Annotated in this window: 117 protein-coding genes, 9 tRNA genes and 1 other RNA gene (1 of these 127 running past the window's edge); 84 read left to right on the top strand and 43 right to left on the bottom strand. The window is 42.1% G+C overall.

Annotated elements, in window-relative coordinates:
• Positions 1–483, bottom strand: the 5' portion of a protein-coding gene (locus LRM45_RS01795) for an ABC transporter permease (RefSeq protein ID WP_243826496.1). Its footprint begins 312 nt before the window's first position; 483 of the gene's 795 nt are visible here — the first part of the coding sequence; the start codon lies at positions 481–483; the stop codon falls past the left edge of the window.
• Between the two features lie 61 nt (positions 484–544).
• Here LRM45_RS01795 and LRM45_RS01790 point away from each other — a divergent pair, with 61 nt between their 5' ends.
• Genes LRM45_RS01790 through LRM45_RS04255 form a run of 4 tightly spaced genes read left to right on the top strand, consistent with a single transcriptional unit; the run spans position 545 to position 4,186 of the window.
• Positions 545–1,693: a glycosyltransferase family 4 protein gene (locus LRM45_RS01790; protein WP_243826495.1), complete on the top strand. Its 1,149-nt coding sequence runs from the start codon at positions 545–547 to the stop codon at positions 1,691–1,693.
• A gap of 3 nt (positions 1,694–1,696) precedes the next feature.
• Entirely contained in the window at positions 1,697–2,830 is a 1,134-nt protein-coding gene (locus LRM45_RS01785) for a glycosyltransferase family 4 protein (RefSeq protein ID WP_243826494.1), read from the top strand.
• A gap of 2 nt (positions 2,831–2,832) precedes the next feature.
• The gene (locus tag LRM45_RS01780) at positions 2,833–3,783 is read left to right on the top strand and encodes a glycosyltransferase family 2 protein (protein ID WP_243826493.1); all 951 of its coding nucleotides are present in this window, start codon (positions 2,833–2,835) and stop codon (positions 3,781–3,783) included.
• Positions 3,752–4,186: a GtrA family protein gene (locus LRM45_RS04255; RefSeq protein WP_445083019.1), complete on the top strand. Its 435-nt coding sequence runs from the start codon at positions 3,752–3,754 to the stop codon at positions 4,184–4,186. The genes LRM45_RS01780 and LRM45_RS04255 overlap by 32 nt, the downstream gene beginning before the upstream one ends.
• Here the strand turns inward: LRM45_RS04255 and LRM45_RS01775 are convergent.
• From LRM45_RS01775 to rpmH, 4 genes are read right to left on the bottom strand one after another with little or no spacing between them, the layout of a single operon-like run.
• Entirely contained in the window at positions 4,167–4,628 is a 462-nt protein-coding gene (locus LRM45_RS01775; RefSeq protein WP_129636891.1) for a Jag family protein, read from the bottom strand. The two genes, LRM45_RS04255 and LRM45_RS01775, sit on opposite strands and share 20 nt — an antisense overlap.
• Before the next feature lie 9 nt (positions 4,629–4,637).
• Positions 4,638–5,558: a YidC/Oxa1 family membrane protein insertase gene (locus tag LRM45_RS01770; protein ID WP_243826492.1), complete on the bottom strand. Its 921-nt coding sequence runs from the start codon at positions 5,556–5,558 to the stop codon at positions 4,638–4,640.
• Positions 5,559–5,582: 24 nt separating this feature from the next.
• Entirely contained in the window at positions 5,583–5,930 is a 348-nt protein-coding gene (gene rnpA / locus LRM45_RS01765) for a ribonuclease P protein component (RefSeq protein WP_129631947.1), read from the bottom strand.
• Positions 5,931–5,989: 59 nt separating this feature from the next.
• A complete protein-coding gene (gene rpmH / locus LRM45_RS01760) occupies positions 5,990–6,127 on the bottom strand; it encodes a 50S ribosomal protein L34 (RefSeq protein WP_129635430.1) in 138 nt (45 codons plus the stop codon).
• 223 nt (positions 6,128–6,350) lie between these two features.
• Between rpmH and dnaA the strand changes: the two genes are divergently transcribed.
• Together dnaA and dnaN are read left to right on the top strand one after the other, a co-directional pair.
• Entirely contained in the window at positions 6,351–7,706 is a 1,356-nt protein-coding gene (gene dnaA / locus LRM45_RS01755) for a chromosomal replication initiator protein DnaA (protein WP_243826491.1), read from the top strand.
• A gap of 245 nt (positions 7,707–7,951) precedes the next feature.
• Positions 7,952–9,049: a DNA polymerase III subunit beta gene (dnaN, locus tag LRM45_RS01750; protein WP_178143072.1), complete on the top strand. Its 1,098-nt coding sequence runs from the start codon at positions 7,952–7,954 to the stop codon at positions 9,047–9,049.
• On the opposite strand, the gene LRM45_RS01745 is transcribed toward dnaN, so the two are convergent.
• The 12 genes from LRM45_RS01745 to LRM45_RS01690 form a co-directional block, all read right to left on the bottom strand.
• Positions 9,039–9,689, bottom strand: a complete 651-nt coding sequence (locus LRM45_RS01745) for a hypothetical protein (RefSeq protein ID WP_243826490.1) — start codon at positions 9,687–9,689, stop codon at positions 9,039–9,041. The two genes, dnaN and LRM45_RS01745, sit on opposite strands and share 11 nt — an antisense overlap.
• A 2-nt stretch (positions 9,690–9,691) precedes the next feature.
• Positions 9,692–10,303, bottom strand: a complete 612-nt coding sequence (locus tag LRM45_RS01740) for a hypothetical protein (protein WP_243826489.1) — start codon at positions 10,301–10,303, stop codon at positions 9,692–9,694.
• The gene (locus LRM45_RS01735) at positions 10,300–11,466 is read right to left on the bottom strand and encodes a phage tail tip lysozyme (RefSeq protein WP_243826488.1); all 1,167 of its coding nucleotides are present in this window, start codon (positions 11,464–11,466) and stop codon (positions 10,300–10,302) included. Before LRM45_RS01735 ends, LRM45_RS01740 begins: the two co-directional genes overlap by 4 nt.
• 46 nt (positions 11,467–11,512) lie before the next feature.
• A complete protein-coding gene (locus tag LRM45_RS01730; protein WP_243826487.1) occupies positions 11,513–11,971 on the bottom strand; it encodes a hypothetical protein in 459 nt (152 codons plus the stop codon).
• The gene (locus LRM45_RS01725; protein ID WP_243826486.1) at positions 11,971–14,943 is read right to left on the bottom strand and encodes a M15 family metallopeptidase; all 2,973 of its coding nucleotides are present in this window, start codon (positions 14,941–14,943) and stop codon (positions 11,971–11,973) included. Before LRM45_RS01725 ends, LRM45_RS01730 begins: the two co-directional genes overlap by 1 nt.
• A 17-nt stretch (positions 14,944–14,960) precedes the next feature.
• Complete coding sequence (locus tag LRM45_RS01720; protein WP_129631974.1) at positions 14,961–16,820, bottom strand: VirB4-like conjugal transfer ATPase, CD1110 family; 1,860 nt, start codon at positions 16,818–16,820, stop codon at positions 14,961–14,963.
• Positions 16,820–17,695 carry a TraC-like domain-containing protein gene (locus tag LRM45_RS01715; RefSeq protein WP_243826485.1) on the bottom strand — a complete coding sequence of 292 codons (876 nt, stop codon included), beginning with the start codon at positions 17,693–17,695 and terminating at the stop codon, positions 16,820–16,822. The genes LRM45_RS01720 and LRM45_RS01715 overlap by 1 nt, the downstream gene beginning before the upstream one ends.
• Positions 17,696–17,704: 9 nt before the next feature.
• Positions 17,705–18,616 carry a PrgI family protein gene (locus tag LRM45_RS01710; RefSeq protein WP_243826484.1) on the bottom strand — a complete coding sequence of 304 codons (912 nt, stop codon included), beginning with the start codon at positions 18,614–18,616 and terminating at the stop codon, positions 17,705–17,707.
• A 30-nt stretch (positions 18,617–18,646) separates the two neighbouring features.
• Positions 18,647–21,181, bottom strand: a complete 2,535-nt coding sequence (locus LRM45_RS01705) for a type IV secretion system protein (protein WP_243826483.1) — start codon at positions 21,179–21,181, stop codon at positions 18,647–18,649.
• 73 nt (positions 21,182–21,254) lie between these two features.
• Positions 21,255–24,164, bottom strand: a complete 2,910-nt coding sequence (locus LRM45_RS01700; RefSeq protein WP_243826482.1) for a type IV secretion system protein — start codon at positions 24,162–24,164, stop codon at positions 21,255–21,257.
• A gap of 31 nt (positions 24,165–24,195) precedes the next feature.
• Entirely contained in the window at positions 24,196–25,335 is a 1,140-nt protein-coding gene (locus LRM45_RS01695) for a hypothetical protein (protein WP_243826481.1), read from the bottom strand.
• Positions 25,336–25,497: 162 nt separating this feature from the next.
• Positions 25,498–25,575, bottom strand: a tRNA-Asp gene (locus LRM45_RS01690).
• 103 nt (positions 25,576–25,678) lie between these two features.
• Here LRM45_RS01690 and LRM45_RS01685 point away from each other — a divergent pair.
• The 6 genes from LRM45_RS01685 to LRM45_RS01660 all read left to right on the top strand — a co-directional run bounded on the left by LRM45_RS01685 (position 25,679) and on the right by LRM45_RS01660 (position 27,995).
• Positions 25,679–26,053: a hypothetical protein gene (locus LRM45_RS01685; protein ID WP_178143084.1), complete on the top strand. Its 375-nt coding sequence runs from the start codon at positions 25,679–25,681 to the stop codon at positions 26,051–26,053.
• Positions 26,053–26,481 (top strand): pilin, encoded by a 429-nt coding sequence (locus LRM45_RS01680; protein WP_243826480.1) that lies wholly within the window; start codon positions 26,053–26,055, stop codon positions 26,479–26,481. Before LRM45_RS01685 ends, LRM45_RS01680 begins: the two co-directional genes overlap by 1 nt.
• A 10-nt stretch (positions 26,482–26,491) precedes the next feature.
• Positions 26,492–26,767, top strand: coding sequence for a hypothetical protein (locus LRM45_RS01675; RefSeq protein WP_178143086.1), 276 nt, complete (start codon positions 26,492–26,494; stop codon positions 26,765–26,767).
• 1 nt (position 26,768) lies between these two features.
• The gene (locus tag LRM45_RS01670; RefSeq protein WP_243826479.1) at positions 26,769–27,149 is read left to right on the top strand and encodes a hypothetical protein; all 381 of its coding nucleotides are present in this window, start codon (positions 26,769–26,771) and stop codon (positions 27,147–27,149) included.
• A gap of 8 nt (positions 27,150–27,157) precedes the next feature.
• A complete protein-coding gene (locus LRM45_RS01665) occupies positions 27,158–27,535 on the top strand; it encodes a hypothetical protein (protein ID WP_243826478.1) in 378 nt (125 codons plus the stop codon).
• Positions 27,536–27,611: 76 nt separating this feature from the next.
• The gene (locus LRM45_RS01660) at positions 27,612–27,995 is read left to right on the top strand and encodes a pilin (protein ID WP_243826477.1); all 384 of its coding nucleotides are present in this window, start codon (positions 27,612–27,614) and stop codon (positions 27,993–27,995) included.
• Positions 27,996–28,096: 101 nt separating this feature from the next.
• Here the strand turns inward: LRM45_RS01660 and LRM45_RS01655 are convergent, their stop codons facing one another.
• Positions 28,097–28,591 (bottom strand): Hsp20/alpha crystallin family protein, encoded by a 495-nt coding sequence (locus LRM45_RS01655; protein ID WP_146423247.1) that lies wholly within the window; start codon positions 28,589–28,591, stop codon positions 28,097–28,099.
• Between the two features lie 200 nt (positions 28,592–28,791).
• Here LRM45_RS01655 and LRM45_RS01650 point away from each other — a divergent pair, with 200 nt between their 5' ends.
• Positions 28,792–29,370, top strand: coding sequence for a ComF family protein (locus LRM45_RS01650; protein ID WP_243826476.1), 579 nt, complete (start codon positions 28,792–28,794; stop codon positions 29,368–29,370).
• Here the strand turns inward: LRM45_RS01650 and LRM45_RS01645 are convergent.
• The 5 genes from LRM45_RS01645 to LRM45_RS01625 all read right to left on the bottom strand — a co-directional run bounded on the left by LRM45_RS01645 (position 29,365) and on the right by LRM45_RS01625 (position 31,065).
• Positions 29,365–29,817: a 23S rRNA (pseudouridine(1915)-N(3))-methyltransferase RlmH gene (locus LRM45_RS01645; RefSeq protein WP_243826475.1), complete on the bottom strand. Its 453-nt coding sequence runs from the start codon at positions 29,815–29,817 to the stop codon at positions 29,365–29,367. The two genes, LRM45_RS01650 and LRM45_RS01645, sit on opposite strands and share 6 nt — an antisense overlap.
• An 8-nt stretch (positions 29,818–29,825) precedes the next feature.
• Positions 29,826–29,913: transfer RNA gene (locus LRM45_RS01640), tRNA-Ser, on the bottom strand.
• Positions 29,914–29,925: 12 nt separating this feature from the next.
• Positions 29,926–30,002, bottom strand: a tRNA-Arg gene (locus LRM45_RS01635).
• Positions 30,003–30,103: 101 nt separating this feature from the next.
• Entirely contained in the window at positions 30,104–30,622 is a 519-nt protein-coding gene (locus LRM45_RS01630; protein WP_243826474.1) for a hypothetical protein, read from the bottom strand.
• Positions 30,623–30,657: 35 nt separating this feature from the next.
• Positions 30,658–31,065 (bottom strand): hypothetical protein, encoded by a 408-nt coding sequence (locus LRM45_RS01625; RefSeq protein WP_243826473.1) that lies wholly within the window; start codon positions 31,063–31,065, stop codon positions 30,658–30,660.
• Positions 31,066–31,137: 72 nt separating this feature from the next.
• Between LRM45_RS01625 and LRM45_RS01620 the strand changes: the two genes are divergently transcribed.
• The 4 genes from LRM45_RS01620 to LRM45_RS01605 all read left to right on the top strand — a co-directional run bounded on the left by LRM45_RS01620 (position 31,138) and on the right by LRM45_RS01605 (position 32,271).
• Positions 31,138–31,230: transfer RNA gene (locus tag LRM45_RS01620), tRNA-Ser, on the top strand.
• Positions 31,231–31,247: 17 nt separating this feature from the next.
• Positions 31,248–31,337, top strand: a tRNA-Ser gene (locus LRM45_RS01615).
• A 28-nt stretch (positions 31,338–31,365) separates the two neighbouring features.
• The gene (locus LRM45_RS01610; RefSeq protein WP_243826472.1) at positions 31,366–31,773 is read left to right on the top strand and encodes a PH domain-containing protein; all 408 of its coding nucleotides are present in this window, start codon (positions 31,366–31,368) and stop codon (positions 31,771–31,773) included.
• Positions 31,774–31,929: 156 nt separating this feature from the next.
• Complete coding sequence (locus tag LRM45_RS01605; RefSeq protein ID WP_243826471.1) at positions 31,930–32,271, top strand: hypothetical protein; 342 nt, start codon at positions 31,930–31,932, stop codon at positions 32,269–32,271.
• 1 nt (position 32,272) lies between these two features.
• Here the strand turns inward: LRM45_RS01605 and LRM45_RS01600 are convergent, their stop codons facing one another.
• From LRM45_RS01600 to tsaD, 3 genes are all read right to left on the bottom strand, one after another.
• Entirely contained in the window at positions 32,273–34,828 is a 2,556-nt protein-coding gene (locus LRM45_RS01600) for a valine--tRNA ligase (protein ID WP_243826470.1), read from the bottom strand.
• 162 nt (positions 34,829–34,990) lie between these two features.
• Positions 34,991–35,917: a lipid II:glycine glycyltransferase FemX gene (locus LRM45_RS01595; protein WP_243826469.1), complete on the bottom strand. Its 927-nt coding sequence runs from the start codon at positions 35,915–35,917 to the stop codon at positions 34,991–34,993.
• An 18-nt stretch (positions 35,918–35,935) separates the two neighbouring features.
• Entirely contained in the window at positions 35,936–37,006 is a 1,071-nt protein-coding gene (tsaD, locus tag LRM45_RS01590) for a tRNA (adenosine(37)-N6)-threonylcarbamoyltransferase complex transferase subunit TsaD (RefSeq protein WP_243826468.1), read from the bottom strand.
• 32 nt (positions 37,007–37,038) lie between these two features.
• Between tsaD and LRM45_RS01585 the strand changes: the two genes are divergently transcribed.
• Entirely contained in the window at positions 37,039–38,364 is a 1,326-nt protein-coding gene (locus LRM45_RS01585) for a UDP-N-acetylmuramoyl-L-alanyl-D-glutamate--2,6-diaminopimelate ligase (protein WP_243826467.1), read from the top strand.
• Here the strand turns inward: LRM45_RS01585 and LRM45_RS01580 are convergent.
• The gene (locus tag LRM45_RS01580) at positions 38,321–39,610 is read right to left on the bottom strand and encodes a UDP-N-acetylmuramoyl-tripeptide--D-alanyl-D-alanine ligase (RefSeq protein ID WP_243826466.1); all 1,290 of its coding nucleotides are present in this window, start codon (positions 39,608–39,610) and stop codon (positions 38,321–38,323) included. The two genes, LRM45_RS01585 and LRM45_RS01580, sit on opposite strands and share 44 nt — an antisense overlap.
• A gap of 88 nt (positions 39,611–39,698) precedes the next feature.
• Between LRM45_RS01580 and LRM45_RS01575 the strand changes: the two genes are divergently transcribed.
• The 3 genes from LRM45_RS01575 (at position 39,699) to groL (ending at position 42,679) form a co-directional block, all read left to right on the top strand.
• Positions 39,699–40,577, top strand: a complete 879-nt coding sequence (locus tag LRM45_RS01575) for a hypothetical protein (RefSeq protein ID WP_243826465.1) — start codon at positions 39,699–39,701, stop codon at positions 40,575–40,577.
• A gap of 172 nt (positions 40,578–40,749) precedes the next feature.
• The gene (locus LRM45_RS01570) at positions 40,750–41,019 is read left to right on the top strand and encodes a co-chaperone GroES (protein WP_232272958.1); all 270 of its coding nucleotides are present in this window, start codon (positions 40,750–40,752) and stop codon (positions 41,017–41,019) included.
• A gap of 16 nt (positions 41,020–41,035) precedes the next feature.
• Positions 41,036–42,679, top strand: a complete 1,644-nt coding sequence (groL, locus tag LRM45_RS01565; RefSeq protein WP_243826464.1) for a chaperonin GroEL — start codon at positions 41,036–41,038, stop codon at positions 42,677–42,679.
• A gap of 61 nt (positions 42,680–42,740) precedes the next feature.
• Here the strand turns inward: groL and LRM45_RS01560 are convergent, their stop codons facing one another.
• Positions 42,741–43,256: a hypothetical protein gene (locus LRM45_RS01560; RefSeq protein ID WP_243826463.1), complete on the bottom strand. Its 516-nt coding sequence runs from the start codon at positions 43,254–43,256 to the stop codon at positions 42,741–42,743.
• A 77-nt stretch (positions 43,257–43,333) separates the two neighbouring features.
• Here LRM45_RS01560 and LRM45_RS01555 point away from each other — a divergent pair, with 77 nt between their 5' ends.
• Positions 43,334–44,374 (top strand): bifunctional phosphoglucose/phosphomannose isomerase, encoded by a 1,041-nt coding sequence (locus LRM45_RS01555; RefSeq protein ID WP_129634532.1) that lies wholly within the window; start codon positions 43,334–43,336, stop codon positions 44,372–44,374.
• 1 nt (position 44,375) lies between these two features.
• Here the strand turns inward: LRM45_RS01555 and LRM45_RS01550 are convergent, their stop codons facing one another.
• Together LRM45_RS01550 and LRM45_RS01545 are read right to left on the bottom strand one after the other, a co-directional pair.
• Positions 44,376–45,587, bottom strand: a complete 1,212-nt coding sequence (locus LRM45_RS01550) for an ABC transporter permease (protein ID WP_243826462.1) — start codon at positions 45,585–45,587, stop codon at positions 44,376–44,378.
• Entirely contained in the window at positions 45,584–46,378 is a 795-nt protein-coding gene (locus tag LRM45_RS01545) for an ABC transporter ATP-binding protein (RefSeq protein ID WP_243826461.1), read from the bottom strand. Before LRM45_RS01545 ends, LRM45_RS01550 begins: the two co-directional genes overlap by 4 nt.
• A 78-nt stretch (positions 46,379–46,456) precedes the next feature.
• Between LRM45_RS01545 and LRM45_RS01540 the strand changes: the two genes are divergently transcribed.
• From LRM45_RS01540 to LRM45_RS01495, 10 genes are all read left to right on the top strand, one after another.
• Positions 46,457–46,546 (top strand) — tRNA-Ser (locus LRM45_RS01540).
• A gap of 256 nt (positions 46,547–46,802) precedes the next feature.
• On the top strand, positions 46,803–49,205 hold the full coding sequence (locus tag LRM45_RS01535) for a ribonucleoside-diphosphate reductase subunit alpha (protein WP_243826460.1): 2,403 nt from the start codon (positions 46,803–46,805) through the stop codon (positions 49,203–49,205).
• A 13-nt stretch (positions 49,206–49,218) separates the two neighbouring features.
• A complete protein-coding gene (locus tag LRM45_RS01530) occupies positions 49,219–50,196 on the top strand; it encodes a ribonucleotide-diphosphate reductase subunit beta (protein WP_129634551.1) in 978 nt (325 codons plus the stop codon).
• A 14-nt stretch (positions 50,197–50,210) separates the two neighbouring features.
• Positions 50,211–50,606, top strand: coding sequence for a pyridoxamine 5'-phosphate oxidase family protein (locus LRM45_RS01525; protein ID WP_165000137.1), 396 nt, complete (start codon positions 50,211–50,213; stop codon positions 50,604–50,606).
• 51 nt (positions 50,607–50,657) lie between these two features.
• Positions 50,658–50,837 (top strand): hypothetical protein, encoded by a 180-nt coding sequence (locus tag LRM45_RS01520; protein WP_129634555.1) that lies wholly within the window; start codon positions 50,658–50,660, stop codon positions 50,835–50,837.
• 62 nt (positions 50,838–50,899) lie between these two features.
• A complete protein-coding gene (locus LRM45_RS01515) occupies positions 50,900–51,859 on the top strand; it encodes a hypothetical protein (RefSeq protein ID WP_243826459.1) in 960 nt (319 codons plus the stop codon).
• Positions 51,860–51,945: 86 nt separating this feature from the next.
• Positions 51,946–52,104 (top strand): hypothetical protein, encoded by a 159-nt coding sequence (locus LRM45_RS01510; protein WP_165000039.1) that lies wholly within the window; start codon positions 51,946–51,948, stop codon positions 52,102–52,104.
• A 45-nt stretch (positions 52,105–52,149) separates the two neighbouring features.
• Positions 52,150–53,781, top strand: a complete 1,632-nt coding sequence (gene argS, locus LRM45_RS01505) for an arginine--tRNA ligase (RefSeq protein WP_243826458.1) — start codon at positions 52,150–52,152, stop codon at positions 53,779–53,781.
• A gap of 196 nt (positions 53,782–53,977) precedes the next feature.
• Entirely contained in the window at positions 53,978–54,991 is a 1,014-nt protein-coding gene (locus LRM45_RS01500) for a hypothetical protein (protein ID WP_243826457.1), read from the top strand.
• Positions 54,992–55,018: 27 nt separating this feature from the next.
• Positions 55,019–55,468, top strand: a complete 450-nt coding sequence (locus tag LRM45_RS01495; RefSeq protein WP_243826456.1) for an MscL family protein — start codon at positions 55,019–55,021, stop codon at positions 55,466–55,468.
• Positions 55,469–55,472: 4 nt separating this feature from the next.
• On the opposite strand, the gene pyrH is transcribed toward LRM45_RS01495, so the two are convergent.
• Entirely contained in the window at positions 55,473–56,177 is a 705-nt protein-coding gene (gene pyrH / locus LRM45_RS01490) for a UMP kinase (protein ID WP_243826455.1), read from the bottom strand.
• A gap of 195 nt (positions 56,178–56,372) precedes the next feature.
• Here pyrH and LRM45_RS01485 point away from each other — a divergent pair, with 195 nt between their 5' ends.
• From LRM45_RS01485 to LRM45_RS01475, 3 genes are read left to right on the top strand one after another with little or no spacing between them, the layout of a single operon-like run.
• Positions 56,373–58,919, top strand: coding sequence for a helicase-related protein (locus LRM45_RS01485; protein ID WP_243826454.1), 2,547 nt, complete (start codon positions 56,373–56,375; stop codon positions 58,917–58,919).
• A gap of 19 nt (positions 58,920–58,938) precedes the next feature.
• The gene (gene orn, locus LRM45_RS01480; RefSeq protein WP_243826453.1) at positions 58,939–59,481 is read left to right on the top strand and encodes an oligoribonuclease; all 543 of its coding nucleotides are present in this window, start codon (positions 58,939–58,941) and stop codon (positions 59,479–59,481) included.
• Positions 59,478–59,816 carry an MmcQ/YjbR family DNA-binding protein gene (locus tag LRM45_RS01475; protein ID WP_129635327.1) on the top strand — a complete coding sequence of 113 codons (339 nt, stop codon included), beginning with the start codon at positions 59,478–59,480 and terminating at the stop codon, positions 59,814–59,816. Before orn ends, LRM45_RS01475 begins: the two co-directional genes overlap by 4 nt.
• On the opposite strand, the gene LRM45_RS01470 is transcribed toward LRM45_RS01475, so the two are convergent.
• Positions 59,813–60,424, bottom strand: coding sequence for a hypothetical protein (locus tag LRM45_RS01470; protein WP_243826452.1), 612 nt, complete (start codon positions 60,422–60,424; stop codon positions 59,813–59,815). The two genes, LRM45_RS01475 and LRM45_RS01470, sit on opposite strands and share 4 nt — an antisense overlap.
• A 53-nt stretch (positions 60,425–60,477) precedes the next feature.
• Here LRM45_RS01470 and dnaG point away from each other — a divergent pair, with 53 nt between their 5' ends.
• A complete protein-coding gene (gene dnaG, locus LRM45_RS01465; RefSeq protein WP_243826451.1) occupies positions 60,478–62,211 on the top strand; it encodes a DNA primase in 1,734 nt (577 codons plus the stop codon).
• Positions 62,208–63,170 carry an RNA polymerase sigma factor RpoD gene (rpoD, locus tag LRM45_RS01460; protein WP_129636639.1) on the top strand — a complete coding sequence of 321 codons (963 nt, stop codon included), beginning with the start codon at positions 62,208–62,210 and terminating at the stop codon, positions 63,168–63,170. Before dnaG ends, rpoD begins: the two co-directional genes overlap by 4 nt.
• Here rpoD and LRM45_RS01455 read toward each other — a convergent pair whose 3' ends face one another.
• Positions 63,171–63,758: an AAA family ATPase gene (locus LRM45_RS01455; protein WP_129632104.1), complete on the bottom strand. Its 588-nt coding sequence runs from the start codon at positions 63,756–63,758 to the stop codon at positions 63,171–63,173.
• 62 nt (positions 63,759–63,820) lie between these two features.
• Here LRM45_RS01455 and LRM45_RS01450 point away from each other — a divergent pair, with 62 nt between their 5' ends.
• Genes LRM45_RS01450 through holA form a run of 5 tightly spaced genes read left to right on the top strand, consistent with a single transcriptional unit; the run spans position 63,821 to position 69,383 of the window.
• A complete protein-coding gene (locus LRM45_RS01450) occupies positions 63,821–64,372 on the top strand; it encodes a hypothetical protein (protein ID WP_243826450.1) in 552 nt (183 codons plus the stop codon).
• 16 nt (positions 64,373–64,388) lie between these two features.
• Positions 64,389–66,926 (top strand): DNA polymerase I, encoded by a 2,538-nt coding sequence (gene polA / locus LRM45_RS01445; protein ID WP_243826449.1) that lies wholly within the window; start codon positions 64,389–64,391, stop codon positions 66,924–66,926.
• Positions 66,927–66,947: 21 nt separating this feature from the next.
• Positions 66,948–67,595, top strand: coding sequence for a hypothetical protein (locus LRM45_RS01440; RefSeq protein ID WP_243826448.1), 648 nt, complete (start codon positions 66,948–66,950; stop codon positions 67,593–67,595).
• A 10-nt stretch (positions 67,596–67,605) separates the two neighbouring features.
• Complete coding sequence (gene mutM, locus LRM45_RS01435) at positions 67,606–68,484, top strand: bifunctional DNA-formamidopyrimidine glycosylase/DNA-(apurinic or apyrimidinic site) lyase (protein ID WP_243826447.1); 879 nt, start codon at positions 67,606–67,608, stop codon at positions 68,482–68,484.
• On the top strand, positions 68,481–69,383 hold the full coding sequence (gene holA, locus LRM45_RS01430) for a DNA polymerase III subunit delta (RefSeq protein ID WP_243826446.1): 903 nt from the start codon (positions 68,481–68,483) through the stop codon (positions 69,381–69,383). The genes mutM and holA overlap by 4 nt, the downstream gene beginning before the upstream one ends.
• A gap of 49 nt (positions 69,384–69,432) precedes the next feature.
• On the opposite strand, the gene rpsT is transcribed toward holA, so the two are convergent.
• The gene (gene rpsT, locus LRM45_RS01425) at positions 69,433–69,783 is read right to left on the bottom strand and encodes a 30S ribosomal protein S20 (RefSeq protein ID WP_275973419.1); all 351 of its coding nucleotides are present in this window, start codon (positions 69,781–69,783) and stop codon (positions 69,433–69,435) included.
• A 157-nt stretch (positions 69,784–69,940) separates the two neighbouring features.
• On the opposite strand from rpsT, the gene LRM45_RS01420 reads away from it, so the two are divergent.
• From LRM45_RS01420 to rpsO, 3 genes are read left to right on the top strand one after another with little or no spacing between them, the layout of a single operon-like run.
• On the top strand, positions 69,941–71,635 hold the full coding sequence (locus LRM45_RS01420; RefSeq protein ID WP_243826445.1) for a hypothetical protein: 1,695 nt from the start codon (positions 69,941–69,943) through the stop codon (positions 71,633–71,635).
• A 3-nt stretch (positions 71,636–71,638) separates the two neighbouring features.
• Entirely contained in the window at positions 71,639–72,295 is a 657-nt protein-coding gene (gene truB / locus LRM45_RS01415) for a tRNA pseudouridine(55) synthase TruB (protein WP_243826444.1), read from the top strand.
• Between the two features lie 38 nt (positions 72,296–72,333).
• The gene (gene rpsO / locus LRM45_RS01410) at positions 72,334–72,600 is read left to right on the top strand and encodes a 30S ribosomal protein S15 (protein WP_129632131.1); all 267 of its coding nucleotides are present in this window, start codon (positions 72,334–72,336) and stop codon (positions 72,598–72,600) included.
• 58 nt (positions 72,601–72,658) lie between these two features.
• On the opposite strand, the gene LRM45_RS01405 is transcribed toward rpsO, so the two are convergent.
• On the bottom strand, positions 72,659–73,267 hold the full coding sequence (locus LRM45_RS01405; protein ID WP_243826443.1) for a sortase: 609 nt from the start codon (positions 73,265–73,267) through the stop codon (positions 72,659–72,661).
• A gap of 181 nt (positions 73,268–73,448) precedes the next feature.
• Between LRM45_RS01405 and pnp the strand changes: the two genes are divergently transcribed.
• The 12 genes from pnp (at position 73,449) to LRM45_RS01345 (ending at position 86,893) form a co-directional block, all read left to right on the top strand.
• Positions 73,449–75,566, top strand: coding sequence for a polyribonucleotide nucleotidyltransferase (pnp, locus tag LRM45_RS01400; protein WP_243826442.1), 2,118 nt, complete (start codon positions 73,449–73,451; stop codon positions 75,564–75,566).
• Positions 75,567–75,605: 39 nt separating this feature from the next.
• Positions 75,606–76,511, top strand: coding sequence for a hypothetical protein (locus LRM45_RS01395; protein ID WP_243826441.1), 906 nt, complete (start codon positions 75,606–75,608; stop codon positions 76,509–76,511).
• A gap of 60 nt (positions 76,512–76,571) precedes the next feature.
• On the top strand, positions 76,572–77,153 hold the full coding sequence (locus tag LRM45_RS01390; RefSeq protein WP_243826440.1) for a uracil-DNA glycosylase: 582 nt from the start codon (positions 76,572–76,574) through the stop codon (positions 77,151–77,153).
• An 84-nt stretch (positions 77,154–77,237) separates the two neighbouring features.
• Complete coding sequence (locus tag LRM45_RS01385) at positions 77,238–77,672, top strand: RrF2 family transcriptional regulator (protein WP_129632149.1); 435 nt, start codon at positions 77,238–77,240, stop codon at positions 77,670–77,672.
• Complete coding sequence (locus tag LRM45_RS01380) at positions 77,665–79,752, top strand: YhgE/Pip family protein (RefSeq protein WP_243826439.1); 2,088 nt, start codon at positions 77,665–77,667, stop codon at positions 79,750–79,752. Before LRM45_RS01385 ends, LRM45_RS01380 begins: the two co-directional genes overlap by 8 nt.
• A 142-nt stretch (positions 79,753–79,894) precedes the next feature.
• Positions 79,895–82,054, top strand: coding sequence for a ribonuclease J (locus tag LRM45_RS01375; RefSeq protein ID WP_243826438.1), 2,160 nt, complete (start codon positions 79,895–79,897; stop codon positions 82,052–82,054).
• A gap of 106 nt (positions 82,055–82,160) precedes the next feature.
• Positions 82,161–84,374, top strand: coding sequence for an FtsK/SpoIIIE family DNA translocase (locus LRM45_RS01370; protein ID WP_243826437.1), 2,214 nt, complete (start codon positions 82,161–82,163; stop codon positions 84,372–84,374).
• 130 nt (positions 84,375–84,504) lie between these two features.
• Positions 84,505–84,858 (top strand): 30S ribosomal protein S6, encoded by a 354-nt coding sequence (gene rpsF, locus LRM45_RS01365; protein WP_243826436.1) that lies wholly within the window; start codon positions 84,505–84,507, stop codon positions 84,856–84,858.
• Between the two features lie 35 nt (positions 84,859–84,893).
• Positions 84,894–85,316 (top strand): single-stranded DNA-binding protein, encoded by a 423-nt coding sequence (locus tag LRM45_RS01360; protein ID WP_129634765.1) that lies wholly within the window; start codon positions 84,894–84,896, stop codon positions 85,314–85,316.
• Between the two features lie 13 nt (positions 85,317–85,329).
• Entirely contained in the window at positions 85,330–85,527 is a 198-nt protein-coding gene (rpsR, locus tag LRM45_RS01355) for a 30S ribosomal protein S18 (protein ID WP_129634767.1), read from the top strand.
• A gap of 73 nt (positions 85,528–85,600) precedes the next feature.
• Positions 85,601–86,161: an elongation factor P gene (gene efp / locus LRM45_RS01350; protein ID WP_129632170.1), complete on the top strand. Its 561-nt coding sequence runs from the start codon at positions 85,601–85,603 to the stop codon at positions 86,159–86,161.
• Positions 86,162–86,170: 9 nt separating this feature from the next.
• On the top strand, positions 86,171–86,893 hold the full coding sequence (locus LRM45_RS01345) for a TlyA family RNA methyltransferase (RefSeq protein ID WP_243826435.1): 723 nt from the start codon (positions 86,171–86,173) through the stop codon (positions 86,891–86,893).
• Here the strand turns inward: LRM45_RS01345 and ychF are convergent.
• Complete coding sequence (ychF, locus tag LRM45_RS01340; protein ID WP_129637481.1) at positions 86,883–87,962, bottom strand: redox-regulated ATPase YchF; 1,080 nt, start codon at positions 87,960–87,962, stop codon at positions 86,883–86,885. The genes LRM45_RS01345 and ychF overlap by 11 nt on opposite strands.
• Positions 87,963–88,006: 44 nt before the next feature.
• Here ychF and LRM45_RS01335 point away from each other — a divergent pair, with 44 nt between their 5' ends.
• The 14 genes from LRM45_RS01335 to LRM45_RS01270 all read left to right on the top strand — a co-directional run bounded on the left by LRM45_RS01335 (position 88,007) and on the right by LRM45_RS01270 (position 102,444).
• On the top strand, positions 88,007–90,982 hold the full coding sequence (locus tag LRM45_RS01335; RefSeq protein ID WP_243826434.1) for a hypothetical protein: 2,976 nt from the start codon (positions 88,007–88,009) through the stop codon (positions 90,980–90,982).
• A gap of 44 nt (positions 90,983–91,026) precedes the next feature.
• Positions 91,027–92,073, top strand: coding sequence for a type IV pilus assembly protein PilM (gene pilM / locus LRM45_RS01330; RefSeq protein WP_243818976.1), 1,047 nt, complete (start codon positions 91,027–91,029; stop codon positions 92,071–92,073).
• Positions 92,070–92,795 carry a PilN domain-containing protein gene (locus LRM45_RS01325; protein WP_243826433.1) on the top strand — a complete coding sequence of 242 codons (726 nt, stop codon included), beginning with the start codon at positions 92,070–92,072 and terminating at the stop codon, positions 92,793–92,795. The genes pilM and LRM45_RS01325 overlap by 4 nt, the downstream gene beginning before the upstream one ends.
• Positions 92,795–93,463: a hypothetical protein gene (locus LRM45_RS01320; RefSeq protein ID WP_243826432.1), complete on the top strand. Its 669-nt coding sequence runs from the start codon at positions 92,795–92,797 to the stop codon at positions 93,461–93,463. Before LRM45_RS01325 ends, LRM45_RS01320 begins: the two co-directional genes overlap by 1 nt.
• The gene (locus tag LRM45_RS01315) at positions 93,460–93,690 is read left to right on the top strand and encodes a hypothetical protein (protein WP_129636905.1); all 231 of its coding nucleotides are present in this window, start codon (positions 93,460–93,462) and stop codon (positions 93,688–93,690) included. Before LRM45_RS01320 ends, LRM45_RS01315 begins: the two co-directional genes overlap by 4 nt.
• 13 nt (positions 93,691–93,703) lie before the next feature.
• Positions 93,704–95,464, top strand: coding sequence for a GspE/PulE family protein (locus tag LRM45_RS01310; RefSeq protein ID WP_243826431.1), 1,761 nt, complete (start codon positions 93,704–93,706; stop codon positions 95,462–95,464).
• 11 nt (positions 95,465–95,475) lie between these two features.
• On the top strand, positions 95,476–96,546 hold the full coding sequence (locus LRM45_RS01305; RefSeq protein WP_243818980.1) for a type IV pilus twitching motility protein PilT: 1,071 nt from the start codon (positions 95,476–95,478) through the stop codon (positions 96,544–96,546).
• 3 nt (positions 96,547–96,549) lie between these two features.
• Positions 96,550–97,764: a type II secretion system F family protein gene (locus tag LRM45_RS01300; protein WP_243826430.1), complete on the top strand. Its 1,215-nt coding sequence runs from the start codon at positions 96,550–96,552 to the stop codon at positions 97,762–97,764.
• 81 nt (positions 97,765–97,845) lie between these two features.
• A complete protein-coding gene (locus tag LRM45_RS01295; RefSeq protein ID WP_129632204.1) occupies positions 97,846–98,325 on the top strand; it encodes a type II secretion system protein in 480 nt (159 codons plus the stop codon).
• Between the two features lie 73 nt (positions 98,326–98,398).
• Complete coding sequence (locus LRM45_RS01290; protein ID WP_243826429.1) at positions 98,399–99,280, top strand: prepilin peptidase; 882 nt, start codon at positions 98,399–98,401, stop codon at positions 99,278–99,280.
• 32 nt (positions 99,281–99,312) lie between these two features.
• Entirely contained in the window at positions 99,313–100,053 is a 741-nt protein-coding gene (locus LRM45_RS01285; RefSeq protein WP_178143144.1) for a type II secretion system protein, read from the top strand.
• The gene (locus LRM45_RS01280) at positions 100,046–100,627 is read left to right on the top strand and encodes a type II secretion system protein (RefSeq protein ID WP_243826428.1); all 582 of its coding nucleotides are present in this window, start codon (positions 100,046–100,048) and stop codon (positions 100,625–100,627) included. Before LRM45_RS01285 ends, LRM45_RS01280 begins: the two co-directional genes overlap by 8 nt.
• Positions 100,611–101,309, top strand: coding sequence for a PilW family protein (locus LRM45_RS01275; protein ID WP_243826427.1), 699 nt, complete (start codon positions 100,611–100,613; stop codon positions 101,307–101,309). The genes LRM45_RS01280 and LRM45_RS01275 overlap by 17 nt, the downstream gene beginning before the upstream one ends.
• Entirely contained in the window at positions 101,302–102,444 is a 1,143-nt protein-coding gene (locus LRM45_RS01270; RefSeq protein WP_243826426.1) for a hypothetical protein, read from the top strand. Before LRM45_RS01275 ends, LRM45_RS01270 begins: the two co-directional genes overlap by 8 nt.
• Position 102,445: 1 nt before the next feature.
• Here LRM45_RS01270 and xerA read toward each other — a convergent pair whose 3' ends face one another.
• Entirely contained in the window at positions 102,446–103,363 is a 918-nt protein-coding gene (gene xerA / locus LRM45_RS01265) for a site-specific tyrosine recombinase/integron integrase (RefSeq protein ID WP_243826425.1), read from the bottom strand.
• A 92-nt stretch (positions 103,364–103,455) separates the two neighbouring features.
• On the opposite strand from xerA, the gene LRM45_RS01260 reads away from it, so the two are divergent.
• From LRM45_RS01260 to LRM45_RS01230, 7 genes are all read left to right on the top strand, one after another.
• Positions 103,456–103,980 (top strand): nucleoside-diphosphate kinase, encoded by a 525-nt coding sequence (locus LRM45_RS01260; protein WP_129743549.1) that lies wholly within the window; start codon positions 103,456–103,458, stop codon positions 103,978–103,980.
• A 41-nt stretch (positions 103,981–104,021) separates the two neighbouring features.
• Positions 104,022–104,098, top strand: a tRNA-Arg gene (locus tag LRM45_RS01255).
• A gap of 5 nt (positions 104,099–104,103) precedes the next feature.
• Complete coding sequence (locus LRM45_RS01250) at positions 104,104–104,634, top strand: PH domain-containing protein (protein ID WP_178143150.1); 531 nt, start codon at positions 104,104–104,106, stop codon at positions 104,632–104,634.
• Entirely contained in the window at positions 104,612–105,610 is a 999-nt protein-coding gene (locus tag LRM45_RS01245; protein WP_243826424.1) for a SurA N-terminal domain-containing protein, read from the top strand. Before LRM45_RS01250 ends, LRM45_RS01245 begins: the two co-directional genes overlap by 23 nt.
• A 52-nt stretch (positions 105,611–105,662) precedes the next feature.
• Positions 105,663–105,738 (top strand) — tRNA-Thr (locus tag LRM45_RS01240).
• Positions 105,739–105,742: 4 nt separating this feature from the next.
• Complete coding sequence (locus LRM45_RS01235) at positions 105,743–106,120, top strand: hypothetical protein (protein WP_243826423.1); 378 nt, start codon at positions 105,743–105,745, stop codon at positions 106,118–106,120.
• Between the two features lie 3 nt (positions 106,121–106,123).
• On the top strand, positions 106,124–107,812 hold the full coding sequence (locus LRM45_RS01230; RefSeq protein ID WP_243826422.1) for a glycosyltransferase family 2 protein: 1,689 nt from the start codon (positions 106,124–106,126) through the stop codon (positions 107,810–107,812).
• Here LRM45_RS01230 and LRM45_RS04250 read toward each other — a convergent pair.
• A complete protein-coding gene (locus LRM45_RS04250; RefSeq protein WP_445083023.1) occupies positions 107,730–108,215 on the bottom strand; it encodes an NrdR family transcriptional regulator in 486 nt (161 codons plus the stop codon). The two genes, LRM45_RS01230 and LRM45_RS04250, sit on opposite strands and share 83 nt — an antisense overlap.
• A gap of 327 nt (positions 108,216–108,542) precedes the next feature.
• Positions 108,543–108,619 (bottom strand) — tRNA-Val (locus tag LRM45_RS01225).
• A 60-nt stretch (positions 108,620–108,679) separates the two neighbouring features.
• On the opposite strand from LRM45_RS01225, the gene thrS reads away from it, so the two are divergent.
• Genes thrS through LRM45_RS01205 form a run of 4 tightly spaced genes read left to right on the top strand, consistent with a single transcriptional unit; the run spans position 108,680 to position 112,664 of the window.
• Entirely contained in the window at positions 108,680–110,497 is a 1,818-nt protein-coding gene (thrS, locus tag LRM45_RS01220) for a threonine--tRNA ligase (protein ID WP_243826421.1), read from the top strand.
• Positions 110,498–110,502: 5 nt separating this feature from the next.
• A complete protein-coding gene (miaA, locus tag LRM45_RS01215; RefSeq protein ID WP_243826420.1) occupies positions 110,503–111,405 on the top strand; it encodes a tRNA (adenosine(37)-N6)-dimethylallyltransferase MiaA in 903 nt (300 codons plus the stop codon).
• Positions 111,406–111,429: 24 nt separating this feature from the next.
• The gene (locus LRM45_RS01210; protein ID WP_243826419.1) at positions 111,430–112,023 is read left to right on the top strand and encodes a hypothetical protein; all 594 of its coding nucleotides are present in this window, start codon (positions 111,430–111,432) and stop codon (positions 112,021–112,023) included.
• 2 nt (positions 112,024–112,025) lie between these two features.
• On the top strand, positions 112,026–112,664 hold the full coding sequence (locus LRM45_RS01205; protein ID WP_243826418.1) for an MBL fold metallo-hydrolase: 639 nt from the start codon (positions 112,026–112,028) through the stop codon (positions 112,662–112,664).
• A gap of 72 nt (positions 112,665–112,736) precedes the next feature.
• On the opposite strand, the gene rpmB is transcribed toward LRM45_RS01205, so the two are convergent.
• Positions 112,737–112,946 (bottom strand): 50S ribosomal protein L28, encoded by a 210-nt coding sequence (gene rpmB / locus LRM45_RS01200; protein WP_243826417.1) that lies wholly within the window; start codon positions 112,944–112,946, stop codon positions 112,737–112,739.
• A 98-nt stretch (positions 112,947–113,044) separates the two neighbouring features.
• Between rpmB and LRM45_RS01195 the strand changes: the two genes are divergently transcribed.
• Positions 113,045–113,689, top strand: coding sequence for a site-2 protease family protein (locus tag LRM45_RS01195; protein WP_243826416.1), 645 nt, complete (start codon positions 113,045–113,047; stop codon positions 113,687–113,689).
• Positions 113,690–113,864: 175 nt separating this feature from the next.
• Positions 113,865–114,206, top strand: an RNA gene (gene rnpB, locus LRM45_RS01190) — RNase P RNA component class A.
• 50 nt (positions 114,207–114,256) lie between these two features.
• On the opposite strand, the gene rplT is transcribed toward rnpB, so the two are convergent.
• From rplT to infC, 3 genes are read right to left on the bottom strand one after another with little or no spacing between them, the layout of a single operon-like run.
• Positions 114,257–114,598: a 50S ribosomal protein L20 gene (rplT, locus tag LRM45_RS01185; protein WP_243826415.1), complete on the bottom strand. Its 342-nt coding sequence runs from the start codon at positions 114,596–114,598 to the stop codon at positions 114,257–114,259.
• Between the two features lie 2 nt (positions 114,599–114,600).
• Positions 114,601–114,795 (bottom strand): 50S ribosomal protein L35, encoded by a 195-nt coding sequence (gene rpmI / locus LRM45_RS01180; protein WP_129743559.1) that lies wholly within the window; start codon positions 114,793–114,795, stop codon positions 114,601–114,603.
• Positions 114,795–115,283 carry a translation initiation factor IF-3 gene (gene infC / locus LRM45_RS01175; protein ID WP_320412722.1) on the bottom strand — a complete coding sequence of 163 codons (489 nt, stop codon included), beginning with the start codon at positions 115,281–115,283 and terminating at the stop codon, positions 114,795–114,797. The genes rpmI and infC overlap by 1 nt, the downstream gene beginning before the upstream one ends.
• Positions 115,284–115,343 lie beyond the last annotated feature (60 nt).

Here is a 115,343-nt window from a genome sequence, read left to right as displayed (position 1 = left end):
ATAAAGAGCAGAAAGCAGCAAGGACAATCCAACGGACAATATAAATAGCTCAGCTATAGCTGGAATAAGTAGTAACCACGAAAAAGTAGGAAATAAACCACTAAGAAACGCAAAAAGTATCACCACTATCATCCCTAAGCCGAGGTTAATAAGTGCCGACACACTGCTTGCAATAACCAGAAGATGTCGCGGAATTGCCACTTTGCGAATCAATTGCCCATTATCAACAACGGAACGCGTACCTATCATAGTAGCCTCAGAGAAAAAGTTCCACAACACAATTCCCATTAGCAACCAAACCCCATAAGATTCAATACCTTTACTGCCCTGAGGAAATGCATACGTAAACAACACATACAAAATACCAAACATAAACATAGGTTTTAAGAGAGACCAAACATATCCTAAAACTGAACTTTGGTATCTTACTTTAAAATCTGTACTAACTATTGCGCGTAAAATCGCCTCATTTTCTTTATTCACAAGAATACGCATCTCCTTACGATTATATCAAATTGCATAAAAAAGATATATACTCTATAGTATGAGTGCTTTACGAATCGTCTTAGTACGCAACGCCGCATCTTATGATTTCGGCGGGGGTGAGCGTTTTCCTATTTTCCTAGCAAAAGAACTACAAAAATTAGGACATTTTCCAATAATTCTAAGTCACCATAAAAAGTTGCGTGATTACGCTGAGCACGAAAACATTCCACATTATCGATCTTGGTGGTGGTCTAAACAAAATTGGAGCGGAAAAAATACTCTGCTTGTGCCGTTTTATATATTGTGGCAATTATTGCTGACTATATATTACGCCATTCAGTTTAGTAGATTTAAAGCGGACGTTGTGCATCTGCAAAGTAAAGATGATTTCATAGCTGGATCTATTGCGGGAAAACTTGTTGGTGCTAAAGTGATTTGGACTGACCATGCCGATCTAAAACATATCTGGAAAAATCTCTACGTAAACCATAAGAATCCAACAGGTAAGTTGGTTGCGTGGTCAGCTCGCTTTGCCGATGCTATAACCGCAGTCAGCAAAAGTGAACAAACTCTTATTTCCAATAATCTACCCGCAAACTCGCCAATTCGCAATAAAATAATCGTTATTTATAATGGAGTTGAAGATCAAAAGCAAAAATACGAATCGCCTAAGAATACGGTATTTACTTTCTGCATATCCGGTCGCCTTGTCATAGACAAAGGTATTGGAGAAGCGATTACTGCTTTTAAAGAATTTAACGCTACGTATAAAAATTCACAATTAGTACTTATTGGTGATGGCCCTGATCGATTACAGTTTGAGCAACAAGCCAAAGGGCTACCCGTTACTTTTTATGGATATAAGACTAATCCCCTACCATACGTTGCATCCGCTGATGTATATCTACACCCAACATATCATGAGGGATTTAGCGTTTCCTTAATCGAAGCTAGTATGTTAGGGCTGCCTATCATAGCAACCAATGTCGGTGGAAATCCAGAAATTATTCACAATAATAAAACGGGGCTTCTCATTCCTTCTAAAAACGCATCAGCATTACGGGATTCTATGAAAAAATTATACGAGAACGACAAGCTCAGAACCAGCCTATCTGCGGCAGCTCGACAGCAATATTTAGACCTATTCGTATTTCACAACATAGTAAAGACGCAATTTATTCCTATATACGAAAATGGTATACTTTAATATATGAAGATTCGTATTGAAACTGCTGCATTAACTGCCCCAAATATATCTGGAGTAGGTCATTACACACGAATGCTCACTAATAGCCTGGCTACCTATTCTCCATCAAATACGGAAATATCCGCATTTTACTTTAATTTTCTTAGCAAACATAAAGACCCCGAATTAAATAAAGCCGTCAAGCACGAAAAGCATATTTTTATGCCGCAACGTTTGTTCACAAAACTTCAAAGTTACAATATTCCGCTGCCGTATGATTTATTTTCCCCTCGTGTAGACGTATCTATATTTCCAAATTTTGATCTATGGACAACAATAAAATCCTCCATCTCCGCTGTAGTTATTCACGACCTTGGATATTTATATTTTCCTGAGACCATCGAGCAACGCAACTTGGCGCATCTTAGGAGATGCGTTCCTCGCTCTGCCAAAAAAGCCGATATCATCATTACAGTTTCAGAGTCAATCAAATCAGAGATTATCGCCGAGTACAAAGTCCCCGCATCAAAAATTGTTGTAACACCTATACCGGCAGATCCAATCTATCGCCAACCTAGCACAATAGACGTCGCAACCAAATATAACTTACCAACCAAACGATATATTTTTTCAATCGGCAATTTAGAGCCGCGCAAAGACTTACCGACAATGATAGCCGCTTTTCGATCACTACCGAAGGAAATTCGCGAAAAATATTCCCTAGTCCTAGCAGGCGGAAAAGGATGGAAAACGGAATCCACTGAACGCGCCATAAAGGAAGCACAAGCTGCGGGAGAAAATGTTATACGTCCAGGATATATACCTCAAGAAGACGTTCCTGCGTTCTATCAACAAGCTGACCTTTTCTGTATGAGCTCTATCTATGAAGGTTTTGGAATGCCTATCGTCGAAGCCTTAACGAGCGGAACTCCTGTTGTCGCTTCAGATATCCCAGTATTGCGTGAAGCTGGAGGCGATGCTATTTTATATGCTCAGCCCAAAAGTCCCGAAGATTTTACTGAAAAGATTTTATCTATATTATCTAATCCGAATAGCCGTAAAGAAATGAGTGATCGTATGCAAGCACAGGTGCAAAGAATTTCATGGGAAAAGAATGTAAACACCTTAATGAAATCATTTGAAGAAGCTTTGAAATAGTTATGAGAACTATCACTCTCCTCATCCCCGTCTACAACGAAGAATCCGTTTTGACGCAATTATTTAAGCGCTTGGACGAATTTACAAAAAACACACCCAATTATCAATTCGAATTTCTCTTCATAAACGACGGCAGCACCGATAAATCTTTTTCAATCATAGCCGAGCAATCGAAAAAAGATTCTCGAATTAGCTATATAAATCTATCGCGAAACTTCGGTAAAGAAATTGCCATGATAGCTGGAATTGACCATGTAAAAAGTGACGCTCTAGTGATTATCGATGCAGATTTACAAGACCCGCCAGAGCTCATTCAGGAAATGATTTCGTATTGGGAAGATGGTTACAGTGACGTCTATGCTCGCCGCAACAATCGACAAGGCGAAACCTGGCTGAAGAAAAAAACCAGCCAATGGTATTACAGAATATTGCAAAAATCGACCAATATTCCTATTCAAGTCGATACTGGAGATTTTCGCTTACTGGATCGCCGATGCATTGAGGCTTTGCAAAAATTCCGCGAATCTCAGCGTAATACAAAAGCAATTTTTAGCTGGATTGGATATAAGAAAAAAGAGATATTTTATGATCGCGACCCCAGATTAGCTGGTCAAACCAAGTGGAATTATCGAAAACTACTTAACTTGGCAATCGACGGAATTACCAGCTTTACTACCGCACCGCTACGCATGGCAACTATTTTTGGCTTCATTATTTCGCTTATTGCTTTCATTTGGATTATTTATCTTTTAGTTCGCCCTTTGTTCGGAGTTTCCACCGGAGCTGGCTATTCTTCCTTAATGGCAGTTATCTTATTCCTCGGCGGAGTTCAGTTATTATCCCTAGGTGTAATTGGTGAATACGTGGGACGAATATTTATTGAAACAAAAAACAGGCCATTATATTTAGTAGAGGAGTATCATGCAGGAAATATTAAAAAAACACGCCGATAAATTCAGGTTTCTTATCGTTGGCAGTACTAATACAGTGCTAGATTTTGGCATACTTTTTAGCCTAACAATCTTTTTAAATATCCCAAAAGAGTTTGCTAATTTCATATCAACATTCGTTGCCTTTTTGTTCTCATTTTTTGCAAATAAAAAATATACTTTCAAGTCAACATCCCAAAACTTGAAAAAACAATTTCTTTTATTCGCGGCAGTTACATTGTTTGGTTTATGGGTAATTCAGACAATTATTATTGCTATTATTACACCGATATTTATAAACTTCGGATTAAATAAATCACTTGCTCTATTAATTAGCAAGCTAGCCGCCACAGTAGTCAGCCTCGTTTGGAATTACGTTCTATACTCCAGAATAGTCTTTAATGATACTAAGAACTCTTCTGACTAATAATCAACCGTCGTTCGCGACCTTCACCTTCAGAATGCGTATCAATATCGCTATATTCACCAGCCAAGTGATGTACTGTCCAGCGATCAGCAGCATTCAAATCCACCACCTTTGATTCGCCAGTTCGTCGAACTTCTTCAATCCAGCCGCGCGCCTTTTCGGCAATTTTTTCAGCGTGCTGCTTTTTATAGTCCGCAATGTCCAAATTCACCCGAACAGTTGACGCTTCTTTATGATGAAGAGCTGTCGACAAAAGGTTCTGAATACTACGCAATGTTTCCGCATTTCTGCCAATTAAAATACTACTTCGCTCGCTGTGTGGAATTGAAGCTACAACAATTCCATCTTCGATTTTTACTGAAACTTCCAGATTCAAGTCAAAGAACGTTAACAAATCCTCTAAATATTTTTTTACAAATTCAACCGTTTCAATTTGGTCCATAAATCCTCCTTAATCCTTAGCCTTGATTCGAGTTACCCTGGCCTCTGTAGCCTTTTTAACACGTTTATCGATTTTTGTCGATGCTTTAGATTTTTGGGGGGCTTTTTTATCTGCAATTTCTTGCATTTCTTTAGAGTCTTGCTTGAAGATGATATAGTTCTGGAGATATCCCACGGCGCTGGCTGTCATCAAATAAAGCGCCAAAGCTGCCGGCAAATACACAATCACGAAGAACATCATTACTGGCATAAATTTCATCATTTTTCGCGTCATAATAGCATTTACTTCCGCCTGATCTGCCTCTTTTCCATCGCCAGCCTCAGCTAAAATGTCGCGTAATTTACGATTGCTGTCAGATTGAGGTGACAATTGTTTTGAAGTTAAATATTGCAAATATGCAGCAACTGCCGCCAAAATAACCAAGCCAGCAACAATACCATTCTTTGATATCGCGTGTTGCGTCAAATCTATAATTCCCAGGAAATTCTGATTAAATTGATCTGGATTATTTACTAGATTATTAGCAACCGGCAGATTTTTCATAAAATCATAAACATATTTTCCTAAGTCGGCGCGGCTAGAAACGAAAATCTGCACCACTCGATACATCGCGATCAAAATTGGCAACTGAATAATCATAACGCCAATTGAGCCAAAAGCACTGACGTTGTGTTTTTTATAAAGCTCCACCATCGCTAGGTTGCGCATTTGTGGATTTTTTGCGTACTGTTTTTTGATCTTTACTAGCTCTGGCTGCATTTTACGCATGGCTTTTGCTTGATGAAGCTGCTTCTTAATTAGCGGCCAAAGTAAAAGTCTTACAATAATCGTAAAGATAATGATGCTAACACCAAAATCCGGAATCAGACTATAAATAGCCATCAGCAAATTTAAAATCGGTCGAACAATAAACTCATCAAAAAAACTCATGTCTTAATTATAGCAAAAAAGCGTCTATTTATACAGTTGAGCTTGAGAGAAAAGATTCTTTATTGTCTGTTTTAGATCTTTATGTGGCATCGATAAAACTTCCGCCGAAAATATAATAACAGCCACATCTTGGTCATTTTTCATATTAGGCAGTTCCAGGCGAATAATTTCATAAACACGTCGACGTATACGATTCCGACGCACCGCTGATTTTAGAACTTTTTTACTAACAACAACCGCAAATCTGCTGTGATTTCGATATGGGTTCTTCACGTATTTTATCGTGGCTATAGACGAACGAACCGCCTGTCCATTTTTATAGACAAACTTAAGACTGCCATGACCATGAAACCGATTACATTGTTGTAACATATTTTACAATTATATCAAAAAATCCCGCCTTCATCGACGGGATAATTTTTAGCTATCAATTAAATAGCAATTTTAGCGCGGCCCTTTAGGCGGCGGCGCTTCAAAACCATCCTACCAGCCTTGGTAGAAACTCGTGCCCTAAAACCGTGCGTCTTTGCGCGGTGTCGGGTGTGTGGTTGAAATGTTCGCTTTGGCATATCAATAAATAGTATATATTCTTTCAGTACTTTTTGCAAGTCGACAATAACTTTTCCACTATCGACGTATATTTTTCCACAGTTTTAACAGATGAGAATTTTAGTTGTGGAAAACTCTACCCCTGTTTTGAATAGTAACCTTTCTACTCCGTTTATACTTGTGGAAAACTCCCCATATTTGCTATAGTAAAGACAGTTAACAGAATTTGAGGGAGTAATTTTCGTGGATAGTCATGCGGTTTGGCAGGGTGTTTTAGGTGAGATTGAAGTAACTGTATCGTCTTCGTCGTTTACTGCATGGTTTAAAAATACCAAATTGGAAATAATCTCCGACAAAGAAGTTCTTATAATTGCGCCGAATATTTTTGCTAGAACTCAACTTGAAAAGCGATTTCACCCGCAAATATTAGAAGCCTTGGCTCACAACGGCATCAATGCTCCGTCTATTTCCTATAATGTCGAATCTAGCAATAAAAAACCGCGCGTTAATCGTGAAGTTGATAAAAGTGGACAACAAGAAACAGCTAAGCCGCTGATTTTACCATCGAGGAAATCTCATTCTAGTAATCTTAATCCTAGATATACGTTCGATAGCTTTATTGTTGGCTCAAGTAACGATTTGGCCTATGCTGCCTGCCAAGCGGTCGCCGCACATCCAGGAGAAAAATATAATCCGCTCTATCTTTACGGAGGCTCTGGACTTGGTAAAACTCACTTAATGCAAGCTGTTGGTAACGAGATAGTTAAAAAACAATCTTCGGCGCGAGTGCTTTACATTACTACAGAAACGTTTGTTAATGAGTTTCTGGATTCTATTCGTTTCAAGAAAAAAGGTTTTTCTGATAAATATCGCAATGTCGATGTATTGATTGTCGATGATATGCAATTTATCGCTGGGAAAGAAAAAACCCAGGACGAATTTTTCCATACATTTAACGATCTTCATCAGAACAATAAACAAATCATTATTAGCTCAGATAAACCGCCAAAAAGCATTCCTACTCTAACCGATCGTTTGCGTAGTCGATTTGAATGGGGTATGGCGATTGATATTCAGATGCCCGATTATGAAACTCGTTGCGCTATCGTTAAAGCAAAAGCTGAACTCAGTAACACTGAACTAGATTCCGATGTCGTAGAATATCTAGCGACCAACTTTAAGACGAACATTCGCGAGCTGGAAGGTGCTTTGAATCGACTGCTTGCTTATGCGGAAATGCAGAATTTCACTCCTGATTTAGCGGCGGCTGAGGGAATTTTGGGAGATATTAAACGTAATAGACCGCAACATATAACCGCCAAACAAATAATTGATAAGACGGCGCGCTATTATAATATTGATGTAAAAGATATGTGCTCATCCAGGCGAGATAAATTTATCGCCATGCCAAGACAAATTGCGATGTTCCTTCTGCGTAGTGAACTGAAAATGAGTTTTCCGAAAATTGCCCAAGAGCTTGGACGAAAAGACCACACGACCGCTATGCATTCAATTGAAAAAATCACCAAGGAAAGCCTTACGAATGTCAGTATTCGCGAGCAAATTAACGATATTAAGGATAAATTATATGTTCATTAATTGTGGAAAAGCTGTGCAGATGTTGTGTTTTCGCGGTGACTTACCAACACACAGATCTGTGGAAAGAAAACGACAAGTCAGCAGACAGTGGAATAATACACAAATATCCACTATAAAGTCCACAAATAGCACACAGAGTTTTCCACCTATTTTATCGCCACTCTACCCCTGTTTGAACACATTTTTACCCAGTTTCCACAGCACCTATTACTATTAAGACTAATTAAAAAATTAAGGAAAGTATAATGAAAGTATCAGTCACCCAAGAAAAACTTGCAAAAGCACTTAATCTAATCAAAGATATTGCATCAAGTCGTAATGAACTGCCGATATTGAATAATATTTTACTTCGCACTGATGGAGGAAGATTATTGATTGCTGGAACAAATTTGGAAATTGCTTCCACTCAATACATTGGCGCGAAAATTGAGGATCATGGGTCTATTACAATCCCTGCTCGATTAGTGTCAGAATTCATTACAAACTTGCCAAGCGGTCCGGTGGAACTTGAAACCAAAAATGAGCATCTTCATATAACTTCAGGAAAATTCTCATCAGTTATCAATGGCGTGGTGGCTGACGAATATCCTGAGCTGCCTACAATTGACGAAAAGACCGCTATGCAATATGAAATTGACGTTGAGGATTTAAAGAAAGCCATAGTCCAGACGAAGTTGGCTGTTAGCTCTGACGTCACGCGAGCGGTGCTCACGGGAGTTTATTGGCATAATTATGAAGGATCGCTATACTTGGCTGCTACTGATGGCTACAGGCTGGCAGAAAAGCGTCTGATAAAGTCGGATAATGAAGTGTCGGCTATTATTCCCGCTTCTACTCTGGCGGAAGTCAGTAAAAGTGTCGGCGATGAGAAGAAAATTACGGTTCTTTTTGATGATTCTCAAGTTTGTTTTAAGACGGGAGATATGGAAATTGTTAGTCGATTGATTGACGGGAAATTCCCTGATTATCGCCAATTGATTCCAGCGACTGCGGAAACTGAGATTGTTATTAAAAAGTCTGATTTTAGTCGAGTTACGAAAATTGCGGCGTTATTTGCGCGTGAATCTGGTGGCGGAATTACAATTACCGCATCAGAGGAAAATTCCCTGCTTTCTATTCATTCGATTGCGTCTGAACTTGGCGAGAATACTTCAGAGGCAACAGCCAAAATATCCGCAGATGGTCAAGTTACTCTCAATTCGCGCTACCTAACAGAGGTTTTGAATATTATTGACGCGGATGAAATCGTATTTTCGTTTAATGGTAAATTGTCGCCGTGCGTAATTCGCGAGCAAGTAAAAAATCCTGATTATACACACATTATTATGCCGCTCAAGAGTTAGCAGAAAACGGAGATAATCTGGAGGCTGTTTCTGATAAAATATCTTCTGGTATATCTTTAGTGTTGTATATAGTATTGATTATTTGTGGCTTAGTTTTAATCATCCATTTGTTATCTTCTTTCTTCAGAATAACAGTGTAGATATCACCAGAATTTCTATCTATGACACCTCTCTGATAACTAGCCGCATACCAGTCCGCGTTATTTCCTAGGATAATTTCTTTTTGAAGTATAAAAGATGATTTTAACTCTGGATATTTGGCAAATAATACCTCTGAAATATCACTTCTATATTCATTTATTTTACTAGACATGAATTTTTGGCTATATTCAGTTTTTACAGATATATTTTCATCCGATCCTTTTACGGTAAATTCCGTGGAATTCTCATTGATAGAACCAGATTTAGATGATGTTTTTATTATGTATTTGCCGTCTGATAACTGTATCTTAGAATTACCGTTTATCGACTTAATTTCGGAAGTGCTTTTGCCTGTGTTGCGATATATTTTCGCTGACAGATTTTCCTTGTCGAAAGTTATAGATATAGTGTGTGTTGGCTGGATGAATATAATCGCTAGCAATATTAACGTTAATATTGCTAATGTAATGCTGCCGATGATGATATTCCTTCGATTCATAATTACTCCGTAAATGTATTAGCGTAGTTTCTAAATGTAATATTTAGTTTTGACGGGTCAAATCCCTGCTCTTTAATCTTATTGAGAGCAGCATTTCTATATCCTTCTATGGTATCGATTTCTATGATAATTCCATTCTTATGATTAGGGTCTGCCTTATATCCAATTGAATAAATTAAGTTTTTTATTGGTAATTTTTTAATTATCGGATTGGCGTCTTCTAGCTTTTTTTGTTCATTAGCGAGTCTGTCTGTTGTAGCTCTGTCTATCTCTGACGTTTTGGACGAAGACTGTAATTCTTTAATAGCCTCCTCTGTCGTAGGTGTGAGCGCAAAAATTATCCTTAGCGGATTACCCTTCTTTACTTCGATATTAATATTCTCATCTTTAAAGCCACTTCTTGATGCTTTAAAATTGTATGTTCCTGGTTTTAAATATACGACTTGCGAGCCGATAAATTTTTGACTATCAGTAGTAATTTCAGCCTTATCGGGCGAGGTCAGTAGATAAACTGGAGTGGTGTCATGCCTATTTACGTAGGTTATGGTGCCATATACTAATGTACTGACTGATAATAATATTAATATACTGCTAATTATTTTTTTATTCATCATTTCTTCCTAAACCAAGTTACGCTTGGTGATGTTAAGCTCTCGCCGCCTGCTTTTGGGGCGTATTCGCACAATGAGGCGGACGCTATATTTGAGTCAAATCCGTCTATATTGCCAACAAAAACAAATGTATGTCCTGGACTATGGGCGACATCACCAGGTTTAAGGTCTGCTACGTTGATTGAGCTACCGTTGCCAAGAGTTTGCCAGTTGGCTTCCGCCCACGCTCTCTGCACGCCAGTCGGTCCAGCTTTGCCGCTTTCACCTCCGTAGTTGTAATTTTTATCAAACCCACTATCGTTCAAAATTGTTGTTACAAACGCGCCACAATCGACACCGCCGCCATAACACGTACCACCAGTAAATCTGTTCTCACTTTTTGCCTTTTCTATAGCTTCCTTATATTCAGGTTTTTTATCTGTACGAACCCTTTTTTCTGGCCAGGCATAACGTTTGACATAGTCAATAAAGTCGCCGCCACCGTTTGATGAAGAGCATCCTCCTCCACTTCCGCCTGTACCATTAAATCTTTCATAGATTTTTTGAGCGGCGGTACCGCGTATATTTTTAACCTGCTCTTTTGTCATGGCTGATTTTTCAAAATCGTCATGCCAAAAAACAGTGGCGTCATCAACCGTCTTCAGGGTTTTTAATAATTCCCATGAATTTGAAGCGGTGCCAAATCCACGAGCAGTAACGGGTCTTTCTGTCCCCTCTTGCACTAAATACTCTAATTCAAAGATCAATAGCTTGTCATTGTCTTCTACTGGAATAGAATCGACCATACCCTTGTCGTTAGGTGCGCCACCATACTCTTGGCTGTAATATTTTTTTAACTCAGACGGTATTTTATTAGCTATCAGTGTTCGCCTTCCGAACGTCCACTGGGCGAGTCCCCAGCCACCAGACCCCCATCCTTGACCTACTTCGTGTCTGGTAGGACTAAATCCTGACTCTGCCTGAATATTAGCCATCACGCCAGCTGTTTGTTCGGCGCTTAATCCTGCGTTGCGTAGATATCCCCAAATCTTTTCTTGGTTATCAGATCCTGATACTCCGTTAGAAGATGATCCGGAACAAGTTGTTGAATCATTTTCTTTATACCAAAGAATATCGTTTGTTACGTATGAATCGGGATATCCTGCCGCCAAAGATACTGGCTGCATAGTAATAGCAAAAGATATAGCAAAGCAAAGAGCGATAGACAACTTTTTATACATCAGATCGATTCCTCTTATATTCGTTTATAATATCTGCAGGAACACCAATATTTTTTAAGATGTCTGGGGATTTTCTATCATTAACGCCTGTTATGACCGAATTGTTTCTTAGGACTGCATACGTGTTGTAGGTAGATTTGAATTTATCGCTATAAATTTCTAGCACAACCAACTTAAATTCGCCCTGCTCTTTTACTATTGAATACTTTTTTAATTCACGGTTGCCGTAGGTGCTGGAGGTAGAATTTAGTAATTCGGTAATAACTTTCTGTTCTGATGATTGCTCGTGAGCATTATTTTGATCACTTGAGTTTTCGTTAGTGCTTTGGGATGACGACAGAATAGTCGTGTATTGATTGCTGTCAGGGTTTTTAATAATGAGGAAAGTTGCCGTAATACTTACTAAAAATAATACGGATGATATTAGGATAACTTTATTTTCTTTATTCATTAGACCTTCCTCGCATATTCCCAGTGCCATTGTTCGGGGTTACTCCCACCCGGCTCAGCCCAAGCGGGATGTACATAACCGTATTTGTGGGCGTTAGCCTTTAGCCAATTATATGTAGAAGACCCAAACGCGCCAACTTCAATATCTGCAGCAAGTCCCCAGCCGTGATTTGATGCGCACGGAGGAGCTGGAGCTGCTCTTGATCCTAGCTCTTTACTATATCTAATTTGCGTTGCACAATCTCGATACGCTTCATTAATTGTTAAGTTTGACCCGTTATCGGCTTTATACGCTTTATTCATTTCTTCCATGGCCGCTGCAGCTTTCTTATTCATTTTATTGCCTGGTGAGAAAGATAGAGTTTGCAATTCTGAATCTGGAATCCCGCCGTTGCTATGGCTTCCCCATCCGTCTTGTTGTGCTTCTTCTAATTGAGGTTCACCAACTGCCTCGCCATTGTCTGGAGCTTTAGCTGTGGTTGAAGGGGCATCTTCTTCGTCATCTTCGCCATTGATTGATTGGGCAATTTGGAAATCAATTAGCAATACTGACATTGCGGAAAGCTTTCTATCGTCGTATTGCTTAGCGGAATTTTCAGTTTCAAATGACTCATTGGTAATAGCTTTTCCTTCTCCATCTTTATATGTTTTTTCAGTAATTTTTGCGACACGTGTTGAATCTGATGGCGCTGTACACCCGCCATTACTAAACCAGTAGCTTCCGGTGCTGGCATCTCCACAGCCTTCTACAAAGTCATGAAGAGGAGTATCTTTAACTATATATCCATTATTCATGAGATCGGATATATCTGCGCCATCTGGAATGTCCATATCTTTCTGTATCCATCCTTCATTTTCGGCAATTTGAATAGCCTCTTCTACTGACATGTTTGCCTGGCTATTGGTTATGCCAGTACACGGTAATCCTGCCATGTTCACGGCTGGATCTTCGGATGATCCACTGCCCATAGAAAAGTCTTTTGCATATCCGCAATATTTATCAGAGTACATACCACTTGCTGCTTTTGCAGTGGATGAATAAGATAATGCCATAGAAGGTAGTCTGAGAATATTAGATAGCATTGCTACAGGAGTTTTACTATAAGTTCCATTAGCCATCATCATATTGCCCATATTATGGAATATACTACCTAAGAATGTATATTTACTGGATGTATCAAATGGACTTAAGGAGGCAATATCCATTTCTTTTTGGAACTCTTCATTCGCTATTTGGATTCCATTGAACTCCGCTAATTGGCTCATTTTAAGCCCTGGTAACATCTGTCCCATAGAGCCTGCTGAAAAGAATGCTGCGGCACCAACGCCGAGTGCATCTCCCAGGTCTTTATATTGAGCGTTGTTTGGTACAAGGAGGCTTTTTGCTAATTCTGTGAGGATGTTTTTTACTTTCTCGCCAACTGTATATTCGAGTACTTTTTGAATCACTTCGGATAGCGCCGCCTTACCTACCCAACTAAGTATCGCACTTATCCCACCAGTAGAAGCTGCAATTGCCGCCTCGGCTGCCATTGAGGTATACATAGCAACTGGACTTAATATATAATCACATACACCTTCAGTATCTTTTTTAGCTTCATTGAAGCCTTGAACTATAGGATTTGTAGCCACTGAATATCCTGGAATGTAGTTTTTTGCAATTCCAGGCTTGTCGTTATTTACGCCCATTGCTGCTAGTAAATACGGAGAATCTAATGCCGATCCTTCGGCGTTATCGGACCCTTTCATTTTTCCTCTTTCGGTTAGCATAGTGCCGATGGTCTCCATCGTTTCTTGAGAGAATCCGCTGCCACTAGAATCGAGTCCAGAAGCCTTAGCTTGTGATCCAGGGGATAGGATAACATCCATAACTAGACCTAATAGTGGAGCTAACTGAATTGCTGCTACACCTGCCGCAATAAGATTTGGGATTTTTACTACAGTACAAGCTCCTGCGCTAATAGCATAAGCCAGGCCACCTTTTTTTAATTTACTTCCTAAATTATCAACACCCTTTCCAACCTTTTCAAGAGCAGGCCCTTCTTTGAACTTTGGTAATTTTTCTTTAAATTTCTCTTTTTTTTCTTTTATTCCAAGTTTTTTGTCAATTTTTGAAATCGCACTATTTCTTTTAAGCTTGAATTTATCGTAAAGCTTACCTATATGTTTCCCTGTCCAGGCGTGGAAACGCATTTTAAATAAGCCAGTTCTGCCATAGACTTTACTGGCAATTTTACGATTCTCTTTCTTTAGCAATTCGTCTTTTAATTTCGACGACTCAATAGGTTTCCCATCGTTTAATCCTTCCACCTTCCAATGTGTTGGATTTTTATCTGGGTATCCTCTTCCTTTTATGTCCATTTCTTTGCCATCAGCATCAACTGGAATTAATCCGGATTTCTTGAATTTCTTAAGAGCTCTGTTGGAAAGTCGTCCTGTTTTGCAGCGTATTTTTTTACTTTTGCAAATTCCTGCGTCGTCACCAGATCCAAGCATTCTGTTTATTACTTTTTTCATTCTGGTTTCTTTAACAACTGAAGCTGAGTCGTTCTTCCAGGTAAAGTTTTCCATTATATTTTGCAACATTGTCGCTGGACTAAGAAATATTCCCATAATTCCACCACCCAGTCCCAATATTCCAACAATAGCTGCAATTGGTCCGCGTTTTTTCAGCAAAGACTTGAATGTTACTGGACTTTTCTTTTTTCCCGCAGACGGCTGATAAAAACCGTTGCCTGGAACGGAAGATTCTTGATCATTAACGGCGGTGCTGGCGGAATCGTTTTGATTAGGATTCAAATCCGAATCTTTATTATCAAACTGAGATTCAAGGTCATTTATGGCATCTTTTTCGCGATCACTTAACTCTGACCCGCTGTCAAAACCAGCCGAGATTTGATCAAACTTAGCCTGCTCAGCAGGATTTAATCTGCTGTCAGTTTCGGAATCCGTCGTGTAATCAACTCGTGCCATATTTTCTCGCTATTTTTCTACACCGCTCCGTAGCCGCCGATTGGTGAATCTGACGGTTTTATCTGTTGTGATACAGGATTTGTATTGATCAAATTATACTCGGTATCACTAGCCTGAATCTGGATGTGAACGTGATTTTGTCCAGCAAAGAATAAGCCTTGCCCAACTGGGAAATTGGCTAGTCGTTTCTGCTCTTCATCTGTCAATTTAAACACTTGCGCCAAAACGTCAACGGCGCTGGCGGACTGTTTCAAAAGTAGCTGCATTGAGGAGTTGGAAACGATTGCTCGCCCCATTTTACTTCCAACAAAGTCTTCCACGTCCTGTGTGATTGTCGTGAGTCCTAATTGATATTTGCGGGCGCGCTTGGCTAATGAGAATAAGAAGTTGGCAGAATCGTCATATTTCATCAATTGCCAAGCCTCGTCAACAATCAACATACGTTTCCTCTGGTCAGTGCGCGTAATATTCCAGATGTGGTTCAGAACGATATACATCGCCGTCGGTCGCAGTTCGTCTTCCAAGTCGCGAATGTTAAAGACAACCATATTATTATTAATATCAATATTACTCTGTTGCGAGAATATTCCCGCAAACGTTCCAGAGGTAAATTTGCGAAGTCGCTGAGCCAGACTTGGGCCAGTTCCGCCCATGTGAAGTAAGGTGTCATATAAGTCGGAAATCGTCGGTGGCGTAGAATTGTGCGTCAGTGGATCCGAAGTGATACCAACGCGCGCGTAGGTATCAATCAACGCTTGATCGATATCAGCTTCTTCCGCTGGTGATAGTCCCGCTACGACTTGCCCGCCAGCCCCTACTCCTGCGCCGCCCAGCATTTGCCTGAGTAGTCCATGTAGTGTAACTAAGTTAGCACGCAGTGCGTCATCTGCTTCATCAGTATCAATAACACGCGGCAAATCAAACGGATTGATTCTCGTGTCGCTACTTAAGCTCAATCGAATATAACTACCACCAACCGCGTCGCATAGTTTCTGGTACTCATTTTCTGGGTCAATAATCACAATATCAGCCCCGACCATCATACTTCTCAAAGCTTCCAACTTAACGGTAAATGATTTACCAGCACCAGACTTAGCGAATACGACCATATTGGCATTTTCCAGAGAGAATCTGTCAAAAATCACCAAGCCATTATTATGCATATTAATTCCGTAAAGTACACCCTTATTGTCCGTTAAATCGGCTGAAGTGAATGGAAAGCTGGTTGAAATTGCGCCAGTGTTCATGTTGCGACGAATCTGTAGTTCATCGGTCAATTGTGGAATAGAGCTATTCAATCCCTGCTCCTGCTGACTGGAAGCTACTTTTGAGAACACCAATTGCTGGCCGAAAATAGTTTCAATTTTATGCTGGATGAAGTTTAGCTCGTCCAAGCTGTCAGCGTAAAGCGTAATATATAAGCCGTAGCGGAAGAACTTTTCGGCGCCAATCTGCAATTGATCGCGCAATTCTTCGGCGTCTTGCAAAGCTGCTTCCAAGCCTGGGTCGCGCACCTTTCCCTTTTCCATGTTTATATTCATGGTTGCTTCCAGCTGAGTAACTTTTTTACGCAGGTTATTCAGGACAATTTGCGTATCGACTGGATAAATAAACATACTAATGTCCAGCACTTCATCAATGTTAATGATTGAGCTAAGCCAGCCAGTGTAGATTTGGCGAGGATAGCCATAAACATACATTGTGCGGCCATATTTTGAGCCAAGTCGAAAATGGTCAGAATGAAGCTCAATACTACTTGGCGCAATAAAATCACGCAGAGTTCGAACGCCGGTTAAGAAGGCCTGTTCGACTTCAGCTTGTTCGCGAGCTCGTTGCTGAGCAGCAATATCAACGGCATCTAATTTCTTCTTTGCCATTATGACCTTCCTCCTCTCGGTGATGGACCAGTTCCCTTAGTTACGTAAGTGGTCGTAAGCTCGCTCGGGTCAATTTCTTCTAGCGATTCACGTGACGACGTGTCGGGATTATATGAAGTGTAGAATAACTCACCCAGTTGCCTGGTATTTAATTGCCAGCTTTTTACGCCCATTTGGAATAGACCATTCATAACCGAATCAATGCGGTTTTTAATTTCATCTTTGGCTTTGGTGTAGGTAACTTGGTCAATTTTTGTTACGGTTGCCTCTTTTTTTCCACTGAAGAAGCTATTGAATAATCCCTTAGTCTGTTGTTTGAAGGCATTTTCCTCGCCAGCTGGATAATATGGAACGACGACGTAAAAGCTCTTATCCATAATGTTTGCTTCTTGTGCCAGAATATCAATAAAATCCATATAATCGTCCATTAGGACATTGAGAAGCATATTGTCTTGATTGCGGCGAATTTCAGCCAATCTGTCTAGATATGGACCAATGTCCACGCGGCGTGAACGGATAAGAACCTGAATTGGAAAATATAGAGAGTTAATGAAGTTTTGATAGCTAAACTCAATTCCCTCTCTTTCGCGTGAACTCATAAGGTCGAAGTTAATTGATTCACATTCTACTACCGCCCGAAAACTACCGTCGCTCATGATGATCATATTTTCGCGCATCTCAGAGAAAAGCAGTGTATTCTGGGTGCTAATTGGCCCTTTTTGCTTCTTGTCATCAGGGGTTTTATCTGGAGCTGGTGTAGTCGGATTTGGTCCCGAACCAATTGACCCTGATGGCTGCTGAGAGACACCAGGAAGAGCCGCATTGGTTTGCGGAACCTGCTGATAAGATTGTTGATTTTGTAACTCTGGTTGCATAAACCCCACCTAACGTAGTGAAATCACCACTTCCTCATCTGATAATTTATTTTCTTGCTGAATTCGATTTGCCTCACGCGCAATCGTTTCAATCGAGAGGTCGCGGTTATTTGCCAGTTCTATTATAGCAGGTGACACCTCGTTTACGCTAGTTTGCGGCGTAGTTGTCGGTCGAGTTTGAGCTGGAGCGCTCGCGGCAGGTCGTCCGGACACTGGACTTAATACAGATTGGCGCATCGTTGGGTACGGATTCATTTGAAGCGGTGTGGCTGGAGCAGGATTATCTGGTTGGGATGGTTGAGGTGGTTGTGCGGGAGGCGGCGTAGTAGATTGCCCTGTTTGCATCTTTTGGATAACTTCTTGTCGCCTACGAACATCTGACTGATTTATCAAGTGATTGATATTTTGCGCCGTAGTGCTATTTTCATCCAATATGTCGTTAGCCGCTTGTCCTTCGTTGAATAAGTCAGCACGCATCGAGCTATTCGGATTATTGACGCCACGAATTGACCAACCTTGACTATCTACCAGATTCGCCAAATATGACAATCTTCGCTGGACTTCGGCTTGATCGTAATTATTGCCGTAAGTCTTCTCCTCGACTTTTGGCGCGATAACTTCGACTAATCTTTCAATTCCATCAGGTTGCCATAGACGCTTTTTTGGTTTTAACATAAAAGAAATGACTGCTGCCAAATAAACTTCCATTGGCTGATCTTTTTTAAGAGGTAAAGCCAGCGCTCCAAAGAATAAAATTATCGGCACAGGAATTATTGCCAAAGGTAGTAAAATTGTACTCAAACCGTACGCAATAGCGATTCCGATAACAGCTATAATTAAGAACACAAACTGTCGGAAACTAAACGGCCCGAGCAGTTTGTCCTCCGCCTCGACATCTTGAGGAACTTTATACACCGACATACTGCTTATATTATATCAAAAATATGATGATTATAGCATGTTGCGGAAAATCTCAAATTGCTCTTTAGTTGCATCAGTTGCATTAGCTGATAACCTCTTATCGGTAAGAATTGTATTGATAACTTTCTTAAGATCTTGACGTTTCTTATCAGTAATAACAGAGGTATTCTTAACGGCTTCCATTAATAACTTAACGCCATCAGCCTCAGTGGTGGCTAAAGTTTCTGGTTTATATTTACCACCCTGTAGCCAGTCAGCACAATAATTGAGCAAATCTTGACGGTTATTAATAGCACCCTTAACCATATCGTCAATTAATTTACCGCCCATAAATGAAGCTTTGTTTTTCACGCCGGATGACGCTAATGCTGCCGACACGGAAGAATAGAATTCTGGCGGTAATTCGCTAACAAGCTGAGCCACTTCTGTAACAGTTCCGTATTTAATCTGCTCTTCAATTGCGGCTTCACGTATAAATATGTTATTACTATCCAGTACTGTTCCATCTGAAAGCGTCACGGAATTGCCTAAAGATATCTTTTGTCTTTGCCCAGCGCTCAGCTTATAATTCTTCATAATCTGATGAGCTTCATCAACAGACTTGGCGTACTCGCTACGGCTGGTTGCTATGGCTGAAGCTAAGGCCGCATTTGCACCAATCAAATTGCCATTTGCATCTTTGAATACGTTGCCACCAGCCTTCTCTTGAAGTTCCTTGCTGTTTTTCAATTGCTCTGCAAATTCACTGTGCTGTTGACGTTGAGCATTATTCTTAATCAGACCCGCTGTTGCAATTTCGGTTTCTAGGTCTTTAATGTCATTCATGAATGCAGTTTGCTGCTGATGAGCTTTCAAATCTTGTCGAGTCGCATAGGTAGCTGACACGTTTCTCAGAGCACGATCGTATAGAGATCTTTTTTCGTATATATCATCTGGTGCGTGACCCAGTGTAGATTCGAGGTAGCGATTATCATCTTGTGCAGATAAGAAATCTGAGCGCCTGGAAGCCTGTCTGGCATACAAGTCCGACTTCTTATATTTGGCTGTATTTCTAAATGAATTCTCGGCATCTTTCTGTGAAGTTTCTAGATCTTTTTTACGTAATCTACTGTTATGATCTGCCCAACGGCGTAAACGATTTGGGTTGAATCGCGCCATATTTGGGTTGGCCAACTTCTTGTTTTTAATAGTTTCGCGACGATCTTTAGACCAGTTCTTAGACCTGTCGTATAAGCCTTTATTCTTGTCATTAACAAACCCAGCGAATTTACCTAATACTCCGCCACTGAACTTCATAATTAGAGGAGTTATAGCCAAAGGTATTATTTGAACCAGCATGCCTAATATGTGCATTATTGCGCCATTTGAGCCAGAGGCATTTTGGATAATTATTATTCCAGCCAATTGCGCCCCACCGAATACTACAGCGAATGCTGGGAAAAATACTAGCATTGTTAAGAATGAATCTCGCCATTTTTTAAACCACTTTTCTGTTCCGGGCAGTAAGTAGCAAACAAATGCTAGTGGTGAAACTATAATTAGTATAATAATAAGTGCTTGACGAGCCGCCATAATTAGAAGTATGAAGAGTAAAGTTAAACCAGCTAATGTCGCGGCAGGTACTAACATTGGTAATAGCTCAGTAGTAAGTGCTAGTGATACGGCGTATCCTGCTCCTACCGCCAGCGCTCCATTCGACAGCGCTGTACTGATAACCTCCGACCACGTCCATGTACTTGTATTTTCTCCTACGGTGGATATTGTGTTTTTAATTCCCATAAAGGCGTCTTGGAAAGCGTAGCCGGCTATGTTTGATAAATCCAGTAATATAGCACAAATCGTAAATGATAAGTTGACCAACACCGCCGCAATTACTAACCTAGGGAGCATTTTTTTAACGCCGTAATTGCTAATTCCTACAGAGGTCAATTGTGAGTAGATAATCACCAAAAACGCCACGATAAACGCCACGTTGCTAATGTTGCGCATAATGACCCACGCCAGATAAATTCCACTGTTTTGGTTGGTTGTTTCTAATGGCTTAGTTTTTAAGAACTCCTGAAGCGCGCTGTACATATAATCTATGCCATCAGCCAGCCAGTTGGAGAGTGGACAGATAATCCACCCTATTCCCTGCACATCACAAGAGGTACCTGTTGAATTTTCTGAGGGAGATTCAATTGAAATAGTTGAGTTGCTGGCTTGTTCGTAGGTGTTTGGTGGCGTAAATGAATAAACCACGTAAGTTGCCGAGCTTAGTGAAGATATTTCGCTTGATGGGAAATAAATAACCTTGGTTTCTTTTTTATTCTTATCTTCATTAACATAAACAAGCGAATTATCAGGTAGATTAAATTGTTTGATCTTTTTATCATCACTTACCTTTGTATATTTTTCTTTATTATAGGTTAAATTATGGCCGCTCCATTCTGCGTCTACAGCGTAAACAGAGGTTGAGTGTGTTAAGGCATTAAGAAAAATGCCCACCAGCATCCCTGCTATCAGCAATATAAACCATCGCAACGTCACAATAAGAGGTTGCTTACGTGAAATTAACCACTCCATCTGGGTTTATATTAGCATTTTTGATGGAAAAAGTCAAGAGAAGAAGCTGTGTATGATTTTTTCTTGCTTAATGTCATCTGCCGTATTTATTAACATCTTCGTCAGAGGGAATAATTATCCCTCCAGAGCTACCGTTACTCTGTTGGTTATTTTGTGATGATTGTTGAGAGCCGCTGCCCTGGCTGTTCTGTTGAGAATTAGAGGAGGATGTATTCTGTGACGTATTCCCGGCAACCACTCCATGAGCACTGAACGCTTCGGATATTGCTTGATTTATATTTTTCGCAGTATTTGGATTTGATACGGCAACTTCTCCTGCTTTTTTAAATGCAGCCGAAGCTTTTTCATTCTTACTATCGGCAATAGCTTTAGATAGCCATCCGGTTGCTGCGCCGTTCTGCACCAAGTGCTCTGCCTGTAGATTTCCAGACGCGGCATTATTTACTGCCATATTAGATAGGTCTTGCATACCACCAACCTCATCATTAAGGATAGCATCTCCGAATCCATTTCCTAGGATATTATTATCCTTCTTTGCGTATGCAGCTTTAATTGCCCGTTGTTTTATAGAGGCGTCTTTACCTTTTAGACTACTCAATACATCCATACGTTCTGTAAAACTACCATTAGCCATAGTATGGTCTATTGTGGCTGCATACATACTTTGTGAAACTTCTTTACCATCAGAGGTTTTACCCGTTTTGGCAATAGCAGCTATTTCACTCGATGTCATACCTTGTAGCATTGTGGATGCGTTTTCAACGTCACTTTCGAACGCCTTATTTACGGTTGCGCGGGCGCGTGCTCCACCTTTATCCCAACCCATAAATCGACCAAACTTACTGTTATCTATCTTTGCGCGTCTATCACTTGCTCGCATGCTTGCGCGTTTCCTATCCATGAAATCCAAATATTTTCTTTTCGTATCGCCGATAACAGAATTGTCAACACGTCCTTTTGCTGTGCTTTTTACATTTCCGGCAAATCTACTATGGGCACCGGCGCTCATTCTGCCTATTTTTGCCCCGATACTACCTAGTGAACTTAAGGAATTCTGTAATACGAAAGGTGTGGCAATTAGCGGCATAGTAGTGGCTGCTAAAGCAACTAGCTGCATGGTTTCATCTGGGTTATTTGGGTCAACTGTTGCACTTGATGATAATACTGCACCAGCCAACCTTCCTGCCCCGTATAACAAAGATATTATAGGAAATACTAATAGCAGTCCTCGGAACATTTTCATCCATTTTTTAAATAAGTCTTCTGTATTTGGCAGTAACCACGCCGCGAAGGCTATAGGAGACATGGATATTAATAGTATAATACCTGCTTGTCTAACTACCAGAATAATAAATACTGTCATAATCGCAAAGAATCCAGCAACAAGAGTGGGGATTCCAACAGCTAAGGCGGCAAATGCAACTACTCCGCCAACGCCCACTATGGTGGCAGCGATGGCACTTCCCCATCCCGTAGCTTCTGAGCCGGTACCTACTCCCCCCGCTCCAGACTCCAAAGCGTCCTTTAGTGTGTGTCCTAATATATTGGATAAGTCTACAAAAATCTGACAAAGATAATAAGATAAATTAACCAGTAAGGCTCCTATTATTAAGCGAGGTAGGATTTTCTTAATGCCATAATTACTGACTCCAACATTAGAGATTTGAGAAAATATAACCCATAAGAATATTACGGCGAATATGGCATTGGCTATATTACGGAAAAACTCCCAACCTTGTTTTGCTCCGGGAGCATTGCTGTCCTTAAGTATTGCTGGTTTTATATCTAAAAATCCGGAAATAGCACTATACGCAGCATCGTTGATATTAGCCACGAAGTTCATTACTGGACAAACCAACCACCCTATTCCATCAATACCACACGAATTTTTCTCTTCTTCTCCATCACCTTCCGCTGGAGCTTCTATTTCAGCGGACTGACCTTGTTTACAGGCACTTATCTCGTCAGGTTTATTCTTATAGATATTTTCGCAGTATGTAGAATCACTCTTATGGCTTGCTCCGTCTTTGCAGGCTTTAAGTTTTTCATCCGCCAGTCCTGCGCAGGCAGTGTCTACTGCATTTGCTTTTAGAACATTTAAATATTTTTTAGCTGCAACTGCCAGTTCACTTTCAACTGATTTGCATGAAAATTCAGGCTTGTTTTTATAAGGACTACCGTGTGTTTCATCCCCTCCGGCATACAAGTATTCAGTTTTGCCTTTTGGCTTGTATATCGTATCAACTTTTTTAGTGTCTGTGTTAACGACAGAAACCTTCCATGTGTTGTCAGACTTACTGGTTGCTTCACCATCCACACAACCCTTAATCCAGTCTGAATATTTTCTATATTTTATGTAAGCGTTTTTTTCTGCTACATTGCGATCATATCCTGTTAATGCCGTAAGCGCGTTTAAAAAATTCTCTTCGCCATTCTCAGGCATATTACTATAGGTGAAATCGTTAGTTGATCCTAAGGCAACACATTTTTCATGTTTTGTATTACTATCATTCTTTCCTTCTAAACCGTTCTTTGGGTAGCCCATATAGCACAGTAACTCATTTGGTGAAATTCCAAATGTATTAAAAGCCTCTTGCTGAAATTCTGTACCGTTACATTTTATTCCACCCTTATCAAACCCCTTTACTTCCGGATATGTACCTATATAAGTATAAACACCCCCCCACGTACGGAATACTACATTATCATGCAACATCTGGTCATCAACGTCAGTGTGCACCGCTAGAGATTTGTAGCTGAAGCATCGTGCCATAGCAGAGGCGTACGTGAAGAACTTGTATTGGTCACTCTCTTTTAGATTACTAAACTTGCTCGGGTCTTTCGTAGCTAACGCGGGATGGGCTAATAAAATATTTGTTATCGGTAATATAAAGAGTGCAAACGCACATAAAATTATAATAGGCTTCTTGAGTCGCCCCACCTTTTTAATCACCTGCTTCCCAATAAACATAAACACCTTCATTTAATCACATATGAAGGTGTTTATGCAAGGACTAATTTTCTGGTTTATCTATTCCAGGTATCTCGCTTGGTGCTATAAGCTTACCGTTTTGGATTAGAAATTCTTTGTCGAAGGAATCTTTGGTTAATATTGAGAATCCTCCTACTGCGACAGTCGCGAATGCCTCCTCATTGTAGCTGAATCTATTAGTATACAAATCTCTAGTTTCAGGCTTAGAGCCTGGCTTATTTAAATTACTGACATCTTCTGGGAGGGCGACGTCAACAAACGCTCTAACTACTACATCAGCATTCGTGTGGTCGTTACATTCGTACGTAACAACTTTCTGTATTTCAGGCGCATAAGCCCCTCTGCGCGTATCGCTTTCCGGTTTGCATTCAGCAACATTACCCTCAACAGAGCATTTGTCTGCTTTATTGAAAGGGTCGTACTGGTAAGTAGCATACGACCCGTCTTCTTTACCGCTGCTTGTAAATTTTACGGTTAATTTGAGGTCTGATGGTGTAATATCAAATAAAGGAGAATAGTTATCCCTTCCAGGTTCTAGCAAAGCTGAAAGAAGGCTCTTAGCTTGACCATTTGTCGTGTCTAGTACGTGCTTTTTAAGTATTCCCGACTCTTCTGCTGATAATGGATAGCCGTGAAGCTGACTGTCTTTATATATTGCTCCTGTATACAATATAAGGTAGATACTATTTAGAGTGGCGGGGTCCATATCTTTAGCAAGGTCATCTTCAGTAGTTTTTATTAGCCCGTTCTCATCAGTGACAACTTTAGCGTTTTCATCTGACGTAGTAGAATTTACAAACTCAATAAGAGTATTTCGCCATTCGTTATAATCCATGTCTTCGCCAGACATCTCCGCGTTTATTTTATTCTTAAGGTCGCCTAAGCCTGTTACGTCTTTATACCTGTCGATTACTTCTTGAGGTATGTTTTTCTCAGCCTTAGTTGTGCTGGCTTCAGGAGATGGGGTTGGGCTTTTCTGCAACGTAGGCGTTGTAACATTTGGAGTCGGCTCACTGTAGCTTTCACCGCAGGCTGACAGTGGAGCTACTGAAGCTAACAGTGCTGCCGCTGTAGCGATGCCCTTTAAGGCCTTTTCTTTAAGTAAAGTTGGAAGTTGTGTCTCTGAATCACTTGGGTTAAATTGTTCACGATTTCGAACCATAACGCTTGGGATCCTTCCTCTGACATTGTCAGGTATTTTATTATAAAAACTTATTAGACCTTCCAGTCCAATTGGCTATATAATAACATAAATTGTACAGAAATGCAATAAAAATGGTATATTTTCCATAAAAAAACACCCTATCAGGGTGAAAAATATCTGTGGCGCGCTCGACCGGATTCGAACCGGCGATCTCCTCCGTGACAGGGAGGCGTGATAGGCCAACTTCACTACGAGCGCATATCAATATCCCTTATATTATCAGATTACTTCTGTCTTTTCAAGGAAAATGTTTGCTTTTTTCGCTTGACTATTTTACAATTTAGGTATAAGAGAAAATTTTATGGCAAAAAGAAATATTGTAATCAGTATATTTATCGCAACGGTAATCGCAGGAAGCGTTTTTATACCCAAAGTAGCTTTAGCTGTCGGCAGTTGCGGTGGCGCAGAAACTTCTGTTATTTCTTGTGACGGCACGGGTAGTACGGCAATTATCAATATAATCAAGCAGGTTATTAAAATCTTAACCGCTGGAGTTTTGGTCGCGGCGGTTGGTGCTGTTATATATGGCGCATTCTTATATACCACTTCTGAGGGTAGTCCAGATAAGATAAAAAAAGCACGTGAAGTCTGGACGAATACTGTCATTGGGATAATAATGTTTGCGTTTATGGTGGCAATTACTAACTTTATTATTCCAGGAGGAGTTTTCGATTAATGAAGAAAATTATAATAGCAATGTCTTTAATGATTATAGGGTCGCTTGGGGCTAGCGTAACTTTCCCGGGCATTTCTTTTGCGGACGATGCATGTTCTAATAAGGGGAAGATTTTAACATTAAAACCATGGTATAGCGGCTTAACTAATGATGACTGTTCCCTTAAAAATCCAGGTACAGATACTAATTCTCAAGCTAACTATATTTGGAAAATCGCGCTTAATATCGTTGATGATTTGCTGCAGCTTATTGGCTATACGACCGTTGGATATATTATGTACGGTGGGTTCTTGATGATGACCAGTAACGGTGCTCCAGATAAGGCCGCTCATGGGCGAAAGACTATCATGAGTGCCGCGATCGGTCTGGTTATTGCCCTAGCTTCTGTCGCGTTGGTTAACTTTATATCATCAAAGATAGGGGTATAAAATGAGATATATGGAATTTTTTGCTGGATTATTAGGAAAGGCAGATGATCTTGGTGTGCCACAGAATAACGATGTAGATATTATGAAGTTTGTTAATTTGGCACTCTGGGTGGCTGGTGTTATAGCTGTTATTGTGGTGATTATTGCTGGAATAAACTATTCCCTATCCTCTGGCGATCCCGCTAAGACTGCCAGCGCAAAGAATGCTATTCTATATTCAGTTATTGGTTTGGTTATTATTGCTAGTGCGATTGCTATAACAGGTTATATTATAGGAAAGGTTTAAAATGAAGATTTTTACAAAAATCCTGACGGCTGGAATACTAATGATTGGGCTCCTTGGCGTGTTTACTCCGGCGGTGTCTGCAGCTAACGGTATTGATATTTGCTCAAATGGAAATGAAAACTCTGTCTATTGTAAAAATAAGAGCAGCGGCGAAACTCAAGTGAACGGTATTATAAAAACTATCGTTGAAGTTCTACTTACGGCCGTTGGTGCTATTTCGATTATTATGATAGTTATTGGCGGTATTATGTTTGCACTTTCCAGCGGTGACGCTCAGAAAGCGGCAAAAGCCAGGAATACTGTTTTATATGCGGTAGTCGGTTTGGCTGTATCGTTATTCGCATCGGCAATTGTTAATTTTGTATTTAATAGGTTTAATTAGGAGAAAATATGAAAAAATCAATAATATCAATAGCAATTATGACATGTGCGGTGTTTGGAGCATCGGTTTTGTCTACCGCTTCCCTGTCGGGCAGTGTTTCCGCTCAGGTATCTAAAGGAATTGATACGGCTACAACATCGGAAATGAAAGGTAAAAGTATTGACGGTGATGACGGTCTAATAAAAACAGTAGTTAATGTTTTGCTTTGGGCTGTAGGTATTTTATCTGTTATTATGATTATTTTTAGCGGACTTCGCTATATTACTTCGGCTGGCGACGCTTCAAAGACAAAATCTGCTCAGAGTACGCTCACCTATTCAGTGGTTGGACTAATTGTGGCTATTATGGCATACGCAATTGTCAATATGGTTACAAATCGACTATAATAAATCCATAATTAGTTTTACAAATAACAGATAAAAATGTATAATAGTAATATCATTAAACAAGGAGAAAATAACAATGAATAAATTAAAATTAATCTTGGCGGGACTACTGGTAGTACCAACTGTTGCTTTGGCTGTAGCCCCAGTTGCAAGCGCTGAAGGAAACTTCACCCTACAGGGCGGCGTTAGTAGCGCGCAAGGAGAGGGTGTTGATAAGGTAGCCGCAGACCCTGAATCTTTAGTTAAGCAGTTTGTAAATATATTCTTATTTGCAGTTGGTGCATTAAGCGTTATTATGCTTATCTGGGGTGGTATTCGTTACACTACTTCAGCCGGTGATAGCAATAAGGTTACTGCAGCTAAGAACACAGTTTTGTACGCAATTGTCGGTTTGGTGGTTGCAATCTTGGCATACGCAATTGTCAATATGGTTATCGGTAAGATTGCATCAGGATCATAATCTTCCCTATTGATAAAAAAGAGCCTCGCTGATGAGGTTCTTTTTTTTGTGGCTAAAAAAAATACCGCCAACTTGTGACGGTATTTTCTGTGAAATGGTTTTTACAGAACTTGAATCTTCTTTGCTTTTTCTTGCTTTATCTTTTCAAAGGTAATTGTCAAAACGCCATCTTTTAATTCTGCCTTAACACCTTCTTCATTTACAGCGGTTGGCAATGCTAATGTACGACTGAATTCGCCCCAGTAGCATTCTTGGATGTGCCATTGGCGAACATCTGCTTCGTCACCGCTAGACAGTGTGCCGCTAATTGTTAAGATACCGTCAGAAATGCTTACGTCTAGGTCGTTTCGATCTACGCCGGCAGTACGAGCTTTGATAACTAGGTTATTTTCTGTCTCAAAAACGTCAACAGCCAATTGACCCATCGCATCATCGGCTTCATCTTCCCAATTGTCGTCGGATCGTGTTGTTGGTGTACTGTTGCTTCTACTGTTGTCGTCGTCAAAACCAGGTAGCAGATCGTCGTTATCATCGTCAATAAACGCCGCAGCCAATTCCTGTTCTGTTAGTAATGTATCATCTTGCTTTCGGGCCATAATTTCCTCCACTTTTATAATAGGCTCATTGACAAAGTCTTTATTAGTATAACTGTAATGTGCGTTATAATCAACAGAGAAAGGCTTAAAACGTAAAAATTACAATGTTTGACACGCTATTATCAATCATCGCTCCTCACCACTGTTATAAGTGTGGTAAAACGGGTGGTATTTTATGCTTAAATTGTAAAAAATACATCATGAGTCGGAAGTATGATATGTGTGTTCTATGTGGTGATTTATTGGAGAATGGCAACTTATGTAAAAAGCATAATCTTCCTTGTGATATGATCTGGTGTTTTTCACGACGTACAGGTGTTGTCGCAAAGATTATTGATGATTATAAGTTTAACCGCGTTCAGGCGGCGGCTGATTTACTAAGCGAATTCTTAGACGAAGCTCTGCCTGAATTGCCGTCAGATACAGCAATCGTACCAATTCCTACAATTTCTAAGAATATTCGGCGTCGTGGATTTGATCATATCCGAAAAATTGCTATTAAATTATCTCGACGGAGAAAAATAGAGTGTTGTTACCTGCTCCGGCGCAGAAATAACGTCACCCAACATTTTACAAAGTCTTCCGCTCAGAGAAAACGTCAAGCAAAGGAGTTTTTTGAAATTGCGGGTAAAGTTGATAAAAATAAGCGATATATCATTATTGATGATATATTTACGACTGGCTCAACTGTGTTGGCGGCGGCGGAATGTTTGAAGAAAAATGGCGCCAAACACGTGGAAATTGCGGTTATTGCCAGGCACGGGCGCCCGAAGCTATGAGTGATGATAATGACTGCCGCGATGGATTTCTTGGGCGCGATACAATTGCTCAGCTAAAATAAGACGAACTAATTGGTGCGGAAACACTAAGTTTGATAACGACCAGACGACGTTGGATTTTTGGCGCAAATCGCCGGTAACTCCATAAGCACCACCGATGATGAAGACAATGTGCTTGTCGATATGCTTGGTTATTAGGTTCGACAATTCCGGCGATGATAAGTTTTTACCGCGCTCATCGAGTAAAATAACGAAGTCGTCCGAATTGAGGCGTGAAAAAATACGCTCAGACTCTTCCTGGCGCGCCCTGTCGCCCTCAAAGCTTGAATGCGGTAGAATAATCATTTCTGCTGCAAAAGGCGCTCGTAGACGTTCTAAAAAACGAAAAATGCCTGGCTGAACCCAGGCTTCGTGCTTTTTTCCGATTGTTATAATGGTGATTTTCATAATATCTATGGCGGAGAGAGAGGGATTCGAACCCTCGATGAGTTGCCCCATACCGCTTTTCGAGAGCGGCCAGTTCAACCACTCCTGCACCTCTCCATAAAGCTAATGTGGTACACCCGGCAAGATTCGAACTTACGACCTCTGGCTCCGCAAGCCAGCGCTCTATCCAGCTGAGCTACGGGTGCATACAGCCTTTTGAAAAGGCTATAATAAAAATATAAGGTACCTTCATTGCTATAAAGCACTGAACTTTTGTATTCTACCACATAAAATATAGTCAATCAAGCTATAGCTTTATCAGTCGAATAAACTTCTCTAAGGCGTCTGGCTTAATTTCTTGCATTGGTAGGCGCGCTCCGAGCATATCGACGATTCTTTCGCCCTCTGCTTCGGAAAAGTAAATAGTCAAACCTGGTGAGAATCGCTTTACCGGTAATAATAGAATCGAATGTTGGTTGTTTTCGTGAATTAATCCAAATGCGCGAAATTCGCTAAAATCGTGTAAAACATCGGCGATGTAAATACCTTTGGGGCTAATCGCGTAGTTTATTACTTGTGGGGTTTTGTTTGATAATACAAACAAGGCTACAGCCATAATTGGCAACAAAACAGCGAAAGTCCAGTTCTTAAACACCAAAATTGCCAAAGCCATTAATCCTATCAACACAATGACAAAAAACACGTACCACAATTTACCGCGTTGAACTTGCACGCCTTCTGGTGCGTTCCAAGCTATTGGCTCGGTTAAATCAATCCTGTCAGATGATGGCGCTTCAAAGTCTTGGTTTTCTGGACTATCATTCATGACGTTAGTATATCACGATGAGAATTAGTGAACAATTAAACGTTAGTGGTTGATCCGCCGCTTAGAGCTGCGCCAAGAATAAAGTTAATAATCGCGTAAGCAAAGACCGCGACTAATAGACCGATAATCGCGTATAAAATTGTGTTTTTTGCGTTTGTGACAGATTCTTTTTTACCGCCAGAGATTACATAGCGGAAACCACCGAAGATTAACATAACGACACTTAAAACGCCGACACCGAATAGCATAATGTTGATGGCTCGCTTTACGATTGATGAATCACCATTAGCCAAGTTGGATGGTGTATTGTCACCGCGTGCTGCGTTAATTCCGGCTGGCGCGCCGCCCTCACCTAACGCGGAAACTGGAGCGGTTACTAAAGCTACACCAAACCCGATTGTAAGTAATCCTATTATAATTTTAGAAATATATCCTTTTATCATAATTCTATTATACCCTATTTGCGATAAAGCTATTAATAATTACACTTCTATGATACACTAAATAGTGAATTTGGAGGAGTACCCAAGTGGCTGAAGGGGACGGTTTGCTAAATCGTTAGTATGGAGAGATCTGTAGCGGGGGTTCGAATCCCCCCTCCTCCGCCAAAATTCAGAAATAGTACGGAAGGGTGACCGAGTGGTTGAAGGTACCGGTCTTGAAAACCGGCGTGCGGTAAAACGTACCGAGGGTTCGAATCCCTCCCCTTCCGCCAAGTATTTTAAGAAGGTAGGTGGATTAATATGAATAGTCAATCAGAGCCTGTTGTCGAATATCGTCAGAGTATTGCCGCTATTTTAATATATTATGTCATATCTTTTAAATTTATGTTGGCCATGTTCACCGGTGGTATTGTGGCTATTCTCGACTACTTGAATTATAAAAATACAAAATTGGTGTTTGAGCCGATTTTTTTGGTTTTTGTCACTGGTTCGCTTAAGACTTACAGTAAAGAGATCCCTTATGAGGATATTAAAACAGTAAGAGTAGAGCAGTCTATCATAGGTAAATATCTTAATTACGGATCGGTTTTCATAGAGATGAAAGACGGTCTTGATTCTATATTATTTAAGCACGTCGAAGATCCTGAAAGTGTCCGTAGGGCTGTTCAACAGAGGTATGTGAAGGCCGATAAGATAAAAGTAGCGTAATAAGCTGTAAAAATAAACAGTAGTCGCCTTCTTTAAGGCTTATTTTTTGTCTAGATCGCATAGGCTAATATAGGGAAATATACTTGACAAAAAACAAAGCTTATGCTAGCATTATAATCAGTATTCTAAAAATAGATACAAAAAGAAAGAATAAAAATGAATTTAGTACAACAGTTTTTCACCGTTACAACTATGTTTATCAGTTTGAATGTAGCGTTTGGTGTGCTGCTGCACGATACCAACGTCGATAAAGCGTTTTTGTCATCTTGGAAAACATATAGCGTTCAAAGTGATGTTAAGGGTGAAATAAAAATGCCAGAAACAAAGCCTCATACTCATCCAGAACACGCTCAATTGTCAAATGTGTTGAAAGAAGGTTCGGCGCGACCGCGAACTACGCCTCGTAACAACGATAAGAAGCGATTGCGCCAAAAGTATGCCGCTCGTGGTCAACATACTTTTGATGGATATCACCTTGATTTTGAAGGTGCGAGTTAGGCTATTTTAAGCTAATCACTTCCAGTTCCGAAACAAGCCGAGTAATGATTTTTTCTTGCTCGGCTAATTGCTCGCGAGTTTCCTCGACAAGGTGAGCTGGAGCCTTCTCAACGTAAGTCGGATTTTCCAGGCGTTTCTTTAATCCCGCCAATTTCTGACGTGCTTCGGCTAGGCGCATTTCCAGATTTTCCTGATGTTGATACAGAGTTTCGCTATCAATATCTAGCCACGCTTCCCTGTTTGCCGCCGCTAATCTCAGTCCGCGCGGTTGGTCGGTATGTTCAATTGCCTCAAGTCGCATCAGATGCTTAATTGTGTCTTGATTGTCGGCGATAAGGCTGTCGTTGCCGTATAATAATCGATATTTTTTATTCCCTGGCAGTTCAGCAATCACCCAGCGACCTTCGGCGACCAAGAGTTTAAGTTGCTCGAATTGTTCGGCAGCAATCGGATCGAACTTTTCTGGAGTCGGCCAAGCTTCACGCATCAAAATGCCGTCGGTGTAATTGAGTGTTTGCCAAATCGTTTCCGTAACAAACGGCGCAAATGGATGAGCGATTTTCAAAGAAGTCGCCAAAACCCAGGATAATAATGGACGATTGATCGCGGTTTTAGACGATTCAATGTACCAGTCAGCCACGTCGTCCCAGATGGTGTGATAAACAGTTTCTGATGCCTCTGAGAAGCGATATTGCTCTATTCTAACGGCAATGTTGTTGGCAGCGTCGTTCAATTGACGAATAATCCAGTGATCAGCCGGAGTTTGTGGCTCTAAGTCGACAATTTGGTGATTATCGCCAATTTGCGCCTCGACAAACCTGGCAATATTCCATAGTTTATTGCAGAAGTTACGAGCAGCGATAACAGAGCCGCGGTTAAAGGCTTGGCTTTGAGCTGGCGCTCGCCCAGCGATAACTCCCATGCGCGTTGCGTCAGATCCGAATTCCGCAACCAATTCCATCGGATTGATAACATTACCCTTAGACTTGGACATTTTTTGGTTATGTTCGTCATTAACCATTCCGTGTAGATAAACTTCTTTGAACGGCAATTTCCCTGTTCGGTATAAGCTAAGCATGATCATTCGAGAAACCCATGCGCGCATAATATCCATACCAGTTTCCATCATGTCAGTTGGGAAATAATTAGCTAAATCGCCGCCAGTTAAGTAATCCGTTACGATGTATGGCCATTGACCAGATGAGAACCAAGTATCAAAGGTATCCTCTTCCCTGATATATGTTGTACCATTTACAACAATACTTTGCTCGTTAGTGCGAGTGTCGAATATCCAATCCTTAGGGTCGTTTTCATTTACAAACGCAGGAATTGGTATTCCCCATGGAATCTGTCGTGAAATATTCCAGTCTTTCAATTGCTCAAGATATGCGATGAGTTCTTTGCGCTTGGATGCTGGATAAAAAGTAATTTCTTCTTTTTTAAGCGCATCAATTGCTGGCTGTGCGAGTGATTGTGTTTTAATAAACCACTGCTCTTTAATCATTGGCTCAATTACGCTGCCACACTTATAGCAATGTCCAACGGCGTGTTCAATTTCAGTCTCACCGCGGCGTAGCTCTAGCGCCTCCAACGCTTCCAAAACTCGAGCGCGAGCTTCTACTGGTGTTAGTCCTAAGAACTGCGCTGGCACGTTTATCATCTTCCCCTCTGGGCTGATAATTGATTCTAGAGGCAAATCATGACGTTTTGCAATTTCAAAGTCGTTCGGGTCGTGCGCTGGCGTAATCTTAACCGCACCGGTGCCGTAGCTCATATCGACATATTCGTCCGCGATGATAGGAATTTCCTTATCAACAATCGGCAGTAAAATACGAGTTCCAACCAATTTTTTGTATCGCTCATCGTCTGGATGAACCGCCACAGCAACGTCGCCGAGCATAGTTTCTGGTCGCGTAGTAGCAATGATAATCTCGCCAATTTTATCTAATGTCGGGTAAGCTATTTTCCACAACTTCCCTTTCTCGTTCTTATGTTCTACCTCGATGTCGGCAAAGCTGGTTTGGTGTTTGGTACAGTAATTAACAATCCTCTCGCCCCTGTAAACCAAATTGTCATCCCACATTTTCTTAAATGTGTCGTATACGGTGTTGATAACTTTGTCGTCCAGAGTAAATGTCAAATGTTTCCATGACGCACTAACACCTAACGCGCGCAATTGCAGCTCCATATTGCCACGTTTTTCTTGTACAAAATTCCAAACTTGACTATACAATTGGTCACGTGAAAAATCGAAGCGACTCTTCCCTTGCTTCGTCAATTCTCTTTCATACACAACCCAAGTTTCAAACCCAGCGTGGTCGGCGCCTGGGATAAATACGGCGTCGTCACCCTTCATTCGGTGATAACGAATCAGAATATCCTTCAAATTCATATCAAGAGCATGTCCGATATGCAAATTACCGTTGGCGTTAGGCGGCGGCATAATGATTGAATATGGCTTACCTACCCCTGTTGGCTCTAATGCACCACTGGTTTCCCAGAGGGCGTAAATATTTGGTTCGTAATCGTTTGGTATGTATTGTTTAGCTAGCTGCATAAGTTATTCCATGGTTTTTTCATGTGAAAAAAGACAAAAGAAAACAAAGTAGCTTTTCACGTGCAAAAGCCCTTAAATATGTAATCCTCTAATTTCTCCACATGTTTATATTACATCTTAATTATACCACAAATTTATGTGGTGCGATGGATGAAATTAAGGCTATTTTCTGATCGTTTGATATGCTCGATACAGCCAATATTGAAGCGGCTTCAGTGGCAGCTCCCAAGTCGCTCCAGAATAGACATCTTCGCCGCCGAATGATCTCTTAAACTTCGTAAAGCCAGCCCACGGGTGATTTTTTGGTGCGTTTTCAGGAGCAATTCCGTATAAATCGACTTTCTCCATTTGACGATGTTTTGCATCGATTATCGCTTCGGTGAGCAGGGCAGTTCCAGCGTTAAGCTTGCGATATTCTGGTGTAGAATTTGCTGCCGCATGTGCGTAAATCCGAGTTGTTTTTGAGTCGAAAAATAGGGCAGTAGCAATTACTTTATTGTCATATGTTGCGTACCAAAAAGAAGCATCTTTGGATGGAAGCAGGGAACCAGCTTGCTTATGAAAGTACGAATCTGGGTGCGGCGACATGCCGGTTCGTTTGGCGACTTCATGGATTAGTTCAAGAAAATACTTGATATCGTCTGGGTTTTGAGATTGATGAACTGTTACGCCTTTTTTGTGATAATTTCTATAGCAATTTCTTACGGGTTGCGCCATGCTTGCTATAATCTCTTCCTCTGGTTGCTGGAGATTGACAACGTGTGTATGTTCTGGCTGTAAATGAACGTAAGTGGCTTTCTTCCAATGCTCATCAGATAATACCTTAGAAAAGGTAGGTTTAATTGGTCCGACTCTGAGGAAAGTTACGCCAAGTTTTTTGCCGAGCTCTGCCAAGTCTTTTAGTGCTAATCGTAATGTTTCTTCGTTAACAGCGGTTGGACCGAAGGGGCAATATAAACGAGAATTGCCCGTGCCATGCTCTAGTATTGCGAAATATTCCCATCCTTCACCTCTGTTGTGAAAGACTTTTCGACCGAGCGATTGTTGGAATTTTTCCCAGGATGATGATTGTAGAAAATGTTGATTCATGTTGTAATCCTCACAACGTTATATTGCTGTCATTGATAAGCTTGGCTGAACTTCCATATCGTATGGATCTGTAGGCTCGTCAATTTGAGATCTGAAATAACCGAGAGTGGCAATCATCGCGGCGTTATCTGTACAGAGTTGGATAGGGGCGTATTCGATGTCAATTGGTAAGGCTTCGCGTAATTGACGGCGCAATTCTTGATTAGCTGCGACTCCGCCAGCGATTACGACGGAGGCTGGCTGGAAATTGTCAAACGCCTTTTTGGTTTTATTTACGAGAGTTTTTATGGCTGTATATTGGAAACTCGCTGCCATATTACGTCGTAATTCGTCATCTACGAGCGCTGGAAGCTCATGAGAGGGAAAAGTGAAGTCTTTACCGACTTCGTGCTGAACGGCTCTCAAAACGGCTGTCTTAAGCCCAGAGAAGGAAAAATCGTATTCGCCGGATAATTTGGCAATAGGTAAGCGGAACGCGTGTGGATCGCCAAGTTCGGCGGCTTTAGCAATGGCTGGGCCGCCAGGATATGGCAAGCCGATGATTTTAGCAACTTTATCAAACGCTTCACCAACCGCGTCGTCTTGAGTTTGTCCAATAAGCTGATAATCACCGTGATTTTTAAATAGGACAAGTTGTGAATGTCCGCCTGAAACAATCAACGAAAGCATAGGGAATGACGGCTGTTGTTTCGGCAATGTTAGAGATAAATTGTCGGATTGCTTATTGATAAAATTGGCGTACACGTGAGCTTCTACGTGATGAATCTTAAAGAGCGGCTTGTTGTGAATGATAGCGAGAGTTCTAGCGGCGAGAGTGCCGATTAATAGCGAACCAATAAGCCCCGGCGCGTAAGTAACGGCGATGGCGTCAATATCATCCCAAGTGCAATTTGCGTCAGACAAAGCTTTTTTAATGACAGGATTTACAACTTCCAAATGACTACGAGCGGCAATTTCTGGAATAACCCCGCCGTATTCTGCATGAATATCAATTTGTGAATTGACGACATTTGAAAGCAAGCGTTCGCCATCTTCAACTATTGACGCCGCTGTTTCATCGCAACTGGATTCAATTCCCAAAATCCTCATTTGTTTTTATTATAGCAAATATAAGTGGTAAAATGGGTATTATGAAAAACGAGTTGGTAAAAATTGCTAGAAAAACGCTACCTCAAGGAGCTTTGGAAAAAACCGAAAATGCCTATAGAGTTGCGCGCACGAAGATGATTAGCCTAAGATATGGCAATCCAGCTCGTGGCTTGAGAATTATTGCAGTAACAGGGACGAACGGGAAAACTACGACCGCTTGTTATATCAATGAGATCTTGAAAGAGGCTGGCTTTAAGACTGCATTATTTACGACTGCGGTGATTGAAATTGCTGGCCAGGAAAAGATAAATGATTTGAATGCGACAGTTCCGACTGTAGCGAGGTTATTCAGCTTTTTCCAGACAGCTCAGCGTGAAGGCGTGGAATATGTGATTTTAGAGGCGACAAGTCACGCTTTATCACAGCATAAATTTGACGGCGTACCAATTGAGGCGGCGGTGATGACTAATTTGACTCAAGACCATTTGGACTATCATAAAACGATGGAGGCTTACGCGGCAGCTAAGGCTAAATTATTTGAGAAGAAGCCGAAATATATCGTGCTGAATCGTGATGACGAGTGGTTTGAATATTTTGACAAGTTTACGGCTTCTGGCGAGAAAATGACTTACGGGACGAATCCGGAAGCTGAAGCTCACTTAACGCATGTTAAGTTGTATAAAAAGGGAACAGAGGCAAGTTTACTGATTGACCATCAAACTCATTTGGAGTTGGCGACTAATTTGCCTGGTGAATTTAACGTGATGAATATGTCGGCTGCGGTGTCGTTGGCGTATTTGCTGGGAATAAAGTTAGAAGATATCCAAGAGGGCGTGGCGAACTTGGAGGCTATTCCTGGACGATTCGAGCGAGTAGAGAATAAGCTTGGAATTGATATTATTGTGGATTATGCGCACACGCCAGACGCGTTGGAAAAATTGCTAAAAACCACTCATAAAATTACCAAGGGTCGATTAACTTTGGTGTTTGGTGCGTGCGGCGATAGAGATAAGACAAAGCGTCCGATTATGGGCGAGCTGGCGGCTAATTTGGCAGATAGGATTTTCCTAACTGACGAGGAAAGCTATAATGAAAATCCAGATGAAATTCGGGCAATGATTCGTCAGGGAATTGAGCGAACGAAAAAAGCTCATAAGATGACGGAAATTGCTGATCGAAAACAGGCGATTTATCAAGCTCTGAGGTCGGCTGTTCGTGGTGATACGGTTCTGATTACGGGCATGGGTCATGAGCAGTACCGAATTGTGAATGGCAAGCGAATTCCGTGGAACGACAAGAAGGTCGTTCAGGAAATTATTTCTGAGATTGAGAAAAAGAGTCGTAAAATTTCGCTTTAATCTGTTTCCAGCTTTGTGATTGGCGAACTAATTTTTCTGCATCGCTTGGGTCGAGCAGCAATTCTTTCACGGCGTCTTCAAGGTAAATGCCGCCCTGCGAACCTTTGAACAGAATTGTCGTATCTTTAATGTCGCTATTTTTCAGGAATTCTCCAGCTTCAAGCGCCGTGTCAAAAGAAATTACTTTACAGCCATTTTTTTCAGCAATTGGTGCGAGGTGTTTTTTTGACATTTTACCAACAGTAATAAGCAGCTCTAATTGGCTTGGGTCGCAAATTTCACCGATTTTTTTATGCTCCGATTCGGATGTTTCGCCCAATTCATTCATATCGCCCAATACGGCAATTTTATGATTGGCAGAGATAGAATAGAGCGTTTTTAGTGAATTTTCCATGGCAATAGGGCTGGCATTGTAAGTGTCGTCTAGCAATGTGCAGCCGCGTATGCCGCGTAAAATATTCATTCTACCTGAAACTGGTTTGATTTTTGTTAAAGCCGCCGCAACTTCTTCAATACTCATATTACAGGCCAATCCTGCTGCTGCCGCGCCAGTGATTGAGCGGATGTTGTGCTTGCCCAATACAGAAATATTTATATTCTGAGAAGTTTCTTCGGGGCGTCTTAAATTGACAATACAACCAGTATCTGTAGTCTTTTTAATTTCCAGGAAAACGTCGGCGGATTCGTCACCGTAACTTATGCGATTTCCAACTATGAGATTATGATATTTTTTATCGATATCGTGAAGGTTGAAGATGGTTTTTTTAGCGACTTGACTAATGGACAATTCCTCATGAGCTACCGTATCCATATTTTTGAAAAACTCCATATGTTCAGGAGCAACAGAGGTAATTATGGCAATGTCGGGCTGGATATAGCGCATAAAAGTAGCCATTTCACCAGGGCAATCAATACCGCATTCTTGAATGATTATATCTGGCGATTCGGGGTTTTTTATGCTGGCGTGTGCCGCGGAGAAGACTTTCAGCCAGGCTAGGGGAGATTTGGCGTTTTTTGGTCCGTCTACGCCTAAGATTTCCAGCGGCGCACTTAAGGTTGTGTTCAAATTGCCACGACTATGGCGCACGGTGAATTTTTCTGATAGAACAGTGGCGGTTGCTGATTTTACGCTAGTTTTACCAACGCTGCCGACTACGGCAATCAGTTTGGTGTCAGGATGAGATTTAAGATATTTTTTTACAAAAGAACCGAGAATTTTTTCTAAGAGACGTTTGAATAATTGCATGGAGTTATTATAACAGATTGAGGAATAGTAGGGAGAAGGGCGTGAGGTTGCCTCTTTAATGATTTTATGGTATTATAGCAACCATTGTATGGAGATTGCTAGAGGATCAGGAGTAGCTGAGATTGCTTGGGGGATTGTTGAATCTTCCGAATATCAAGAAAGACTGCGTAGAATTGTATTAGGAATAGGGCGAGCTGCAACCAGAGAGTTTAATCCGGAAAGTTCATATCGATTAGTGGATAGATATGTTGCGTCAGGTGTTGCGGATGATATTTTGAAAGAGAGCGGTGACACGGATAAAGCACCGGAATATAAAATACTAGAGTTGATACAAAGGATGCCTTATTGGATTTGCGCGGAAGAAAAACTTGAATCTTATAGGAATGGGGTGTTTTATGAGCGCAATAATAAGATAAGAGAAAAAGAGACAGTTGTAGCTTTTAATAAGGTTGTACGAGACATAATTAGCGAAGGGCGATATAATCGCAAATCAGAACTTATATCGGATGTTCAAGGCGCTATGGATTGTCTTGGCTATGGCGATGAAGAAATTGAAAATGCATATAAATTCTTAGCTCATGTGATCAATGGTATGCGTCACGAAATCGCTGCTGAAATAGCTTTAAGGAAAACTAAGGGAGTGCGGGCTGTTCATACGACTGGCATTGACGATGATCTTGCTGGAAGAGATCTTATAGTTGAGTATAAGGATAATTATGGTGGCGAACATATAATTGGTCTTGATATAAAATCAACGCCAGACTCTGCGCGGAATGCTAATAATAGCGACCGTGATGAGGGATATCGCGCTATTTGGTCTGGTTTCGATCATAGACGGGGTGACTTTGGTTTTTATGAAGATAATTTAATGCCGAGCAATAAAGCCGTTAAAAGGGTGCGTTCATTTTATGAGACAGAACTTGAAAAAATAGTTAGGAAAGAAGTCAGTTGTCATAAAAAGAAGTAGGTCCGCTTTCCCATCCAATACGGGTGGCGCTACCTACTTCTGTGTGAATATTACCACGACCGTTGTAAAAAATCTAGAAAGTCGAGGCGCAGGAGATAATTAGCACTCACACTTGACGAGTGCTAAATTGGTGCGTTACAATAGATACGTTGTTAACGAAATGGAGGATAACGTGAGTACACCTATTAAGCCTCTTGGCGACCGTGTTGTAGCGGTGCGTGAAGAAGCAAAGACTCAGACAGCGAGCGGAATTTACTTGCCTGATAACGCTAAAGAAAAGCCAGTAGTTGCGGAAGTTAAAGCGGTTGGCGGCGATGTGAAGAATGTCAAAGTCGGTGATCGGATTGTCTATAAGGAATATTCGACTACGGATTTGAAAATTGACGGCACGGAATATTTGGTTGTTCGCGAAGAAGATATTTTAGCAACGGTTGTTGGATAAAAAGGGGAGTTTAATTATGGCAAAAAAAGTTTTTTATGATGACGATGCGCGAAATCGCGTGCTTGGCGGAGCTAAATCGCTATACGACGCAGTTAAGGTAACTTACGGTCCAAAGGGTCGCAATGTTGTGATTGCGAAGGGTTTTGGCGGTCCAACTGTTACTCATGACGGTGTAACAGTGGCTGAAGGAATTGAATTGCCAGAAAATGATGACGAAACGCTAGGTTATAAAGTTGGTGCAGATTTAATTAAGCAGGCCGCTAAGAATTTGAACAAGCAAGCAGGCGACGGCACAACGACTGTAACGGTGTTGACATACTCGATTTTGAAAGAGGCGAATCGATTGATTGCGGCTGGACATAATCCGATGGAACTTAGGAAAGGCATCGAGCAAGCTGGCGCGGAAATTGTTAAAGAATTGAACAAGTTGGCTGAGTCGATTGAAGGCAAGTCTGATCGCGTGGCTGAAGTCGCTACGATTTCGGCGGGTGATGCGGAAATTGGAAAGTTGATTGCTGGCGTAATCGAGAAAGTTGGCAAAGACGGCGTGGTTACTGTTGAGGCTGGTCAAGGCTTGGAATTAGAAGCTGAAGTTGTCGAAGGCTTTAGCTTAGACAAGGGTTGGGTAAGTCCGTTCTTTGTTACTGACGCGGGTCGCCAGGAAGCTGTGTATGAAAAGCCAGCAATCCTAATCACCGACAAGAAGATTTCTAGTGTACAGGAATTCTTGCCAATGTTGGAAAAATTGGCACAAAGCGGTAAAAAGGACGTTGTTCTGATTGCTGATGAAGTTGAAGGCGAAGCATTGAGTATTTTGGTCTTGAACAAATTGAAGGGCGTATTTAATACCGTAGCTGTTAAGGCGCCAAGTTTCGGTGATCGTCGTAAAGATGTACTTCGTGATATCGCTGTGCTAACTGGCGCGACTGTGATTTCTGAAGATCACGGATTGACATTCGAAAACGCTGGCTTAGAAGTTTTGGGTTCGGCACGTAAGGTGATTGTTGGTAAAGACGAAACGACAATTATCGAAGGCGCGGGCAAGCCTTCAGGCGTGAAGGAGCGAATTGCTGAGATTAAGTCGCTTTCAGAAAATGCTTCAAGTGAGTATGAAAAAGAGCAATTCGACAAGCGCGCTGCGGCATTGTCTGGCAAGGTTGCGGTTATTAAAGTTGGTGGCGCGACTGAAACGGAAATTGACGAGAAGAAATTCCGCGTTGATGACGCCGTGGCGGCTACTAAGGCGGCTTTGGCTGAGGGAATTGTCGCTGGTGGCGGCGTAACTTTGGTTAATTTGGCTGGTAATCTAAAAGTTAGCGGCGCGGATAGTTTGTCGGTCGGTCGACAAATCCTAAAAGACGCTCTGAAGCAGCCATTCTTGCAGATTATGAGAAATGCTGGCTTGAATGCCGACGCGTTGCTTGCTCAAGTTGAATCTGGCAAACCTGGATTCGGCGTTAACGTTATGAAGCCAGAAGATGGTCTAATTGACGTGAAGAAGGCTGGTGTTATTGATCCAGCTCGTGTAACTAAAGAGGCTGTTCAAAATGCAGTGTCGATTGCATCAACTGCGGCAACTATGGGCGCTTTGGTGGTTGATATTCCAGAGGCTGAAGTTGCAGCTGCTCCTGGCGGCATGCCGGGAATGGGTATGATGTAAATCTGCCCCGAGCAATAAAAATCCCGCCGAAAATGGCGGGTTTTTATTTTGGAGAAATGACTTAACGAGGATTTGATAAGTAGTCGATTTCTTTAATGATGTCCAGTAGAGCCTGAGCGCGGCGAGCTTCGTCGACAATAGCTACGGCAGCGTCGTGTGCTGGTGCGATTAAGGTTTTGTCGTCCGTAGAACGAAGAAGTAATAGATAAGTGTCAAACTTTTCTTCTGGAGAAACGTCCAGCTTATCGACTAATGGACGCAACTCGTTCAAGGCAGTTTGCTTAATTGTATCAAGCGCAGGATCTGCGGCTGCAGCTGGAGCTGGTGTGCTGACTACTGGAGTTAGTGTAACTGGCTCTGGAGCAGTAGATTCTACTGTAGCTTCGACAGACTTCTGACTGTCGTCTGAATCTGCAGCGACAGGATCCGGTGAGATGGTTGCAGGATTAATTACAGGTGAAGCTGTAGCATTTGTCTCTTCAAATTGTAAATTATTGTCTGTATTTTGTGATACGCCAGCTAATACCTTAGCCAGTTCTTGGTCGTCACTGAATGATTGATTAGCTTGAGAATCCATTATAACCCACCTTATATATTAAATTGTTTAAGCTTATATATGTTACACTATAACATGAGTTAATCAAGGAGCGCAAGATGTTAGATGATATGAATGTGATAAAACAATATGATCCAGGCGACGTTTTAAGCGGAGTTTTGAATATTCCAGAACAAGCTCGATATGAAGTGTCGATCCACGAAGGTGCGAATCAGCGTCGAGATTTTAAGAATATTGTGATCGCGGGAATGGGCGGTTCGGCTTTAGCGGCTGATATGGTTCGAGTTTTGACCGCGGGCTGGTTGCATATTCCGTTGGAGGTGGTGAAGGGCTATGATTTGCCGGGGTTCGTGAGCGAGGAAACGTTGGTTATTGCGGTTAGTCATTCGGGCAATACCGAGGAAACTCTGAGCTGCTATCAGCAAGCACTGGAGAAGAAGGCGTGTTTGGCGGCTATGTCGACTGGCGGAGCATTGATTGAGCGAGCGAAAAATGACAATGTAACTTACGCCCAAGTCCCAGCTGGCGCGCAGCCGCGAATGTCGACGGTTTACCATCTGCGAGGATTATTGAAACTATTGCAACATTTTTGGGTGATTGATAATGATTTGTACGATCAGGTGAAAAATAGCGCTGATTGGTTGGCGGGCGAAATATCTAATTGGACAGCTAAAACGCCAGAAGCTGATAATTTGGCGAAGCAGATTGCGAAATTAACAATTGGCAAGACGCTGGTTGTTTTTGGCGGTGAGTTGACTTGGCCGCTGGCGTATAAGTGGAAGATTAGCTGGAATGAATCGGCGAAGAATTTGGCGTTCTCGAATCAATATCCAGAATTTAATCATAACGAGTTTATCGGCTGGTCGTCGCATCCTGTAGAGAAGCCGTTTACGGTTTTTGATATTCGTAGCAATTTGGAGCGGGACAGAATCCGCGAACGAATGGAGCTTAGCGACCGATTGTTAAGTGGCAAGCGACCAAAGGCGCACGTGTTGGAGCTTCGAGGGAAGACGCTTATGGAGCAATTGCTGTGGGGTTTGGTGCTGGCTGACGCGGCTAGTATTTACACAGCTATTCTTAATGGAGTCAATCCTGGTCCAGTTCAGTTGATTGAAAAATTGAAAGCGGAACTTAGTTAATTTAATATCGTAGAGATTCGATTGGGTCGCGTCTGGTGGCGCGGGCTGCTGGATATACGCCAGAAATTACGCCGATGATTATTGATAGTCCAATTGATAAGACGGCTGTTTGCCAATAAATATAAGGCGTGAGCGGTAAATATAAGCTGGCAATATAAGCTCCCGCCAAGCCTAAGCCGTAGCCCAATATTCCGCCGAGAAATCCGATGATCGCTGCCTCTATTAGGAATTGATTGATGATATCCCAGCCCGTGGCGCCGACGGCTCGTCTGACGCCAACTTCACGCTGGCGCTCGGCGACATTGACAAGCATCACGTTCATAACGCCTATTCCACCAATTAACAGAGAAATAATGCCGATAACAGTTAAGATTATCGAGAGAAATTTCGCGACGTTAGATTTCTTTTCGTTTATCTCTTCGCCAGAAACGATTCGATAATTCTTATCGCTATCATGATTCTTCTTCAAAATATCGTCAGCCGATTTTATGACTGAATTGAGATTTTTATGATCTTTGGTAGTCACGATGATTTGCTGAATCTGCGGCGTTCCTTGGGTGAATTTTTTAATCACAGACAATGGAATAATGGCGGCGTTATTAAAATTCACGTCCAAATAATTGGCTTGATTTTCAATATTCTTCAACACGCCAACAACGGTCAATGGTTGATTTCGGATGTAAATAACATTTCCGATGGATCTTTCGGTGCCAAACAAATCGACCGACAATTGCTGACCGACGACAACCCCGCCGATGTCGTTAATAAATTGCCCAGTAGCAATTTGCAAATTAGCGACGTCTTTTAGCGATTCCGTACTGCCGATTAACGCGGCGTTTTGGATATCGACTTTACCTTCGCGGGCGCGCAGTTCGGCGTGTAGGAAAGCAATTGGCGCAGCTTTCGTATTGGCAATTTTCTCTATATCCCTGGCGTCCGTTTCAGTCAATGTGTTGACTGTCGTTGTGTTGTCGGATTCGGTCAGTAGATTCGGGATGGCTTTTTGATTGCCAGACTTAACAATGGCGACAGGAGTGGATGATTGGTTAGAATTGTCGCCGAATAGGTGATTAAATCCGCCAGTTAGAGATAGAACCATGGTGATGCTGGCGATACCAATAGCTACACCTACAATTGTCAAAAATGTTCGTCCACGATTAGCTCGCAGCGCCTGAGTAGCGTTCTCAAAATGATTTTTTACTAATATTTTCACGATTTTTTCGCCCTCGATTTCTTTGAAGATTTTTGCTTCTTAGGTTTTTCTTCTTTTTCATCGTCTACAATTAATTTCTTAGTGAACTTGCGCTTTTCCTTATGCTCGTCAGTATCGATTTTTCCGTCCAGCATGGTGATGACGCGACTGGCGTAGTGGGTCAGTTCTGGGTTGTGAGTAACCATAATTATAGTATTGCCGCGACGGTGTAGGTCTGACAATTCTTCCATAATGAGATGACTCGATTTACTATCCAAATTTCCTGTTGGTTCGTCGGCTAAGATAATTGACGGACTATTAACCAACGCTCTGGCAATTGCTACGCGCTGAACCTGACCGCCAGATAATTGATGTGGCATATAATATTCACGCTGTCCCAGATGAAAAGTTTTCAGAATACGGCTAGCTTCTTGGAGTCGTTTGACTTTCCCAAGTCCTTTATACGTTAGCGGCAACGCTACGTTTTCAATTACAGTCAGACGAGGAATAAGATTAAAATTCTGAAAAACGAAGCCAATATGTTTGGAGCGAATTTTGGCGCGTCGTCGCGAGCTAAGATTATCGACAGCGACATCGTCCAGATAGTATTCGCCCTCTGATGGCTGGTCTAGTAGTCCAAGTGTGTTTAATAAAGTAGTTTTTCCGCAGCCGCTGGGGCCCATAATAGCGATAAATTCGCCCTTTTTAACGGTTAAATCAACGTTATCTAAGGCGCGAATTTCAGCATCGCCAAAGCCAAATTTTTTTGTGACATTAATAAGCCTAATGCGTGGTGGAATAGTTTCTTTCATCTTTGACTCATTATAGAGAATGAGCGTTAGTAAGTGCAACCATAAGGGATAATAAAATTGTGGTATAATTATCAACAAGGAAGGGTGCAGGAGTGGTTGAACTGGCACGCCTGGAACGCGTGTAACGGAGCAATCTGTTCGAGGGTTCGAATCCCTCTCCTTCCGCCAAGAAGATTATTTACCGGCAGTATTTAAGTATTGTCGGTATTTTTTAATTGGAAAAGCATTTCTATCTGATCACGAAATAAATAGGTTGTAATTTTTACTAAATAGCTTGCAAAACACTAGATATAGCGGCTATAGTTATTATTGTACGCTATATATATAGCGAGCCCATAAATAAACAAAAACACAAGCTACAAAGATAAGCCACCAGATGAGGTGTTGGTGGTTTGTTTTTAAGAGGGGAAATTAAGGAGGGTATGTGAAAGAAATTAACGTAGTCAAACGCGACGGAACAAAAGAGCCGTTTGATGCTAATAAAATTAACGCGGCTATTTTAAAGGCGTGCGAAGGTTTGCCGGACCAAATCTCTAAGGTTGTTCAAGTGGCGACCGAATTGCAATTGACGTTATTTGATGGAATTACGACCGAACAGCTAGACGAGGCTGTCATTCAAACAGTTTTGCAAAACGTTAAAGACGATCCAGATTACGATAAAATCGCGGCACGATTATTACTGAAAACTGTCTATAAGCAAATTTTGGGCGATTATGAAACGGCGGAAGAATTGAAAAAGCTTCATGCGCGCGAATTTCCGAAGTTTGTTAAAGCGGCGGTGAAAGAGGGTTTACTGGATAAGCGCATGGCTGACGGTCGATTTGACTTGAAAAAGTTGGCGGCGGAACTTGATCCAGCGCGTGATGATTTGAGTAAATATTTGGGTGTGGTGACCAATAAAAACCGCTACGCTCTTCGCAAGCAAAACGGCTCACCAATTGAAACACCTCAGTTTACACACATGCGAATTGCTATGGGGCTTAGTTACAACGAGGCTGATCCGACTACTGCAGCGATTGAGTTTTATAATCACATGAGCAATTTGGAGTATGTCCCGGGTGGATCAACGCGAGTTAATGCTGGCGGTTCTTTCCCACAGCTCAGTAACTGTTTCTTGCTTAATGTCGATGATGATATGGAGTCAATTGCTAAGGCTGTTCGCGACACAATGTGGATTGCTAAAGGCACGGGCGGAATTGGCATTGGTTTTACAAAGCTACGCGCAGCTGGCAGTCCAGTTAAAACCACCAATACTGAATCGACTGGCCCAATTCCATTTATGAAGATGATTGATACGGCACTTTTTGCGGTTTCTCGTAAGGGTAAAAAGGCTGGTGCGGCTGCAATTTACATGGAAAACTGGCACCTGAATTTTGATCAATTTGTTGACCTTCGCCAAAACTCTGGTGACCCATATCTAAGAACCAGATTTGCGAATACCGCGGTATTTATCTCTGACGAATTTATGAAGCGAGTGGAAAAAGATCAAGATTGGTATTTATTTGATCCAGCGGAAACTCCAGATTTGACAGAATTATATGGTGAAGCGTTTTCGGCGCGATATAAAGAATATATAAAGATGGCGGAAGCTGGAAAATTGCGTACGTTTGATAAAATCTCGGCGCGTCAGCAGTTTAAGCGCATTTTGACTAGCTTACAGGCGACATCACATCCGTGGCTGACTTGGAAAGACACGATTAACGTGCGAGCATTGAATAACAATACGGGTACGATTCACCTCAGTAACTTGTGTACGGAAATTACATTACCGCAGGATAAAAATAATATTGCGACGTGTAATTTGGTGAGCATTAATTTGTCGGCATTTCTCAGTGAAGATAAGACTTGGGATTGGGATAGATTGAAAGAAGCGGCTCGTGCGGCAGTGCGACAATTGGATAATTTGTGCGACATCACTCAAACGCCAATTCCAGAAGCGATGCATTCGAATCAGCAAACTCGAGCGATTGGCCTCGGGATTATGGGTCTTTCTGACGTGTTGGAGAAGTTGGGTTATTGCTACGAATCAAAAGAAGCGTACGATTTGGTTGATCAATTGACAGAGTTTATCAGTTATCACGCCATTGATCAATCGGCTGATTTGGCAAAAGAATTGGGCAGCTATCCAACATTTGCGGGCAGCGGTTGGAGCAAGGGAATCCTTCCGATTGATACGGTTGATAAGCTGTCGAAAGATCGCGGTGTGAAGGTGAAAATAGACCAAAAGACGCGACTGGACTGGGATGGTTTGCGAAAGAAGGTGAAGAAGGGAATGCGAAATGCGACTCTTATGGCAATTGCGCCGACGGCTAATATTGGTCACGTGGCGGGAACGACTCCTGGAATTGATCCGCAATTTGCACAGATCTTTAGTCGCTCGACTTTGAACGGAAAGTTTTTGGAAGTGAACCATAATTTAGTTCGAGATTTGAAGAAACTTGGATTGTGGGACAATTTGAAAGATGAGATTTTTGCAGCTCAAGGCGATATTCAAGATATTGACGGTATCCCTCAGAATATCAAGGATGTTTATAAAACAAGTTTCCAGCTTAGTCCGTACGCGTTTATTGAGGTGGCGGCTAGGGCTCAGAAGTGGGTTGATCAAGCAATTTCTCGAAATATGTATCTTGAGACGCGAGATATTGATGAATATGTGAAGATTTATTCGGAAGCGTGGAAGCGTGGCTTGAAAACAACATATTACCTGCACGTTAAGCCACGTCATCAGTCGGAGCAGACGACGGTTTCAGTTGATAAAATTGCAGAACAAAAAGTCCGCACAAATAGCAAAGTGCGCGGATTTGGATTTGCGAAAATTAATAAATAAGGAGGAAATTAAGATGGGAATTTTAGGTTCAGGATTACGCGATGGATTGTCACTTCACCCAATTCGTTACCCTTGGGCGTATGATCTTTATAATCAAGCAGTGGCTAACACGTGGTTTCCAAACGAAGTTCAATTAGTCCAAGATCTGGCGGATTTTGAAAAATTGTCAGACGATGAAAAGCACGCATTGAAAACGGTTATCAGCTATTTGAATCCAAACGAGCTATTGATCAATAAATCGTTGGCGTTCGGTATTTATCCATATGTGAACGCGGCGGAAGCTCAACTATATTTATCAAAACAGATGTGGGAAGAAGCTAATCACTTCATGACATTTGAATACATTATTGAGACATTTCCGTTTGATCGCGAGGAAATTTATGCTGCGGGATTTGGTAAAAAATCATTGGCTGATAAGGCTGACTTCCAGAATAAACATTTGGATGTGATGCTTGATCCGAATTTGGATATTTATTCGCTGGAAGGTAAGAAGGACTTTGTTAGGTCTTTGGTGGCATATAACATTGTGCTTGAGGGAATTTGGTTCTATTCAGGTTTTATGGTTGGTATGAGTTTCCGTCAGCGTAATTTATTGCGCAATGTTGGCTCACTGCTGGACTGGATTACTCGCGATGAAAATCTTCACTTGACGTTTGGTATCAATCTACTTTTGACAATTTTGGACGAAAATCCAGAATTGCAAACGCAGGAATTCGCAGAGGAAATTCGCAACTTGATTTTGCAAGCGGTAGAACTTGAGAAGGCTTACAATAAGGATATGCTACCAAAGGGAATTTTGGGATTGAATGCTGATTATGTCAATCAGTATGTTATGCATATGACCGACCGACGCTTGCAAGAATTAGGTTTTGAACCTGAATATAACGTGCCAAATCCAGCCAAATGGATGGCAGCTGCCAATGATACGCTGGAATTGGTGAATTTCTTTGAAAGCACAAACACTAGTTACGAAGTTAATACCACGAAGTAATGGGAGTTGATGATATGAACGAATTAGCGAAAGAAATATTAGATACAGTCGAAGTTGGTGCGTTGGCGACGGTGAATGTTGATAGAACTCCTTTGGTGACGCCGCTGCACTTTGCGCGTTTTGGTAATTCTATAATTTGGATATCAGAGCCGACTGCGCGCCATTCAGAAAATGCGTTTCGAAACGGTAAGGCGGAATTTGTGGTTTGGGATGATAAAAAGCGAGCAGTTTTCTTAAAAACTAACGTGACTGAACTCCCAGAATCTGAGAAAGAGGCGGCAATGGCGGCTTATAAAGAGAAGTTGGCTGATTTTATGCCACGTTGTCAAAATCCGCAAATATACGTTGCGCCAATTGGTGAACTTGATGAAAAAACTACAACGGGCAATTGGCTGCATTTTATTGCATAAGCACTATATCTAGCGTAAAATTAGTTAAGTAACTACTAAATATAGGGGAAAATGAAAATGAACGCAAATCAGATTATTACTGATGACATGACTTTGGAAGAAAAATTGAGTGCCATTGACGCAGCTCTTAAAGCGGCGCAAGAAGCGGCTGATGATCAAGCAAAGTCGAACGGCACTGTTGCGGCACCAGTTGACCCGGCAAGTCTGACTATTTGTGACGGTTGCGAATAAGGTCCACCGGCAGATCTGATTATTGACAATATAGGGCTTTATATTGTATAATTAAGATTTTCATGAAAACAATTGAGACTTTTTCAGGATCTGAGGCTATGAAAGAAACTGAGCCACAGAGAGAGGGTTTTTCTCTGTCGGTTGCGCTTGGTTCTCTTAAGAAATGGGTGTGCGGCAGACGAGAAAAGCACAGCAAACCTTTTGGACTAACTAACAATTCGGCGGTAGAAAAACTTGAGGCAGCTGGAGAAGAATTGGGATTGCCAGAAACAGACGTTCGGCTTTCCTCTGGACTTAAGCTATTGATGGGCTTAATGCATGGCAAAAAGGAAGTTGAAATAATTGGCGAAGATATCTTAATTGAAGCCGCTAAAAGGGCTAAAGAAGAAGGTAAGGGAAGCGTTATAGCGCCAACACATTTCAATGGAGAAGATGTTCCTACGGCTAGTTATTTGGCGTCTCTGTTGAACAAAATTAATATTGGCGTAGCGTCGACTAATAGAGATTGGATTAAGAAGGGCGTTGGCGGAATCAACCTAGAGGCTATACAGTATCTTGCGTTTGGCGCTAAAAACTTTTTTGGTGTGCCATATGGATGGGTAGATAAAAAGAGTAAAAAACCGGTTCACTTTTCAATAGACCATTACGAAGAAGCGGTTAAATTTGTTGAGGATGGTGGATCTTTGGTTTTGGCTGGATATTCAGCGGATGACTCAGTAGGCTCAAAGCCTCGCAGTGAAATGGGCTCTGCAGCGATTCATACGGCATTGAAATCTGGCGCAGACTTGATATTTGTTTACGTATCGTCAGAGGATAAGAAACTTACTATTAGAGTCATGGAAGATGAGGATGGCATGTTTGCGGCGTTTAGCAATTCATACAGAAAGGCGCTAGAGATGAAGGATTCTGATGCATCCGAGCGTTTATTATCGTCATGCAAAGAGTACTTAAAAGACAGCGAAATAGGTAGGATCATAACAGAAGAATATAAGCGCCGATCGGACAAAAATAAAGCCAAGTAAGTGGTCGCAAGGTTCTAGTCATTGACAAATCAAAAATAATGTGATATCATTTCACTGTATAAAAAATTAAAACAAAAAGGAATAAAATGGCTGAAGAAAAAGATATTCACGGACTTACCGAAGGCGTATTGAGTCGAGACGATATGTCGGCGTTGACTTACGTATTGCAACACGTTAAGGGCGCCAGTCCAAGTTCGGCGACGAAATTAAGTCTGGAACTGGAAGAACTTGACGAAACAGCGTAGGGATTTAGCTAGATAATAATCCACCTCTGTTGTATACTGGACAGTATGGAACAGATTATTTCTCAAGTAGTGAAGCAACTTTTTGATCAAGACATATCGGTACAATTGACGCGTCCTGATCCGAAGTTTGGTGACTTTGCTACAAATGTGGCATTGCAATTGGCTAAGCCGCTAGGGAAGAATCCGCGTGAAATTGCGGAGATGATTGCTGAAAATCTGCGCAAGGAAGAGGAGTTTAGTGAAGTAAGCGTGGCTGGTCCAGGTTTTATCAATGTAAAACTGAGCGATCAATCCGTTCTAAATTCTTTGAAAAAAGAGCCAATAACGAAGCGCGCCGGTCAGACGGTTGTAATTGAAACCAATTGCCCGAATCCATTTAAGGCTATGCATATCGGACACGCTTTGAATGCGATTTTGGCGGACACGATGGCTAACTTGTTGGCGGTTGATGGTGCAATTGTGCATCGAGTGAGTTATCATGGTGATGTCGGAACGCATGTTGGTAAAAGTATGTGGGCGATTTTGCGTGAGATTGACGGCGATGTAAATAAATTGAACGAAATCCCAGCTGATAAGCGAAATGAATTTATGAGTCGCATGTACGTTGAAGGTGCGCGTGCGGCGAAAGAATCTCCAGAGGCAAAGGCAGAAATTGATGAACTAGCTAAGCAATCATTCGTTCTGGATGATCCGCTATATAAACAAGTTTACGAAATCTGTAAAAGTTGGAGTTTTGATGAAATTGACTCTAATGTTGGACGACTTGGAAACGTGCCGATTGAGCGACGTTACGTTGAGAGCGAAACTGAAGAATTGGGAAAATCTTTGATTAAAGAGAAAACTCCAGAGGTGTTTACCAAATCTGACGGTGCGTATGTTTTTAAGGGTAGCAAATACGGCGCGTTTGATAACGTATTTATTGGATCTCACGGCAATGGTCTTTATGGGGCGCATGATATGGGATTGATTCAGTTGAAATATAAGGATTACCCAGATTTGGACTTATCGATTACAGTAAACGCCGAGGAGCAAGCAGCATACTTCCGTGGCGTGATTGCGGCTAGTGAATTGTCGATTCCGGCTTTGAAGGGAAAATTGTTCAATTACGCGACTGGCTTTGTTAAATTGGCAACTGGAAAGATGAGTTCTCGAACGGGTGAGGTTGTTACAATTGGCTGGCTGTTCGATGAGTTTAAGAAGGCAATTGAAAATGCTGGCGGCGAGCCAACTGACGATGTGATTGCTGGCGCGCTTCGTTATCAATTCTTGAAAGTGAAGATCGGCGGCGACGTCATATTTGATATTAATGACGCGGTAAGTTTGACGGGAAATACGGGAAGTTACTTGCAATACGCTCACGCTCGAGCGCGGGGAATTTTAACTAAATCCGATAAAGAAATTGCCTTTCCGACAGAGTTGTTCGACGAAGATAAGATGCTGGTCAGAAAGTTGAGTGAGTACGTGAACATGGTTGACCGCGCTAAGGAAAGTTTGGAGCCTCATCACATTTGTACATATTTGTTTGAATTGGCGCAGGAATTTAATCGATATTACGAGAAAAATCAGGTTATTGGTAGCGACAAAGAGGCACATCGTGTAGGAATCGTGGCAATTTACGCCGACATTCTTAAGGCTGGACTGGCTATTTTGGGAATCGTGGCGCCAGATCGCTTGTAAAATATACTATATTAGTATATAATATAAATTTGTGAATGAACGACTGAGTAAACAATTAGGCGAGCAACCATATACATCATTTTATGATCGATATTTATCTACCCAGCTATTAACTCCGAGAAGTGATATAGCAGAGAAAAGAGGCATTAAGCGAGAACTTTTATTAGAGTCAGAGAAGCTTTGTGGCATAAAAAATGTGTACGAAAAGTCAGATAAGACGTTTGATGATGTAGTAGAGGCTGCTAAATCTGTTGCGGAGCTTGTTCGTGAAACACTTTATTTTAGGTCAACGGGTAATTTTTCAAGTCCGCTTGAAGCGGTAAATATCGCCAAAGACGAAGCTGCTAATTGTTATGGACATACAATTGTTGCGTCAGAATGTTTAGAAAAATTAGGAATTGAACATTTCATTAGTTATGCAAATCAACACACGTTTATCACGCTATTTGATCGTAGTAGTAATAGGTCGTTTATAATAGATGTTTTGACAGAGGAGTTGCGCTGTGAAATGACTGACGCCATCGGCTTTGATGGAATAGATCCGATTGAGCAGTTGTATTGTGGTGAACTCAGGGCTAATAGTACTTTATATACAGATTTATTATTACAGAAATTGCCTTCATCTGTTAATAGAAGTAATTTTGTAGCTCGACGGGAATGGTTGATGTTCTCAGATGGTATGAAATATCGAGATGGCTACGGAAGAAATGCACGACTACAGATGCTTACTCTGCCGTCCATTCCAGGTAGATTATTATTGTTAGATGAATATAATGCTCGAATTGATCAGTTGAATGGGCGATATAAAGAGGCTGCGGATAAAATAGTAGACTTGTCTGGTATATATTTGGATGTTGATTCTCGGAATAATTTGAAGGAGGCGGATAAATTATGTAGAGAATTAATAAAACAGGGCAGTGGTGATTTGGCTATTCAAGTAGCGTCCGTGGTAAATGATAGTTTGCTGTCGGGAGATTCTTCAAAGAACAGGCTGTTTCTTCCTGATGTTATACGTAAAGTAGCTAAACATGATAGGGATATTAACTTATTAAATGAGGCAATTAGGTTGTATAAGGAAATTATCAATAGTAAACCTAAGTATGATATCTTGGCTGTGGGGAAGTTAAGGGTTGCTGAAAAGTTGCTGAGGTCTATGAAGGCTGCTGGTGCGATTGTGTGCGATGCTGCCTGTGATAAAATTAGTGAATAAATATCTAATAAAAGGAGTTTTATAGCTATGAAATCTTCAGAATCAACTAAAGGTTCGAAAGTATCAGCTAAGAAATTAGCTTCGAAGAGTGTAAAAGCCGCGGCGAAAGTTGCCGCTCTTAAAAAGAAGAAAATTGTAAATGTAGCTATAAAAGACACTCACATGGCTGGATTTGTTGATTTTATTCGCGAACAGGGCGTTGTCGGTATGGCGGTTGGTTTGGCAATCGGTACCGCAGCTGGTGATACTGTGAAAAAATTGGTAACAGCATTTATTGATCCGCTAGTGCAGTTGGTTGTCGGTTCTCAGCAAGGGTTGCAATCAGCTTCATTTACAGTTGAAGTTGCTGGACGTAAAGGTGAGTTTTTATACGGCGCATTTGTTAGCTCGTTAATCACGTTGATAGCCGTTGCATTTGTTGTATATGCAATAATTCACTTCTTGAAACTCGATAAATTAGATAAGAAAAAGGATTAAAACCTTAACTAATAAGCGTACCTACTGATTCTCCGCGGGTTGCGCGGAGAATATTTCCGTCTGTAAGCAAATCACAAATTACAACTGGAATATGTTCGTCCATAGCTAACCCAATTGCTGCCTTATCCATAACGGCAATGTTAGGATTTGTTAGGACTTCTTGGTAAGATAAATGATCAATTTTTACGGCATCAGGGAATTTCATAGGATCTTTATCGTAAACTCCGTCGACTTTCGTTGTTTTAACCACGGCGTCACACTGCATTTCCAGTGCTAAGTTTAACGCCGCAGTGTCAGTAGTCAGAAACGGTCTGCCAGTGCCGCAAGCCACAATAACGATGCGGTTTTTCTTAATATGGCTAATTGCGCGCCGGAAAGTATAGTGGTCGATAAATTGATTGACTTCAACTGTAGACAATGCGCGAGTTGGCAGCCCTGCGTCATTTAATACGTCAGACAGGGCAATTGCATTCATTAGCGTAGAAAGCATCCCGATATTATGAGCGGAAACAGGTTGAATTCCTTGACCAATGATTTGATTGCCGCGAACGTAATTGCCACCGCCAACCATAATTACAATTTCAGCCCCGTCGTCCAGCGCTGGTCGAATTTGTTCGGCAATCCAGCGAGCGCGTTTTGGGTCAAAGCCGCTGGCGAATTCGCCTTGAAGTTGTTCACCTGATAATTTGAGTAGGATGCGTTTTGTCATGACACTAGTGTATCATAGCGCGCTTAAAAAATAACATAAATGCAAAAGGGAGGCGGCAGTGTAATACAAATTGCGATTTGCTATACAAATATTCGTTTTTTAAGTTAGACAAACTAGACAAGAAAAAGCTAAGACGCTTACGTTTGCTATTTTACTTTCTCCTGTCTACAATGTGAGTATAAAGGAGAGAGTAGTGTGAAAGATGGAGTTCGGCGGCCGGGCTATTTACGTAGATCGCAAGAATCTAGCAGTAGTCATTTATTGAGTCGAAATATTGAAAGACCCAGTCAACCGTCGTATAGTTATGGTGAACCGCCCGAACAGAGGCGACAGCGTTTAAAAGAATTGCGGGAACGGTACAGTAAACTACCGGAAACTCCTTTTGCTGACTATGATCTTGGTGACAAAAAACTACCTGCATATAAGCACAAAGCAGAGATATTAGACACATTGTCGGAAAGTAAAATATCCTGGCTGTGCGGACCGACGGGTAGTGGTAAAACGACACAAGCCGCTCAGTATGCACTGGAGCGGTTTGATCGTGTCGTGGTGTTGATGCCGCGGCGGGTTATCGTCGATAATGTTACTGAATATGTCGAGAAGAGTTTGCGTGAACAGCTTGGCGAACAATATCCTAATCACTTGGTAGGCAAGATTCACGGACGTGCCACTGAAGCGACGCTGGACACTAGGCTCTGTTTCATGACTCCAGCAACGTTTACGAAAAAGCTGGAACAATTTTCTAGCGACTGGCAGGACGAAAAGACGCTTATCATGGTTGATGAAATACATGAAGCCAATTTGGAGATGGAATTTGCTACCGCTCTGGCGGCAAAATCGATAGAGAATACCGGCAAATGGCATATGGCTTTTTCTAGTGCCACGCCTGATACAGAAGTTTCTCAGGCGATGTACGAAGATATTAATGGGTCAGAACTACCAGTCGTAACCATTAAGGGTCGGCCGCATGATATTGATATTGAAGAAGATAAGGTGAATACCGTATCTGAAGCCTACCTTGAATATGGTAAGGACTCGAAAAAATCACTAATCTTTGTTGAAGGTGTGAGGAGTATTGATGAGACCATTGCGTCAATCAAACGCCATACTCGCCATCAATCCGGGAAAATACGATTCTTCAAACTACACTCTGGTATATCAGAAGCTGCCCGCCGAGAAATTTTTACTGCTGAACCGGCAGAAGATGAATCATTTGTCATTGTTTCAACTTCGGCTGGACAGTCTGGTATTACCATCCCCGAGGTTGATCTGGTGCTGTCAAATGGACTGACGAAGAGTAAAGAAATTGGTGAAGAGGGCACGGAGGGGTTGCCACCTCGATTGTGTACTCAAGCAGAGCTGATGCAGCAGGCGGGGCGGGGCGGTCGTGATATTGATGGCGCTAAGTTTGTATTGGCTCGTCCGATATCTTACGATAAGATTTATTTGCCAGATGAGCTGAAAGGATTTTATGATATTGCGTCCCGCGAACAGCATATTCCACCGGAGATATATCACACGAATATTGTGCGCAACGTTTTGTCGGCTATCCATCTGAATGGTGATTTTGAGGATCTGAACCGATACCTGATGCATCCTGTTGCTAGTAAAAAAGTTATTCAAGAGTCGTACGATTTGCTGGAAACCCTGGAAGCAATTGATGGAGAGGGGCAGATCACAAAAATTGGTGAGTTTATGGATAGTTTACCATTGTCGCCAGAACTTTCTCGGTCATTAGCAGAAATGATTAAGAATGGGGGAAGCTTACGTGAAGTGTTGGCATTATCGGCCATGGCAGCCTCCGTCTCGGGTGGTGGCTTTGCCGCCTGGCATCAACCAAAGGAATTGTTCCAGGAATTTGTCAGCCCCGATACAACAGATGACTTTTTTGCCGAATACGATGCTTTTTTGAAAACCAGAGAGATTTATGACGGCTGTCGTACTAACAATGACGTCTACCTGACTAATGGTATTGATCCCAATAAGGCGGATAATATTCACTATCAATTTAGTAAAATATGTCGGCGCCTGTCGGTTAATCCAAACGATATCGACATGGGTGAACTAAACAGCGAGGAAAAACACAATATATCGGTGGCTTTGGTGCGCGGGTTTCAGGAATTATTGTATGCCAAAACTGGTAGTCGGCGCATTGGACGAACAACGGTTAATCAATACAAGAATGTTCATACTGGCGAACGTGGTATTTCTGAGTATGAAATTAGTTCGCACAGCTTAGTGCGACGTATGGGCTCGGAGGCGCTGAAGTTGGCCCTGGCTTTACCGTGGTGGTATGATACGCGTGATGGTCGTCGATACACACTCAACACAATTTTACCAGTAACCAAGAATCAAGTTGCTCAAGCCTTGAGTAGCAGCGCTGTGTCTGAATCCCTTGGTGATAGAGTTGCTCCTAATGGTGACTTGGTTCGTGTGACGCGGCCGAAAGTCGGCTCGCTGATACTCGGTCCAGAGCGGCAGCAAAAAATCCCCGCCATAACAGATGAGCAAATCGCGCTGATAGTGGACGTAATGAAAAACAAGGCTAATAAACAAGTAAGAGTATTGTTTGATTTACAACATCAGCGAGTTATCACCAAGGGTCAATTGCATCAGGTCCTAGACGGGTCTGCGGTAAATAGTCACAATGTCCATGAGGCGGAGGCTAAGGTTTGGGCTGAAGTGCAGAATGTGTTAACGAGCGAGCAGCAAGAAGCTTTTTATGGTCAGATAAACAGATAACGAGTGTATAATAGATAGTATGAGTAAGGCGAAAAAGATTTTATGGGTGGATTTGGAGATGACTGGACTGGATCCAGTGCGTGATGAGATTTTGGAAGTGGCGGCAATTGCGACGGATTGGAATTTTAAGGAAATTGCGACGTACGAAGGAATTGTGCGCCACGATTCGGAAAAGTTGGCTAAGTTGTTAGATCGAAATGCTGGTTTTTGGAATGAGCATCCGGAAGCGCGACGCGGGCTGGAGGAGCAGAATGAATCGGGCAAGCCTTTGGCGGAAATAGAACGCGAATTGTTGGCGTTTTGTGATGAGCATTTTGCGGGTGAAACGAAGATTTTGCTAGCAGGCAATTCAATTCATCAGGATCGTCGATTCATTGATCAATGGTGGCCGACATTGTCAAAAAGACTGCACTATAGAATGCTTGATGTGAGTGCTTGGAAGGTGGTGTTTGAAGGTAAATACGGTAAGAAATTCGCCAAGCCAGAAGATCATCGAGCGCTGGAAGACATTCGCGGCAGCATTATGGAACTTGAATATTATTTGAAAAAGGTAAAGGTATGACACATAAACAATTTGAAGAATTTATCCTGAGTTTGCCGGGCGTATGGTTGGATTATCCATTTGGCGAGGATGTTGCGGTGTATAAATTTGGTCGAGATAATGACGGCGCAGGGAAAATGGTAGCATTGGTAACGGAAGGCTCAAAGCCGCTCAGAGTAAGCCTAAAATGCGATCCGTTGTTGGCGCAGAATTTACGAGAAAAATACGAAACGGTTTTACCAGGTTATCACTTAAACAAGAAGCATTGGAATACAATTATTTGTTCAGGTCAATTGACTGACGAAGAGGTCTTTGATTTGGCGAGGTTGAGCTATCGATTAGTCTCGGAAGCTTAATCTGCTTTAATAATTTGATTGATTTGCTTCTGGATATTCTCTAAATCGCCAGCAGTTTTTACTAGCCATTCGCGCATCTTTTTTGACTTGGTGGACTTGTATACCTTTTTCATCATGTTGATTGTATCTGTTATTTGCACATTCATCTCATGGGCATAGGTAATATCCAATTGCGCGTTCAGAAGGGCTTCATCCAATTTTTTCTCTAATTTTTCTGACGGATCTAGAGCGAGGATATCTTTCTGTTTCTCCTTATAATTGATGCCGGTTGCTTGAAGCGCTTCGCTCATTGAGGCATCCGCAGTGGTTAGCACTGCAACCAGAGAACTATTGGTGGTTTGTAAACTGGTTGAGCGGAACTTATTATTATATTTTTTGGAAATGGTGAGCAGCTTATTAACGCGCGCTGCAACTTGTGACGGGTTGGCGCTTGGCATGGAATCTTGTGAAAAAACGAATATCGCAATCAGGGTTATTAGACCGATAAAGCTCAAAATAGCGATGATGATTTTGGTTTTTTTATCAAAACCTTCCGCTGGCGGAGGTGCGGCAATTTGATTCAGATAATCGATACCTTGAGGTTGGTTGTTCAAATTGTCAGGATACATATTTCTATTTAACCACAAACAATAACAGAGGTAAAGAGTGATATAATAAAAATATGAATGATGCCAAAGAAGAAGTGCGGGCGCGACTGAACATCGAGGATGTAATTGGTGAGTATGTTCAGCTGAAGCGAGCGGGGCGCAATTTGAAGGGTTTAAGTCCGTTTACCGACGAGCGAACCCCAAGCTTTATGGTTAGTCCAGAAAAGCAGATTTGGCACGATTTTTCTTCTGGAAAAGGTGGCGATATTTTTACGTTTGTGATGATGGTGGAAGGAATGGATTTTCGTCAATCGCTGGAACATTTGGCTCGGAAGGCGGGCGTTGATCTGACTTTGTTTTCTAATGGCGACGGACGAACAGCCAAGCGTTGCGCCAGGGCCAGAGAAGCGCTGAAGCTGGCTGCCAATTTTTATCAGCAGAATTTGGTAAAAAATTCGACAGCCTTAAATTATGTGGTAAAAAAACGGCGGTTAAATCGTCAGACGATTGGTGATTTTTTGATTGGCTATGCGCCGGAGAATGGCGACACGTTGACGAAAGCATTGGAAAAAAGAGGATTCTCTAAGCAGGAGTTGGCGGACGCTGGCTTGTCGAATCGGTTTGGTGGCGATTTGTTTCGCGGGCGAATGATGGTGGCGTTGAGTGACGGCAATGGCGAGGTTGTGGGATTTACGGGCAGAATTATTCGTGACGATCCGCGCGCGCCAAAATACTTGAACACGCCGCAAACGCTGTTATTCGATAAATCGCGACATATTTTTGGTTTACACCAAGCCAAAGAAGCGATTCGAAAAAGCGATGTGGCGGTGATTGTTGAGGGCAATTTGGACGTAATTAGCAGTCATCAAGCGGGCGTCAAAAACGTGGTTGCGACTTCTGGAACGGCGATGACGACGCAACATTTGAAGTCGCTTAGTCGATTGGCGGGGCGGATTCGCTTGGCGTTTGATGGCGATCGAGCGGGAGTTAACGCAACGGAGCGGGCAATCAACTTGGCGCAGGAAGTCGGCGTGGAGTTGGAAGTGGTGAGCTTGCCTGATGGCGTCAAAGACCCAGACGAATTGATCCAAAAAGATTCAGCGCTTTGGCAAGCGGCGATTGACCAATCTCAGCCAGCGGTGGATTGGGTGATTGCCAGATACGCGGAAATGGAGAATTTGAAGTCGGCGGAAGGCAAGCGAAGATTTTCGACCATTGCGCTGAGAATTGTCCGAGGCTTGAAAGATCCGGTGGAACAAGAGCATTATTTGTCGGTGATTTCTGAAAAAACTGGCGCGTCAATTACTGCACTGAAGGCAAAATTGTCGAATGAAAAAGTCGCTGAACATCAATTGAAAAAGGCGAAAATTGAGAAAGAAAAACCGACTCCGGTTCAGGATGAAACTGAGGATATGCTGGCGGGGTTGGCAGCAAGTGAAAAATCTGTGCGGCGCTGGTTGGCAGCGGTTTCTGGCGAAATGTTGGATGATGACAATGCGCGGCAGTTGATTGGCTATTTGCGAAAGAATTCAGACGCGGATTTGGACGAGGTTCCCCTGGACTTGCAAAAAATTGAACAGTATGTGAAAATAGTACAGTTGAAAAGTGAAAGTCGTTACGCCAATTGGGAGCAAAAAAGCTTGGACGAAGAGATGGCTCGGCTAGTCAGACAGATAACAATCAAACATCGCGAAAACAAAAAGAATCAACTATTAACGCAGCTTAGAGAGGCCGAGGCGTCGGGTGATGAGGTTTTGTCTCAGAATTTGCGCCAGAGCTTAAATAATCTGATTAAGGAGAAAATGTGAGCGACGATATCACGACGAAGCCAGTAAACTTAAACGAAGATGATGATTTTGATCCAACGCTTATAGACGAAGAAGAATCGGAAGATTTGGATTCGTTGACAACTGGGCAATATTTGGACGACGTGTCGGATGACTCGGTCAGGCTGTACTTGCGCGAAATCGGTAAAATTCCACTACTTAGTTCTGAAGAAGAAATGGACTTGGCGCGCCGAATTGTTGAAGGCGATAAGAAGGCTAAGGATAAGATGGCTGAGGCGAATATGCGTTTGGTGGTGTCAATCGCTAAGCGTTATTCGGGTCGTGGCTTGGACTTTTTGGATTTGATCCAAGAGGGAAATACTGGACTTTTGCGTGCGGTTGAGAAGTTTGATCCAGATAAGGGATTTAAGTTTTCGACATATGCAACTTGGTGGATTCGTCAGGCAATTACGCGTGCGATTGCCGACCAAGCTCGAACGATTCGTATTCCAGTTCACATGGTGGAAACGATCAATAAATTGCTGCGTACTCAGCGACGAATGACACAGGAATTGAACCGTGAGCCGACAATTGAAGAATTGTCTAAAGAATTGGACATGGAACCAGAGAAAATTGAATATGTCATTAAGATTAAGCAAGACATTTCTTCTTTGGACGCTGGTGTTGGCCGTGACGGTGAAGATGATGACTCTGTATTGCAAGATTTTATCGTTGATGAAGATACGGTTTCACCAGAAGATTCTGCCTCAAATCAATTACTAAAAGAGCAAGTTCAGGAAATTCTATCAAGTTTGAGTGATCGCGAGCAGAAAATTGTTCGAATGCGTTTTGGTTTGGACAATGGGAAAAATCACACTTTGGAAGAAGTTGGTCAGGAGTTTGCAGTTACGCGTGAGCGAATCCGCCAGATTGAGGCTAAGGCGCTAGCAAAACTTCGCAAGCACAAAGACGCGAAAAAACTTTACGAATATCTGGATTAATTAACACTGTTCGGGCGATTTACAAAAATGGGCGTCGTGAGTTGCGGCGTCTATTTTTTGATGTAATTGCTCGAGGCTGCCGTCGTTAATGATGAAATAATCAGCAATAGCAATTGGTCCACCTTTTTCCAAATTCTCGATTTCTGACCAGTCGCGCTGATCGACTTCGTGTGGTTGCATTGGGCGCTCTATGCGCTTAGCCATTCGTTGATAACGGAGGTATTTCGGTGTAACAATAGCAATAACGACAACTTGTCCAGGGAATTCGTGCTTAAGGAATTTATATTCACTCCAAGTGTATAATCCGTCCAAAACGATTTTATTTTGCCCAGCGTTTATTAAATCGTGGATGTTTTTTATGACGCGTTTGATTACGAAATCTTTACCTTCGCGGCGACGAATTTCTTCGCGAAATTGTTGTTGATTGTCCCAAGTTTTTTCAATTCCAGCCTCGTCCATGGCTTTATAAATAACGCCACCGAAGTAAATTTTTGGAAATCCTTTTTCTGTCAAATATTCGACAGCTGAGCTTTTGCCGCTGCCCGCCAATCCAACCAGGGCGATAATTTTTGCGTGTGGTTGTGTCATGTACTAATTTTAACAATTTGTTGACATTCTTCCAAATAGAGAGTATCTTTAAGTTACATATTATGGAAACACTTCATGGACATACTGAAGAGTTACCTCAGAATTCTCCTTCTGACCTTGATATTAAGGGTCAAGAAAATCTGGCAGAGAGCTATAAGATAATGGCTCAGATTGAAGAGCTGGAGTCGAAATTTGATCATAATCCAGATGGTAGCGAGAAATGGCAGAGGCTTATTAGCGAGCCTATCGAGGATCAATATGGGCAGATTTGGATGATTTGGGAAAATTCCGCCACATCTTCATGTGAGCCAAAGGATCGCTATCAGATATATAAGATACTCAATGATGAAGATGAGTTTAGATATGCTTTCATAAAAGAGCTTAAGGTTGATCATTACCCTGGGTATCATAAAACCTCTTACGAGTTTTTTGTTGGACCAGATGACGGTAGAGATGAAACCGTAACTGTGTTCTTTAACGACGATAGAGAAATTGAGTATATTCATTGTTATAGCTATCTGGAGGAGCGCAAGAGGTTGTACGAGAAGTACGAAAGAGCACAGAAGAAACTTGCTGAGGCGTCAATAATCAATTCTCTGACGATAGCTGCTTAAATGCTACAATAGAATTATGAAGCGTCTAGTGGTTATTGATGGAAAGTCGGTGTTTTACCGAGGTTATTATGCTATGCCGGGATTGTCGATGGCTGACGGAACTCCGACTGGTGGTGTGTATGGATTTGTAAGTTTGGCAATTGAGTTAATTAAGAAATTGGAGCCGGATTATGTGGCGGTAGCTTGGGATAAGCGCGGTACGAATATTCGCAAGCGGCGGGAATTATATCCAGAATATAAAGCTGGTCGCAAGCCAGCGCCAGATGATTTTTACCAGCAAATTCCGATTTTACACGAACTGCTCGATGCATTTGGCTGGCCGCTTTATGAAATTGATGATTACGAGGCGGACGATATTATGGGCGCGTTTGCCAAGCAGGCGGAATCTCGCGGAATTGAAACGTGCTTGATAACGTCGGATTTAGACGCATTGCAATTGATATCATCGATGACCAAAGTTTACGCTATGAAAAATGGTTTAAGGAATATCGAGGAATTTACGGCGGAACATTTTGAAGAAAAATACGGAATTCGGACGGAGCAATTTTTAGACCTGAAGGCGCTGAAGGGTGATTCTAGTGACAATTTACCGGGAGTGCCGGGAATTGGTGAAAAAACGGCGGTGAAATTATTGCAAGAATATGAAACTCTGGACGGAGTTTATGAACATCTGGACGAGCAAAAAGGCGCTTTGCGAACGAAGTTGGAAAATGGTCGCGAGTCGGCATATTTGACCAAGCAAGTGGCGGAAATTTGGACGGACGCGCCGATTGAGCTGGACTGGGATGTGGCGGATGTTAATGATTGCGACTTTGCGCGAGTAACGGAAATTCTGCAGAAGTTGGAGTTTAATTCGCTGATTGGACGATTGCCAAAAACAATGCAAATGGCGGAAAATGAGAAAAAAGAAGAACCGAAGTTGGATATTCCACGAATTGAAAAATTGCCCGATATGCCGATGTTTGAGGCGGAAAATATAATATATATCGATTCGTCGGAGCCTGACGTAATTTACATAAGCTCAAATTCTGAGTCAGCGTGGACGGCGAAAATTGATGAGATTAGTCAATCTATATGGCAATTACTGGCGCAGGGAATTGTGATCGCAGCGGATGTTAAGCAGTTGTATCACGCGCTGGATAATCATGGCGTGGCGGTGCGTTTTCATGAGGTTTGGGACGTTGAGCAGGCGGCGTTTTTGATTGATCCGCTGAAGCGTGATCGTAGTTTGAATGCGCTGTCTGGTGATTTTTCTGATGACAATTCCGCGCCTTATCAATTGGCTCGCCTGCATAAAATTTATCGTGAACAAAAAGTTTACATGTCGAACAATTCACAAATTGCGCGTGTAGCTTACGAGTTTGATTTTCCAGTAATTTGGGCGCTATTCCAGATGGAAAAACGCGGGATGAAGTTGGACGATACGCTATTAAAACAGATGGGTGATGAGCTGGCGGCGGAAGTTAGCGAGCTTGAACAACAAATGTATTCCATGGCTGGATACGAGTTTAATGCGTCTAGTCCAGCGCAACTTTCTGAGGTTTTGTTTACCAAATTGCAATTACCAACTGCGGGCATAAAAAAGGGAAAAACTGGATATTCAACAGGTCAGAAAGAGTTGGACAAATTACGTGGACAACATTCGATTATTGAGTTGATTGAGCGATATCGAGAATTGACCAAATTGATCAGCACGTACATTGAGGCGTTACCAAAATTGATGGCGACTGATGGGCGAATTCACACTACATTCAATCAGGACGTAACCAGCACGGGGCGACTGAGCAGTACAAATCCGAATTTACAGAATATTCCGGTGCGGACTGAACTGGGTAGGAAAATTCGCCAGGCGTTTGTTCCGAGTGATGGCAAGGTTTTTGTCGGCGCGGATTATTCGCAATTTGAGCTGAGGCTGGCTGCTGTGTTGTCGGGCGACGAGAAGTTGATTGAAGACTTTAATAGCGATGTTGATATTCACGCAAAAACGGCGGCGGAAACATATGGAATATCAATTGATGAAGCGAGTAAATCTCAGCGTCGAGCAGCAAAAGTGATCAATTTTGGTGTACTTTACGGAATGAGTCCGCACGGTTTGGCGGCGGCCACAGGAATGTCATTTACAGAGGCGAAAAAGTTTATTGATCATTATTTTGAGGTGCGAAAGCCGATTCGTCAGTACTTGGATAAAATTTTAACTCAAGCGCGGGAACAGGGATTTGTTGAAACGTATTTCGGCAGGCGACGACCAACGCCTGATGTAAAATCGAGCAATTTTATGGTGCGATCTTCGGCGGAAAGGGCTGCGATGAATATGCCAATTCAAGGCACGGAAGCAGATTTGATGAAAATGGCGATGATTCGGCTGGAGGATAAATTGTCGGGCTTGGCTGATGCGATTTTACAAGTTCATGATTCGATTTTGGTGGAATGCAAACCTGAAGACGTCCAGAAAGTCAGCGAGATTATGAAAGCGGAAATGGAGGGCGTTTGTCCAGAATTGCCGATTAAGTTGAAGGTTGATGTTGGCACGGGCGCAAATTGGGGTGAAGTATAGAAAATATGGTATAATTATGCCATGAAATACACTCAACGACGAAATTCATTTTCTCGATTTGTACCAATTTTGCTGGTTATTGTTATCACGGTCGTGGCGGTAGCAGCGGTTATTGCGATTGGTCGAGCATTATTTGGTAAAAATGATTCAGGCCAAACAACAGATCAGAATGTTAACGTAGGACAAGTTGCTTTGTTGTCGACGGACGTGGGAAGCGCGGTTCGATTGACGGTACGCGGACCGATTGTAGCGAATGAGAATTTCCGCTCATATAGCATTACTATTTCGCCAGAATCTCGCGAAATGACGACGTACGAGGGATATTTGGATAAGCCGATTGCAGAGAAAAAATTGGACAATAACGGCAAGGCTTATACGGAGTTGGTTTATGCGCTTGATAAGCGAAAAATGATGGAAGGTACTCCGTTAACTGAGCAGCAAAACGATTTGCGGGGGATTTGTGCTAGCGGTAAAATTTACAAATTCGAAACTTTGAAGGACAATTCCGTTGTGAAGAGTTTGTGGACGTCGGATTGTAGCGGCTCTAAGGGTTCGGCGCAAGCTAACGTGAACGAGATTTTGGATATGTTTTTGAAGCAAATTCCTGACGGCAAGAAAATGGCGGCTGGAATTGGCCTAAGTCAAGAAGAAGCTTTGTTTAAGCTGTAGGACTTGCCGAATGCCAGAACTACCCGAAGTTGAGACAGTTCGTCGCGGTTTGGCGGATTTGCTGCCAGGTCAGGCTGTTGTGCGAGCGACGGTATTTGATTCGCCAAAAAGCTTTCCGAATTCACCCACAGACGTTCAGCAATTTTTATACGGTGCACATGTAATGGCGGTGCGACGTCGCGCGAAAGTACTGATGATTGATCTTGATACGCGTTATTCGCTGGTGATACATCTTAAGATGACTGGGCAATTGATCTTTCGTGGGGCTAATAGTTTTGCTGGTGGTCATCCGAATGATAGTTTGATCGGTGAATTACCGGATAGATCGACACGAGTGCAAATTGACTTTACGGATGGTTCGCGCCTGTTTTTCAATGATCAGCGTAAGTTTGGTTGGATGAAATTGATGCCGACCGATGAGATAGAAAATTTGCCATTTATGCAGAAAGTTGGTCCGGAACCGCTCGATAAAAAAACTGAGGCGGGTGACTTTATTAAGCGAATTCGTCGTCGGCAAAATTCGATGATCAAGCCGGTGTTTCTTGATCAGTCGGTGATCGCTGGGGTTGGTAATATTTATGCCGATGAAGCTCTGTGGGCTGCGAAAATTCACCCCCAAACGCGAGTTAAAAACGTTAGCGATAAACAATTAGAAAAACTATTTCATGAACTGCGTCAGATTCTACAATTAAGCATTGATCAGGGCGGCTCGACGGATAAAAATTATGTTGACGCTGAAGGCAGGAAGGGCAATTATTTGTCATTTGCGCATGTATTTCGTCGGGAAGGTCAGCCGTGTCATCGACATCCTGACCAAGAGATTGTAAAGATGAAGGTTTCTGGACGCGGTACGCATATTTGCCCAGTTTGCCAAGTGGAGGCGAAGTGATTTACCTTTTTTACGGCGAAAATGAATTCGAGAAACGGCGGGCAATTGCTAAGCTGATCGGCAACGAAAAAGCGGCGCGACATGATGGCGAAGAGTTGACGCTGGCTGGAATGCAGGAAATAGCAATTGGGCAGACGCTGTTTATGAACTCGTCGGTGTATTTGATTTCAAGATTGAGCGAAAATTCTGAGGTCTGGTCGCAAATTCCAGACATAAAGTTTGATGATGACAGGACGATTATTTTGGTGGAAGATAAAATTGATAAGCGAACAAAAACGTATAAGTGGCTGCAGAAAAATGCCAAAGTTCAGGAATTTTCACCGCTTAGTGATCGTCAAAAACCGCAGCTTTTAAAGTGGTGCGTGGCGGAGGCGAAGGTTCGCGAGTGTGAATTAACGAATCGTCAAGCAGAGATAATTGTCGATCGTTTGGGATTTGATCAGTTGCGACTGAGTAATTTTTTGGATCAATTGTCGCTGGCGGAAAAAGTGACGGATGATTTAATTGACAACTTTATACCTCTGGCGAGGACGGAAAATGTGTTTGATTTGTTCGTTTCGGCGCTGGCGGGTGATTATAATAAGGTTCACGATATAATTAGCTATTTGGAGTCGGAAAGTGGCGTTGATGGCGCTTATCAGACAATGGGGTTGCTTGCTTCGCAGGCGACTAACTTGACGGCGTTGGTTTTAGCTGACGGCGACAGTAAGTCGGTGGTTTCGGATTTTTCGGCTAATCCGTATGTTTTACGAAAATTGGCGTCTTCAACAAAAGGTGTCGACAAGGAAAAACTGAAGAGGATAAATGACGCGCTACTTCGGGCGGACTTGCAAATGAAAACAACCTCTGTAAATCCGTGGCTGCTTGTGGAGGCGGCGCTGGTTGGAATTGGAAAATAAAAATATCCTGGTAATTTCCAGGATATTTTCTTAATAATTCTTTTATAAATTATTTTTCAGCTTTCTTAGCAGCTGGCTTCTTCGCTGGAGCTTTTTTAGCGGCAGTTTTCTTAGCTGTTGCTGGCTTTGCAGCTGGTTTTTTGGAAGCTTCTAATGCAACACCTGCTTTTTTAGCAATTTTGCTTAATGCGCTCTTTCGGCGAGCAGCGGTATTTTTCTTAATCAAGCCTTTTTTAACAGCGGTGTCGATTTCGCTTTGTGCTGCAGCAAGAGTCTTTGCGCTTGGTTCTGCAGAGAAAGCTTTAACAGCAGTCTTAATGTCTTTTTTAATGCTGATGTTTCGCTCGCGGCGCTTTAAGGTTTGTTTAGCACGCTTGATGGCGGATTTGATGATTGGCATGTTTCTCCTTTACCTCTATAGATTTGTATCGCTAATCAGGAAGAATTATACAGAAAATAGCATAAATTGTAAAGAGGCGGCTTAGATATTGACTTTATGGTACTGCTTATGGTATAGTGATGCCAAGCGTAATTACAAAACAAACATAGGAAAAATCATGTCAAACGGATCAGCAAAGCAAAAAGTAATCCAGAGTATCAAGGATGTAACTAATATTTTAGTGACGGTGAGTTCTAGCCCGTCAGTCGACGAATTGTCGGCAGCATTAGGATTGACGATTTTCCTCAATAAACTAGGGAAGCACGCTACGGCTGTGTTTAGTGGTGACATTCCGCCAGCAATTACGTTCTTGAATCCTGATAAGACGTTTGAGCAGACCGCAGATTCTTTACGTGATTTTATTATTGCTTTAGACAAAGAGAAGGCTGATCATTTACGCTATAAAGTTGTTGATGACGCGGTGAAGATTTTTATTACGCCATATCGTACGACAATTACCGATAAAGACTTGGAATTTTCACAGGGTGATTATAACGTTGAGCTAGTTTTGGCGCTAAATGTTGAAAATAGTGAAAGTATTGATACGGCCTTAACGGCTCACGGTAAGATTCTGCACGATGCTACGGTTGTGGCTATAACAGCGGGCGATGTAAAGAGTGGTCTGGGCTCTGTTGATTGGCACGAATCTAACGCGAGTGGCGTGAGTGAAATGGTTGTGGAATTGCTTGATGATCTGAAAACGCCAAAGGTAACTCTGGACGAGCAGATGGCGACGGCTTTGCTTACGGGAATTGTGGCGGTAACTGATAGGTTTAGTAATGGAAATACATCATCAAAGGTTATGACCACGGCCGCAGAACTTATGGCGGCTGGCGCAAATCAGCAATTGGTGGTTTCAAAGATTGCAGAGGGCGAAGTAGAGGACAAGCCGCAGAAGATTGAAAAGATCGAAGAAAAATCTCTAGAAAAAGAGGAAGCTTCAGAGGATAAGACTGAAGAAGCGGAGAAAGATGAGGGAACTGTACACGCGGACGGAACTTTGTCGATTAGCCATGAAAAGAAGGGTGATGTTGATGAAGTAGCCGAACAAACAGCAAAGGAAAAGCAAGAAGAGTCTGCTAGGATTGCCGAAGAGAAATTGGCTAAAATTGAGCCAATAAAGGAGGAGCCACAAGTCGAGGAAGAAAAGCCGAGTGAAAAAATAGTTTCAAAGGGCGAGCTTTCTTTTGAGGAAACTCCACTGATGGGTGGCACTCTGAACGCAACGACTACACAGGCTGCCGAGGATAAGATTAGGGAATTGGCTAGCGATCAAAATAAAACTATCTTAACGCACGGTAAATATGTGGGTGATAATACGCCGTCGTTTGGCAATACTCCGCTAAATGCGGCTATGGGCACGTCTGATGAACCTCCAAAGATTGATCCGTTTGCTACAACTAACGCCGCTGAGCAAAAATTATCGACGATACCTGTTGCGCCGCAATCTGAAGAATCGATTATTTCGGCAATTACCAACGACACAAATCAATTGAATAATCCAGTAGCGCCAGCTCCGAGTCAGCCGATTGCGCCAATTGAGCCAGCAATAACAAATCCTGAGAATAACATTCCGGGCTTTGACTTGCCAATGCCACCAGCAATGCCAGATTTCGGCGCTTTGCCACCAATGCCGCCAGCGCCTACAGGTGTTGATGTAAATGGATTGCCGCAGATTGCACCGCTAGGAGTGGCTCCTGAGCCAGTAGCCGCTCCGCAAGCTCCAGCACCTGCGCCGATCACCGCGATGCCAACTCAGCCAGCTCAAAACGCAGACTTCAATCCAGCGCAATTCCACATCCCAGGACAATAGTTGATGGACGAAGTGATTCTCATAGACAAACCTCAGGGAATGACTAGCTTTGGGGTGGTAGCGCGCTTGCGACGAGTTTTATCTAATCGGGCGGGAAAGAAGGTGAAGGTTGGTCACACAGGTACGCTTGATCCGTTTGCTACTGGACTAATGATTATTGTGACTGGAAAGAAATGCCGCGAAGCTGAAACTTTCACTAAGTTAGATAAGTGGTACGAGGCGGAAATTATTCTGGGCAAGAATAGTTCGACGGGTGATCCGGAAGGCGAAATTACTGATGTGTCTGATTATGAGCCGAGTTTGGAAGAAGTTCAGCGGGTGGTTAGTCAATTTGTGGGAAAAATTGAGCAGACGCCGCCGATTTTTAGCGCAATAAAAATTAACGGTGAAAGAGCGTATAAATTGGCGCGTGAAGGTAAACAAGTTGAGATTCCTAAGCGTGTGATAGAAATTTACTCATTGGAGTTATTGGCATACGAATATCCCAAATTAAAGATCAGAACTCACGTTTCAAGCGGAACTTATATTCGAACGTTAGCGGTGGATATTGGCGAGAAATTAGGGACGGGCGCGTATTGTGAAAATCTGCGTCGTACGAAAATTGCTGACTATTCTATTGATCAGGCGAAGACTCTGGCGGACTTCGGAATTACTAGCTAATTGCAAAAAACAGAGAAGCTTGGTATAATTACAGAGCTATGATTAGCAAAGAGAATAAAGCGAAAGCAATTGCTTTGACTCAGGTCAATAAAAACGACGTCGGTAGCCCACAGGCTCAGGTGTCAGTTTTGACGGCTCGTATCAAAGAAGTCACAGAGCATTTGAAGGCGAATAAGCACGACTTCATGGCTCGTCGCGGCTTGATCCAAATGGTTGGTAAGCGCAAGCGTTTGCTGAAATATTTGGAGCGAACTGATTTTGAGTCTTACAAAGCAGTTGTTGCCAAATTAGGTTTGCGTAAATAATTTACGTTAAAAACTGCTTAAATCCCCTTTGACGAAAAGGGGATTTTTGTTGTTCTGGCTATTTTTTCAATTTGGCGATAATCACATCTCGTCCGTCGTTTGCGCCGCCCAAAGTGCAGGAGTAAAGAGTTAATTGCGGCTGATCTGTGCGTTGTTCGATTTCTACGGCATCTGGTTTAACGCTTTGTTTTTCGCTGATGACGTAATTGTAACGCACGCCGTTATAGTCAATGATAATTTCATCGCCGACAGTCAATTTATTGATATTATAAAAAGGTGATTTTCTGAGCGTCTGCTGAGGAGTTAATCCCATAATAAAACGGTGCGCAGATAAGACAAAATTGCCGCCATCTTTTGGGTTGCCGTTTTCTGGTTTACGCCACCACGCACCATGTTCCATTGTCTCGGCGCCGCCAGTGCTATAAGGCAAATTTATGTCGATTTTCGGTATATAAAGTCGATTTTCGGTAATTTTATTCTCAGTTTTAGTGATGAGCTGAGTGGTGTGGTTGTCTTTTGGATCGATGTTTTGCGACAAAATAAGGGGTGTGCTGATGAGAGCAAGCAAATAAACTCCGCCAAGAATCATTAAGATTGCGATTATAGTTAAGATATAGCTTTTCCAACTTTTTTGGCGATTTTTTACTGAATCTAGCTGAAGTGACATGAATAAATTATAGCACACTCGTCTGTTAATAAGGTCATGCTAAGCGCGCTCGCGGCTGGCGTTTGGGCTGAGGTTTTAGTATAATATAAGGAGCAATTTGTAACGCGGAAGTGATAGAGATGAGACGACTAAATTGCCAAGTAATTTCATCCCTGTTACTACCGCAAGAAAGGAGCTCTTTATGAGTATTATCAATCCAAGCGGCAAGGAGATTTTTAGTGTTACCACTGATTTTTGTGGTCGGCCGCTGACTTTAGAGGTGAATCGCGTCGGTTTTAGGACGACTGGTAGCGTTTTGGTGCGCTATGGCGACACTGTAGTTTTGGGTAGCGCTCAGGTTAGTCCGCGTCCAGTGCAATTGGATTATTTTCCATTGTCGATTGATTATGAAGAAAAATTTTATGCAGCGGGCAAGATTTCTGGCAGCCGATTTATTAAGCGTGAAGGTCGCCCGAGCGATGAAGCTGTGTTGATTGGTCGATTGATTGATCGTCCGATTCGTCCGCTTTTCCCGAAGGGTTATCGTCAGGAAATCCAAGTTGTCGCGACTGTTTTGAGCATGGATCCGAGTTTCCGTCCAGATGTAATTGCGATGATCGCTGCGTCTAGCGCGTTAATGTTAACCGGTACGCCGTTTGACGGTCCAGTGGCTGGTTTGCGCGTGGGTCGAGTGAATGGCGAATTTAAGGCGTTTTTGACTCCGGAAGAGCGCGAAAAGTCGGATCTTGATTTGGTTGTGGCTGGTATTGAAAGTGGTATAACAATGGTCGAGGCTGGCGCCAAAGAAGTTTCGGAGGACGTTATTGTTGATGCGATGGCGTGGGCTCACCAGATGATACAACCAGCAATTGCCTTACAACGTGAATTGGCGGAAAAAGTTGCGCCAGCGCAGCAGGAATACGATTTAATTTTGCCAGACGAATCAATTCAGCAAACGGTTAACGCGTGGGCTGATGGGAAATTTGGTGAGAAAATACGTCGTCCATATCCAGAGCGCAATGAGATGATTAGCGAAATTCGTTCCGAGTTCCATGAGGCTATGGCGGAAAAATTGGGACTGGACGAGGAAGAATATAGCGAAGTTCGTGGCGATTACGACGAAGCGTTTACTTTGGCTTTGCATAAAGATGTTCGTCGGGGAATTGTTACCGAACGAATTCGTCCTGACGGTCGACAATTGACAGAGATTCGTCCGCTCAGTTCGGAAGTTGGATTCTTGCCGCGCGCTCACGGTTCCAGCTTGTTTACGCGTGGCGTGACTCAGGGAATGAATATTGTGACTTTGGCGCCGCTTAGTTATTCGCAATTGATTGACACTATGGAAATTACCGACGGTGAGCGACGTTATATGCATCATTACAATGCGCCGGGCTATACGGTTGGCGAGGTCAAGCGAATGGGTAGTCCAGGTCGACGTGAGATCGGTCACGGATACTTGGCGGAACGTGCTTTGCTTCCAGTTTTGCCAACGGAAGAAGATTTTCCATACGCTATTCGCTCGGTGACAGAAATTATGAGCCAGAATGGCTCGACTTCGATGGCGGCGACTTGTTCTAGTTGTTTGGCATTAATGGACGCTGGTGTGCCAATTTCAGCTCCAGTGAGTGGAATTGCGATGGGCTTAATGATGGACGGCGATACTCCGTATGTGTTGAGCGATATCGCTGATGCTGAGGACTTTGCTGGCGATATGGACTTTAAGGTAACTGGAACTTCAAAGGGTATTACAGCTCTTCAAATGGATATGAAGGTTCATGGTTTGCCGGTGGCGGTATTGCGTCAAGCGATTGAGCAGAGTAAAGCAGGTCGCGCACATATTTTGGAGCATATGCTTAGTGTGCTTCCAGGGCCTCGTGAGTCGCTTAGTCCGTATGCGCCACGAATTGAGAAGATTAAGATTGACCCAGATAAGATTGGCGTGATTATTGGTAAGGGCGGCGAGACGATCAATAAGATTACTTCGGAGACTGGCGCTGAGATTGATATTAAGGAAGATGGTTTGATTACCGTGGCTAGCCCAGACGGTGCGTCGATTGAAAAGGCTATGAACTGGATTAAGAGTCTGGTTGAGGAGCCAGAAGTCGGCAAGATTTACGAAGGTAAAGTTGTCAGTATTAAAGATTTTGGTGCGTTTGTGAATATACTTCCTGGTGTTGACGGAATGGTTCATATTTCGAAATTGGCGGAACGTCGAGTTGAAAAAGTGACTGATGTCGTGAAAGAAGGTCAAACTGTTCGCGTGAAAATCACTGGAATTGACGAGCGCGGTAAGATCAATTTGACGATGATTGGTTTGTAAATATATAATAGCGAAAGCGTAATTTTAGGAGGGAAATTTATGGACAATAGTAATAACAACAAACCTCAAACACCGCCTCAGCCGCAATTCCAGCAGGTTCAGCAGCCTCAGCCACAACAGCAATTCCCACAACAGCCAGTCGTGGGAACCCCATACCAGATGCCACCAAAAAAGAAAATGAGCAAAGGTGCTTTATGGGGAATTATCGGCGGAATAATTGGGCTAGTCGTAATTATCGTTGGCGTAGTCCTAGCTGTCTTGTTGCTAGGCGGTCCAAGCAAGGCGGATTATAAAGCTGCTGGAGAAAAGTTAAACGAGACAATTGAGATATACAATAAGGCGGCTTCGTCGCTTTCGTACATCTCCACTTCAGAAACTGAAACTTCATTGAAATCCAATCGTGATAAGCTCGCTAAAACAAAGAGCGAAATTAACGACAGATTGACCGAGATAGGTAAAATGAAGGCCGTCACTGGCGACAAAGAGGTTCGCGAAAAGTATGAGGCTCTGAAGAGCAAACTAGAAAAGTTCAATACAGCCGTAGATGCTTTTGGAGAAGTATACGAGAAGATTATGCCAGTGATAATTGAATTTTCTGACGGCAGAAATAGCTCTAACTTTTCTAGCGTAGAAAGCACAATTAAGAAGGCTCGACAGAATCTTAAGAATGTTGACGCTAAGAATGAAACTAATAAAAAGTTTATTAGAGATTTTACTGCCAAGCTAGAAAAAATCGAAAAGATGCTGCCGAAGGTTGCGGAGATGAAGACTGACTATAAAAAGTATAATTCCAACTATATGAGTGAATTTTACGACAGTCTTACCGCGATTCAGAAGCCTATTAATGAATGGACATCGGGAATACAGAAGCTAGCAGAAGAGGGTGAAATTCGCGATGAATTAAATGACCTAGGAACTGTATTGGCAGACAAGGTAAATAAATAGTTTTACTAAAGATCAGAAGCGCCTCGTTTCTTGCGGGGCGTTTTTTGATAGAATAAATATATGGATAAGCAGGCTAAATTGGATGCGTTGGCGGAAGAAATTGTAAAAGAGAAGGTTTGCTCGGATTTGGCGGATCAGGCGACGCAGCTTGTTATGGGCGACGGAAATCCTGATGCTGATATCGTTTTTATTGGCGAGGCGCCGGGGAAGAATGAAGATTTGCAGGGTAAGCCGTTCGTTGGCGCTGCGGGAAAATTCCTTGATGAGATGCTAAAGTCTGCCAATTTACAGCGGTCAGATGTATATATTACTAATATTGTTAAGTATCGTCCACCGAATAATCGCGACCCATTGCCAGAGGAAAAGCGCCAATTTTGGCCATATTTACTCAGGCAATTAGAAATTATCCAGCCAAAGGCCATTTTGACCTTAGGGCGGCACAGTGGCGGTGGGTTTATTCCGGGATTGCAGATCAGTAAAGAACACGGTCGTCCACGTAAAGTGCGTCTGCATGAGTTAGAATTCGTGGTGATTCCGTTATATCATCCAGCCGCTGCGCTTTATAACGGCGGTATGCGTCAGACTTTAATTGACGATTTTATTCAGGCTGTGGAGTTTGTGAAGAATAATAGCGGCGCTTAATTAGGCGATTGTTTGCAAAAGTTTCCCAGGCGTAGTATAGTGGATAGTCGATATCTATTATATCTAAGTCGAGAAAGGATTTGTATGAGATTATCGGGAGCTGTTGAACAGGCGTGCTGCATTATGGCAATTCTGGCGGATCCGAAAAGGACGACGCCGGTAACTAATGATGCGCTGGCGGAAAAGATGCTGGTTTCGCCGACGTACTTGAAGAAAATTAGTCGGAAATTGGTAATAGCAAAGCTAATCACTTCAACGCAGGGAACTGGCGGCGGATTTATTTTAGCGAGAAAAATGAACGAAGTTACGTTGCATGATGTTGTCCTTGCAATTGAGGGAGAGTCGCCATTTTTCCAACCTCAGGGAATTGTTGAGAGGGTTTTTCAATCGCGTCCTCGCCAGGTGGAAATTGGCATGAATATGATAGAAAAAGTTTTTTCTGAAGCACAGGAAAAGTGGAGTGAATATTTGAAAACTGTGACGCTGGAAGATGTCGCAAAGGAGGTTGCACATGATTAAAAATAAGATGTTACGAGCCGAGTGGAAGCATTTGTTTAGTAATAAAATATTGCTAATATCCATGGCTGTGATTTCGTTTATCCCGATTTTATATAGTGGATTTTTCCTAGGCTCAATTTGGGATCCGTATGGACAAACAAAAAACTTGCCGGTGGCGTTTGTGAATGAAGATAAGGGCGCCAGCTTAAATGGCAAATCGCTGAATGTAGGCGAATCTATCGAGAAAAAATTGAAAGATAATCACGATTTGGGTTGGGAGTTTGTCAGTAAACAACAAGCAGACGAAGGCGTGAATAGCGGGCATTTTTATGCAGTGGTAACTATTCCGTCCGATTTTTCGCAGAAAGTGGCGTCAATTACCGAATCTGAACCTCAGCAAGCGGTTATTAATTTTACAACCACGCCAGCGAAAAACTATATCGGTTCGCTAGTCAGTAATCAAGCTGCCGCAAAGGTTAAATCTTCGGTGTCTGAACAAATCACCCAGGCGTACGCTAAGGGAATTTTGGAGAATTTGGACAAGCTTGGCATAGGACTGGATACGGCAGCTAACGGCGCGTCAACTTTGCACGACGGATTAGGGCGATTGCAATCTGGCACACAAACATACGTTGGCGGCGTTAAGCAACTAGCAGTAAACCAGCAATCCTTGACTGGCGGACTGGCGCAACTCAGTGACGGTTCCCGTAAATTGCAGGCGGGATTGGGGCAATTGTCGAACAATTTGCCGACCGAATCTCAATTGTCACAATTATCTGACGGCATGAAAAAATTGCAATCGGGCATAAATCAATTAAACGCCAGCGTGAGTAATCCATCGCCAGCGCTCGTGGCTCAGCAAAACAAGGTAGAAACGACCGCGCAAACTTTGGCGCAAACAATGCGAGCTTCGGAGTCCGACTTGTCGGCGGCGGGCGATACTTTGCGGACTTTGGGTGCGCAAGCAGCCGCTCCTGGTGGCAATTCTACGACGACGATAAGTTTGCCGCAAATTAGCAATATTTCTCGAGCATTCACGAAAACTCAGACGATTATCGCACAGATGGGGACGCTACGTGAAGATCTTCAAGCGCTAAAACAGCAACTATCAGCGCAACAAACGCAACTTCAGGCTGGAGTTTCTACATTGAATAACGGCGTCAATCAATTGGCACCAAACGCAATCACCGCATTTAACGGCTATAACAGCGTGCGATTTGCGAACAATCAATTATTGGTGGGCTCGGCAAGCTTAACAAACGGCTTAAGCGAAGCAAAATCGGGCAGTCAAAAATTGGCGAATGGCGCGAGTTTATTAGAAAGTCGCTCGAGCGCGTTAATTGATGGAACTTCGCAACTGGCAAACGGCGCGGATGCGCTGGCGAATAAATTGGCGGACGCTTCTAATCGCGTAAAAATTCAACCAACTGGCGCTACGACTCAGCAGCAAATTGCGAATCCAGTGAAGTCGGAAATGACCGAAAAGGGCAATGTTCCGAACTATGGCTACGCTTTGTCGCCGTATGTTTTGTCGCTAAGTTTGTTTGTTGGGGCAATTGTCCTGAACGTTATTTATCCGATTCGCAAAACTTTTTCCGAACAGGAAAGTGCGATTCGTTGGTGGCTATCTAAAGCTTCGGTGGCTGGTGTGGCGGCCTTTATGCAAGCAACGATTTTGATGTTGGTGATGGTGTTTTTCTTAGGGCTAACTCCAGAACATCCAGCGCATTTCATCGGGGCAATTTATCTGACGTCGTTTGCGTATATGTCGATTGTGTCGCTTTTGGTGATTGTTTTGGACAATCCAGGGCGGTTCCTGGCGATGGTTCTTTTGGTGCTTCAATTGGGCTCCAGCGAAGGAACATTCCCAATTCAAACCGCCAATGGATTTTTCCAAGCAATTAATCCGCTAGTGCCGATGACTTACTCGATTCGCGCATTGCGCCAGGCTATTTCGGGCGGGCTAGATAACACATTTTACGGCGGCAGTATGTGGGTTTTGGTTGGATTCTTGTTGGTGGCTAATTTATTGACAATCGGCTTCTTTGCTTATCGCGGCAAGCGTAAATTCGCACACACGTCGGTGGATGGCGATGATTAATTAACCTCTGTTATAAAACATTGTTCTTTGACAAAAAATGAGCGGTTTGCTAATATAAGAGTACTAACTAGAGGAATTTACATCAGTTCACCTCTATACCTGGTTTTTGAATTATATTGTAATAAAAAAGGAGTATAACAATATGGGTCAGCGGCGACTAGCAACACCGCAAAAAGACGACGCCAACAAGCGTCCGCAGTCAAAGAAAAGTAACAATGCAGTTTTGAATAGTACAACTACTCGCAAGGGTGAGGTTTTTAGAGCTCAGCGACGAACAAGTGAGAATGTTAATCTCAGGGCTTCACAGCACTTGATTGATATTCCTGTAAATAAGTCGGTTTATAACGGATATGGCGGTGAGCAATTTAGCGCCAAAATGCAACCAAAACCTGTTCGCGGCGGTCAGCCGAAGCTTCGGATTATTCCAATTGGTGGTGTGGGCGAAATGGGAATTGGTAAGAATATGAACGCCATCGAATATGATGATGAGATTATCATCGTAGATATGGGTTTCCTGTTCCCGGGCAGTGATTATCCAGGCATCAATTACATCACGCCAGATATTACTTGGCTGGAAGAGAATAAGCATAAGATTAAGGCGCATGTATTTACGCACGGACATCTTGACCACATTGGTTCGTTCCGTCACTTCATTCATCGTATTCCAGCGCCAGTTTATGGCTCTAAGTTTACGATTGGCATGCTTGATCGAACGATGGACGATTCAGAAGTGGATTTCAAGCCGGATTATCGAGTGATGGATCCGCTGAGTCACGAAATTGTTCAAGTTTCTAAGCATTTTTCAATCGAACTGGTGCGAGTTAACCACTCAATTCCTGATTCTACGGCGGTGATTATTCGAACTCCAATGGGCGTGATTGTCGATTCTGGTGACTGGCGATTTGAGGAAAGTCCGGTTGACGGTCAGAAGTTTGACCTTGAGCGACTAACTGAAGTTGCTTCAAAAGAAGGCATTTTGATGTTTATGAACGAGTCGACTAACTGTGAGTCGGCTGGTACGCACACGCACACGGAGTTTGATATTCAGTATTCCATCGGTCAGGTGATGGACAAGTTTAGTAATAGTCGAGTAATTTTAAGTTGTTTCTCATCGCAGGTGCATCGCTTGCAATTAATTTTGGAAGAGGCGCATAAGCACGGACGTAAGGTGGCGTTTGCTGGATTTTCGATGATTCAAAACCTGGAAGTGGCGTTGCGTTCGGGGACGATTAAGATTCCTAAAGACACCATCATGAAGATGGAAGATATTGTTAAATTGCCAGATAATCAAATTGCTGTAGTTTGTACTGGCTCGCAGGGCGAATTTAACGCCGTCTTAAATCGCATGGCGACGGGCGCTCATAAATATATGAAGATTAAGGGCTCGGATGTTGTAGTGTTTAGTTCAAATCCAATTCCTGGCAATGAAAAAAGCGTGGTGCGAACGGTTGACGGTCTGATGCGTGAGGGCTCTGATGTTATTCAAAACGGAAAGACTCACTTAACAGGTGTCGGTCCGTTGCACTTGTCGGGTCACGGCTATTATGACGATCATGTCAAATTGATCAATGCGCTTAACCCAACTTATTACATGCCAATTCACGGTGAATTCCATATGTTGGTACATAATGCTAGATTGGCGGAAAAGGAATGTGGAATTCCTCGCAAGAATATTTTTGTGTGTGATGCTGGAGATATTATTGAAATTGATATCGAAAGGCAAGCAAAGAAGGCTGGGCGAATTCACGTTGGTGGAGTGATGTATGATGATACTGGTGCAATTGTTTCTGAGGTTGTATTGAAAGATCGCATTCACATGTCGCAAGAGGGAATGTTTGTTGTGGTGCTGACCGTACAGCGTGGCACGGGACGATTATTGACTAGTCCAGACATTATTTCTCGCGGATTTATTTACTTGCGCGACTCTGAAGAATTGATGAATATGATTCGTCAATACTTGAAGCAAAAAGCGGCGCGTAGTTTTTCTGGCAAATATGATTTGGACGTGATCAAAAAAGAAATTAAAGATGAGATTACGCATATATTGTACGATCAGACTCGCCGAACACCAATTGTTATTCCGGTGATAAACGAAGTTGGTGGCTTGAAGTCTGTAAAGTCGGAAGCTACGCCAGCTCATTCTGTTTCAAAATCGCCAGCGCGCGGTAAGAGACCCACCTCGGGCGAGTCAAAAATGACTCTTCCAACTGCGCCGCGTCGTCGTTTCCCGCAGCGCCAAGTGCCAGATACTGAAGCAAATGACACAAAAGCCAGAGAGCGACAGAACGTACGCCCGTACTAGGGTTCTAGATTGATTTTACTAGTTAATTATGCTATAATACTAAGCACATTAAATTGATTTTTATATCTGTTAATAAGTGTAAAATCAGTGTATAATAAAAATGATTATGGCAAAAAAACGAAAGAGCACGAAAAAATCTACACCGGCCAAGCCTCAACATAGTTTGCCGGCGGGTTTTTGGTCGCAAGTTGGCGCGGTGATGCTTATTCTTTTGTCGCTACTACTCGTCGTGTCGTGGTTTGGCGTCGGTGGTCCGGTTTTACAGTGGATTGATATGGCGACTGTAAAAACTATTGGCTATACAGCGTACGCCTTGCCGATATTGCTGATTTATTTGGCGGTTGAGACTTTCCGAGCGGAAGAGAATCAATTACCCGCAGTGGTGAAATTTGCGGCAATTCTGGAAATTGTGTGGTTTTCTGGATTGTTTGGGCTAATGAAGACGTCTTCGCATCCGAATTCTGGTGGATTTGTGGGCGATATATTGAATACGGCAACCTTGAAAATGGTAGATTCGGCAATTGCTGTGATTATTTATCTGGTTTTGGCGTTTATAACAGTTCTATTTATTACTCAGACGTCACCGTTTACGGTTTTCAGTAAACTTTGGGAGATGATTAAGAGCAATACCAAGGAGGACGATGATAATCGTTCTATTATGAAGAAGGCGTCAATTGCTCAGACAGCAGAAGAAGAGAAAAAGACTGACCTGGGAGAAATTAAGCTGAACGCTGGTGTGCCAATAATTGATACAGCCAAAGAGAAAAAGAGTCTATTGAAGAAAGTAGATAAGCCGGAAAAGGTCAATGAAGAACAGGCTTTGGTGGCAACTCGTGATCCGAATTGGGAAGCGCCAAGCTTGGATCTATTAGAGAAGAACGAAAGCGGTGCTGATGCTGGAGATACGCGCCAGAACGCCCAAATAATTCACGATACGCTGGCTGAATTTAATATTGAGGCGGCGATGGGCGACATTAATGTTGGTCCAAAAGTCACGCAATACACTCTAAGACCACCAAGTGGGGTTAAATTGACGCGAATTACGGCGCTGGAAACTAACATTGCGCTTAATTTGGCGGCACAAAGTTTAAGGATTGAGGCGCCAATTCCTGGTCAGCGAGCGGTTGGTATTGAGGTGCCTAATCGTAAGGCTGCCGAGGTGCGACTACGAAGTACGTTGTCATCAAAACAGTGGGCTGCTACTCGTGATCCTTTGAGTTTTGGAATTGGTAAAGATATATCTGGTCAAGTTGTTGTGGGTGAACTGGGGAAGATGCCTCATTTGTTGATTGCTGGACAAACGGGTTCTGGTAAGTCTGTGATGATTAATACTTTGCTGTGTAGCTTGCTATATCGCAATAGTCCGAGTGATATGAAGTTGATTTTGGTTGACCCGAAGCAAGTTGAAATGGCGCCGTACGCCGATATTCCACATCTTCTTACGCCAGTTATTAATGAACCAGAGAAGACCATTTCAGCTTTGAAGTGGGCGGTGAATGAGATGGAGCGCCGCTACAAGTTGTTGGCAGGCGAGAAAATCCGTAATATTAAGGAATACAACAAGAGACTGCAGTCGCGCGCTAAGAAGATTGCGATTGCTGATGAAAATGGCAATGTTCAGGAGCATGAAGATGGATCGATGCCATATATTGTGATTGTGGTGGACGAGATGTCTGACCTTATGATGATGGCTAAAAAGGATGTTGAGACGTTAATTGTTCGATTGGCGCAGAAATCGCGAGCGGTTGGTATTCACTTGGTATTGGCAACGCAGCGTCCTAGTGTGAACGTGATTACCGGTTTGATTAAGGCAAACGTGCCGGCGCGAATTGCCTTTACGGTGGCTAGCCAGGTTGACAGTATAACAATTCTAGACCAATCTGGCGCTGAGAAATTATTGGGTCAAGGAGATATGCTATTTTACGTAACGAGTATGAGCAAACCAAAACGTATTCAGGGCGCCTGGGTGACTGATGATGAGGTGAATAAAATTGCCGATCATTTGCGTATGCAGATGGCTCCGCAGTACAACGACGAAGTGGTGGCTCAGCCAGTTCAACTGGATGGCAAGGGTGGCGTCGTGATGGACTTATCTGAAGGTGGCGACGATAAGTTTAAGGACGCGGTTCGTGTGGTGGTCGAACGACGCAAGGCCTCAACAAGTATGCTGCAAACGCGCCTGGGAATTGGTTATCAACGAGCAGCGCGAATTATTGAAGAGATGGAAGAGCGGGGAATCATTGGTCCGCAGAATGGTTCTAAGCCACGTGATGTTTTGATTTCTAGTCCAGAAGAACTTGATGAATTGCTGGCGGAATAGCAATTGCTACGATTTATCAGTGGTAAGATTGGCAATATTAGCTGTTTAGTGATATAATAGTGATTGAATATTAACCTAAGCTTGTGTGAGACAGCATAAGCATCCGTAAATGGATTCCAGAGGAGGAAACATGAACGAATACGAGCTAACTGTTCTTATTCACCCGGATTTAGAGGCTAATCTAGATTCAGCGTTGGATAAGGTACGTGGTTTAATCACTGCTAACGGTGGTGAAATTACCAAAGAAGAAAACTGGGGCAAGAAAAAATTGGCCTACACAATCAAGCGTGAAGACTTTGCAGTTTACGTTTGCTTTGAGGTTAAATTGCCAGCACCAGCTTTGTTGAAGATTTCAAATACGCTTAATATTACTGACGAAGTATTGCGCTACCTATTGGTAAAAACTGATGAAAAAACTCGTCAAGCATTAAGCGAGCAAAAAGCACGCAACGAAGAATCTGATTCAAGCGAATCAAGTAAATAAGCCTAACTGCCGTAAGGTAAAAGAGGGGATAGAATATGGCACGAAGTATCAATCAAGTGATTTTGTTGGGTAGATTGACACGCGATCCAGAACAGCGAACAACTGCTTCTGGCAAGAACGTAGTTAGTTTCAGCATTGCTGTTGATCGACAATCTCAAGACGATCAGGCTGACTTTTTCAATATCACAGCCTGGGATAAACTTGGTGATTTGGTAATGCAATATCTAAGCAAAGGTCGTCGGGTCTTGATCCAAGGACGACTGCGACAGGATAGCTGGGAAGATAAGGATACCGGTAAAAGACAGAGTCGAATTGAAGTCACTGCTTCAGATGTAACGTTCTTAGACGGTCCAAGCGGCGACAATTCAGGTTCTGCAGCACCAAAGACTACTAAAAAAGAGGAAGTCGTAACGGAAATTGACGATAAGCCAATTGACCTAAGCGAAATTCCATTCTAATAAGGAGATTAAAATGGCACAATTGAAGAAAAATCCACCGATTATTTTTGACTATAAAGATGTAAAAACTTTGCAACGTTACATCAATGTTTACGGTCAAATCGAGCCAATCAGCAAGACTGGTTTGAGCGAAAAGCAACAGCGAAGCTTGGCAGTAGCAATTAAGCGTGCTCGCCACTTGGCTTTGTTACCATTTGTCAGCAGCAACTAGGAACGTTTAATGTGCAATATCTCGTTGCTATGATATATTTGGCAGCGAGATATTTTATTGGAAAGGAGAAAATATGTATCAGCCAACTGATTTAAAGAAAGGCGTAGTTTGTCAAATTGACGGCAAGCCATATCGCGTCGTAGAATACGGCCAAAAAGTTATGGGTCGTGGTGGTTCGATTGTTAACGTGAAATTGAAAAACCTAATTGACGGAAGTGTTATTCCAAAGACTTTCAAGGGTCAGGAGCGAATCGAAGCGGCGGAAGTAAATAATAAAACTGCGCAATATTTGTATAACGACGGCGACAAGTTCTATTTCATGGATCCGACTAGCTTTGAGCAATTTGAGCTGGCTGCGGAAATCGTGGACGACGCTAGTAAATACCTGAAAGAAGGCGATGAATTAAGCCTTCAATTCTTCGACGGTCGAGTGATCAACGTTGAACTACCAAAGAACAAATATCTGGAAGTTACCTATACGGAAGATGTGGTTAAGGGTGATACGACTTCATCTGTACTAAAAGACGCTACTTTGGAGACAGGGCTAGTTGTCAAAGTTCCAGCGTTTATCAAGCAGGGCGATATTATTAGCGTTGACACATCCACTGGTGAATATCGCGAGCGAAAGAAATAGTCATATTTAATGAAACAGCGATTAGATAAAGCTCTGGTCGAGCGTGGTTTGGCGACAACAAGGTCTCAGGCGGATAATTTTATTCGCCTGGGCTATGTTTTTTTGAATAAGAAAATTGTCCAGAAATCAGGAACTATGGTGTCTGATTCGGACGAGATAAAGCTTGAGAAAAAGGAAACTTATGTTTCGCGGGCTGGCTTAAAGCTAGCAAGCGTGGCAGAATATTTTCATCTTAATTTTCAGGATAAAACTGTTCTGGATATCGGCTCGAGTACGGGCGGATTTACTGACTATTCGCTGCGTCATGGCGCCAAAAAGGTCTTTGCTGTTGATGTTGGAACGGATCAACTTCATCCAAGTTTGAGACCGAATCCAAAAATTGCTCTTTATGAAAAAACTGATATTCGTGATTTTTATGCAGATGAAGCAATTGACATTATTGTGGGAGATGTGTCGTTTATATCTCTGAGGGAAATTTTGCCGCACGTGGCAGAAAATTTGATGAATACAAATACAATATTGGTTGCTATGGTGAAGCCTCAATTTGAGGCGGGGCGACATCAGGTTAATAAGGGTATTATTAAAAACGATAAAGTTCGTCGACAGATTTTATCCGATTTTGAAGATTGGGCGAAAAAGTATTTTGTTATCTTAGATAAAAAAGATAGTGAAGTGGCTGGCAGTAAGGGCAATCTTGAGCGATTTTATAAATTGAAATTAGCTAAACGTTAAACCTAAACTCAACAACGTCATTCGGTTGCATAACGTAAGTTTTTCCTTCGGTGCGAATTTTACCGTTTTCACGAGCCTTAACTTCCGATCCCGCTGCGACTAAATCGTTAAAATCAACAATCTGTGCGGCAATAAATCCGCGTTCAAAATCCGAGTGAATAACGCCCGCAGCTTGCGGTGCAGTCCAGCCTTTGTGAATTGTCCAAGCGCGGACTTCTTTTTCGCCCGCAGTTAAGTAGCTTTGTAATCCGAGCGTATCGTAGGCTGCGTGAATAAGTTTGGCGAGTCCAGTTTCCTTGACGCCGTAGCTTTCTAATAGCTCTTTGGCGTCATTTTCAGATAAGCCCTTCAATTCTTCTTCCAGTTTTGCACAGACAAAGACGGTTTTTGCAGGACTTACGAGTTCGGTCAATTGACTCTGTAGATCGGAATTGTTCAATCCTTCCTCGTCGACATTAAACGCATAAATTACTGGCTTGGCGGTGAGTAAATGTAGGTCGGAAATTGCCTCAAAATCCACATCTGACAGGGCGGAAATTGGTACGCCTTTTTGTAAATTGTCGATTAAAGACTGCAGGTATTCAACTTTTTGGCGAGCTTTTGGGTTTGCTTTGGCTTCTTTTTGAAGCTGGGGCAGGCGTTTTTCAAGAGTTTGCAAATCAGCCAGAATAAGCTCAGTATTTATAACCTCAATGTCTTTCTTAGGGTCAATTGGCGCTTCATCATGGCGCAGAATCTTTGAATTCTCAAATGCACGAACAACATGAATAATTGCGTCGCACTCTCTGATGTTGTGAAGAAACTTATTACCCAAACCTTCACCCTTAGACGCGCCAGCAACTAGCCCCGCGATATCGACGAAAGTGACGGTGGCTGGAATAATTTTTTGCGCGTGATAAAGATCGGCTAAAATTTGCAGGCGATTATCTGGCACGGGAACAATTCCTGTGTTCGGCTCAATTGTCGCAAACGGATAATTAGCTGCCAAAATATCATTATTTGTTAAAGCGTTAAAAAGTGTCGACTTGCCAACATTTGGTAAACCAACGATTCCAATAGATAAACTCATATATTTATTATATCATCTGCGGAATCTTTGATATAATTATAAGCATGAGAAGAAAATACTCATTGCCTAAGGTGGGCATGCTGGCAATAGTAGTGGCTTTGGCTATTTCGGTAACGGCTTTTTTTATCTATACATATGCGGCGCCAAGCTCGCCAAATTGGACGATAACTGGTAAATCTTGGGTTACTAAGCAATTTAATAAATCAGATACCACTAACTTTGGGTCTAATTGGATGGTTGCTCCAGGAAGATTAAAGAATGTGAAGCCCGGAGATACGGTTGATTGGTGGCATAGTCTTTTTGTCAGCGGCGGGCCTACTGACAATGTCGTGACTGGCGTACAGCAAGATGTGTTCGATTTAAGCTCAAATCAGCCGATGGATAATGATGTCAGTCTGAACGACAGGGGGGCTTGGCATAATGAAGATCCTCGATGGTTTAACGTTATGACAGATTGGAAGGATTATGCTTGGAAGCGAATGAATAATCCAGCGGGAGTGGATTATCACACTACCTCTATGGAGGCATTAAACGGTAAATCTCGGCTTGAGGATCTTCATGGCGAGCTTGGAAAAAATAAATTCATGTATACACGAGTCATTAAAAGAGAGGATATGGGCAAGCGTATCTGTCAGCGAATTTATTGGAGCAAGCGCAATTCTTTGCCAGTTTCGGGATGGGGCTATTCGCAGTATGCGTGCGTAGAGGTTCCATATGATTATGATGTAGAGCCTTCGGTCAGTGTTAACTCGGATTACATTGACGCAGAAAATGTCACGAAAATTGAGGGAATAAATGCTGGGTTGAATAATAAGGGCACGTCAAAAACTCAAAATTCTTCGTATGCACTTGCGCGGTTTGTTGTCAGAGGGGCTGAAGTATCGGGACTTACCGGCAAGAGCGATGTGGTTTCGTTGCCTGGGGGTACTGTCGATAATGATTGGCCGTGCGCAATTGTGCGACTGATTAAAGGACAATATAAAGATAGCTTGAATATTGATAGTGGCGCGTGTGGAAAAATTGTTCAAAACACCGGCAATCAATTAAACACTGGTCAGACTCCAGTGGCTACAAATCAGATAGATAATCTGGATAGAGTTAAACTAAGCGCTAACGACAGTCTATGTTATGTGGTTATGGTCAGTAATTACAACGGTTCGGCACCTTCGACGGATTTTAAATACGCGGTTAAGTGTATCAGGTCGTCAAAAAGACCAAAGGTCCAGGTTTGGGGCGGTGATATTAAGACTGATAAAGAAGTTATTACTAGCAAGACATCAAATAATGTGAATGTTCCTGATGAGAATCTTAGTCGAATTGAGTTAGATAAGACCTCTATACGAGCAAAGGGGTTGTGGGGTACAGGTTTAGACAAAGATGGTAATAAAATTGGAGGTAATGTTCATTTTAGCCCTGGTGAATACGGCTTTAAGGGGGGCAACGACGCCGATCTGCACTGGTCTATAGTATGTGCTGAGGATCAGTATGGCGGCAATGGAAACCAGAGAGCATATAAGAAGTCTACTGGACAGCCAGATTATCTTCCGAGCTGTCATGGTGACGCGACCAACCTAAAAGACGACTATCAAGCCAGAACGGTCGTAACGACACAGTGGCGCAATCCTAGTGGAGGCGATGTATTGAGAGATGGTTATATTACATGTACACCCGATTCTATGTATCACGATATAGTCGGTGACGCATCTCTCGTCTATAATCCTGATTATTGCAAGAGGGGCGTTTGGAGAACATCTGACTCTGCAAAGTGGATTAGTATAAATAGTTTTGGCCGGCATACGCATTCTAATAGTAAACCAGATCCAGCGAATCTAAACTGTCGGGATGATACTCGCCCTATAACAGAAGTTATCTCGTGCTCGAATACGTATGTCTTTAGGTTAAAAGGTATTAATTTAGGAGAGCTAAAAGATGCTAAAAAGCTGGAGATTGGTTTTAGTGGAGCCGTAGATAACTATGTTCGAGTGAAAATTAATGGTCATGAAATGAAGGTGTTGGGTAATGAAAACGGCGCAAGACCTGAGGGAACCCAGTATTCCGGTTGGGGTTTTCCTGGTTATGTTGTAAATTCCCGGTTTACTGCTGAGACACAGCCGGGCACTGTTTTATACGAGAATAACAACTTCATCGATATTTATGTAAAATCTAACCCATCGCATATGGGGCTACTGATCGAGGATATATCATTAGCCTATAAGATGGCTTATACAAATCAGAATGTGTACGGCTCTTGGGGTGAATATGGAATTATTGCTAACGGCAAGGCGGATTCGGCTTCGGGGGCTGGATTGTCATCGTCGTTTAATGGTCGCTCAGGAGTGACGCCGCGTGACTATAATAAGCTAACTTTCGCCAATATTCCAAAGTTTGGTAATTTCAGCAGTACCAGTTCAGTTCCAGATAATTTTACTTTACCGTCAGTTCGCGGGGCGAGAGGTAATATCTCTGGCAATGTAGATGTGAATAGTCTAGCTTCGGGTGAATATAGCGCTGGAAACGTAACCTTAACGGGGTCAAAATTAAGCGTAGGCAAGAGTATAGTCATAAAGTCCTCGGGTGTAGTTAGGATTTCGGGTGATTTGCTATACACAGACACGAATGATGTGCGCCAATTGCCACAACTAATTATCTATGCGAAGAATATTATTATAGAGTCTTCGGTTGGGGAAGTGAATGCTTGGTTGATTACTCAGAAAGACGGATATGTTAGTACTTGTGGTGTGGTAATTAGCGATGGAGATTGGCTGAGTGGAGTTTCTGAATCTTCTTGCGGTAAACAGCTGAAGGTTAACGGGCCAATTAAAACTGGACACTTATTCTTGCGACGAACGTACGGCGGAAAACATGCTTCATCTGCAAAGAATGATCCGAACATGCATCCTGGAACTCCAGCAGAAATCATCAATTTGAGGGCTGACACTTATATTTGGGCTTACAATAATTATCGAAACACTGGCGCGATTAGTACGATGAATGTTCGCGAATTGCCGCCAAGATATTAAAAGTTTGCAAATTAAAACGCTAATGTATATAATTGTTATTAGTTATGAAATTAGCAAAAGGGTTGGGCGAATTCTTCGGACTAGACATCGATACGAATGCGGTGCGGGTGGTTCAATTGTCTCGTACTGGCGCGGGATGGAGTTTGTCGCATTACGGTTATACGCCAGTTGATTCTAAAATAACGAGCGGCGATTCTCCAGAGTCTAAGCGACGTTTGGGTGAGGCTATTATGACCGCTGTTGGTCAAGCCGGAATTAAGACGTCTAATGTGGCTGTTGGTTTGCCGTCAAATAAGACGTTTTCTACTATTATTGACGTGCCGAAAGTTCCTGAGCAAGAACTAAAGGCGATGATGAAATATCAAATTGACCAATATATCCCAATGTCTTTGGATGAGGCAGAAGTTGACTGGGCTTTATTGGGTGATAGCTTGCACGCTCAGAATCAGTATGAGATTTTGCTGACAAGTACAGCGAAGTCTTATGCGGAAGAACGTCTGGAATTAGTTGAAAATCTTGGCTTCAATGTGATTGCCGAAGAGCCAAACGCTATTGCTATGGTTCGCTCTTTATCGGCTACCGATTCTCAGGATGCGCGTTTGATTATCAATATGGGCGAAAATTCAACGGATTTGGCGGTTGTCTACAACGGGGCGCCGCGGCTTATTCGTATGATTCCAACTGGGCTTTCGTCTTTGGTTCGATCGGCGGTTCAGAATCTTAGCGTCCAGGAAGATCAAGCTCGTCAATTTATTTTGAAATTTGGTTTGGCGCCGGATAAATTGGATGGTCAAGTGTTAAGGGCTATTGATTCAACTCTCGACAATTTTTCTTCAGAGCTAGTGAAATCTATAAAGTTTTTCCAAACTCGATATCCAAGCGTAGCGGTTTCTGGAATTTTGTTATCAGGGTTTGGTTCAGCTATCCCGCAACTTGATGGATATGTGATGAATAAAACTGGAGTCCAGTCAATTGCCGCAGATCCGTGGCAGCGTGTTCAAGTTTCTCAGTCGGATCAACAGCAATTGGCGCCGATTGCTTCAGAATTCGCTATTGCCGTAGGTCTGGCACAAAGGAGTAATATGTCATGATTGAGATAAATCTTCTCCCAAACGTTAAACGCGAGCTATTGAAGACTCGGGTTATGCGCAATCGGGTTATTTCGATATCGTTCTTGGTAGGCGGTGCTTCGATTGCGGCAGTAGTTGTTTTTGCGTTGATTTTGGGCAGCCAAATTGCAGCCGAGGCGGTACAGAACGGAGTTATTCAAGATAGGAACGATAAATTGATGGCGGTCGAAGATCTCAATAAGGTTGTAACGATTCAACATCAATTGACAAAGATCAATGAGCAACATTCTGGAAAGAAGATTAATTCAAGGATTTTTGATGTTGTAACGGCGGTTAATCCGGTTGCACCAAATAATGTTAGTTTTTCGGATATAAAAGTCAATCCTGGGTCAAAAACTATTACTCTGGAGGGTAGCGCGGTTAATGGCTATAGTGCGTTAGAGACCTTAAAGAAAACCATCTTGAATACGAAGGTCCAGACTACTGACGGTGATAAAAGTTCCGAGGTTAGTCTGACTAAGGAGATAAAAGATGGCGATACTAGTTTTGGTGAGAACTCAGAAGGTAAAAAAGTGTTGCAATTCTCGTTCTCGTTTGAATACGCAGAAGAATTACTAGCGCCTGCAAATAATGGCACAGTTTCCGTATTGACGCCGACTGGTAAGGTTGATGTGACAGATTCACGTCAGGGAATTCCGGATAGCTTGTTTAAGAGTAACTCGAAAAAACAGGAGAAGAAATAATGGCGACCGATAATAAAGAAGTTGCAATACGCAAGCGGCAACAGATTGACTCATCGAAAAAGACTATGTTTATTTTTGTGGCTTCTGCGGCATTTTTGGCGGGAATTGCGCTTGTTGTGAGCATATTTTTGGTGCAACAAATTGTATTTCATTCGAAGATTCTTCTGGAGAAGCAAAATACAATTTCTCGTTTAGACAAGAATTTATCGTCTATTGACGAGTTAAAGAAGAATATCCGAGTTTTAGACACGAACACTGCTCTTAACTCTATAAAATCAAGCAGCGAAAGTAATGCTCTTCAGACGATACTGGATGCATTGCCGGATAATGCGAACGCCGATGCTCTTGGTGCTTCATTGAAGAATAAATTTATTGACACGACTACTGGTGTGACTATTCAAAATCTGACCGTTGCTCAATCTGGATCTGATAGTGAAAGCTCTGAGCCAACGTCTGAAAATGCCATATCATTTACTATGGAAGTGAGCGGTCCGGCTGAAAAATTAAAAGAATTGTTAACTAAGTTAGAGGCGTCTATTCGAGTCATTGACCTAAAGACCGTGGAAATCCAGCGAAATGAGGATAGATTGAGTTTGGTGGTTCGAGGTGTCGCTTATTACGAGCCAGCACAAACAATACAATTAGAGAATAAGGTGGTTAAGCCATGAAGAAAACAGACATAGCAATGGTAATATTGATCGCGGGCGTGGGTGTGGCAATCGGCTATATTGTCGCCTCTAACATCTCGTTCTTAAAAGTCCCAGAATCTGGCACGAAAGTACAGACTATTCGAGAAATATCGCCTGACGTAGAAAAACCAAACCCAGCGATTTTTAATAATAATGCGATAAATCCAACTGTTGAAATATTCGTAGGTCAAGATGCAGCCAAATAGAGAAGGGGTGTAAATGGCTTTACTGACGGACGACATCCAAGATAAGTTGATCGAGCTGCTCGTGAACGAGGGGCTTATTGAGAAGTCTGTCATTGATGATGCCTTAAAGCGCGCTTCTGAGAGCGGCAAGCCGTTATTTAGCTTGCTTAGTGAAGAGGGGTTGCTTGACAATGAGCTATTAGTTCATGGTGTGGCTCAAGTTTCGGGCGTGCCGTATGTCAATCTGTCGAATAGTGTCATTAGCCAGGATATTTTATCTCTATTGCCGTCCGACGTTGCTGAGAGATTTATGGCTGTGCCGCTGGCCGAAGTTCAGAACCGACTAGCAGTAGCGATGATCGACGCGAATAATGTTCAAGCGGTGGACTATTTGTCGAATCGCATCCAGCGTCCGATAAAAGTATTTATGGCTTCGGAAGAGAGTGTTCGTCACGTCTTGGATCAATATAAGACTGACTTGTCGTCTGTTAATGTGGCTGCACAGGCTTCACAGGAAGAGTCTTTGTCGGAGGCTGGCAATATTAAAACGATTGTCCAAGATTCACCGATATCGCGAGCGTTGTCGACAATTTTGGAATACGCAGTAAAGAGTCACGCATCCGACGTGCATATTGAGCCATTAGAGAAGGCTTTGAAGATTCGTTGTCGCGTTGACGGTGTTTTGCGTGAAATAATGCAGCTTCCAAAGAGCATTGAGCCGGCGTTAGTTAGTCGTATTAAGATTCTTTCCAATTTGAAGATTGACGAGCATCGCATTCCTCAGGATGGTCAATTTGCGGTTAACGTCGCAGGTAAAGAGGTTGACCTTCGTATTGCTATCTCTCCTGTCGTTTGGGGTGAGCAGGTGGTTATTCGTCTGCTTGATAAGAGTGGAAGTTCTTTCAATTTGGAAGATATGGGCTACGCTGGGCGTGCATTAAGAACGATCCGTAAGGGAATTAAGCGACCAAATGGAATGATTTTGACGTCGGGTCCAACTGGTTCTGGTAAGTCAACGAGTTTGTACGCGTTGATTAAAGAGATTAAAGACGACGCTGTGAATATTGTGACGCTTGAAGATCCGGTTGAGTATAAGATGGATGGCGTCAATCAGATTCAGGTGAACGCGGAAGTTGGCTTGACGTTTGCTTCTGGGCTGCGCTCAATTTTGCGTCAAGACCCAGACATTGTGATGGTTGGTGAGATTCGCGATAATGAAACAGCAAATTTGGCTATTCAGGCGGCTTTAACGGGGCACTTGGTTTTCTCGACGCTTCACACTAATTCCGCCGCTGGAGTTTTGCCGCGTCTGTTAGATATGGGAATTGAGCCATTTCTTATAGCTAGCACGGTTAATACAATTATTGGTCAGTGTTTGGTGAGGCGAGTGGCGCGCCGTCGAGATATTTATCAATCATCACCACTGGAAACGCAGGCAATTCGCGAGGCGGTTGGTGGATTATTGCCGCAAACAAGGGAGCAGGTTGCTCAATACGCGCAAGATTTGGGATATGAAAGTTTGCCACTAGCGACGCAGGCGTCGTTTGCCTTGGCAAAAGGAAAAGATACGCCGCAAACTCCTCGCGGTTATGCTGGACGAGCTGGTTTGTATGAGGTCATGGATATTACTGAAGAGATTCAGAATTTGATTGTTAAGCGCGCAACTTCAGCGGAAATCCAGCGAACGGCAATTCAGCAAGGTATGATTACGATGCGTCAAGATGGTTATCTGAAGGCGTTGAACGGAATAACGACAATAGAAGAAGTTAATAGAGTAGCGGCGGATACCGCGTAAAAGGAGGAAATATGAATAATCAAGAATTGCGAATTGAGATTTTGCTGGAAGAAGTCGTTAAGAAGCGAGCTTCGGACCTTCATATTCAAGTTGGTTTGCCACCAATGCTACGAATTGACGGTGCGCTTATGCCAGCCGCCGGAACTCAGCCATTGGACGAGCCTGCAGTTGAGAGATTGGTATTTCAGATTCTTGATGAAGATCAGCGGCAGATTTTGCTAAAAGATAAGGAATTCGACTTTTCGTTTGCGTTTGGTACACTGGGGCGATTCCGAGTTAACGCCTTCCATGAGCGTGGCAATTTGGCTGCAGCTCTACGCTTGATTCCAAATGAAATTAAGTCGGCGTCTGAACTGGGTATGCCACCAGTTGTTAATACGTTTGCGGATTTTCCTCGTGGTTTGGTGCTAGTTACTGGTCCAACTGGTTCCGGTAAGTCAACGACTTTGGCGGCGCTGGTTGATAAAATTAATTCTGAGCGCTCACAACATATTATTACCATTGAAGACCCTATCGAGTTTACTCACAAGTCGAAAAAATCAGTGGTAGTTCAGCGGGAAGTTCACTACGATACTTATTCGTTCTCTGCGGCTTTGCGCTCGAGCCTTCGCCAAGACCCAGATGTTGTGTTGATTGGTGAGATGCGCGACCTCGAGACGATTTCAGCAGCGATTACAATTGCCGAAACTGGACACTTGGTGTTTGCAACGCTACACACAAACTCTGCCGCACAATCAATTGACCGTATGATTGACGTGTTCCCGCCACACCAGCAGCCACAGATTCGCGCTCAGCTCAGTAATATTTTGATGGCAATTTGTTCGCAGCGACTAGTTCCGGCTATCGGCGGTGGACGAGTCGTGGCGGCAGAGGTTTTGATTGCTAATCCAGCGGTGCGCAACATTATTCGCGAAGGTAAATCTCACCAATTGGATGCCGTGATCCAGACTGGTGCTGATCAGGGAATGCAGACGATGGATCGAACTTTGGCCAATTTGGTGCAGAACGGTACGATTACGTACGATAGTGCTCGTGAATTTGCTGTCGATTTGACGGAATTTGAGAGGTTGATGAGGGGGTAATAAATGAAAAAATACAATTATGAAGCCAGAGATAGCGCAAGTAATAAAATCGTTAAATCAGTTGTTCAGGCTGATAGCGAAAACGCTGCCGCAAAACTTTTGACGGCTCAGGGCTTTGTGCCGTTAAAAATTGAATTACAAGACGATAAAACAAATTTCTTTGCGAGGTTTTCTGGTAGAATCACCACTAAGGATAAGGTTGTGTTTACTCGTCAGCTAGCGACCCTTATTGGGGCAGGGCTACCTTTGGCGCAAAGCCTTCGAACGGTTCAGGAGCAGACTACGAATAAGCGTATGCAGGAAATAGTCCAGGAAATTATCTCTGACGTTGAAGGCGGCAAATCCTTGTCTGATTCGTTCGCAAAGCACCCAGAAGCTTTTAATAAAGTTTATGTAGCTTTGGTTTCGGCTGGTGAGACGTCAGGTACAATGGATGATTCGCTTAAGAGGCTAGCTGCTCAGCAGGAAAAAGAGGCTGCTATGATGAGTAAAATTAGAGGTGCTATGATGTATCCGTCAATTGTCTTGGTAGTGATTATCTTAGTTATCGGATTTATGTTATTCACGGTCGTTCCGCAAGTTGAGGGTCTGTATCGTGACTTAAATAAGGGGTTGCCATTTGTAACTCTTATGATGATTAAAACGGCGAACTTTTTTAGTAGTCTTTGGTGGCTTGTTATATTGGCAATGATTATCGGCGGTTATTTCCTAGCACAATATCTGAAAACTGAACAGGGAATTAGGACTAAAGACATCTTTAAGCTTAATGTCCCGTTATTTAAAGGAATGTTTAGGAAAATGTACATGGCACGATTTGCCAGGACTGGTCAAGTTCTTCTGAGTACTGGCGTGCCGATGCTTGATATGCTTCGTATTACGTCTGACGCTGTTAATAATGTGATTATTAGCGAAAGCATACTTCGTGCGTCAGATAAGGTTAAAGGTGGCAAGGCGCTCTCAGCTTCTTTATCTAATGAAGATTATTTCCTAGCAATGGTGCCGCAGATGATTAAAATTGGTGAGCAATCAGGTAAGATTGATGAGATGATGGGCAAGACCGCTCAGGTTTATGAAGATGAGCTTGATGAGGAAATTCGCGCTTTGTCGACGGCGATAGAGCCAGTTCTGATGGTCTTTTTGGCTATAGTTGCAGGTACGATGGTCGCGGCTATCTTGCTTCCAATTTATAGTTTGGTCGGTAATATCAATATTCGCTAGACTGACTTATATTTTTAGTGTATTATAAACTTAAGCATTTTTGCGTAAATATAGGTAAACCATAGAAAGGTGGGAAATCTAATGACAAAAAAAGATAATAAAAAAGGATTTACAATCATCGAGGTCGTTCTAGTCTTGGCTATTGCTGGACTTATTTTTGCGATGGTGTTTATCGCATTGCCAGCTTTGCAACGTAGTCAGCGCGACCAGTCAAGGAAGAACGACGCTTCAACAGTTGCTGCGGCTATTACCAATTGGAATTCAGCTAATCGTAACGGTGGCACGTTTAATGAAGAATCTCTACGCAAGTATGTCGATAAGCTTGATCAATACGACAAGTCTTCAGAATTAAAGGTTGCTACACCTGGTGCTTCAATGTCAGTAGCTAGTAACGAAATCAAGGTTATGCGAGGCAAGAAGTGTCCTTCTAGTACGCCAGCTCCATCTGCTGACGATCCAGCAAACATAACTTTGCAAAACGGATCTTCACGCAACGCAGCAGTTGTAGTTCTGTTGGAAAATAACGGTTCTCAAAAGCAATTGTATTGCCAGGACGTATAGTCTTATAGATAAATTACGAATCAGCCTCGGCATGGGGCTGATTTTTTTATGGTTTTTTGTTACCATAAGAAGTATGATTAAGTTTGTACTAGTGGGATTTTTAGGGGCTATTTTAGGCAGTTTCGCCGGAGCGCAAATTTGGCGCTTGCGGGCTCGTCAATTGATGGAAGATAAAAAAGCTGGAGAAAAAGTTGACCAAAAGGAATTAAAGAAATTATCTCCATTGATAAAGAAAATTTCCAAAGATAGATCTCGCTGTTTATCTTGCGGACATGAGCTTAAGTGGTGCGATTTGATTCCTGTGGTAAGTTGGGTCGCTGGATTGGGACGGTGCAGATATTGCAAGGCATTTATCGGTTGGACGGAAATCTTTCTAGAACTAGTGATGGCTGGATTATTCGTTGTATCCGTGGCTTTTTGGCCTGGATCATTGACGGATATCTGGCAAGTCGCGTTGCTGGTCTTGTGGTTGGCAAGTTTGGTGCTGCTGGCGATTTTATTTGTCTATGACCTCAGATGGCTACTTCTTCCAGATGTAATTAATATTCCGTTTATCATTCTTGGTGCTATTTTTGCGGGAATAAAAGTATGTCTAGCTGGCGATTTCTCAAAAAGCTTGATGACGTTATTTGGGTCGATTGCGATTCTGAGCGGAATATATATGGTGCTATATTTATTCTCGAAATATCGTTACGGGGAAGATAAAACTTGGATCGGTTTTGGTGATGTTAAGCTTGGACTTGGATTGGCTCTATTCTTGGGAAATTGGCTTTTGGCTTTTGCAGCTTTATTTATCGCAAATCTTATCGGCACGCTTCTTGTCTTGCCATCAATGATGCGAGGAAAATTGCAAGCAACTTCACGGATATGCTTCGGCCCATTGCTTATCGTAGGGTTTTTACTCGCTTGGTTCTTTAGCCGACAAATTTTAGAGTGGGGCTTTCTTATTGTCTAAGTAAAAAGCGCTTATGTTATAATGGAGAAGTGATGGGCAATAAACAAAAAGGTTTTACTATAATTGAAGTGATTTTGTTTGTGGCTATTTCTGGTTTGCTGACCTCTATGCTGATGGTTGGCGTAAGTATGTCAATTAATCGTCAGCAATATCGCGATTCGGTGCAGTCTTATGCTGGTTTTTTGCGAAATGAGTACTCGAAGGTGGTCAATGTTGAGAATGAGCGATCTAAGGGTACTTGTCCAATTGAGGGCTCTGATGGTCGAGCTGAAACTCTACGTGGCCAATCTGATTGCGTGATTGTCGGTCGCTATATTACCACTGAAGGTTCTCTGGGCTCGACGGACGGTAATCTGTACAAAACTTATCCAGTTTATGCTTATAGATCAGATAAGGGTAGCGCGTGGACTTATAAACGCGGTGCTGAGTCTGACAAATATATTGTTAATTGGCAAGCAAAAACTAGGTTCTCTAACCAAGCTAAGGATAGTGCGTATATTTCTATTTTGATGTACCGCCATCCAGAGACTGGGCAGTTGGATATTAGGACTGACACGAGCCGATTCGGTGACAATTTAACTGATTTCGTCAACAATAAAAATAGTGCTGGAGTTGTGCAATCTGCTGGCGAGCAACGTCAACAGAGGGAGATCTGTGTTTATGATGACGGCTGGATGCCGGGAGAGAGATTATCTATTTTTCTACGATCACACGCAGGTTCTGCTGATGCTGTAGTTATGGGTAATGCTACGGGAGGTTGTGCTGATGCGTAAGTTTAACAGAGGTGACACACTTGTCGAAGTGTTACTTGGAGTAACCATTTTTAGCCTAGTTGCCGTTATTGCATTAGAAACTATGAACCGCGGGATGGCTATTGCTCAGTATTCTTTAGAGACGACGTTGGTTCGTCAACAGGTTGACGCTCAGGCTGAAATGCTAAGATATGCGCATGATATGAAAAATGATACTTGGAAGAAATTGGTAGACAATAATTCGGTGAGCGTTTCTGCTGTTAATGACAATGAAGGAAACTTGGGTGTTGAAAAATGTCCTGATGATTTTTCTACGAAAGAGTTTGCTTTGGTTGCGACACCTTCACTCGCTTCGAAGATTAGTATATTGAATAACCCTGGCGATTATAAAGCGGCAGAAACATACGCGCGGGTTGATAGCGATACTAAAAAAACGTATGGAATATCAGTTAGATTGGTTAAGCCGAGTACGACCACTGGAAGCAGGGATAGCAATAAATATGATGCGTACATAAAAGCATGCTGGATGCCTGTTGGCAGTAAAATGCCGGCGACTATTGGTACGATTGTGAGGTTGTATGATTCGGGGTTATAAAAAAGGATTTACACTTATCGAATTGATGCTCGCCATGAGTTTTATCTCTGTTCTTTTGTTGTCGATTGCGATGGTGGGTATTCAAGCGGGAAAAATGTATAGCAGAGGTATTGTGCTTCGTGATGTTAATCAAGCGGGGCGAGATATTTCAGACACTATTCAACGCGATTTTCTTCAAGCGAACGCCGAAAAGATTGACACTACTGGCTTGAGGGTGCCGAATAGTAGCAATTGGTCAACTGGTCGACTTTGTCTTGGTTCTCATTCTTATGTGTGGAATAATCCGAAGTATTTGGATGATCCTAGCCTGTTGGGCGGAAATAGTCTGTTTAAGGTTAATGGTAATCCAGTGAATTTGGTGCGCGTAGTTGATGCGGATAGCGGATTATGCAAAAAAGACGCTTCTGGCAAATATCCGGAAACCGTCGATCTTGCAAAATCATCCAATTTGCTCAGGGCTATCAATAGCGGCGATGGCTCAATTGGCGTGCACGAAGTTACGTTAGAAAAGGTTACTTCAGATAATTCAAGGGAAGCGCTGTATAAATTGACTTTTACATTAGGGACGAGCAAGATGAGTGAAATAAGAAATTCTTCCTGTAAAGCTCCGACTGAAGATGATAGCAATTTTGAGTTCTGTGCTATAAATAAATTTGAGATGATTGTGAGGACAAATGGGTAAAAATGCGCGACAATCAGGTGCTGTATCTCTTTTTGCGGTCATATTTGGCGCGATGTTGCTGACTATTGTTACTATTGGGTTTATCAAGTTGATGATTATGGATCAGCGACAATCCTCGAATAATGACCTGTCGCAGAGTGCTTATGACGCGGCTTTGGCTGGGGTTGAGGATGCTAAGCGTGTGGTTCGTGCCGCTCAAACTGGCAATATTCAAGCAGCGGGAGTGTTGAATGGTCCAATTAATTGTAATATGGTCGCGGCGTCTGGTGTTGTTGGAGGTAGCTCTTCTGGTGAAACTATTATTAAAACTGGTACAGATGCGGGTAAAAAATTTGACCAAGCGTATACTTGTGTAAAAATCACTATGAAATCTCAAGATTTTATATATAAGTCTATTGAGGAAAAATCTCAAATTGTGCCATTACGTGCAACTGGTTCATTCAACAAGATATCTATCGAATGGTATAGGCGCGATGATGAGAGCAATTTGAATGGCGTCAACGCCGCTAATACTGAAATATCTACTTCTGGGGATTTGCCGACGAAAAACAGCTGGAATGCTAATTCGCCACAATTGATGCGCGTGCAGCTTATTAATCCAGGCTCTACCTTTAATTTAGCGGCCTTAGACTCAACTGGCGTCACTTCTTTCTTACGACCGAACGTTTTAAGGTCAGACGTCGCAAGTCAGAATGGTACTGCTGTTTCTGGTAAGATTTCTGATCATCCACGCGCAACTGACGGGAATGAACATAATAATGGAACAAGTGTGGTTTCTTGCAGTAAGACATTCAAGTTTTCTGGCGAATATTCGTGTAAAGCGGTGATTGATGTTGATGAGATTCCAGCTGGTAGCGAAACAGCATTCTTAAGGTTATTGCCTATATATAAAGGTGGCAGTGTGAAGATTTCTCTCCAGAAAACCGACGGAACGATTGTCAATTTTGATGGAGTCCAACCAATTGTCGATTCCACGGGGCGGGCAAGTGATTTATTTAGAAGAGTTGAAGCTCGATTGCAAATAGGAGATGATTTCGCATATCCTAACAATGCGGTTGAATTGAAGAATAGCCTGTGTAAAGATTTCTCTGTATCTGGCGGCGGATCTGCTACCGCAGGTCGATGTAAGCCATAAGCTAAGCTTCTGTATCACTATGGAATCGGTCGTGAATATCTTTCAGATGCTGGTCGGTAACATGCGTATATACCTGTGTTGTTGATATATTGCTATGTCCCAGCATTGATTGAACTGAGCGCAAGTCTGCACCGTTCATAAGTAGGTCGGTGGCAAAGCTATGGCGCATAGTGTGTGGGCTTACATGTTTTGTGATACCAGCTAATCTAGCATATTGACCAACCATTCTCTGAATACTGCGCGCGCTTAACCTACGGTAGTCTCCGGAGGTGTTGGGAGTTGCGTGGCGTTTGCTATAGCTTAAAAATAGAGCGGGTAGATTATCCGTTCTAGCTTCCAGGTATGCCGATATGTGCTCGGCAGCACTTTTTGAAATAAAAACAGGGCGATCCTTTTGTCCTTTTCCTCGCACCATAAATTCGCGCCTTTTTAGGTTTATATGATCTCGGTTTAAATTGACCAATTCTGAAACACGCAGTCCGCTGGAAAATAGTAACTCAACAATTGCTCGATCTCTCAGTCCAGATTCTGTATCGGTTGGTATTTGATCGATCATACGTAAAATCTCGTCATATTGTAAAAAAGTCACTTGTTTACGAACTACTTTGGGTAATATAATTCTGTCGGCTGCTAGGCTTTTGATATTACGACGAGAAAGGTAGGTTAGCAGACCTCGTAATGCAATAAGATGATAACTTTGGGTGATTAAGGATAATTCTTCGCCAGTGTTGTCATTTTTATAACGGTTTAACCAGAGGCGATACTGGCGTATTAGTTCTGATGTAATTTTCTCAACATCTATATCGCCAGCAAAATCAATGAATCTCTCCAGATATAGTTGATAATTTATAATGGTTTTTTGACTACGCCCACCTTCAACCTCTAGGTGCTCTAAAAAATCAGTTAAAGCTTCTGACATAAACATAATATTTATTCTATCGCTAATGAATATGTTTATCAAATTATTTATTTCTGTTACTATATTAGAAAATAATAAGCAGAGGAGTATCTATGGCAGAAAGCGAAAAAAACTACTGTGGCGTTGAGAGGACATTGATCGTCTTTAAGCCTGACGCAGTTCAACGAGGTATCGTTGGGGAAATTTTACAACGTTTTGAGCGAGTTGGTCTAAAAATAGTTGGTGTAAAAATGACATCACCATCTAGGGACCATTACTATGCTCATTACGAGGACATCGGTAAATTGGCTACTCGTCGAGGCGAGGATACTTTGAACATAACACTAGATATGATGATGGATGGTCCAGTTATAGCAATGGTGTTAGAGGGCGTTGAAGCTGTCGCTGTTGTTAGGAAGATTGTTGGTCCAACAGAGCCTAAGTCGGCTGACATGGGAACAATTCGCGGTGATTACTCACACATTAGTTTTGGCTATGCAGATGAGTGTCAAAAAGGAGTTCCAAATTTGATTCACGCATCCGGCGATTCAGATGAGGCTGTTCGTGAGATCGAACACTGGTTCAAGCCGGAAGAATTGGTAAATTATCACACATTAAGCGAAAAGTTTACTCGCTAAGCTAGTCTTTCCTGAGAGTTACCGTGGTATAATGGTTGTATGCCTCGGTAGCTCAACTGGATAGAGCAGATCCGTCCTAAGGATAAGGTTGTAGGTTCGACTCCTGCCCGGGGTACCAAATATATGACAGAACAAATTAAAGATAAGCAATTTGATGGGCAGCGTGACGGAGAGCAACTGTTGTTTGTGTTTCGTCGTCACATAATTGCTATGAGAAAAGGATTTTATCTGCTCCTAGGATCAATGACGCTTGGTTCATTGCCTTTTTTAATTTGGCAAGACAACTTGAACCTTTTATGGGTGTTTGTCGGCGGATTTATTTTTGGTCTAATGCTATTTTTCTATCATTTTTTGATGTGGTTTTATACTTATTATATTGTTACCGATCAGAGGATCCGTCAGATTACTCAGCATGGATTTTTCGGCAAAGACGTCATTGAGCTGAAATTGTCAAAAATTCAGAATATTAGTTATAGTATACCGGGGTTTAGTGGAGAAATGTTTAAATTCGGAACAATAGTTATTCAGACTTTTGTTGGAGATCTTGTTATAAAAAATGTAGAACATCCAGATAAGATCTATAATAAATTACAAGACGCAGTGGAAATTTCGACAAAGAAGGAGGATATCAATGAAGAATCTATTGAACCGTAAAGATAAAAAACAGCCAAAGGAGCTACCTAAGAGGATTACAAACGATACAGTAGCTCAGCACCGCGAGAAGGTCTTGGCGGCTGGCCGTAAGCATAAATATCCCATCCAATACACCAAACGTCGATTGGTATGGATAACGATGCTCGTTAGTGTTGTTATTCTGATTGTTTTCATTGCTCTTGGTTGGGCACAGTTATATGTCTGGAAAGATATAAGTGATATCGCATATAGGATAACTAAAATTTTACCTCTTCCTGTGGCTAATATTGACGGAGAAAATGCCGAGTATAGCGACTATCTTCTGTATCATCGTAGTTCATTGGCGGTGTTGCAGTCTCAAGGTCAGGCAGACCAAAAAGATAAGGTTAAGTTCTATCAAAACCAGTCTATAAATAAGGCATTGGAGGTGGCATACGCCAAAAAACTTGCGAGAGAAAATAATATTACGGTTGATGATAAAAAGGTTCAAGATCTTATCAAAAAACAGCAGGAATCTAGCAAGTTATCACAGTCCGCTTATGAGTCTGTAGTGAAAGATAATCTTCATTGGTCAATGGATGAGCTAAAAACTGCTATGAAATATACTTTGTTAAAGCAGGAAGTGTCTTTTAAGATTGATAAAACAGCTAATAATCTAGCGTCTGACATTAAAAAGAGGTTGCAAGAGGGTAAATCATTAAAGGATATTGCTACGGAAATGGGCGACAAGGTGCAATCGGTATTTGATTTATCCGTCTCTACGGATAATTCTGACGGAGGCCTAACGAAAGCGGCTATGTCATTAACAAAGGGTAAAATTTCAGGTCCTATAAAGACTCTTTCAGGTGACGGATATTATTTTGTGACGCTTAATAACATTGAAGGCAACACCGTAAATTACTCTTATGTAAAAGTTCCATTGACTGAATTTAATAACCAGTTTAACTACTTAAAAAATAACAATAAAGTAAAATATTTCATTTCAATTGATAAATAGTCGTTCTAGTTTGAAAAAACTCCTATTTTTGCTATAATTTCCTAAGGAGTTTGCCGTTGTAGCTCAGCTGGTAGAGCAGCTCATTCGTAACGAGCAGGTCGCTGGTTCAAGCCCAGTCAACGGCTCCATTTTATGAAAGACACTATAAAGAAATCGATAAAAAATGTTTTTAGCGACAGGACTGTGGCGGCTCTTTTGATCGTTAACGTTGTTGTGGCTATTGTTATATCTATATTTTTAGGATCATCAATAAAACATAGCGAGGCTCAGGTTATTACGCGCTACACTACTTATGGTGATGCGAATTTTTATAGGAGCCACTGGTCTAGTCTATTTAGCTATTTTGCTTTGGCGTTTATGATAGTTTTTGGTCACTCTGCGCTAAGTGTCAAGTTAATTTCACTAGAGAAACGAAGCTTGGCTATATTTATTTTGTGGTTGACGTTGGGTATTTTAGCTATTTTAGCTATTTTAGCCTATTCTATAATTAAAATTGCATCGATAGGATAACATATGGACATTGAAATTCCACTCGGTAAACGAACAAAAAAATATCGTTTTCTTGAGATGCTTCCTGGATTATTAAGCTACGGGGCTATTGTTCTTTTGGTTGTTTTGTCTATTTTAAGTCCTGTTCTGGCGTCAATTTATTTACTGTCTATAATCCTGGCTGCGTTTGTGAAAGCCATAGCAATTAGCTATAGGGTAATTAGTGGTTATAGTAATATGGAAAAAGCGTCGAGAGTCGACTGGAATGGTCGATTGTCTGATTTGGAAGATCCGAAAGAAGCATACTCTAGATTGAGAGATAATCAATCTAAGGAGTTGTTATATCAACAACATGTAGACAATCTAAGATTTATGTCTGCTGCAGAAGACGGGTGCTATCCTAAACCTAGTAATATTTACAACGCTCTTATTATGCCTGCATACAATGAGAGTATAGAAGTGATTGAACCTGCTCTTAAATCAGTTTTAGATACAACATATGATAAGAAGCGTCTGATTGTGGTTTTTGCATACGAAGAGCGTGGCGGTGTTGATATTGATACAACAGCTAAAATGCTGAAAAAGAAATACGGCAAGTACTTTCATTCTTTCCATATTGTAAAACATCCAAAAGATCTACCAAATGAGGTAGTTGGTAAGGGTGGAAATATCACGTATGCAGGCAAGTGGCTGGAGCAATATTTACAACAGGAAGAAATAGCTTTTTCTGATGTTATTGTTACAACAATGGACTGTGACAATAAGCCGCATAAGTATTATTTTGATTATGTGACATATGAGTATATTACTCATGAAGACAGAAAACATTTATCGTTCCAACCTATATGTTTGTTTACTAATAATATATGGGATGTTCCTGCGCCAATGCGAGTAGTGGCAACAGGGAATTCATTTTGGAATATTATAAGCTCTATGCGCCCATATTCTTTGCGTAACTTTGCGTCACATTCGCAACCAATGAATGCTCTCGTTGAGATGAACTTTTGGAGTACGCGAACAATTGTTGAAGACGGACACCAGTACTGGAGGAGCTATTTCTATTTTGATGGCAATTACGAAGTTGTGCCAATTTTTGTACCGATTTATCAGGATGCGGTATTGTCTAATGGATATAAAAAGACACTGAAGGCGCAGTTTGTTCAGTTGCGTCGTTGGAGCTACGGGGCTTCAGATGTGGCATACGTTGGTAATAACGTATTCAATAAAAATAGAACAGTAAAATTTTGGCCTAGTCTAGCCAGGTTTATAAGGTTGTTAGATGGACATGTAACACAGGCCTGTATTGCCCTAATTGTTGCTTTTGGCGGGTGGGCGCCGCTTGTGCTGAATGGTGAGGCTGCTCGTAGTGTTGCCGCACATCAACTGCCGGATACGGTTAGCTTAATACAACAGATAGCTATGGTAGGCATTCTGGTTTCAATTTTCGTATCATTTAAACTTCTGCCTCCGCGCCCAGAAAGATATAAAAAGAGTAGGAATATATTAATGGTCCTGCAATGGGCTCTGATGCCTGTAATTGCTATAGTATACAGTTCAATGGCCTCGTATAATGCCCAGACTCATCTTTTGCTTGGTAGATATCTTGATAAGTTTGACGTGACAGAGAAGACTACTGTAGAGATGAATGATCAGAGTCGTGCTCAGAATAAGAAAAAGAAGGACGACCACGACGTCTCTTCCTCTGGGGAGTAATAAGATCATGTTGTGCTGCGTATTGCAGTGCGGCTATTTGGTCGAAATTCTGTAATGTTGAGTGGGTTATTTCGGCGATGTGTTGTGATGATATAGTGGGTTTGTTTTGTAAAAGTATCAACTTATCTTGTATAGTATTGGCCAAGTCATAGCTATATGAGCCTGCTAATTTTTCGTTATGATTAAAACTTCGTGCAATGCTAAGTATTAGTTTCCCTATAGAAAAATTATTTTTCTTGCCATCTTGTGATGTGACAACGAGGGAAATCGCAGGCTTTTCGTAGGTTGTAAAAGAATAACCACATCGGTCGCATATATGTCTACGCCAGGTTGTTGGGTATTTTTTATTTTGACGAGAATTTGTTACGTGGGTTTTTCCGTGAAAACATTTTATGCATATCATATCAATATATTGACATACAACTATAAAAAAATCCAGTGGAAAAGTGCTGTGCAAAATAAAAATCGCCTCATTATAGAGGCGATTACTTTGTAAATCCGGGAACTTAATTAAGTATAGATCTTTCTTCGTTGATCTTCTTATTATATTCGTAGTGAATTTTTGCCTTGCTCAATAAAGAACAGTGTTGTGCTTTTTTTGTGCCTGAACGAGGCGAGTCATGCTTACTCATACTTTAAATTCTAACATACTTATCAAATAAAGTCAAGGTGTGTATAGTAAGCAATAAAAAAGCCCCGTCTACTATCGACGAGGCTTATGTATCACATCTGGTGGGCAATAGAGGATTTGAACCTCTCACCTCTTCAACGTCAATGAAGCGCTCTAGCCAAATGAGCTAATCGCCCAGATATAATAATATTATCATAACAGATGCCTACTATCAAGGAGCGTGGTATAATATTGATATGAGTGAAGAAGAACTAAAATCTATGAGACACAGCCTAGCGCACATTATGGCACAGGCTATTCAGCATTTATGGCCTCAGGCGAAGTTTGGCGTGGGACCGGCTATCGATAATGGTTTTTATTATGATGTTTATCTTGACAACGGGACAATTTCTGAAGCTGACCTTCCGAAGATAGAAGAGGAGATGCGAAAGATCGTAGCGGCTAATTATCCGTTTGAGAGGCGCGATGTGTCGGTAGCAGAGGCTATTGATTGGGCTATAAGTGGAAATCAGTCATTTAAGGTGGAGCTACTGAACGACCTTAAACGATCTGGTACTACAGTTGCTAGTGAATTAGCTGGAGAAAAAATGGGATCTATGTCTGATGGCGATAGTAAAGTCGAGACTGTTTCTTTGTATTCTCAGGGTGATTACACTGATTTGTGTAGGGGTGGACATGTGGATAGTACTGGAAAAGTTGGCGCATTTAAACTTACTAAGACGGCTGGAGCATATTGGCGAGGCGATGAGAATAATCCACAAATGCAGCGAATATATGGTGTAGCGTTCGCTACGCAGGAAGAACTGGATGAATATCTTAATAGGTTGGAAATTGCAAAACAACGAGATCATCGCAAGTTAGGCAAGGAACTTGATCTATATACGACCTCTCCTCTGGTAGGGATTGGTTTACCTTTGTTTACTCCTCGAGGTACGATTTTACGAGATATAGTGGCTCAATATTCGAACCAGCTGAGACAGAAGTTTGGCTTTGAAAAGGTCTGGACGCCTCATATTACGAAAAAAGATTTATATGAAACATCGGGCCATTGGGCTAAGTTCGGAGAAGAGCTATTTTTAGTTAAAAGCCAAGAAACTAGTGATGAGATGGCTCTTAAGCCTATGAACTGTCCGCATCATACGCAAATTTTTGCTTCACGACCGCGAAGTTATCGTGACATGCCAGTAAGATACTTGGAGACGACAACAGATTATCGTGACGAAAAAACTGGTGAGTTAGGCGGGTTAAATCGTGTGCGCTCATTAACTCAGGATGATAGCCATATATTTTGTCGTACTGATCAGATTGAGGATGAGATTAATAATTTATTATCTGCCGCTCGTGAGCTGTATGGATCAATCGATATGAAGCTCAGGGTTAGGTTAAGCTATCGTGACGAGTCTGATTCGTATTTAGGCGATCTTAGATTATGGGATTCCGCACAGAACCAGTTAAAATCTGCTGTTGAGAAAGTAGGCTTGGATTATTTTGAACAAGAGGGCGAAGCGGCATTTTATGGTCCAAAGATTGACTTTATGGCAACGGATGCAATCGGTCGTGAACATCAAGTTGCAACCGTGCAGCTAGATTTCGTGCAGCCACAAAGGTTCGGTTTGGAGTATGCGGATGCTGATGGCAATTTTACAACACCAGTTATGATTCACTGCGCCTTATTGGGTTCAATTGAGCGATTCTTAAGTGTGTTTATAGAGCATACTGGCGGATGGTTTCCGTTTTGGGCGGCTCCAGAACAGGTTCGTGTTTTGACGATTAACGACACAGTGCTAGAGTATGTTGATAAAATAACAACCATATTATCAGACATTACCCTCATGAAGCCAGTTAGATATAACGATGTAAGATTTACAATAGATTCTAGAAATGAATCATTAGGTAAGAAGATTAGGGAAGCTATCTCTATGAAGATACCTGTTCAACTTATCGTAGGACCAAAGGATATGGAAGCTAACGAGGTTAGTGTTCGCACGCAATCTGGCGAAGAAAAAATATCGTTGGAGCAGCTTGCTGAGTATGTAAAATCTTTGTGGGGTTGAGCTAATTGGATAGGTTTATAGAATTAGATAACGGCGTTGATGAAGATCGCCTACCACTAATTGTAATTGTTGGTCCTACTGCTAGCGGCAAAACATCATTAGCTATACAATTGGCAAAGAAGTATAGAGGAGAGATAATTTGTGCTGACAGTAGAACTGTCTATCGTGGTATGAATGTCGGGACAGCTAAGCCTTCTTTGGAAGAGCAGCAGAAGGTTTCTCATTGGGGCCTTGACTTAGTGGATCCAGGAGATTCTTTTAGTGCGTCGCAATTCAAGGGCTATGCCTGTCAAAAGATTAAAGAAATCCGAAGTCGAGGAAATATTCCATTTCTTGTTGGTGGAACAGGGTTGTATATTGATTCTGCTATATTTGATTTTCAGTTTGGAGCTAAATACAGCAAAGAAAAGAGAGCTAACTTACAAGAAATGACGATATCTGAGCTTCAACAATACTGCGTCAATCACGATGTAGCCTTGCCGGAGAATAGTAAAAATAAAAGATATCTGATTAGGGCTATTGAGCGAGCCGGTAAAAAGTCATCTGGATTGGAAGTGCCGTTGAGTAATACCATCATTGTCGGAATTACTACAGATAAACAGCTATTAAAACAGAGGATTACAGATAGAGCAAAAAAAATGTTCAAGGATGGTGTTGTAGAAGAAACAATAGAATTAGCCAATAGTGCCGGGTGGTGCAATGAGGCTATGACGGGTAATGTCTATCCTATTATTAAGAAATTAATCGAGAAAGAAATAGACGAAGATCAGGCTGTTCGGGAGTTTATTGTTAGTGATGTAAACTTAGTAAAACGTCAGTTGACGTGGTTTAGGCGAAACCCATTTATTGAATGGGGGGATGTTCATTCGTGTGAACAATATTTATCTCGAGTATTAGATAGTAAGTAAAAAATATGTTACAATTATAGTACAATGATTGATTCATTATTTGGTTCAAAAACTAGGGTAAAATTATTACATCTTTTTCTGAATAATCCAGAAAAATCATTTTATGTGAGGGAAATTACTAGGATGATCGATGAGCAGATAAACTCCGTTCGTCGAGAGCTAGCTAATATGGTGTCTGTAGGTATAGTACAGCAGGATGCTATTGATAATAAGTTATACTATAGCGTAAATGAAGACTATCCTTACATTAAGCCGCTTGCAGCTATATTCTCAGATAAAAATACAGAAGACGGCATGGGCATTGCAAGTAGCGTTTCCTGGAAAGACTCTTTAGGGAGAATGAGAGGTTTAAGGTTGGTTATTATTTCGGGGAAATTAGTAGTCGGGTCAAGCTCTGCTGTTGATTTGCTATTGGTTGGCGATGGTATGTCTGCCGTAACTATAAAAAATCTTGTTAAAAAAATCGAAAAAGATAGAAAAATAGAGATAAATTATGCCGTAATATCTTATGATGATTTCTATTATAGAATGAGTGTCAAAGATAGGTTTATAATGGATATTATAAGAAATAAGCACTCCGTATTGGTAGATACGGAAAATATAATGAGAAAGGAGTAGGTATGTTTGAAATAGAGTATAAAGGAGCAAATGCTGTTATTATTACCACAAAGAAACTTCGTGTGGTATTTGATCCGAATTTAGAGATTGTCGGAGGAAAAAATGTTTCTGTGAATAATGACGTAGAAGTGGTTACAGAGGATCGGTTTGCTGTTGTGGATTCTACACCAAGATTGCTATTTTCGGGTCCAGGTGAATATGAAGTCGGAGACATCTCATTGCTAGGAATTCCAGCGCGCCGACATATCGACGCTGCAGATGATGTTAAAAAATCTACAATATATAAAATTACGATTGGTGAAGCTAAGGGAGTGGTTGTTGGTAACATTGAGAATAAACTAACTGATGATCAGCTTGAAGATATAGGTGTTGTTGATTTTGTAATATTACCCGTCGGTGGAAATGGATATACATTAGACGCAATGGGGGCAACTTCAATAATTCGTCAATTGGATCCTAAGGTGGTGATTCCGGTGCATTACAATGACGCTACTTTGCATTATGAAGTTCCACAGAATGGTGTGGATGAGTTTGTAAAAAATCTAGGAGCTCCAGCTGTTGAGGCTGGTCCAAAATGGAAGCTAAAGAAAATAACGGATCTGCCAGATAATTTAACAGTTGTTCAGATATCGAAAAGCTAGGACCTTCTCGTTGAATTAAAAATAACTCCGATAATACAATCGGAGTTATTTTATTAAAATTTGATTTAGCGATTATTTATCAGCAGTTGCACTCAAAATACCTTTTTTCTTCAGGGTGCGAATAGCTTTCGTGCTTAAAGTCATGGTAATTTTTTGACCGTCAACAACAAAAGTCTTCTTCTGAAGGTTTGGTTTGAAAACACGCTTAGTGCGGCGCAGGGAGAAGCTGACGTTATTGCCATACTGCTTGCCTTTGCCTGTTAAATCACATCGTGATGCCATTTCCACTCTCTTTACTTTATTATTAATAACAATCCTTATTATTGTAGCGACATTTGTGTAATTAGTCAAGATTACGTATTGATGCTATAATAACACTTATGATTTTAGAAATAATAATAGTTTTGATTGTTATATTATTGTCTATGACTATTCACGAGGCTATGCACGCTTTTATGGGGTATGCACTAGGTGATAATACTGCAAAAGAAGAGGGGAGATTGACGCTTAATCCCATAAGACACATTGATCCGGTGATGACTATTTTACTTCCTCTGATTATGGTAGTGTTGCATGCTCCAGTTTTCGGAGGGGCTAAACCTGTTCCGTTTAATCCAAATAGAGTCCGTTTTGGCGATTGGGGGGCGGCTCTTGTCGCTCTTTCTGGCCCAATTACTAATTTAGTAATCGCCTTTATTGCGTTTGGCGTCGGAGTGTTTAGTGGCGTTATTAATAGTGCTGGAGTAGTACAGTCTACGATATTTGGACTGATTATTTCTACCGCTGTATCGGTGAACCTGGGCTTTTTTGTCTTTAATATGCTACCAATTCCACCTCTGGACGGGTCTAGAATACTATACGCCGTAGCGCCAGATAGCGTCAGGGGTGTTATGCAGAAAATTGAGCAGAACGGCATTCTTCTAGTGATGATTATAGTTGTGCTGTTTTCTGATGTAATCGGGCAGGTTATGTCGGGCTGTATTCAGGCAATTTTGCGTGTATTTATGAACATATTTGGTGTATAATAGGAGTATACCCTGGATTTATCCGTGGGCGCATATGATTTTCCTAACATCATATGATAGGGAGCTTTAATGATTTATTGTCGTGGCAATAAGTTGCGAGCACCCACCTTGCATTTATGCGGGGAATATCTAGCGCCCACAGACAAGTCTAGGGTTTAGTGCTATAATATATCATGTAGTCTGTTAGGTAATCACTTAAGTTATACTTAAGAGGAAAGTCCGGGCAGCGAAGGATACGACAGTCGTTAACGGCGACCGGAGGCAACTCTAGGGAAAGTGCCACAGAAACGAAACTACCTTCGTATTTTATATACGAGGGAAAAGGTGAAACGAGTGGGGTAAGAGCCCACAGTCGTCTATGGCGACATAGACGAGAGGTAAACCCTGTCGGCTGCAAGGAGATTTGCAAATAGGATTATCCGTCCGCAGATCGATAACCGCTTGATTTGTTTGGCAACAAGCAAACTAGATAGATGATTGCCCTAGACAGAACCCGGCTTATAGGCAGACTATGAATAAAACACCCTGCATAATGTCAGGGTGTTTTATGTTGGTAGATTTGTTCTACTATAGGCTTGCTTTTACTATTTCAGAGAAAGCTTTTGGCTCGTTAACTGCCAATTCTGCTAATATTTTTCTATCAATCTCAATGTTTTTAGATTTCATAGAAGCTATAAGCTTGCCGTAAGTTGTGCCTTCTTGTCGAGCGGCTGCATTGATTCGGGTAATCCATAGACCGCGTAGATCGCGCTTCTTGTTTCGGCGATCGCGGTAGGCGTACTGCAGAGCTCTAATAACACCTTGTTTTGCAAGACGAAAACTTCTGGTGCGATTATGTTGCATTCCCTCAGCTGCTTTTAAGATTTTTTTATGCTTAGCGCGTGCGGCAACTCCTCGTTTTACTCGCATAACTATACTCCCATTGCTCGACGGGCGTTCTTGGCCATCGAACCAGTTACTGTTGCTGTTGTGTTGATTGCGCGCTTACGACTTTTTGACTTTTTAGCCAACAAGTGGCCGCCAAATGCGCGCTGGCGGGTCAATTTTCCGGTGCTGGTCAGCTTGATACGCTTCGCAGTGCCTTTGTGGGTCTTTAGCTTTGGCATTATTTACTCCTTATTACTACGCTCAGATTGCGACCAGCCATCTGAGGTTTTTGCTCTAATATTGCGTCCTCACTAAGGTGTTCCATGATTTTGTCGATCAATTCGTAGCCGATCTCTTTGTGGGCCATTTCGCGACCTTTGTAGACCACTTGTATACGAACTTTATGTCCGCCCTCTAAAAATTTACGGATCTTCTTCAGCTTAACCTCTAGGTCTCCAGTTCCTATCTTTAGACCAAAGCGCATCTGCTTTAGGTCTCCAGATTTGGCTTGGCGCCGATTCTTCTGTTGATCCTTCATTTTTTGGTACTGGTACTTACCCCAGTCAATGATTTTAGCAACTGGCGGATTGGTTCCCGGTGATATTTCAACTAGGTCAAGATTCATGTCGTTGGCCTTACTTAAAGCCTCTTTAAGGGACATGATTCCTAGCTGCTCGCCATCAGGACCAATTATCCGCAGTTCTCTTGCACGGATTGCTCCGTTGATACGGATTGACTTATTAATCTCTGGCTCTCCTTTTTTGAAGCAATTTTAGATTAACTCAGT

This window comes from Candidatus Nanosynbacter sp. TM7-057 (assembly GCF_022828295.1).
Classification (GTDB): domain Bacteria; phylum Patescibacteriota; class Saccharimonadia; order Saccharimonadales; family Saccharimonadaceae; genus Nanosynbacter.
Note: the sequence above shows the minus strand (reverse complement) of the source record. Positions and strands in the feature narration are given on the sequence as shown.

Bases quoted from the DNA above. Each gene is read 5' to 3' on its own strand.
- LRM45_RS01790 (WP_243826495.1), top strand. From the start codon at position 545: ATGAGTGCTTTACGAATCGTCTTAGTACGCAACGCCGCATCTTATGAT.
- LRM45_RS01785 (WP_243826494.1), top strand. From the start codon at position 1,697: ATGAAGATTCGTATTGAAACTGCTGCATTAACTGCCCCAAATATATCT.
- LRM45_RS01780 (WP_243826493.1), top strand. From the start codon at position 2,833: ATGAGAACTATCACTCTCCTCATCCCCGTCTACAACGAAGAATCCGTT.
- LRM45_RS04255 (WP_445083019.1), top strand. From the start codon at position 3,752: ATGCAGGAAATATTAAAAAAACACGCCGATAAATTCAGGTTTCTTATC.
- LRM45_RS01775 (WP_129636891.1), bottom strand. From the start codon at position 4,628: ATGGACCAAATTGAAACGGTTGAATTTGTAAAAAAATATTTAGAGGAT.
- LRM45_RS01770 (WP_243826492.1), bottom strand. From the start codon at position 5,558: ATGAGTTTTTTTGATGAGTTTATTGTTCGACCGATTTTAAATTTGCTG.
- rnpA (WP_129631947.1), bottom strand. From the start codon at position 5,930: ATGTTACAACAATGTAATCGGTTTCATGGTCATGGCAGTCTTAAGTTT.
- rpmH (WP_129635430.1), bottom strand. From the start codon at position 6,127: ATGCCAAAGCGAACATTTCAACCACACACCCGACACCGCGCAAAGACG.
- dnaN (WP_178143072.1), top strand. From the start codon at position 7,952: ATGAAAGTATCAGTCACCCAAGAAAAACTTGCAAAAGCACTTAATCTA.
- LRM45_RS01745 (WP_243826490.1), bottom strand. From the start codon at position 9,689: ATGAATCGAAGGAATATCATCATCGGCAGCATTACATTAGCAATATTA.
- LRM45_RS01740 (WP_243826489.1), bottom strand. From the start codon at position 10,303: ATGATGAATAAAAAAATAATTAGCAGTATATTAATATTATTATCAGTC.
- LRM45_RS01735 (WP_243826488.1), bottom strand. From the start codon at position 11,466: ATGCAGCCAGTATCTTTGGCGGCAGGATATCCCGATTCATACGTAACA.
- LRM45_RS01730 (WP_243826487.1), bottom strand. From the start codon at position 11,971: ATGAATAAAGAAAATAAAGTTATCCTAATATCATCCGTATTATTTTTA.
- LRM45_RS01725 (WP_243826486.1), bottom strand. From the start codon at position 14,943: ATGGCACGAGTTGATTACACGACGGATTCCGAAACTGACAGCAGATTA.
- LRM45_RS01720 (WP_129631974.1), bottom strand. From the start codon at position 16,820: ATGGCAAAGAAGAAATTAGATGCCGTTGATATTGCTGCTCAGCAACGA.
- LRM45_RS01715 (WP_243826485.1), bottom strand. From the start codon at position 17,695: ATGCAACCAGAGTTACAAAATCAACAATCTTATCAGCAGGTTCCGCAA.
- LRM45_RS01710 (WP_243826484.1), bottom strand. From the start codon at position 18,616: ATGTCGGTGTATAAAGTTCCTCAAGATGTCGAGGCGGAGGACAAACTG.
- LRM45_RS01705 (WP_243826483.1), bottom strand. From the start codon at position 21,181: ATGGAGTGGTTAATTTCACGTAAGCAACCTCTTATTGTGACGTTGCGA.
- LRM45_RS01700 (WP_243826482.1), bottom strand. From the start codon at position 24,164: ATGAAGGTGTTTATGTTTATTGGGAAGCAGGTGATTAAAAAGGTGGGG.
- LRM45_RS01695 (WP_243826481.1), bottom strand. From the start codon at position 25,335: ATGGTTCGAAATCGTGAACAATTTAACCCAAGTGATTCAGAGACACAA.
- LRM45_RS01685 (WP_178143084.1), top strand. From the start codon at position 25,679: ATGGCAAAAAGAAATATTGTAATCAGTATATTTATCGCAACGGTAATC.
- LRM45_RS01680 (WP_243826480.1), top strand. From the start codon at position 26,053: ATGAAGAAAATTATAATAGCAATGTCTTTAATGATTATAGGGTCGCTT.
- LRM45_RS01675 (WP_178143086.1), top strand. From the start codon at position 26,492: ATGGAATTTTTTGCTGGATTATTAGGAAAGGCAGATGATCTTGGTGTG.
- LRM45_RS01670 (WP_243826479.1), top strand. From the start codon at position 26,769: ATGAAGATTTTTACAAAAATCCTGACGGCTGGAATACTAATGATTGGG.
- LRM45_RS01665 (WP_243826478.1), top strand. From the start codon at position 27,158: ATGAAAAAATCAATAATATCAATAGCAATTATGACATGTGCGGTGTTT.
- LRM45_RS01660 (WP_243826477.1), top strand. From the start codon at position 27,612: ATGAATAAATTAAAATTAATCTTGGCGGGACTACTGGTAGTACCAACT.
- LRM45_RS01655 (WP_146423247.1), bottom strand. From the start codon at position 28,591: ATGGCCCGAAAGCAAGATGATACATTACTAACAGAACAGGAATTGGCT.
- LRM45_RS01650 (WP_243826476.1), top strand. From the start codon at position 28,792: ATGAGTCGGAAGTATGATATGTGTGTTCTATGTGGTGATTTATTGGAG.
- LRM45_RS01645 (WP_243826475.1), bottom strand. From the start codon at position 29,817: ATGAAAATCACCATTATAACAATCGGAAAAAAGCACGAAGCCTGGGTT.
- LRM45_RS01630 (WP_243826474.1), bottom strand. From the start codon at position 30,622: ATGAATGATAGTCCAGAAAACCAAGACTTTGAAGCGCCATCATCTGAC.
- LRM45_RS01625 (WP_243826473.1), bottom strand. From the start codon at position 31,065: ATGATAAAAGGATATATTTCTAAAATTATAATAGGATTACTTACAATC.
- LRM45_RS01610 (WP_243826472.1), top strand. From the start codon at position 31,366: ATGAATAGTCAATCAGAGCCTGTTGTCGAATATCGTCAGAGTATTGCC.
- LRM45_RS01605 (WP_243826471.1), top strand. From the start codon at position 31,930: ATGAATTTAGTACAACAGTTTTTCACCGTTACAACTATGTTTATCAGT.
- LRM45_RS01600 (WP_243826470.1), bottom strand. From the start codon at position 34,828: ATGCAGCTAGCTAAACAATACATACCAAACGATTACGAACCAAATATT.
- LRM45_RS01595 (WP_243826469.1), bottom strand. From the start codon at position 35,917: ATGAATCAACATTTTCTACAATCATCATCCTGGGAAAAATTCCAACAA.
- tsaD (WP_243826468.1), bottom strand. From the start codon at position 37,006: ATGAGGATTTTGGGAATTGAATCCAGTTGCGATGAAACAGCGGCGTCA.
- LRM45_RS01585 (WP_243826467.1), top strand. From the start codon at position 37,039: ATGGGTATTATGAAAAACGAGTTGGTAAAAATTGCTAGAAAAACGCTA.
- LRM45_RS01580 (WP_243826466.1), bottom strand. From the start codon at position 39,610: ATGCAATTATTCAAACGTCTCTTAGAAAAAATTCTCGGTTCTTTTGTA.
- LRM45_RS01575 (WP_243826465.1), top strand. From the start codon at position 39,699: ATGGAGATTGCTAGAGGATCAGGAGTAGCTGAGATTGCTTGGGGGATT.
- groL (WP_243826464.1), top strand. From the start codon at position 41,036: ATGGCAAAAAAAGTTTTTTATGATGACGATGCGCGAAATCGCGTGCTT.
- LRM45_RS01560 (WP_243826463.1), bottom strand. From the start codon at position 43,256: ATGGATTCTCAAGCTAATCAATCATTCAGTGACGACCAAGAACTGGCT.
- LRM45_RS01555 (WP_129634532.1), top strand. From the start codon at position 43,334: ATGTTAGATGATATGAATGTGATAAAACAATATGATCCAGGCGACGTT.
- LRM45_RS01545 (WP_243826461.1), bottom strand. From the start codon at position 46,378: ATGAAAGAAACTATTCCACCACGCATTAGGCTTATTAATGTCACAAAA.
- LRM45_RS01530 (WP_129634551.1), top strand. From the start codon at position 49,219: ATGGGAATTTTAGGTTCAGGATTACGCGATGGATTGTCACTTCACCCA.
- LRM45_RS01525 (WP_165000137.1), top strand. From the start codon at position 50,211: ATGAACGAATTAGCGAAAGAAATATTAGATACAGTCGAAGTTGGTGCG.
- LRM45_RS01520 (WP_129634555.1), top strand. From the start codon at position 50,658: ATGAAAATGAACGCAAATCAGATTATTACTGATGACATGACTTTGGAA.
- LRM45_RS01515 (WP_243826459.1), top strand. From the start codon at position 50,900: ATGAAAACAATTGAGACTTTTTCAGGATCTGAGGCTATGAAAGAAACT.
- LRM45_RS01510 (WP_165000039.1), top strand. From the start codon at position 51,946: ATGGCTGAAGAAAAAGATATTCACGGACTTACCGAAGGCGTATTGAGT.
- argS (WP_243826458.1), top strand. From the start codon at position 52,150: ATGGAACAGATTATTTCTCAAGTAGTGAAGCAACTTTTTGATCAAGAC.
- LRM45_RS01495 (WP_243826456.1), top strand. From the start codon at position 55,019: ATGAAATCTTCAGAATCAACTAAAGGTTCGAAAGTATCAGCTAAGAAA.
- pyrH (WP_243826455.1), bottom strand. From the start codon at position 56,177: ATGACAAAACGCATCCTACTCAAATTATCAGGTGAACAACTTCAAGGC.
- orn (WP_243826453.1), top strand. From the start codon at position 58,939: ATGAGTAAGGCGAAAAAGATTTTATGGGTGGATTTGGAGATGACTGGA.
- LRM45_RS01475 (WP_129635327.1), top strand. From the start codon at position 59,478: ATGACACATAAACAATTTGAAGAATTTATCCTGAGTTTGCCGGGCGTA.
- LRM45_RS01470 (WP_243826452.1), bottom strand. From the start codon at position 60,424: ATGTATCCTGACAATTTGAACAACCAACCTCAAGGTATCGATTATCTG.
- dnaG (WP_243826451.1), top strand. From the start codon at position 60,478: ATGAATGATGCCAAAGAAGAAGTGCGGGCGCGACTGAACATCGAGGAT.
- LRM45_RS01455 (WP_129632104.1), bottom strand. From the start codon at position 63,758: ATGACACAACCACACGCAAAAATTATCGCCCTGGTTGGATTGGCGGGC.
- LRM45_RS01450 (WP_243826450.1), top strand. From the start codon at position 63,821: ATGGAAACACTTCATGGACATACTGAAGAGTTACCTCAGAATTCTCCT.
- polA (WP_243826449.1), top strand. From the start codon at position 64,389: ATGAAGCGTCTAGTGGTTATTGATGGAAAGTCGGTGTTTTACCGAGGT.
- LRM45_RS01440 (WP_243826448.1), top strand. From the start codon at position 66,948: ATGAAATACACTCAACGACGAAATTCATTTTCTCGATTTGTACCAATT.
- mutM (WP_243826447.1), top strand. From the start codon at position 67,606: ATGCCAGAACTACCCGAAGTTGAGACAGTTCGTCGCGGTTTGGCGGAT.
- rpsT (WP_275973419.1), bottom strand. From the start codon at position 69,783: ATGCCAATCATCAAATCCGCCATCAAGCGTGCTAAACAAACCTTAAAG.
- LRM45_RS01420 (WP_243826445.1), top strand. From the start codon at position 69,941: ATGTCAAACGGATCAGCAAAGCAAAAAGTAATCCAGAGTATCAAGGAT.
- truB (WP_243826444.1), top strand. From the start codon at position 71,639: ATGGACGAAGTGATTCTCATAGACAAACCTCAGGGAATGACTAGCTTT.
- rpsO (WP_129632131.1), top strand. From the start codon at position 72,334: ATGATTAGCAAAGAGAATAAAGCGAAAGCAATTGCTTTGACTCAGGTC.
- LRM45_RS01405 (WP_243826443.1), bottom strand. From the start codon at position 73,267: ATGTCACTTCAGCTAGATTCAGTAAAAAATCGCCAAAAAAGTTGGAAA.
- pnp (WP_243826442.1), top strand. From the start codon at position 73,449: ATGAGTATTATCAATCCAAGCGGCAAGGAGATTTTTAGTGTTACCACT.
- LRM45_RS01395 (WP_243826441.1), top strand. From the start codon at position 75,606: ATGGACAATAGTAATAACAACAAACCTCAAACACCGCCTCAGCCGCAA.
- LRM45_RS01390 (WP_243826440.1), top strand. From the start codon at position 76,572: ATGGATAAGCAGGCTAAATTGGATGCGTTGGCGGAAGAAATTGTAAAA.
- LRM45_RS01385 (WP_129632149.1), top strand. From the start codon at position 77,238: ATGAGATTATCGGGAGCTGTTGAACAGGCGTGCTGCATTATGGCAATT.
- LRM45_RS01380 (WP_243826439.1), top strand. From the start codon at position 77,665: ATGATTAAAAATAAGATGTTACGAGCCGAGTGGAAGCATTTGTTTAGT.
- LRM45_RS01375 (WP_243826438.1), top strand. From the start codon at position 79,895: ATGGGTCAGCGGCGACTAGCAACACCGCAAAAAGACGACGCCAACAAG.
- LRM45_RS01370 (WP_243826437.1), top strand. From the start codon at position 82,161: ATGGCAAAAAAACGAAAGAGCACGAAAAAATCTACACCGGCCAAGCCT.
- rpsF (WP_243826436.1), top strand. From the start codon at position 84,505: ATGAACGAATACGAGCTAACTGTTCTTATTCACCCGGATTTAGAGGCT.
- LRM45_RS01360 (WP_129634765.1), top strand. From the start codon at position 84,894: ATGGCACGAAGTATCAATCAAGTGATTTTGTTGGGTAGATTGACACGC.
- rpsR (WP_129634767.1), top strand. From the start codon at position 85,330: ATGGCACAATTGAAGAAAAATCCACCGATTATTTTTGACTATAAAGAT.
- efp (WP_129632170.1), top strand. From the start codon at position 85,601: ATGTATCAGCCAACTGATTTAAAGAAAGGCGTAGTTTGTCAAATTGAC.
- LRM45_RS01345 (WP_243826435.1), top strand. From the start codon at position 86,171: ATGAAACAGCGATTAGATAAAGCTCTGGTCGAGCGTGGTTTGGCGACA.
- ychF (WP_129637481.1), bottom strand. From the start codon at position 87,962: ATGAGTTTATCTATTGGAATCGTTGGTTTACCAAATGTTGGCAAGTCG.
- LRM45_RS01335 (WP_243826434.1), top strand. From the start codon at position 88,007: ATGAGAAGAAAATACTCATTGCCTAAGGTGGGCATGCTGGCAATAGTA.
- pilM (WP_243818976.1), top strand. From the start codon at position 91,027: ATGAAATTAGCAAAAGGGTTGGGCGAATTCTTCGGACTAGACATCGAT.
- LRM45_RS01325 (WP_243826433.1), top strand. From the start codon at position 92,070: ATGATTGAGATAAATCTTCTCCCAAACGTTAAACGCGAGCTATTGAAG.
- LRM45_RS01320 (WP_243826432.1), top strand. From the start codon at position 92,795: ATGGCGACCGATAATAAAGAAGTTGCAATACGCAAGCGGCAACAGATT.
- LRM45_RS01315 (WP_129636905.1), top strand. From the start codon at position 93,460: ATGAAGAAAACAGACATAGCAATGGTAATATTGATCGCGGGCGTGGGT.
- LRM45_RS01310 (WP_243826431.1), top strand. From the start codon at position 93,704: ATGGCTTTACTGACGGACGACATCCAAGATAAGTTGATCGAGCTGCTC.
- LRM45_RS01305 (WP_243818980.1), top strand. From the start codon at position 95,476: ATGAATAATCAAGAATTGCGAATTGAGATTTTGCTGGAAGAAGTCGTT.
- LRM45_RS01300 (WP_243826430.1), top strand. From the start codon at position 96,550: ATGAAAAAATACAATTATGAAGCCAGAGATAGCGCAAGTAATAAAATC.
- LRM45_RS01295 (WP_129632204.1), top strand. From the start codon at position 97,846: ATGACAAAAAAAGATAATAAAAAAGGATTTACAATCATCGAGGTCGTT.
- LRM45_RS01290 (WP_243826429.1), top strand. From the start codon at position 98,399: ATGATTAAGTTTGTACTAGTGGGATTTTTAGGGGCTATTTTAGGCAGT.
- LRM45_RS01285 (WP_178143144.1), top strand. From the start codon at position 99,313: ATGGGCAATAAACAAAAAGGTTTTACTATAATTGAAGTGATTTTGTTT.
- LRM45_RS01280 (WP_243826428.1), top strand. From the start codon at position 100,046: ATGCGTAAGTTTAACAGAGGTGACACACTTGTCGAAGTGTTACTTGGA.
- LRM45_RS01275 (WP_243826427.1), top strand. From the start codon at position 100,611: ATGATTCGGGGTTATAAAAAAGGATTTACACTTATCGAATTGATGCTC.
- LRM45_RS01270 (WP_243826426.1), top strand. From the start codon at position 101,302: ATGGGTAAAAATGCGCGACAATCAGGTGCTGTATCTCTTTTTGCGGTC.
- xerA (WP_243826425.1), bottom strand. From the start codon at position 103,363: ATGTCAGAAGCTTTAACTGATTTTTTAGAGCACCTAGAGGTTGAAGGT.
- LRM45_RS01260 (WP_129743549.1), top strand. From the start codon at position 103,456: ATGGCAGAAAGCGAAAAAAACTACTGTGGCGTTGAGAGGACATTGATC.
- LRM45_RS01250 (WP_178143150.1), top strand. From the start codon at position 104,104: ATGACAGAACAAATTAAAGATAAGCAATTTGATGGGCAGCGTGACGGA.
- LRM45_RS01245 (WP_243826424.1), top strand. From the start codon at position 104,612: ATGAAGAATCTATTGAACCGTAAAGATAAAAAACAGCCAAAGGAGCTA.
- LRM45_RS01235 (WP_243826423.1), top strand. From the start codon at position 105,743: ATGAAAGACACTATAAAGAAATCGATAAAAAATGTTTTTAGCGACAGG.
- LRM45_RS01230 (WP_243826422.1), top strand. From the start codon at position 106,124: ATGGACATTGAAATTCCACTCGGTAAACGAACAAAAAAATATCGTTTT.
- LRM45_RS04250 (WP_445083023.1), bottom strand. From the start codon at position 108,215: ATGATATGCATAAAATGTTTTCACGGAAAAACCCACGTAACAAATTCT.
- thrS (WP_243826421.1), top strand. From the start codon at position 108,680: ATGAGTGAAGAAGAACTAAAATCTATGAGACACAGCCTAGCGCACATT.
- LRM45_RS01210 (WP_243826419.1), top strand. From the start codon at position 111,430: ATGATTGATTCATTATTTGGTTCAAAAACTAGGGTAAAATTATTACAT.
- LRM45_RS01205 (WP_243826418.1), top strand. From the start codon at position 112,026: ATGTTTGAAATAGAGTATAAAGGAGCAAATGCTGTTATTATTACCACA.
- rpmB (WP_243826417.1), bottom strand. From the start codon at position 112,946: ATGGCATCACGATGTGATTTAACAGGCAAAGGCAAGCAGTATGGCAAT.
- LRM45_RS01195 (WP_243826416.1), top strand. From the start codon at position 113,045: ATGATTTTAGAAATAATAATAGTTTTGATTGTTATATTATTGTCTATG.
- rplT (WP_243826415.1), bottom strand. From the start codon at position 114,598: ATGCGAGTAAAACGAGGAGTTGCCGCACGCGCTAAGCATAAAAAAATC.
- rpmI (WP_129743559.1), bottom strand. From the start codon at position 114,795: ATGCCAAAGCTAAAGACCCACAAAGGCACTGCGAAGCGTATCAAGCTG.